This is a genomic window from Mangrovimonas sp. DI 80, assembly GCF_001975575.1.
In the GTDB taxonomy this organism is placed as follows: Bacteria; Bacteroidota; Bacteroidia; order Flavobacteriales; family Flavobacteriaceae; genus Mangrovimonas_A; species Mangrovimonas_A xylaniphaga.
The window spans coordinates 1,038,088-1,153,430 of the sequence record NZ_MSDT01000002.1 but is presented as its reverse complement, the minus strand read 5'-3'; the positions used below and the strand labels follow the sequence as shown (position 1 = coordinate 1,153,430).

96 protein-coding genes (2 of these 96 only partly in view) are annotated in these 115,343 nt (G+C 39.0%); 56 read left to right on the top strand and 40 right to left on the bottom strand.

What is annotated here, in order from left to right; genetic code table 11:
• The 4 genes in view from BKM32_RS05650 to panC are tightly spaced (at most 39 nt apart) and all read right to left on the bottom strand, a layout consistent with a single transcriptional unit that may run on beyond the window.
• Nucleotides 1-153: the start of an alpha/beta hydrolase gene (locus BKM32_RS05650; RefSeq protein ID WP_076662897.1), read on the bottom strand. It extends 990 nt beyond the left edge of the window; 153 of the gene's 1,143 nt are visible here — the first part of the coding sequence; it begins with the start codon at nt 151-153; its stop codon lies off the left edge, out of view.
• 39 nt (nt 154-192) lie between these two features.
• On the bottom strand, nt 193-1,146 hold the full coding sequence (locus BKM32_RS05645; protein WP_076662896.1) for a lysylphosphatidylglycerol synthase transmembrane domain-containing protein: 954 nt from the start codon (nt 1,144-1,146) through the stop codon (nt 193-195).
• Nucleotides 1,147-1,155: 9 nt separating this feature from the next.
• The gene (gene panD / locus BKM32_RS05640) at nt 1,156-1,506 is read right to left on the bottom strand and encodes an aspartate 1-decarboxylase (RefSeq protein ID WP_053976853.1); all 351 of its coding nucleotides are present in this window, start codon (nt 1,504-1,506) and stop codon (nt 1,156-1,158) included.
• 12 nt (nt 1,507-1,518) lie between these two features.
• On the bottom strand, nt 1,519-2,367 hold the full coding sequence (gene panC / locus BKM32_RS05635) for a pantoate--beta-alanine ligase (protein ID WP_076663065.1): 849 nt from the start codon (nt 2,365-2,367) through the stop codon (nt 1,519-1,521).
• A 112-nt stretch (nt 2,368-2,479) separates the two neighbouring features.
• Between panC and BKM32_RS05630 the strand changes: the two genes are divergently transcribed.
• The 8 genes from BKM32_RS05630 to BKM32_RS05595 all read left to right on the top strand — a co-directional run bounded on the left by BKM32_RS05630 (nt 2,480) and on the right by BKM32_RS05595 (nt 14,163).
• On the top strand, nt 2,480-3,289 hold the full coding sequence (locus BKM32_RS05630; RefSeq protein ID WP_053976852.1) for a glycogen/starch synthase: 810 nt from the start codon (nt 2,480-2,482) through the stop codon (nt 3,287-3,289).
• A gap of 11 nt (nt 3,290-3,300) precedes the next feature.
• Nucleotides 3,301-5,022: a DUF4270 domain-containing protein gene (locus tag BKM32_RS05625; protein ID WP_076662895.1), complete on the top strand. Its 1,722-nt coding sequence runs from the start codon at nt 3,301-3,303 to the stop codon at nt 5,020-5,022.
• Between the two features lie 6 nt (nt 5,023-5,028).
• The gene (gene glmS, locus BKM32_RS05620; RefSeq protein WP_076662894.1) at nt 5,029-6,876 is read left to right on the top strand and encodes a glutamine--fructose-6-phosphate transaminase (isomerizing); all 1,848 of its coding nucleotides are present in this window, start codon (nt 5,029-5,031) and stop codon (nt 6,874-6,876) included.
• Nucleotides 6,877-7,080: 204 nt separating this feature from the next.
• Nucleotides 7,081-9,861 (top strand): TonB-dependent receptor, encoded by a 2,781-nt coding sequence (locus BKM32_RS05615; RefSeq protein WP_076662893.1) that lies wholly within the window; start codon nt 7,081-7,083, stop codon nt 9,859-9,861.
• A gap of 21 nt (nt 9,862-9,882) precedes the next feature.
• The gene (locus tag BKM32_RS05610; protein ID WP_076662892.1) at nt 9,883-11,487 is read left to right on the top strand and encodes an SGNH/GDSL hydrolase family protein; all 1,605 of its coding nucleotides are present in this window, start codon (nt 9,883-9,885) and stop codon (nt 11,485-11,487) included.
• Between the two features lie 202 nt (nt 11,488-11,689).
• Nucleotides 11,690-13,198, top strand: a complete 1,509-nt coding sequence (gene atpD / locus BKM32_RS05605; RefSeq protein WP_076662891.1) for a F0F1 ATP synthase subunit beta — start codon at nt 11,690-11,692, stop codon at nt 13,196-13,198.
• Between the two features lie 14 nt (nt 13,199-13,212).
• Complete coding sequence (locus BKM32_RS05600) at nt 13,213-13,509, top strand: F0F1 ATP synthase subunit epsilon (RefSeq protein ID WP_076662890.1); 297 nt, start codon at nt 13,213-13,215, stop codon at nt 13,507-13,509.
• Between the two features lie 108 nt (nt 13,510-13,617).
• Entirely contained in the window at nt 13,618-14,163 is a 546-nt protein-coding gene (locus BKM32_RS05595; RefSeq protein ID WP_076662889.1) for a hypothetical protein, read from the top strand.
• Between the two features lie 9 nt (nt 14,164-14,172).
• Here BKM32_RS05595 and BKM32_RS05590 read toward each other — a convergent pair whose 3' ends face one another.
• Nucleotides 14,173-15,675 (bottom strand): PLP-dependent aminotransferase family protein, encoded by a 1,503-nt coding sequence (locus BKM32_RS05590; RefSeq protein WP_076662888.1) that lies wholly within the window; start codon nt 15,673-15,675, stop codon nt 14,173-14,175.
• A gap of 70 nt (nt 15,676-15,745) precedes the next feature.
• Between BKM32_RS05590 and BKM32_RS05585 the strand changes: the two genes are divergently transcribed.
• The 3 genes from BKM32_RS05585 (at nt 15,746) to BKM32_RS05575 (ending at nt 19,062) form a co-directional block, all read left to right on the top strand.
• Entirely contained in the window at nt 15,746-17,566 is a 1,821-nt protein-coding gene (locus BKM32_RS05585) for a TonB-dependent receptor (RefSeq protein ID WP_076662887.1), read from the top strand.
• 92 nt (nt 17,567-17,658) lie between these two features.
• Nucleotides 17,659-18,525, top strand: a complete 867-nt coding sequence (locus tag BKM32_RS05580; protein WP_076662886.1) for a cupin-like domain-containing protein — start codon at nt 17,659-17,661, stop codon at nt 18,523-18,525.
• A gap of 45 nt (nt 18,526-18,570) precedes the next feature.
• Nucleotides 18,571-19,062 (top strand): DUF6646 family protein, encoded by a 492-nt coding sequence (locus tag BKM32_RS05575; protein WP_053992662.1) that lies wholly within the window; start codon nt 18,571-18,573, stop codon nt 19,060-19,062.
• A 53-nt stretch (nt 19,063-19,115) separates the two neighbouring features.
• Here the strand turns inward: BKM32_RS05575 and BKM32_RS05570 are convergent, their stop codons facing one another.
• Nucleotides 19,116-19,589, bottom strand: coding sequence for a regulatory protein RecX (locus BKM32_RS05570; protein ID WP_076662885.1), 474 nt, complete (start codon nt 19,587-19,589; stop codon nt 19,116-19,118).
• Nucleotides 19,590-19,704: 115 nt separating this feature from the next.
• On the opposite strand from BKM32_RS05570, the gene BKM32_RS05565 reads away from it, so the two are divergent.
• Nucleotides 19,705-24,141: a choice-of-anchor D domain-containing protein gene (locus BKM32_RS05565; protein WP_076662884.1), complete on the top strand. Its 4,437-nt coding sequence runs from the start codon at nt 19,705-19,707 to the stop codon at nt 24,139-24,141.
• 29 nt (nt 24,142-24,170) lie between these two features.
• Here the strand turns inward: BKM32_RS05565 and recO are convergent, their stop codons facing one another.
• Both recO and BKM32_RS05555 read right to left on the bottom strand, forming a co-directional pair.
• Entirely contained in the window at nt 24,171-24,890 is a 720-nt protein-coding gene (recO, locus tag BKM32_RS05560) for a DNA repair protein RecO (protein WP_076662883.1), read from the bottom strand.
• A gap of 12 nt (nt 24,891-24,902) precedes the next feature.
• A complete protein-coding gene (locus tag BKM32_RS05555; RefSeq protein WP_076662882.1) occupies nt 24,903-27,302 on the bottom strand; it encodes a two-component regulator propeller domain-containing protein in 2,400 nt (799 codons plus the stop codon).
• A 475-nt stretch (nt 27,303-27,777) separates the two neighbouring features.
• Here BKM32_RS05555 and BKM32_RS05550 point away from each other — a divergent pair, with 475 nt between their 5' ends.
• Both BKM32_RS05550 and BKM32_RS05545 read left to right on the top strand, forming a co-directional pair.
• A complete protein-coding gene (locus BKM32_RS05550; protein ID WP_253187422.1) occupies nt 27,778-28,812 on the top strand; it encodes an MBOAT family protein in 1,035 nt (344 codons plus the stop codon).
• Nucleotides 28,812-29,867, top strand: a complete 1,056-nt coding sequence (locus tag BKM32_RS05545) for a hypothetical protein (protein ID WP_076662880.1) — start codon at nt 28,812-28,814, stop codon at nt 29,865-29,867. The genes BKM32_RS05550 and BKM32_RS05545 overlap by 1 nt, the downstream gene beginning before the upstream one ends.
• 54 nt (nt 29,868-29,921) lie before the next feature.
• Here the strand turns inward: BKM32_RS05545 and gdhA are convergent, their stop codons facing one another.
• The gene (gene gdhA / locus BKM32_RS05540) at nt 29,922-31,265 is read right to left on the bottom strand and encodes an NADP-specific glutamate dehydrogenase (protein ID WP_076662879.1); all 1,344 of its coding nucleotides are present in this window, start codon (nt 31,263-31,265) and stop codon (nt 29,922-29,924) included.
• A gap of 229 nt (nt 31,266-31,494) precedes the next feature.
• Here gdhA and BKM32_RS05535 point away from each other — a divergent pair, with 229 nt between their 5' ends.
• Nucleotides 31,495-32,334 (top strand): hypothetical protein, encoded by an 840-nt coding sequence (locus BKM32_RS05535; protein WP_053976830.1) that lies wholly within the window; start codon nt 31,495-31,497, stop codon nt 32,332-32,334.
• A 62-nt stretch (nt 32,335-32,396) separates the two neighbouring features.
• Here the strand turns inward: BKM32_RS05535 and BKM32_RS05530 are convergent, their stop codons facing one another.
• Nucleotides 32,397-33,536 (bottom strand): cystathionine gamma-synthase, encoded by a 1,140-nt coding sequence (locus BKM32_RS05530; protein ID WP_076662878.1) that lies wholly within the window; start codon nt 33,534-33,536, stop codon nt 32,397-32,399.
• 86 nt (nt 33,537-33,622) lie between these two features.
• Between BKM32_RS05530 and BKM32_RS05525 the strand changes: the two genes are divergently transcribed.
• On the top strand, nt 33,623-34,342 hold the full coding sequence (locus BKM32_RS05525; RefSeq protein ID WP_076662877.1) for a DUF3298 and DUF4163 domain-containing protein: 720 nt from the start codon (nt 33,623-33,625) through the stop codon (nt 34,340-34,342).
• Here the strand turns inward: BKM32_RS05525 and BKM32_RS05520 are convergent.
• Both BKM32_RS05520 and BKM32_RS05515 read right to left on the bottom strand, forming a co-directional pair.
• Nucleotides 34,335-35,582 carry a sodium:proton antiporter gene (locus BKM32_RS05520; RefSeq protein WP_076662876.1) on the bottom strand — a complete coding sequence of 416 codons (1,248 nt, stop codon included), beginning with the start codon at nt 35,580-35,582 and terminating at the stop codon, nt 34,335-34,337. The genes BKM32_RS05525 and BKM32_RS05520 overlap by 8 nt on opposite strands.
• Before the next feature lie 3 nt (nt 35,583-35,585).
• Entirely contained in the window at nt 35,586-36,041 is a 456-nt protein-coding gene (locus BKM32_RS05515; RefSeq protein ID WP_076662875.1) for a DinB family protein, read from the bottom strand.
• Nucleotides 36,042-36,140: 99 nt separating this feature from the next.
• Here BKM32_RS05515 and BKM32_RS05510 point away from each other — a divergent pair, with 99 nt between their 5' ends.
• Together BKM32_RS05510 and BKM32_RS05505 are read left to right on the top strand one after the other, a co-directional pair.
• Complete coding sequence (locus tag BKM32_RS05510) at nt 36,141-36,497, top strand: arsenate reductase family protein (protein WP_076662874.1); 357 nt, start codon at nt 36,141-36,143, stop codon at nt 36,495-36,497.
• 20 nt (nt 36,498-36,517) lie between these two features.
• Complete coding sequence (locus BKM32_RS05505) at nt 36,518-37,405, top strand: DMT family transporter (RefSeq protein WP_076662873.1); 888 nt, start codon at nt 36,518-36,520, stop codon at nt 37,403-37,405.
• Here the strand turns inward: BKM32_RS05505 and BKM32_RS05500 are convergent.
• Nucleotides 37,402-37,878, bottom strand: coding sequence for a thioesterase family protein (locus BKM32_RS05500; RefSeq protein WP_076662872.1), 477 nt, complete (start codon nt 37,876-37,878; stop codon nt 37,402-37,404). The two genes, BKM32_RS05505 and BKM32_RS05500, sit on opposite strands and share 4 nt — an antisense overlap.
• A gap of 127 nt (nt 37,879-38,005) precedes the next feature.
• Here BKM32_RS05500 and BKM32_RS05495 point away from each other — a divergent pair, with 127 nt between their 5' ends.
• From BKM32_RS05495 to nadD, 3 genes are read left to right on the top strand one after another with little or no spacing between them, the layout of a single operon-like run.
• Nucleotides 38,006-38,863, top strand: coding sequence for a YicC/YloC family endoribonuclease (locus tag BKM32_RS05495; protein ID WP_053976822.1), 858 nt, complete (start codon nt 38,006-38,008; stop codon nt 38,861-38,863).
• A 7-nt stretch (nt 38,864-38,870) separates the two neighbouring features.
• Nucleotides 38,871-39,443 carry a guanylate kinase gene (gene gmk / locus BKM32_RS05490; protein ID WP_053976821.1) on the top strand — a complete coding sequence of 191 codons (573 nt, stop codon included), beginning with the start codon at nt 38,871-38,873 and terminating at the stop codon, nt 39,441-39,443.
• 3 nt (nt 39,444-39,446) lie between these two features.
• Entirely contained in the window at nt 39,447-40,025 is a 579-nt protein-coding gene (nadD, locus tag BKM32_RS05485; protein ID WP_076662871.1) for a nicotinate (nicotinamide) nucleotide adenylyltransferase, read from the top strand.
• A 48-nt stretch (nt 40,026-40,073) separates the two neighbouring features.
• Here nadD and BKM32_RS05480 read toward each other — a convergent pair whose 3' ends face one another.
• Together BKM32_RS05480 and BKM32_RS05475 are read right to left on the bottom strand one after the other, a co-directional pair.
• The gene (locus BKM32_RS05480; protein WP_076662870.1) at nt 40,074-40,727 is read right to left on the bottom strand and encodes a hypothetical protein; all 654 of its coding nucleotides are present in this window, start codon (nt 40,725-40,727) and stop codon (nt 40,074-40,076) included.
• 134 nt (nt 40,728-40,861) lie between these two features.
• Entirely contained in the window at nt 40,862-41,221 is a 360-nt protein-coding gene (locus BKM32_RS05475) for a YraN family protein (protein WP_076662869.1), read from the bottom strand.
• 127 nt (nt 41,222-41,348) lie between these two features.
• Here BKM32_RS05475 and BKM32_RS05470 point away from each other — a divergent pair, with 127 nt between their 5' ends.
• The 3 genes from BKM32_RS05470 (at nt 41,349) to BKM32_RS05460 (ending at nt 45,488) form a co-directional block, all read left to right on the top strand.
• Entirely contained in the window at nt 41,349-43,286 is a 1,938-nt protein-coding gene (locus tag BKM32_RS05470) for a S9 family peptidase (RefSeq protein ID WP_076662868.1), read from the top strand.
• Nucleotides 43,287-44,073: 787 nt separating this feature from the next.
• Entirely contained in the window at nt 44,074-44,829 is a 756-nt protein-coding gene (locus tag BKM32_RS05465) for a hypothetical protein (RefSeq protein WP_123812067.1), read from the top strand.
• A 119-nt stretch (nt 44,830-44,948) separates the two neighbouring features.
• On the top strand, nt 44,949-45,488 hold the full coding sequence (locus tag BKM32_RS05460) for a GNAT family N-acetyltransferase (protein ID WP_076662866.1): 540 nt from the start codon (nt 44,949-44,951) through the stop codon (nt 45,486-45,488).
• 11 nt (nt 45,489-45,499) lie between these two features.
• On the opposite strand, the gene BKM32_RS05455 is transcribed toward BKM32_RS05460, so the two are convergent.
• On the bottom strand, nt 45,500-46,462 hold the full coding sequence (locus BKM32_RS05455; RefSeq protein ID WP_076662865.1) for an LD-carboxypeptidase: 963 nt from the start codon (nt 46,460-46,462) through the stop codon (nt 45,500-45,502).
• A gap of 174 nt (nt 46,463-46,636) precedes the next feature.
• On the opposite strand from BKM32_RS05455, the gene metG reads away from it, so the two are divergent.
• The 9 genes from metG to BKM32_RS05410 all read left to right on the top strand — a co-directional run bounded on the left by metG (nt 46,637) and on the right by BKM32_RS05410 (nt 58,752).
• Nucleotides 46,637-48,706 (top strand): methionine--tRNA ligase, encoded by a 2,070-nt coding sequence (gene metG / locus BKM32_RS05450; protein WP_076662864.1) that lies wholly within the window; start codon nt 46,637-46,639, stop codon nt 48,704-48,706.
• A 43-nt stretch (nt 48,707-48,749) separates the two neighbouring features.
• A complete protein-coding gene (locus tag BKM32_RS05445) occupies nt 48,750-50,165 on the top strand; it encodes a hypothetical protein (RefSeq protein ID WP_076662863.1) in 1,416 nt (471 codons plus the stop codon).
• 4 nt (nt 50,166-50,169) lie between these two features.
• Nucleotides 50,170-50,796, top strand: a complete 627-nt coding sequence (locus tag BKM32_RS05440) for a class I SAM-dependent methyltransferase (RefSeq protein ID WP_076662862.1) — start codon at nt 50,170-50,172, stop codon at nt 50,794-50,796.
• Between the two features lie 104 nt (nt 50,797-50,900).
• Complete coding sequence (locus BKM32_RS05435; protein WP_083702098.1) at nt 50,901-51,350, top strand: META domain-containing protein; 450 nt, start codon at nt 50,901-50,903, stop codon at nt 51,348-51,350.
• 53 nt (nt 51,351-51,403) lie between these two features.
• On the top strand, nt 51,404-52,306 hold the full coding sequence (locus BKM32_RS05430) for a DUF6268 family outer membrane beta-barrel protein (protein WP_256385854.1): 903 nt from the start codon (nt 51,404-51,406) through the stop codon (nt 52,304-52,306).
• Between the two features lie 5 nt (nt 52,307-52,311).
• Entirely contained in the window at nt 52,312-54,441 is a 2,130-nt protein-coding gene (locus BKM32_RS05425) for a Tex family protein (protein WP_076662859.1), read from the top strand.
• 84 nt (nt 54,442-54,525) lie between these two features.
• A complete protein-coding gene (locus BKM32_RS05420) occupies nt 54,526-55,413 on the top strand; it encodes a DMT family transporter (RefSeq protein ID WP_076662858.1) in 888 nt (295 codons plus the stop codon).
• A gap of 57 nt (nt 55,414-55,470) precedes the next feature.
• Entirely contained in the window at nt 55,471-55,989 is a 519-nt protein-coding gene (locus BKM32_RS05415; protein ID WP_053976808.1) for a ferritin, read from the top strand.
• Between the two features lie 369 nt (nt 55,990-56,358).
• On the top strand, nt 56,359-58,752 hold the full coding sequence (locus BKM32_RS05410) for a hypothetical protein (RefSeq protein WP_076662857.1): 2,394 nt from the start codon (nt 56,359-56,361) through the stop codon (nt 58,750-58,752).
• 76 nt (nt 58,753-58,828) lie between these two features.
• Here the strand turns inward: BKM32_RS05410 and BKM32_RS05405 are convergent, their stop codons facing one another.
• The 3 genes from BKM32_RS05405 to BKM32_RS05395 form a co-directional block, all read right to left on the bottom strand.
• Nucleotides 58,829-59,557 carry a T9SS type A sorting domain-containing protein gene (locus BKM32_RS05405; protein ID WP_076662856.1) on the bottom strand — a complete coding sequence of 243 codons (729 nt, stop codon included), beginning with the start codon at nt 59,555-59,557 and terminating at the stop codon, nt 58,829-58,831.
• A gap of 40 nt (nt 59,558-59,597) precedes the next feature.
• Complete coding sequence (locus BKM32_RS05400) at nt 59,598-60,722, bottom strand: hypothetical protein (protein ID WP_076662855.1); 1,125 nt, start codon at nt 60,720-60,722, stop codon at nt 59,598-59,600.
• Between the two features lie 90 nt (nt 60,723-60,812).
• Nucleotides 60,813-61,229 carry a hypothetical protein gene (locus BKM32_RS05395; protein WP_076662854.1) on the bottom strand — a complete coding sequence of 139 codons (417 nt, stop codon included), beginning with the start codon at nt 61,227-61,229 and terminating at the stop codon, nt 60,813-60,815.
• Between the two features lie 164 nt (nt 61,230-61,393).
• On the opposite strand from BKM32_RS05395, the gene BKM32_RS05390 reads away from it, so the two are divergent.
• On the top strand, nt 61,394-63,457 hold the full coding sequence (locus BKM32_RS05390) for a tetratricopeptide repeat protein (protein WP_076662853.1): 2,064 nt from the start codon (nt 61,394-61,396) through the stop codon (nt 63,455-63,457).
• Nucleotide 63,458: 1 nt separating this feature from the next.
• A complete protein-coding gene (locus BKM32_RS05385; RefSeq protein ID WP_076662852.1) occupies nt 63,459-64,205 on the top strand; it encodes a LytTR family DNA-binding domain-containing protein in 747 nt (248 codons plus the stop codon).
• Between the two features lie 31 nt (nt 64,206-64,236).
• Here BKM32_RS05385 and BKM32_RS05380 read toward each other — a convergent pair whose 3' ends face one another.
• Nucleotides 64,237-64,569 (bottom strand): single-stranded DNA-binding protein, encoded by a 333-nt coding sequence (locus tag BKM32_RS05380; protein ID WP_076663064.1) that lies wholly within the window; start codon nt 64,567-64,569, stop codon nt 64,237-64,239.
• A gap of 192 nt (nt 64,570-64,761) precedes the next feature.
• Here BKM32_RS05380 and BKM32_RS05375 point away from each other — a divergent pair, with 192 nt between their 5' ends.
• The 4 genes from BKM32_RS05375 to BKM32_RS05360 all read left to right on the top strand — a co-directional run bounded on the left by BKM32_RS05375 (nt 64,762) and on the right by BKM32_RS05360 (nt 66,918).
• Complete coding sequence (locus BKM32_RS05375; protein WP_253187421.1) at nt 64,762-65,256, top strand: spermidine synthase; 495 nt, start codon at nt 64,762-64,764, stop codon at nt 65,254-65,256.
• A gap of 203 nt (nt 65,257-65,459) precedes the next feature.
• On the top strand, nt 65,460-65,810 hold the full coding sequence (locus tag BKM32_RS05370) for a DUF2116 family Zn-ribbon domain-containing protein (RefSeq protein ID WP_076662851.1): 351 nt from the start codon (nt 65,460-65,462) through the stop codon (nt 65,808-65,810).
• Nucleotides 65,811-65,860: 50 nt separating this feature from the next.
• Nucleotides 65,861-66,556, top strand: coding sequence for a hypothetical protein (locus BKM32_RS05365; RefSeq protein WP_076662850.1), 696 nt, complete (start codon nt 65,861-65,863; stop codon nt 66,554-66,556).
• Between the two features lie 104 nt (nt 66,557-66,660).
• Entirely contained in the window at nt 66,661-66,918 is a 258-nt protein-coding gene (locus BKM32_RS05360) for a hypothetical protein (RefSeq protein WP_076662849.1), read from the top strand.
• A gap of 204 nt (nt 66,919-67,122) precedes the next feature.
• On the opposite strand, the gene BKM32_RS05355 is transcribed toward BKM32_RS05360, so the two are convergent.
• On the bottom strand, nt 67,123-67,590 hold the full coding sequence (locus BKM32_RS05355) for a CBS domain-containing protein (RefSeq protein ID WP_053976796.1): 468 nt from the start codon (nt 67,588-67,590) through the stop codon (nt 67,123-67,125).
• Between the two features lie 112 nt (nt 67,591-67,702).
• Here BKM32_RS05355 and BKM32_RS05350 point away from each other — a divergent pair, with 112 nt between their 5' ends.
• The 6 genes from BKM32_RS05350 (at nt 67,703) to BKM32_RS05325 (ending at nt 77,565) form a co-directional block, all read left to right on the top strand.
• Nucleotides 67,703-70,006 carry a M20/M25/M40 family metallo-hydrolase gene (locus tag BKM32_RS05350; RefSeq protein WP_076662848.1) on the top strand — a complete coding sequence of 768 codons (2,304 nt, stop codon included), beginning with the start codon at nt 67,703-67,705 and terminating at the stop codon, nt 70,004-70,006.
• Between the two features lie 162 nt (nt 70,007-70,168).
• On the top strand, nt 70,169-71,566 hold the full coding sequence (locus BKM32_RS05345; protein ID WP_076662847.1) for a sensor histidine kinase KdpD: 1,398 nt from the start codon (nt 70,169-70,171) through the stop codon (nt 71,564-71,566).
• Nucleotides 71,563-72,267 carry a response regulator transcription factor gene (locus tag BKM32_RS05340; protein WP_053976793.1) on the top strand — a complete coding sequence of 235 codons (705 nt, stop codon included), beginning with the start codon at nt 71,563-71,565 and terminating at the stop codon, nt 72,265-72,267. Before BKM32_RS05345 ends, BKM32_RS05340 begins: the two co-directional genes overlap by 4 nt.
• A gap of 393 nt (nt 72,268-72,660) precedes the next feature.
• Nucleotides 72,661-75,255: a T9SS type A sorting domain-containing protein gene (locus BKM32_RS05335; RefSeq protein ID WP_083702096.1), complete on the top strand. Its 2,595-nt coding sequence runs from the start codon at nt 72,661-72,663 to the stop codon at nt 75,253-75,255.
• Nucleotides 75,256-75,607: 352 nt separating this feature from the next.
• Nucleotides 75,608-76,432, top strand: a complete 825-nt coding sequence (locus BKM32_RS05330) for a T9SS type A sorting domain-containing protein (protein WP_076662845.1) — start codon at nt 75,608-75,610, stop codon at nt 76,430-76,432.
• 446 nt (nt 76,433-76,878) lie between these two features.
• Nucleotides 76,879-77,565, top strand: a complete 687-nt coding sequence (locus BKM32_RS05325; RefSeq protein ID WP_053976790.1) for a M48 family metallopeptidase — start codon at nt 76,879-76,881, stop codon at nt 77,563-77,565.
• 311 nt (nt 77,566-77,876) lie between these two features.
• Here the strand turns inward: BKM32_RS05325 and BKM32_RS05320 are convergent, their stop codons facing one another.
• Together BKM32_RS05320 and BKM32_RS05315 are read right to left on the bottom strand one after the other, a co-directional pair.
• Nucleotides 77,877-79,946 (bottom strand): M13 family metallopeptidase, encoded by a 2,070-nt coding sequence (locus BKM32_RS05320; RefSeq protein ID WP_076662844.1) that lies wholly within the window; start codon nt 79,944-79,946, stop codon nt 77,877-77,879.
• A 114-nt stretch (nt 79,947-80,060) separates the two neighbouring features.
• Nucleotides 80,061-80,588 (bottom strand): hypothetical protein, encoded by a 528-nt coding sequence (locus BKM32_RS05315; protein ID WP_076662843.1) that lies wholly within the window; start codon nt 80,586-80,588, stop codon nt 80,061-80,063.
• A gap of 155 nt (nt 80,589-80,743) precedes the next feature.
• On the opposite strand from BKM32_RS05315, the gene BKM32_RS05310 reads away from it, so the two are divergent.
• Nucleotides 80,744-81,709 carry an NAD-dependent epimerase/dehydratase family protein gene (locus BKM32_RS05310; protein ID WP_076662842.1) on the top strand — a complete coding sequence of 322 codons (966 nt, stop codon included), beginning with the start codon at nt 80,744-80,746 and terminating at the stop codon, nt 81,707-81,709.
• On the opposite strand, the gene BKM32_RS05305 is transcribed toward BKM32_RS05310, so the two are convergent.
• From BKM32_RS05305 to BKM32_RS05225, 17 genes are all read right to left on the bottom strand, one after another.
• Entirely contained in the window at nt 81,706-83,307 is a 1,602-nt protein-coding gene (locus tag BKM32_RS05305; protein ID WP_076663063.1) for a DUF6377 domain-containing protein, read from the bottom strand. The two genes, BKM32_RS05310 and BKM32_RS05305, sit on opposite strands and share 4 nt — an antisense overlap.
• Nucleotides 83,308-83,502: 195 nt before the next feature.
• Nucleotides 83,503-83,919, bottom strand: a complete 417-nt coding sequence (locus tag BKM32_RS05300) for a DsrE family protein (protein WP_053976785.1) — start codon at nt 83,917-83,919, stop codon at nt 83,503-83,505.
• Between the two features lie 12 nt (nt 83,920-83,931).
• On the bottom strand, nt 83,932-84,609 hold the full coding sequence (locus BKM32_RS05295) for a Tat (twin-arginine translocation) pathway signal sequence containing protein (RefSeq protein WP_053976784.1): 678 nt from the start codon (nt 84,607-84,609) through the stop codon (nt 83,932-83,934).
• A gap of 2 nt (nt 84,610-84,611) precedes the next feature.
• On the bottom strand, nt 84,612-85,526 hold the full coding sequence (locus BKM32_RS05290) for a c-type cytochrome (RefSeq protein ID WP_253187419.1): 915 nt from the start codon (nt 85,524-85,526) through the stop codon (nt 84,612-84,614).
• 316 nt (nt 85,527-85,842) lie between these two features.
• Nucleotides 85,843-86,310, bottom strand: a complete 468-nt coding sequence (locus BKM32_RS05285; protein WP_076662840.1) for a protein-disulfide reductase DsbD domain-containing protein — start codon at nt 86,308-86,310, stop codon at nt 85,843-85,845.
• Nucleotides 86,288-86,839 (bottom strand): peroxiredoxin, encoded by a 552-nt coding sequence (locus tag BKM32_RS05280; RefSeq protein ID WP_083702094.1) that lies wholly within the window; start codon nt 86,837-86,839, stop codon nt 86,288-86,290. The genes BKM32_RS05285 and BKM32_RS05280 overlap by 23 nt, the downstream gene beginning before the upstream one ends.
• Before the next feature lie 111 nt (nt 86,840-86,950).
• Nucleotides 86,951-87,397, bottom strand: coding sequence for a hypothetical protein (locus tag BKM32_RS05275; protein ID WP_123812066.1), 447 nt, complete (start codon nt 87,395-87,397; stop codon nt 86,951-86,953).
• Between the two features lie 158 nt (nt 87,398-87,555).
• Entirely contained in the window at nt 87,556-88,071 is a 516-nt protein-coding gene (locus BKM32_RS05270; RefSeq protein WP_076662837.1) for a hypothetical protein, read from the bottom strand.
• A 161-nt stretch (nt 88,072-88,232) separates the two neighbouring features.
• Nucleotides 88,233-88,787, bottom strand: a complete 555-nt coding sequence (locus BKM32_RS05265; protein WP_076662836.1) for an NUMOD4 domain-containing protein — start codon at nt 88,785-88,787, stop codon at nt 88,233-88,235.
• A gap of 165 nt (nt 88,788-88,952) precedes the next feature.
• Nucleotides 88,953-89,534: a DUF1287 domain-containing protein gene (locus BKM32_RS05260; RefSeq protein WP_076662835.1), complete on the bottom strand. Its 582-nt coding sequence runs from the start codon at nt 89,532-89,534 to the stop codon at nt 88,953-88,955.
• A gap of 113 nt (nt 89,535-89,647) precedes the next feature.
• Nucleotides 89,648-90,508, bottom strand: coding sequence for a hypothetical protein (locus BKM32_RS05255; RefSeq protein ID WP_123812065.1), 861 nt, complete (start codon nt 90,506-90,508; stop codon nt 89,648-89,650).
• Nucleotides 90,509-90,989: 481 nt separating this feature from the next.
• On the bottom strand, nt 90,990-91,256 hold the full coding sequence (locus BKM32_RS05250) for a helix-turn-helix domain-containing protein (RefSeq protein ID WP_076662833.1): 267 nt from the start codon (nt 91,254-91,256) through the stop codon (nt 90,990-90,992).
• Between the two features lie 336 nt (nt 91,257-91,592).
• Nucleotides 91,593-91,883: a GIY-YIG nuclease family protein gene (locus BKM32_RS05245; protein ID WP_076662832.1), complete on the bottom strand. Its 291-nt coding sequence runs from the start codon at nt 91,881-91,883 to the stop codon at nt 91,593-91,595.
• A 270-nt stretch (nt 91,884-92,153) separates the two neighbouring features.
• Nucleotides 92,154-92,480 carry a multidrug efflux SMR transporter gene (locus tag BKM32_RS05240; RefSeq protein WP_076662831.1) on the bottom strand — a complete coding sequence of 109 codons (327 nt, stop codon included), beginning with the start codon at nt 92,478-92,480 and terminating at the stop codon, nt 92,154-92,156.
• A 207-nt stretch (nt 92,481-92,687) separates the two neighbouring features.
• On the bottom strand, nt 92,688-93,482 hold the full coding sequence (locus BKM32_RS05235) for a cation transporter (RefSeq protein ID WP_076662830.1): 795 nt from the start codon (nt 93,480-93,482) through the stop codon (nt 92,688-92,690).
• Nucleotides 93,483-93,639: 157 nt separating this feature from the next.
• A complete protein-coding gene (locus BKM32_RS05230; protein ID WP_076662829.1) occupies nt 93,640-93,846 on the bottom strand; it encodes a hypothetical protein in 207 nt (68 codons plus the stop codon).
• Between the two features lie 535 nt (nt 93,847-94,381).
• On the bottom strand, nt 94,382-95,326 hold the full coding sequence (locus tag BKM32_RS05225) for a T9SS type A sorting domain-containing protein (RefSeq protein ID WP_076662828.1): 945 nt from the start codon (nt 95,324-95,326) through the stop codon (nt 94,382-94,384).
• A gap of 751 nt (nt 95,327-96,077) precedes the next feature.
• Between BKM32_RS05225 and BKM32_RS05220 the strand changes: the two genes are divergently transcribed.
• The 10 genes from BKM32_RS05220 to BKM32_RS05175 form a co-directional block, all read left to right on the top strand.
• Complete coding sequence (locus BKM32_RS05220) at nt 96,078-96,599, top strand: DUF5004 domain-containing protein (RefSeq protein ID WP_076662827.1); 522 nt, start codon at nt 96,078-96,080, stop codon at nt 96,597-96,599.
• Between the two features lie 10 nt (nt 96,600-96,609).
• Nucleotides 96,610-97,692, top strand: a complete 1,083-nt coding sequence (locus tag BKM32_RS05215; RefSeq protein ID WP_076662826.1) for a hypothetical protein — start codon at nt 96,610-96,612, stop codon at nt 97,690-97,692.
• A 31-nt stretch (nt 97,693-97,723) separates the two neighbouring features.
• The gene (locus tag BKM32_RS05210) at nt 97,724-100,657 is read left to right on the top strand and encodes a TonB-dependent receptor (protein WP_083702093.1); all 2,934 of its coding nucleotides are present in this window, start codon (nt 97,724-97,726) and stop codon (nt 100,655-100,657) included.
• 32 nt (nt 100,658-100,689) lie between these two features.
• On the top strand, nt 100,690-102,195 hold the full coding sequence (locus tag BKM32_RS05205; RefSeq protein ID WP_076662825.1) for a RagB/SusD family nutrient uptake outer membrane protein: 1,506 nt from the start codon (nt 100,690-100,692) through the stop codon (nt 102,193-102,195).
• 78 nt (nt 102,196-102,273) lie between these two features.
• Nucleotides 102,274-103,530, top strand: a complete 1,257-nt coding sequence (locus BKM32_RS05200) for a glycoside hydrolase family 71/99-like protein (RefSeq protein WP_076662824.1) — start codon at nt 102,274-102,276, stop codon at nt 103,528-103,530.
• A 21-nt stretch (nt 103,531-103,551) separates the two neighbouring features.
• Nucleotides 103,552-105,573: a glycoside hydrolase family 97 protein gene (locus tag BKM32_RS05195; protein ID WP_076662823.1), complete on the top strand. Its 2,022-nt coding sequence runs from the start codon at nt 103,552-103,554 to the stop codon at nt 105,571-105,573.
• A gap of 100 nt (nt 105,574-105,673) precedes the next feature.
• Nucleotides 105,674-108,502, top strand: coding sequence for a triple tyrosine motif-containing protein (locus tag BKM32_RS05190; RefSeq protein ID WP_253187418.1), 2,829 nt, complete (start codon nt 105,674-105,676; stop codon nt 108,500-108,502).
• 236 nt (nt 108,503-108,738) lie between these two features.
• Nucleotides 108,739-111,813, top strand: a complete 3,075-nt coding sequence (locus BKM32_RS05185) for a TonB-dependent receptor (protein WP_076663060.1) — start codon at nt 108,739-108,741, stop codon at nt 111,811-111,813.
• Nucleotides 111,814-111,825: 12 nt separating this feature from the next.
• Nucleotides 111,826-113,286 carry a RagB/SusD family nutrient uptake outer membrane protein gene (locus BKM32_RS05180; RefSeq protein ID WP_123812064.1) on the top strand — a complete coding sequence of 487 codons (1,461 nt, stop codon included), beginning with the start codon at nt 111,826-111,828 and terminating at the stop codon, nt 113,284-113,286.
• 11 nt (nt 113,287-113,297) lie between these two features.
• Nucleotides 113,298-115,343 carry the 5' portion of a PKD domain-containing protein gene (locus BKM32_RS05175; RefSeq protein ID WP_076662821.1) on the top strand. It continues 36 nt past the right edge of the window, so the window shows 2,046 of its 2,082 coding nt (coding positions 1-2,046); it begins with the start codon at nt 113,298-113,300; its stop codon lies beyond the right edge, outside the window.

The following is a 115,343-nucleotide window of genomic DNA, read 5'->3' as shown; positions in this document are numbered from 1 at the left end:
TGTTTTGTCTTCAGGATTGTAATCGGACGGCAATTGGATTTTCAATTCCCTACTTTCCCCTAAAATGGACGATTCCATTGTTTCGAACAATACCTGGGATTGTAGTGTTTGATAGCCCAAAACAAATACCAAAAGCATGAAAAACTTATGCATAATTTTCCTTCATTTATATTGTTACGGCAATTTATAAAATTATTTGGTTCTATTATAGATTGGAAGGCAAATTAAAGATATTCCTCCCAAAAGTGTAAGCATGAGTGTTTGCGTGGACCACATAATCCATCCGAAAGCCCTGCTAGGGTCTTCCGGTAACGCAAAAAGCATAAAGGCCAGAACTACCGCTTCAGGATAAGATCCAATCCCGCCATTTGTCGCCGCGATACTAAAAGTTGCAGAAATAAATCCAACCAAAATGGCGGCTAATGGAATAGGCTGTAATTCCTCTATTCCCAACGAAGTCACATAGAACATTAAAAGATACATGATCCAAATGAACAAAGTATGCCCTATAAAGGCCCACTTTTTCTTCATTTTGAGAATACTCAACACGCCTTCTATCAAACCAACCACAAATGTTCTCACCTTGACCGCAAACTGCGACTTCCCATTTTTAAAGTAGATAATCAGCCCCAATCCCAAAACAAGCAGCAAGGCTCCAGCTGAAAGCACCTTAACGGTATCAAATTTCTGTATGAAAAAATTATAAATGAATTCAAATTCCAAAAATAGGGTTGTGAGTATAATTAAAAGCAGCACCAAAAGATCGGCCACTCGTTCTGAGACAATAGTTCCGAATCCCTTTTCAAAAGGCACGCCTTCGTAATTGGTTAACACGGTTGCCCTAGTAACTTCCCCAGCCCTTGGAATGGTAAAATTTACCAAATAACCTGCAAATACAGCCATTATCCTATTGGGCATTTTAGGGAAATACCCCAAGGGTTCCAATAAAAACTTCCAACGGTAAGCTCGAGATAAATGGCTCAAAAAACCAAATAGGATTCCTAAGGCAACCCAAAAATAGTTTGCCTTTTTAAAATGTAAAATGAGTTCCCCTACTGAAATTTTGGACAGCGAATACCACACTAAAACAACACCCAACAATAATGGCAATGTTATTTTAAGAATGGTTTTAAGCTTTGAATTCAATCTCGGGATTTAGTTTAACAAGTTAGTGGCTTCGTTTGGAAACACCAATGCTGGCTTGAAGGTTTTAGCTTCTTCAATATCCATAATAGCATAGGTAATCAAAATCAATGTATCACCAACAGCTACCTTGCGGGCTGCCGCCCCATTTAAGGTGATTTCACCACTGTTGCGAGGTCCAGGAATTACATAGGTCTCCAATCGCTCACCATTATCATTGTTCACAATTTGAACTTTTTCTCCTTGGATTATGTTGGCGGCTTCCATAAGATCTTCATCAATGGTAATACTACCAATGTAATTAAGATCTGCACCTGTACATTTAACTCTATGAATCTTAGATTTTACTACGTGAATTTGCATGAGGCAAAAATATTAATTTAAGGCGATGTTGTCTATAAGTCTAACATCTCCCGCATATACGGCTATAAAACCGCGATATGTATTTGAATTAGTTTTTTCTGTAATTGTTTTCAGGGTCTGTTCGTCTGCAATAATGAAATATTCCAATTCCAACAAATCGTTGGCAGCAAACTCACTTTCAACCCAATCGGTTACTGCTTTAGCACTTTCTGTGCCAAACTTAACTTTGGCAGCTTGCAGGGTTTTGTAGATAAATGGCGAAGCCTCTCTATGAGCTGGTGTCAAACGGATGTTTCTAGAGCTCATAGCCAAACCGTCATCTTCCCTGTAAATAGGGCATCCAACGACATTTACTGGAATATCATACTTCTCAACAAGCTTCTTAATGATCATCAACTGCTGAAAATCCTTTTCTCCGAAATAAGCATTGTCAGGCTGAGCAATTTCAAACAAACGTTTTACAATGGTTCCAACACCGTCAAAATGTCCGTCCCTAAAACGACCTTCCATTTCATGCTCCAAGCCATCGTAAGAGAAAGATGTTGACTCCACATCGGTTCCGTAGATATCTTCCACCGAAGGCGCGAACACCATAATATCGTTGCTAAGCTGTTTTAACAGCTCTACATCGGTCTCCAACATTCTTGGATATTTCTCAAGATCTTCTGGATTATTGAACTGGGTAGGGTTTACGAAAATACTCACCACAACGGCGTCATTTTCGTCCAATGCCTGCTTGATTAAGGACAGATGTCCTTGATGCAGAGCTCCCATGGTAGGCACCATTCCAATGCTACGCTTCTGGGTTTTTAGTTCCTCGACAGTGCTTTTTAACTCACTGGATTTATGATAAATTCTCACGTGACAACAAAACATTAACAGCGTGCAAAACTAATATTTTACTGGCAATCTGCATAAAATTTTGTAATTTTGCATGTTTTTTATTTCTAATTTACTAAATCGAACCTATTTTATGAAAGATAAGCGAATATTGTATGTGTCTTCCGAAGTTGTACCATATTTACCAGAAACAGAGATCTCATCGATGTCATTTGAAGCTCCAAAAATGGTAAACAAACAAGGAGGCCAGATACGAATATTTATGCCTAGATATGGTAACATTAATGAAAGAAGACATCAATTGCACGAAGTAATCCGTCTTTCTGGTATCAATCTAGTAATAAACGATTTAGACATGCCACTTATCATTAAAGTGGCCTCCATCCCTAAGGAACGTATTCAGGTTTATTTTATTGACAACGAAGAATATTTCAAGCGAAAAGCAACCTTGACAGACGAGGAAGGAAAGCTGTTTCCTGACAACGACGAGCGCGCCATATTTTTCGCAAAAGGGGTGATAGAAACCGTAAAAAAACTCAATTGGTCACCAGATATTATCCATGTTAACGGATGGATGGCTTCTTTGCTTCCTTTGTACTTAAAAGAATTTTACAAGAACGAACCACTTTTTAACGAAAGTAAAATTGTAACTTCGGTATACAATCAAAGCTTCGAAGGTACGTTAGATAAAGAAATGATCAACAAAGTAAAATTCGACAATATCGATGAAGATCTGGTAAAAGTCTTGGAAACGCCTAATTATTCCAACATCATGAAAGTGGCTATAGACCACTCTGATGCCTTGATAAAAGGATCGGCTGTTATTCCTGACGAATTGACCGAATATCTTAAAGCCTGCGGTAAACCGGTACTTGAGTACTATGCTCCAGACGAATTTATGGAGCCTTACACCGAATTTTACACTACCGAAGTCTTAAAATAAGAATCGCTTACATGAAAAAGAAAACAATTGCCCTAAAAAACATTGCGGTACTGGCAGCACTATCTTTGGCTACCATTGCTTGTAATGAAGATTTTTCCACTCTGGATTCGGACCTTATCAACAGCGATAACAACTCCCATTTCAATTCAGAAACAAGCCTTTACGATGTAATCACTTACAATAGGGCACTTGGAGGAGAAGGCGCTCAGTTTAGACCCGTTCAATCCAATAATTTACCGTCCAACCTTTTGGGAATCTATGACGACCCTACTTATGGACGCACAACGGCAAGTTTTGTCACCCAATTGGCTCAATCCACTTCAGATCCAAGTTTTGGGGAAGGTACCCAAATTGACTCTGTTGTAATGACCATTCCTTTCTACAGCTCCGTAACAGGAACTGCAGATGAAGGTGGCAACACTTATGAGTTGGATTCTATTTTCGGTGATGCTCATATCAAATTATCACTCTATGAAAGCAACTATTTCCTAAGAGGATTTGATCCAAATTCTGAATTTAACGAAAGTCAACGTTACTATTCAAATGGCGCTACTTCGCTTACTGAAATGATAGACCCTGCTTCCTTGGAAGGAACACCTATTGCTGAACTTTTAAGCGACACAGAGCCATCTGTTCTTGATAATTTCAAACCTAGCGAAACACAGATTATCCTAACAGAGCCTTCCGATGATGAAGTAGCCGAAGGAGAGGAACCTGAATACGAAGTAACCGAGCGCTTAGCACCGGCCCTTAGAGTAAAATTGGATCCAACCTACTGGAACGAAAAAATCATTGCTAAAGAAGGAGACGCTGTTTTGAGCAACTCCAACAATTTCAACAACTATTTTAGAGGTATTTATTTTAAAGTTGAAGCAATTGGCGAATCGGGTCATATGTCTATGTTGAACATGTCTTCAACTTCCGCAAACATCACCATTTATTACACCAAAGATCCAAGTGTTGAGGATGGAGACAGAATTGAAGCCAGTTATACCTTAACGTTTTCAGGAAATCGTGTTAACTTCTTCGAAAATAATTTCACCCTTCCGTTATTAGATGGAGATGAATTGGATGGAGATGAAAAACTGTACCTAAAAGGAGGGCAAGGTTCCATGGCAATCATCAAACTTTTTGATGGTGAAAATATCGATGAAAATACCGAAAGTGATAACACTTTTGAAAACTTTAAAAACTTCTTTGCTCAAACAGACGAAGAAGGAAAGTTTGTAAAAAGAAGACGACTAATTAACGAAGCTAATCTTGTTTTCCACGTAGATCAATCTCAAGTGAATGGTCAAGAGCCAGATCGTATTTATCTTTACGATATTGACAATGAAAGATATTTGGCTGACTATTTAGGAGATCTTGCAAGCACCACTTCGCCTCTGTATTCAAGAACCAATCACTTAGGTAAATTGGAGCGCGTGGATGATGAAGCTGATGGTGAAGGAATCAAATACAAACTTAGAATTACGGAACACGTAAAAAGCCTTATAGAAAACGACTCTACAAATGTAAAATTAGGTTTAGTGGTTTCAACCAACGTAAACCTAGAAGTTAATAGCAGTACTGGTCTACCAACCAATCAAGCAAAGATGCTTACTGCAGACGACGTTAAAGTACCCGTAAGCTCTGTCCTTTCCCCAAGGGGAACCGTACTTTTTGGAAACAATACGCCGGATGAGGACAAAAAGGTATATTTGGAGATTTTTTATACAGAACCAGAAAACTAAAACATTATGTGTGGCATTGTAGGGTATATTGGGCACCGTGAAGCCCACCCCATTATCATAAAAGGACTAAAACGTTTAGAATATAGAGGATACGACAGTGCTGGTATCGCACTTTTTGATAACTGCGATATCAAACTTTCCAAGACCAAAGGAAAAGTTACCGATTTAGAAGATCGTATCGCTCGGGAAATTACTACTGAAGGGACTTTAGGAATTGGCCACACTCGTTGGGCAACCCATGGAGTTCCAAACGATGTCAATTCGCACCCCCACCTTTCCAACTCAGGGAATTTGGTAATCATTCATAACGGAATCATTGAAAACTATGAATCCCTTAAAAAAGAATTGATTCAAAGAGGGTTTACTTTCAAATCGGATACTGATACCGAAGTATTGGTAAACCTGATTGAGGACGTAATGCAAAAAGAAAACCTGAAACTTGGTAAAGCTGTTCAAGTAGCCTTAAACCAAGTCATCGGTGCTTACGCCATTGCTGTTTTTGATAAGACTAAACCTAACGAAATTGTTGTTGCTAGATTAGGAAGCCCATTGGCCATAGGTATTGGTGAAGGCGAATTCTTTATTGCTAGTGATGCGTCCCCCTTCTTGGAATACACCAAAAATGCAGTATACCTTGAAGACGAGGAAATGGCAATTATTCGTCGTGACAAGGATATCAAAATCCGTAAAATTTACGACGACACAAAGGTTGATCCTTATGTTCAGCAATTACAATTAAACCTTGAGCAAATTGAAAAAGGAGGTTATCCTCATTTCATGCTTAAGGAAATCTATGAGCAGCCAAGTGCTATCTTGGATACTTTTAGAGGACGTTTGTTAACAGACCAAGCCATCATAAAAATGGCCGGTGTAGAGGACAACATGAAAAAATTCCTCAATGCAGAGAGAATTATCATTGTAGCCTGTGGAACCTCATGGCATGCCGGTTTAGTTGCCGAGTACATTTTTGAAGATTTGGCCAGAATTCCTGTTGAAGTAGAATATGCTTCGGAATTCAGATATAGAAATCCTATCATTACAGAGAAGGATATCGTGATTGCTATTTCCCAATCCGGTGAAACAGCAGATACCTTGGCAGCCATTAAATTAGCAAAATCTAAAGGGGCTTTTGTATTTGGCGTTTGTAATGTTGTAGGTTCCTCTATTGCAAGAGAAACCGATGCTGGTGCTTACACCCACGCAGGACCTGAAATTGGGGTGGCTTCTACAAAAGCGTTTACTACCCAAATTACTGTGCTGTCTTTAATTGCCCTTAGATTGGCAAGAGCCAAAGGCACTATTTCGAGTTCCGATTTCAGACATCATTTAATTGAATTGGAACTTATCCCTGAAAAAGTTCAAAAGGCATTGGAAACAGATGAAGCTGTTAAGAAAATAGCCGATATCTATAAAGACTCCAAAAACTGTCTTTACCTAGGGAGAGGCTATAATTTCCCGGTTGCTTTGGAAGGTGCTCTTAAACTAAAAGAGATTTCATATATCCATGCTGAGGGCTACCCGGCTGCAGAAATGAAGCACGGTCCAATTGCCTTAATTGATGAAAACATGCCAATAGTTGTAATCGCTACCAAAAAGGGGCATTACGAAAAAGTGGTAAGCAACATTCAGGAAATTAAATCCAGAAAAGGAAAAATTATAGGAATCGTTATGGAAGGAGACGAAAGTGTTAAGGAATTGGCAGATCACGTCATTGAAGTTCCTGAAACTTTAGAGTCTTTATCACCATTGTTAACCACCATTCCGCTTCAATTACTATCATACCATATAGCCGTAATGCTAGGTAAAAATGTGGATCAACCACGAAATTTAGCAAAATCGGTGACCGTAGAATAATACAAACTCTAAGGTCTAGAACTTAAAAGCCTCTAAAAATGCAATATGAATTATGCATTTTTAGAGGCTTTTTTTATCTATTTCCCATTACAAATAGGTCTTTTTTATCAAAAAGTACTATGCATGCATAGTTTTTTGATAATTCTTCATTGTAAGTTCTCAAAGTTTATATATATTGGCGCCACTAATAACTAATTCTTAATAATGAAAACACTCCCTAAGATTCTTATGCTGCTTTTTTGTGCCTTTTCGTTTGCACAAACTACCGTATCAGGAAAAATTACCGACCACAACGGCCAACCGCTTCCAGGAGCCAACATTATAGCTCTTGGTTCCTCCGAAGGTACCATTTCGGATTTTGACGGAAATTATTCCTTTGTTGTCAATCAACAACCTCCATTTAGCATCCAAGTAAGTAGCGTTGGATTTCAAAGTGTCACTAAAGAAATTACTACCAACCCTCAAACTATAGACATTATTTTAACCGAAGGAACAGAACTGGACGAAATTGTTATTTCCGCCTCCAGAACTCCGGAACGTATTTTCGAATCCCCTGTTACAGTGGAACGTTTTGGTTTAAAGGAAATCAAAAATACCGCTTCTGCAGATTTTTACGACGGACTTGAAAACTTGAAAGGTGTAGACGTTAACACCAACAGTTTAACCTTTAAGGCTATCAACACAAGAGGTTTTGCCACCTTCGCCAATACCCGCTTTATGCAGTTGGTAGACGGCATGGACAACTCTACACCTGCCCTTAACTTCCCAATAGGGAATTTGGTTGGGATGAATGAAACCGATATCCAAAGTGTAGAACTATTGCCTGGTGCTGCTTCGGCTTTGTACGGAGCTAACGCCTTCAATGGTATTTTGTTCATGCGTAGTAAAAATCCATTTGATCACCATGGAATTAGTGGGTACTACAAGCAAGGAATTACTTCGCAAGATGCTGCAGGAGATAACACCTACAGAGACGCTGGAATAAGAGCAGCTTACAAATTCAGTGATAAGTTTGCAGCCAAAGTAAATTTTGGTTGGTTAAAAGGAACGGATTGGGTAGCGAACAACTACCAAGGAAAACCGGGTACAGGAGACACTAGAGCAAGTGTTGGATACGATGGTTACAATATTTATGGAGATGAAGTTTCTACAGACATTAGAGACGTGGCCTTAGCATTGGTTGGCTTGGGAATTCTTCCAAGTGGTGCCGAATCGTTAGTGCCTTCTGTAGACGTAAGTAGAACAGGATATGAAGAACGGGATTTAACCGATTATAATGCAGAAAGCATTAAAGCCGACTGGGGATTGTACTTCAGACCAATGGCCGATGACTTCGAAATTGCCTATGTTGGTAAAATTGGAACAGGTTCTACCATTTATCAAGGAACCAACCGATATACAATTGATAACTTCTTCCAGCAACAACACAAATTGGAAGTTCGCAACAACAACTTCTTTGTTAGAGGGTATGTGGTTTCAGATAAAGCCGGAGATTCTTACGATATGGTTTTCACGGGAATCAACATCAATAGAGCTTGGAAAGATGACCAAACTTGGTTTGGAGAATATACAGGAACCTATGTACAGGCTGCTTTGGCTGGAGCAACAAATGAGCAAGCCCATGCTATTGCCCGTGCCCAAGCCGACACCGGAAGATATGAACCAGGTTCTCCTGAATTCCAAGCGGCTTTCAACAGAAGTATCAGCGATCCAAACTTAAGCACGGGGTCTAAATTCCAGGATGCTTCCAAATATTACCATGCCGATGCCAACTACAACTTCACACATTTATGGGATGTAGTTGAAATTCAAGTAGGAGGTTCTTACAGAAAGTACAGTCTTAATTCTTCTGGAACTATCTATACCGATTATGACGGAGCTATCGATTATTCCGAATTTGGAATCTATACACAAATGCAAAAGCTTTTCAAGTTCAACAACGATATGTCCTTAAAGCTAACAGGCTCTATTCGTTATGACAAATCAGAATTCTTTGATGGATTCCTATCGCCAAGATTATCAGCTGGTTTAACATTGCATGAAGACCACAACATCCGTGCATCTGTACAAACAGGATTCAGAAACCCAACTACACAGGATTTATTCATTGGGTTGGACGCGGGACGCGCCGTTTTGGTGGGAGCTGCACCTGATAACCTAGACCGTTATACCAGAGATTATGCTGTAAGCGCTTCGGGACAATTGTTAGGACAACCTTCTAATATTACGCAAACAGGAGCTGCCGCTTATAACAACTCCTATTCAGCATCTTCCGTACAAGCCTTTGCACTAGCAGGCAACCCTGCCCTTTTAGAAATAGGAAATCCAGACTTAGTAAAACCAGAACGTGTAACTTCTTTTGAAGTTGGGTACCGTGGTAAATTGGAAAAGAATATCATTGACTTCAGCGTTTACTACAATAAGTACAAAGACTTTATCTCTAGTGAAAATGTGATAGCACCACTTTACGGTGAAGTTGGAGACAACACACTTTCTGTTGCCGCCATTGCTAATGGTGATTACAAGGTTTACCAAGCATACACCAATTCAAAAGCTGATGTAAATTCTTATGGTGGTTCCCTTGGGGTTTCAACCAAAATATTCGGTGATTTCGATTTAGGAGGAAGCTATACTTATACAAAACAAGATTTTGATCAAGCAGCCTATCCAGATTTCAGAACCAATTTCAACACGCCAGAACATAAAGTGAAAGCGTCTTTTGGGCATACCGATTTGTTCAAAAACTTTGGATTTAACATTGCTTGGAGATGGAGCGATGATTACTACTGGCAAGCAACCTTTGGTGACGGCGCTATTCCAGCATACCACACCTTGGATGCCCAAGTTAACTATAGAGTACCATCTATCAAATCTAGCTTCAAAGCTGGCGCCACAAACCTATTGGGCGATGAGTACTTTACTGCCATTGGTACTGGATACATAGGATCCATGTACTACGTTTCATGGACAATCAACAACCTATAACAATTAGCAAACATCATTAATATGAATACAAAATATATATGGTTGCTCGCCATTTCCTTAGGATTCATGGCCTGCGACAGTGACGACACAATAGCTCCTTCTACAAAACCCCTACCGGAATTGACCGCAGGAGAAGCTGATTTTTCAAATTACGTTTCTTTAGGAAACTCATTAACCTCTGGTTATACCGATGGAGCCCTATTTATAGCCTCTCAAGAAAATTCCTATCCTAACATTTTGGCCTCACAATTCAGTTTAGCCGGTGGCGGAACTTTCACTCAACCCTTAATGAACGACAATTACGGAGGGTTGGCCCTAGCAGGAAACCGCATTGCCTCCCCAAGATTGGTGTTTGGGGGAGCTGGACCAGTACCTTTAGAATCGGTGATTGGACCAGTAACCGTAACTACAGATATTGCTACCAACAATCCAACCGGGCCTTTCAACAATATGGGAGTTCCAGGGGCGAAAAGTTTTCATCTTTTGGCTCCGGGTTATGGAAATATAGCCAACCTTTCAGCAGGATTGGCCAATCCTTATTTCGTAAGAATGACGGGGGACACTCCAGATGCAAGTGTTATTGAAATGGCCTTGGCTCAAAACCCATCCTTCTTTACTATGTGGATAGGAAACAATGACGTTTTGGGATATGCTTTAAGTGGCGCCGATGGGTCTTCACCTATCACAGATCAAGCAACATTTGATTATGCTATCTCTACTCTGGTAACAACCCTAACATCAGGAGGTGCCAAAGGGGTGGTTGCAAACATTCCAGACATCACAACAATTCCACATTTTACAACCGTACCTTACAATCCGCTGGATCCATCTAACCCTGATTTCGGACCTCAAATTCCAACCTTGAATGCTATTTTTGGTGCTTTAAACCAAGTTTATGTAGCTATCGGAGCTCCTGAAAGAGCCATTGTGTTTTCCGAAACAGAAGCAAGTGCCGTGGTGATTAAGGACGAAAGTTTAGAAGATATTTCATCTACCATCACGGGAGCCTTAATGGCCAGTCCAACTTTCCCTGCCTTTATAGGCCAATTTGGATTGCCTGAACAAGCAGCTCCATTGGTAGCGGCTTTATTAGGTCAAACCTACGGACAGACAAGACAGGCCAACGAAAATGACTTATTTGTGTTGACAAGTAGCACTGTAATTGGTACAGTGAACACCTCCTATGCAGGAGCTTTAATGGCGCAAGGATTACCTCAAGCTTTAGCTGGACAGTTTTCAGTAGAGGGGATCACCTTACCATTGGAAGATAAATGGGTATTGATTCCAACAGAGCAAACCGAAATAGCCACTGCCACCAATAGTTTTAACGCAACAATTCAAGCGGCGGCCTCTGCAGCCGGTTTAGCAATGGTTGATGCCAACGCTATGTTGTACCAATTGGCCAACGGAGGTTTAACAGATGGTGATTTTACCTTAAGCGCCAATTTGGTTACCGGAGGTGCCATGTCTTTGGATGGTGTACACCTTACCTCAAGGGGTTACGCTGCAATAGCAAATGCCTTCCTTAAGGCCATCGACCAAACTTACGGTTCCAATTTTGAAGCCTCAGGAAATTTAGTAGATATAGGAAACTTCCCAACAAACTACGCTCCTACCCTTCAATAAAATAGCTAAGAATTTTCATAAAAAACGCCTACTTGTCAAACTCTATCAAGTAGGCGTTTTTTTATCCTGAAAAACTAAAAAAAATGGCTTTATTATTAAATTAAAAAAATATATCTTTGCAGCGCAAAAAACGGGGAGCCCGCTTCAATGCGTAGTCCTTGTTTTTCAGTATTAAAATATCTAAACATTAAACATATAAGTAATGTCAAAAGTTACAGGTAAAGTTGCACAAATTGTAGGACCGGTTATCGATGTTGAATTCGGTGCTGATTCAGAACTTCCAAAAATTTACGATTCGTTAGAGATTAAGAGACCTGATGGTTCCACTCTTGTTCTAGAAGTACAGTCTCACATTGGTGAAGATACTGTAAGAACAATTGCGATGGATTCATCTGATGGTTTGAGCAGAGGAACAGAAGTTATCGCTACTGGTGCTCCTATCCAAATGCCAATTGGAGATGATGTTTACGGACGTTTGTTTAATGTAATTGGAGATGCTATCGACGGTCTTGGTGATTTGCCAAAAGCTGGAACATCTGGTTTGCCAATTCACAGAGAGGCTCCAAAATTTGAAGATTTATCAACTTCTACTGAAGTATTATTTACAGGTATTAAAGTAATCGACTTGATTGAGCCTTACGCAAAAGGAGGTAAAATTGGATTATTTGGTGGTGCTGGTGTAGGTAAAACTGTATTGATTCAGGAGTTGATTAACAATATTGCAAAAGGTCACGGTGGTTTATCTGTATTTGCTGGTGTAGGTGAAAGAACTCGTGAAGGAAATGACCTTTTGAGAGAGATGTTAGAGTCTGGAATTATCCGATACGGTGAAGACTTCATGCACTCTATGGAAGATGGTGGATGGGATTTATCTAAAGTAGATAAGTCTAAAATGAAAGAATCAAAAGCAACTTTCGTATTCGGACAGATGAACGAGCCACCAGGAGCACGTGCACGTGTTGCTTTGTCTGGTTTAACAATTGCTGAATACTTCCGTGATGGGGCTGGAGACGGACAAGGAAAAGACGTTCTTTTCTTCGTAGATAACATCTTCCGTTTTACACAAGCTGGTTCTGAGGTATCTGCACTTCTTGGACGTATGCCTTCTGCGGTAGGTTACCAACCAACATTGGCAACTGAGATGGGTGCGATGCAAGAGCGTATTACTTCTACCAAAAAAGGATCTATTACATCTGTACAGGCGGTTTACGTACCTGCGGATGACTTAACTGACCCGGCACCTGCAACAACGTTTGCTCACTTGGATGCTACAACGGTATTGTCTCGTAAAATTGCTGAGCTTGGTATCTATCCTGCGGTAGACCCATTAGATTCTACTTCTAGAATTCTTACTGCTGACATTTTAGGAAACGAGCACTACAAATGTGCACAACGTGTAAAAGAGTTATTGCAACGTTATAAAGAATTACAAGACATTATCGCCATCCTTGGTATGGAAGAATTGTCTGAAGAAGATAAATTGGCTGTATCTCGTGCAAGACGTGTACAACGTTTCTTGTCTCAGCCTTTCCACGTAGCAGAGCAGTTTACTGGAATTCCTGGAGTATTGGTAGATATTAAAGAAACTATCAAAGGATTTAACATGATTATGGACGGTGAATTAGATCACTTACCAGAAGCAGCGTTCAACCTTAAAGGAACTATCGAGGAAGCTATCGAAGCTGGAGAAAAAATGCTTGCTGAAGCTTAATAAAACACTAAACTATGTATTTAGAAATAGTATCGCCAGAAGCTACATTGTTCAGTTCAGAAGTGGACTCAGTAGTGTTGCCTGGAGTTGATGGTGAATTCCAAATGTTGCAAAACCACGCGCCTATTATCTCGTTGTTGCAACAAGGAACCATCAAAATCCATACGCACACCAAAAGTCAGCCTGGATTTAAGGAATTGCCTGCCGAAATCATCCCATTACATGCAGATGATAAGGTATTGACCTTAAAAATAGATTCTGGAACTGTTGAAATGAAAGACAATAAAGTAATCATTCTTGTTGAAAAATAAGATTCAGAAACTTAAACATAGAAAAGCCAAACAATACTGTTTGGCTTTTTCTTTTTATGCCAAACAAAGTAAATTTGGATAACCTAAACTTCCTGTTATATTTGGCATATGAATTCCAACCAACTTATCATTTCCGAGAGTCCTCGGCCTAAATGGCAAATCCCAATAGCCGCTTTATTTTTTACCGCTGCCACCTATTTCATAATACTTATCATCTTCAACGTTGTGTGGAATGACAAGACTATTAGGGACATTGGCCTCCTTTTTAAATTTGTAGTATACTTAAGTGTTTTTGGCACTTCATTCTGCTTCCAAAAAAGTGTACACATTGACCTAAAAAAATCTAGATTTCGTTCAACCTTTGAGATTGGTCCAGTAAAACTAGGCCAATGGAAAACCATTTCGAGTTACGAATATGTATCTGTTTTTCATCAACCATTAGAAAATGGGCATAAAATTTACGAAGTGAATCTTTGGTACGACACCAACAAACATTGGGAACTTTACGAAGAATACAATCCCAAGGAAGCCTTCCGGATTGGTTTTGAACTATCTGAATTATTGGATATCGATTTATTAGATGCCACTACCCCCAACGATTACAAATGGATGGATAAAGAGGTATTACGGAAACAATTAGAAAAAGTTTCTTAATAATTTTAATCATTCTATCATTCCCAATACCTCATGATAAGCCCTTTCCAACCGTTCAATTACAGATTGAATTTCCTCTTCATTTAAATGTCCAAAACCAAACCTAAGGGCACAAGTATCTGCATCTTGATACAAAATGGTTTTTGGCAAAAACAAATCATGCTTTTCAGCTTGTTCGGATAATTTTACCAAAGAAATTTTGGATTTGAATTCCAACCAAATCGCTAACCCTCCAGCCGGAATTTCATAAGAAATGTCATCCTTAAAATGAATCTTCAACAAATTACACAAACAATCACGCCGTTGTTTATAAACAATGACATTCTTTTTAATCAAACGGTACATTTCCCCTTCACTAATCAATTCCGAAAGCATTTGCTCCTGAATTAAATCACCTTGACGATCCAACAATTGCAAATAGTTTTTTGCCTCTAAAATTAAGTTCTCAGGAGCCACAACAAACCCTGTTTGAAAACTAGGGAACAAGGACTGCCCCAATTTCCCCAAATAAATCACCAGACCATTGGCATCGGCGCTCGCCATGGGCAACATGGCAGAGCCTTCAAATTGGAAATCGTAGTCATAATCATCCTCGATAATTGCAAACTGATATTCTTTCGCCAATTCCAACAGCTTTAAACGCCGTTCAGCACTCAAAGTTTTAGTGGTTGGATAGTGTCGATGAGCGCACACATATACACAGCGAATACTTCGTTTTATAAAATGGGTTCTAATATAATCTACATCCAAACCATATTCGTCCACAGGAATAGTCCTTATAGCAGCACCGGCCTGCTGAAAAATCATGTTCGAGGCATAATTACTCAACTGCCCAACCAATACCACATCATTCTGCTTGATCAATAACTGCGAAACGATATACAGGCTCATTTCGGTACTTCGGGTACTCAACAAATTGTTTGGTTGAATATGAAATCCCCTGGTTGCATTTAAATAGTTACACAATTGGGTTTCAAAAACCGAAGCAGACAATTCACTTGTATGGTTCCATTTCGAGATTAAAGACTTTCGCTTCATGGCCGCACTGTACCACCTTGAAAATTGATGTACCGGATGCAGCCTCAAATCAGGTTGTCCATCATTAATGGTATATTTCGCATTGGTTTCCTGAGCCGTGGACGCCAAATGAAAGGATTGTTGAAATTGAAACCCAGTTGTTTTTGAATAGTTATAAACCTGGTCAATTTGTTGCGCTGAGGCCTTAATGGGAGCCGTTCGTTGTTCCGGCAACAATACAAAGGTTCCTTTATTCGGGAGAATCTCCACCCAACCCTGCGAGGCTAATTCCTCATAAACTGCCACAGCCGTATTTCTATGGATACTGAAAAGCTGGCTAAAACTTCGTGTTCCCGGCAATGCCGTACCTTTGGAAAGATAACCCCGTTGAATAGCATTGATAATTTGCTGTGCTATTTGAATATAAACTGCTGTTGAACTTGATTTTTCAAAAAAAATCAGCTGTTTTAAGAGATCATTAACCGGACTATTCATAGTTTTAAAACTGGACTAGTTTACTCGTCCGGAAAGTTACGACTTTTGCAGAGTTAAATTACATCAATTCATGAAAACCAAATTATTGTCATCAGCATTTATATTATCAACCTTAATGGGGATTGCTCAAGTGGAACCAGTTAAAATGGACTCCCTGGACGAAGTCATCATTACCTCCACGCGTATTGACCTTCCCTTTAAGGAAAACTCCAGAACCATAACTGTAATTACCTCAAAGGACATTAAGGAAAGCCCTGCCACCAATCTCGCCGATTTATTACAGCAAGTCGCCGGTGTAGATGTTCGCCGCCGTGGAACTTATGGTTCACAAGCCGATCTTTACATTCGAGGAGGCAGTTTTGACCAGACCCTATTGTTAATTGATGGCATTAAATTGGAAGACTCCCAAACGGGGCACCATAGTATGAACTTGGCCTTGCCCCTAGAAGTAATTGAACGTATTGAAATCATAAAAGGGCCTGCGGCAAGAGTATTTGGCCAAAATGCCTTTACGGGAGCAGTCAATATCGTAACCAAAAAATCTATGGACAACCGAGTAGATTTAGGAGTACAAGCTGGTTCTTTCGGACAGAAAAATGCCTCAGTAACTGTGGGTAGCGAGCTTAGCAATACCTCACACATCATTCACTATTCCAGAAATACGTCTGAAGGCTATCGCTACAACACCGATTATGACAATCAGAATTACTTTTTGAAAAGTAGTTTTAATAAAAACCATATGCCAATAGATTTGATTGCTACATTCCAAGAGCGCGATTTTGGAGCCAACGGATTTTATGCCTCTCCTTCGGCAGTTAATCAATATGAAGAAACCCAAGCTAGTTTGGTAGGATTGTCGTCTGTTTACAACCATAATAACATAACACTGAAACCTCGTTTGTACTGGCGCAGAAATCAGGATATGTATTTGTACACAAGAACCAATCCTGAAGGTTACAGAAACCTACACCAAACCAACAAGATTGGGGCAGAACTTCACGGTTCTTACAACTCCAATATTGGAACAACCGGATTTGGAATGGATTTGGCGCAAACCTATCTTTCCAGTAATAATTTAGGAAAACGCGACCGTTTTATGACCAACTTCTTCTTGGAGCACCGTTTCAAATTTTTCAACAACAAATTCGACGTGACTCCTGGAGTGGCAGTAACCTATTTTTCAGATTTTAAATTCCATGCATTTCCTGGAGTAGATGTGGGGTATTCGGTTTCCGATCAATTAAAACTTTACGGAAATATTGGTTATACATACCGCATCCCAACCTACACCGATTTATACTACAGCGACCCAACAACTTTAGGAAATGATCAATTGGATCCTGAAGAGGCCATTGCCGAGGAAATAGGGATTAAATTCCTAGGAAAATCCATCAATGCTACTGTGGCATTCTTCAACAGAGATTCCCAAAAACTTATTGATTATGTAAAAGTAAATGAGGACGATCTTTGGCAAGCAGAAAACATAAGAGATTTGAACACTAAAGGTTTTGAAGCCAACCTTAATTATAATTTTGAACTGTCTGGACTCACACAACACATCGATCTTGGCTATACCTTTATAGAAGATGAAATTAAAGATTTGGATATCGACTATTCAAGATATTCTATCAACTCTTTAAAGCATCAGGCAACAGCGAGCTATCGTGGTCATTTCTTTAAAATTGTGCAACCAAGTTTGACCTACAAATACGCCGAACGCACCTCAGGACAGGCTTATACTGTATGGGACGCAGGGCTTACCGTGAGTATTCAACAATTGGATGTATCTCTCTACGCTAACAATATTTTCAACGAAGAATATTACGAAACTAACTTAGTACCAATGCCTAAAGGCAATGTACTGTTCGGGGCAACTTATCATTTCAATTAAGGATCAAAGCAAGTTTTCAACAATAGCAAAAGTATGAATATCATGTCCTAACGTTTTCTTAACTTTAGACGTTAACTATTCATACTTTTCTATTGAAGCTTTATAACATTCCTCGCGTAAAAACAATTACCAAAGAGGACTTTATTGCAAACTACTTCAAGCCGCAAAAACCTGTGGTTATTGAATCTTTAACCGAAGATTGGCCTGCTTATTCCAAATGGTCGTTGGAGTATATGAAATTGGTTTCGGGAGACAAAACGGTTCCTCTTTACGATGATCGTCCAGTACATCACGAAGATGGTTTCAACCAACCTCACGCCACAATGAAAATGGCGGAATATATCGACCTTTTAAGAAGCGAGCCCACCAAATACCGCATTTTCCTATGGAATATCCTCAAGGAAGTACCCGAACTACAAAGCGATTTTTCATTTCCAGATTTTGGTATTAAGCTTATGAAAAAGCTACCAATGTTATTTTTTGGAGGAGAGAACTCGCATACGTTTATGCACTATGATATTGATTTGGCCAACATTTTTCATTTCCATTTTGAAGGGACCAAACAAATCATTCTGTTCGACCAAAACCAAAACAGGCATCTTTATAAAATTCCCTATTCCTTAATTACAAGAGAAGATATCGATTTTTCCAATCCAGATTTCAATCAGTGGCCTGCCCTAAAAAATGTAGAAGGCTACACTACTAAATTGGAACACGGGGAAGTATTGTACATGCCCGAAGGCTACTGGCACTATATGAAATATCTAACACCTGGATTTTCCATGAGTTTGAGAGCTATCCCGAGACACCCAAAAAATTTGGGAATCGCCATTTATAATGTCTTCGTATTACGCTATTTGGACAATTTTATGAGGCGTTTACAAGGACAAAAATGGATAGACTGGAAAAATGAACAAGCCATTACAAGAACCCATAATAGAATAAATCTTAACGCATAACTTCTTTGGTTGTGCTATATTTGTCCACTCAAAAAACCAAATAACATGAAGAATATTCTATTTGTGGCATTTTTGTTATGTGCCACCTTAACCTACTCACAAGCCTTTCAAGGAAAAGGCGACAAAAAATTCCAGATTGGAGCCAATTTTCAAGACCGTGCTACGGGAATCAACGCCACTTACGACTTCGGGCTTGGGGAAAACATCTCTTTAGGATTTGCCTCTACTTACGCTCTGGATGTACCTGAATTCCTTGATGCCGATTTTATTGACCGTTTTGATGTTAAAGCACGCTTTAATGCACATTTGGGAAATGTCATCAACATTCACGAAGATTTCGATTTATACCCTGGATTGGATTTTAGCATCAAGAATTTTGGAGGGCACTTAGGAGCGCGTTATTTCTTTACCTCAGGTTTTGGTGTGTTTACCGAAGCTACTTACCCTATCGCTTTTTACGATACTGGCCATTTAACCCCAGCAGAGAAATTACACAATCAGTTTACCATTAGTTTTGGAGCTTCCTTCAATCTATAAATTGAAGGAACAAATTATATATAAAAAAAGGCTGTTTAAAAAACAGCCTTTTTTTATCGGATCAATTCATTCACCTTTTCATAAACCAAGTGAGATTCCCATCCACGGTACAATAGGTAATCTGCTAGCTTTTTCTTTTTCTTAAAAGAATTGGTTTCCCTAATAGTTTCACATTGCTTTTCTGCCAAGCTTTGAAACACTTCCAAATATTCCTGCTCGTCAATTTCCTTTAAGGCAGCATTGATGTTATAAGCAGAAATTTCCTTGGCCTTGAGTTCATTCTTTAGCCGATTCCGTCCCCATTTCTTGATTCGGAACTTTCCCCTCACAAAACTTTTGGCAAAGCGCTCTTCGTTTAAAAACTTATGCTCAAGCAAGTGCACGACAATATGGTCAATAGCCTCTGGAATCATGTGCATTGTTCGTAATTTTTGAACGACTTCCTTATGGCAACGCTCCTGATAGGCACAGTAATGTTCCAACTTTTTAACGGCTTCCTCTACAGTATACGTTTTGTGTGTTTGCATGTTTCAAAAATAACAACAATTAAACAATTTGACGAAAACAAACTAACTACCTGAATATTAGATATTTTACTTATATTTAAGTCTTATTTTTTAACCAACCAATAATTAATCCGTAATGACAAAACAACCAACCCTCAGTTTTGTTGCTATCGCCTTTGTGGCAACATATAGTTTTGGACAATTAGAAATCGACTCAACAGGTGTCCCTTACACTATTGATTTTGACAACACCGTAACCAATGTAAACAACAATGCCTTTACTGGTAGTGGCTGGTCTCCAGACCCCAACAGTGGACAATTAGATTCCGATGCCTGGTCCCATACTGGAAATAGCGATGGAGATTTAAGCTTTGGAGATTCAGGAGATTCAGGAGATTATGCTAGAGGCACTTCTACTTATGGCGAATCAACAGGAGGTTGGTATGCCTTTAATAATAATGGCGATATCGCATTAGGAATCCAACCAACTGGAAGTGATTGGGCTCCGGGAGACCTAACACTGCGCATTCAAAACAACACAGGGAACCTTATTACTTCTTTGGAATTGACTTACGACATTCTCTGTTTTAATGACCAAGAGCGAAGCAATAGCTTCAATTTCTCACATTCCGATGATAACACAACATATATCCATGAAACAACACTGGATTATAATTCTCCACAAGTAGCAACCGATGTTTTAATAACTTCCCCAAAAAGTATCACTCTCTCAGATTTGGCTATTGCAGATGGTTCCTTTTATTATTTGCGCTGGAGTGGTGATGATATTTCGGGATCAGGATCTAGAGACGAATTTGCCTTAGACAACATTTCAATAACAGCCTCTAGTGGAAGTCCTAGCCCTGAATTAAAACTTTTGGACGCCGATGCCATCCCTCAAAATTGTGGCTACACTATAGACTTTGGAAGTACAGAAAGTAACAATGGCTATACAGATGTTGACTTCACCATTGAAAATATTGGCAACGCCGATTTGGAAATTAGCAATTTTAACCTCACTGGGGATTTTTCAATTATTGATCCCATAACCCTTCCAAGTGTTACAACGCCTCTTGTGGTCAATCCCAGTTCAAGCACGATTGTTACAATAAGGTTTTCTCCTCTTAGTGATGGCCTCTTAAATGGTACTTTGGAAATAATTAACAATGATAATAACGAAGGAGATTGCGTTATCAATTTATTAGGAGAAGGATATACGCCTGCTCCAAATATTATTGTGAGAGGCGTGATTGGAGCCAATCCCACCATTGCTAATGGCAGCACCACAACTTCTGGATTAAACAATACCCTTTTCGCATCACAAACCATCAATTCCGGGAGTCAAACCAAGAGTTTTCGTATTGCAAACGAAACTGGCAATGACGTTCTTGAAGTTTCCAACATTTCCCTTTCTGGAGATACGGCCGATTTCTATGTAACGGCCTCCACGTCCTACGCCATTTCCATTGGCAGCTATGCAGACTTCAGCATTACCTTTCAACCCTCAACAGATTCTGGGACCAGAAGCTGCGTTGTTTCCATTACAAATTCCGATCCCTATAAAAATCCTTATACGTTTACGATTGAAGGCACGGCAACCTGTCCTTCTACAAGTGGCACAATTACTCCTACCGAAGGTCCCATTGGCACCGAGGTCACCATAAGTTCCCCAAATAACCTTTTGGGAGCAACTGCATCACTTAATGGCACATCTCTTCCTATAGTTTCAAACTCTTCTGAAGAACTAACGGTTAGCATCCCATCGAACGTAACCATAGGTGGTCCCATCAGTGTAGAATTGGCCAGTGGTTGTATCTTCAGCAATACATTTACGCTTATTGACCAATCAATCTCTGGATGTGACACCAGTAATTCGGCAAATTTGGATAACCTTTTCATTAGTCAAGTAACGGATTCACCAACCGGAAGTTTATCTTATGTGGAATTATACAATGCCACCAATTCTAACATTGATTTTTCAACTACAAATTACAGTTTACGAGTCTATAACAATGGTAACACCTCCGGCTACAATACTATTACTTTAAACTCAGGGACAATTCTTCAAGATAGCACTTTTGTTATTGTTATGGGAACCACGGACACCCAATGTGCTGCCGATGGCGCCGATGGATCTTTGGCCGAATTGGAAATTACTACCGTTGGTGTGAGCATTAATTTCCATAAAGACTACAATACCAGTATTGGCCATGATTTTATTGGGCTTTATGAAGACAGTGCTTTAATAGATGCTTTTGGTGTTTTAGGAGATCAAACTTGGGCCTACGGATTGTGGCTTGGAGAAAGTGGGGCTACTTTTGAACGCATTGCTTCATTATCCTTGCCCAACCCTACTTTTAGTACTTCAGATTGGAACATTTCAAATTGGGAAGATTGTAACGATGTGAATTATTCCAATATCGGAAACTATGATTTTTCTACTGGCATACCTCCTACCGTGAACACCATTTACGCCACGAGTTTAGGATGCACTTCTACTTCCCTAACCGTAGAAGCAACCGAGGGCTATAACGAAATCGATGACATGAACGACTTGGTTTATCTTTGGCACTACTTTTACCCATCACAATCTAATTGGATGCCACTTTCTGATAATGCTATCTATTCTGGAACCTCCTCTAATACACTTGTCATTTTAGATACTACCGAAATTGAAGATGCCCAATACTATTGCCAAGTTATGGAAAGCGGCTCAACTTGTTACCAAAACTCTAGCGCCATATCCCTTCCTTCCACAATGGCTATTTGGGATGGCAGCTCATGGTCCTCTACTCCTACTTCAGACAAGGCGGTTATCATAAATGCAGATTATGACACTGGAACTAACCTTAACGGACAAACCAGTTTCGAAGCCTGTAGCCTAATTGTAAATTCAGAATATACGCTTACTATTGCCAACAACACCTATGTAGAGGTGACAAATGATTTAACGGTAAATGGCAATATCATTGTAGATTCTCAAGGTGCTTTTGTCCAACTCAATGACGATGGAATAATTGAGGGAGACGTTTTGAATGACCCTTCAAAAATTACCGTGGAGAAATTTACTGCCCCAATGGACCATTGGTATGAATACACCTATTGGAGCTCTCCTGTTACCAATGAACAAATCCAAACGGGTCTAGCCGAATCTTCAGTAAATAGACGTTACAAATTTACCGCCGAAAATTATCTGGATGCTACTATGGAATCCAATAATGATAATACTGCATCGCCTGGTCAAGATGGTATTGACGACGATGGCAACGATTGGACATGGGTTCCAGGTTCAGAGTTAATGGAAATTGGCAAAGGTTATGCTTCCACCCATAATGCCGGACTATTCAACAGCACACTAGGAACTCCTCCCTTTCAATTCAAATATACCTTTGAAGGCCCATTTAACAATGGCAGTATTGAAGTAGATATTTATAGAAATGACACAGAAGTTAACGATGACAATTGGAATCTTATAGGCAATCCGTACCCTTCTGCCATTAGCGTGGAAAAGTTCTTTGAAGAAAACCACCTTACAGGAAAAATAGCTGGCGCGATATATTTATGGTCGCAAAACACAGCGCCTTCTAGCAGCGCAAATGGTAACGAAAATGAAAATTTTTCGCAGGCAGATTATGCCATCATTAATTTGTCTGGGGAAACAGCTGGCGGAGACGGTGTTTCTCCAATAGTTGGAACAAATAACGATAGATACATTCCTTCATGCCAAGGATTTTTTGTAACCATGGAAAATGATGCTACCACAACTGGTGCTAGCCCAATTTATAGCACTCAAATCATATTTAACAACGATATGAGGGTTAAGGACACGAATGGCAACAGTCAGTTTTTTAAAGTCGCCAATAACACTCCAAATGAAAGACTTTGGTTGAATTTGACCTCAAGCAACAATAGTTTTGGTCAAATTTTGATTAGTTACCTTGAAGATGCAACCGACAGTTTTGATGGCATGTCCTATGATGCGCCCAGACAAACCCACAATTTGTATACCTCTTTTTATTCCATAATTGAGGGAACGGATAAAAATTTTGCTATTCAAGGGAAGTCTCCAGCAAGTTTGAATTTTGAAGAAGTGATTCCTTTAGGATTTCAAACTGTGGCCCCAGCATCAACCCAATACACAATAAATATAGCTCAAATAGAAGGTACATTTATGGAGTCAAATACTATTTATTTGAAGGATAATTTACTCAACATTACGCATAATCTTTCTGAGGCCAATTATTCGTTCACTTCGGAAGTCGGTACTTTTAATAAACGGTTTGAAATTGTATTCACCGCTAATACGTTATCAACAAACAATTACTTTGCAAACCCTAACCAATTATCAGTTTTCGAGCTTCAAAATGACGAAGTTCAATTCAAACTAAACGATGACCAATTACAAATCATGCAAATTGACATTTTGGATATGTTGGGGAGGAAAATGTATAATTTGAGAGGAAACAGTAATACTGAGACCTACAATGTATCTCACTTAAGTACAGCATCCTATATTGCCAAAATCAGCTTATCCAACGGACAGTTTCTGAACAAAAAATTTATCAAACAATGAATTGCTCTTACTTACCCCTTAAACACTTATTAACTGAACACTTGATTAAACACCGATAATGATTTCGGTTTTCTGAAATCCCCCAAATGCAACTCATAATATAACAACAGCATATTAAGGAAGGATTGACGCTGTTTTGAATTCAGTTTCACATTGGAAAGGCCTTCAAAATTTGTATTCAACAACTGTTTTAAAATGCTCAAGTTTTCATCAGATATAGAATAAACACCATCATTGTGACTTTCAAACAGACCATTACTTAGATTAAAATAAGGTTTGGAACTATTCGAAACGTCCGGATAAAAGCCCAAATGCCTCGTGAGCTGAAGCAAAAACAACAAATGAAAATTGGAAAATTGAGTTTCGTGATCCAACAACAACAGAGAATTTTCCAAATAGTCGTAGAGAGCCTCATTAGGTTCTTCTTCTCTCAAGGAGGTAGACAAGACTTCTGCCAGAAACATTACGATAGAACCCTTCAACACATTTGTATGCAATGACTCATATGGATGCTCTACCTTAATATCTTTGATAGTTTGAAGCGAATGATTGGGTTTGTAGTCTTCATCTATTTGCAACTGTGACAACATTTGAAAATAGGCCACCTTAGAGTTCCCTTTTTTATTTTTGAGAACACCCCTTAAAATATAGCTCACCGTCCCTCGATTATAGGTGTAACATTTCACAATTAAATCGTAGTCCCGGTATTTAAGCTTTGACAATACAATAACCCTATTTTTGGACAACATGAGCGAAAGATTTTATCTAACGATTAATAACTTAAGCACTTTAGTTTCAAAAGAATCCAAATCGGAAATCATGATAAGATACACCCCAGTAGCCACCACATTATTGGCAAGGTTTTTACCATTCCAAATCGCGGTTCCTCCATCAATGGCAAAATTATAACCCGCTCTTGAGGTACGTTGATTTACTCTTGATTGGGCTTCAGCTACCAAATTCCCTTCTATATCGGTAATTTTAATATTGACATTTTCGGTAAGCCCTTTTATTTTGACCCCCTTGGTAATATTGTTAAGATCATCAAACCCTAAAATGTTATATTCCGGCCTTACTGGGTTGGGGTATACAAAAGCATCATCCAAATCCTCCTCTGTTTTGGAACCTCCCGCTAAAAAGGAAACCAAACCGTTGCTTGTTGCAAAATAAACTCTACCATTTTCACTATCAATGGAAATATCATTAATGGCATTGGAAGGTAAAGGAGAATTGCTTTTGGTAAAATGATAAATAGTTTCCTGACCGTCTGGAGAGAAGTAAAACACACCCGAATTCAATGTGCCAATCCATTTGTTATTGGAGCCGTCTACTTTGATAGAAGTTATCGTTTGCTCTACTAAAAGCTCTTCTGCCAAACCATCCTGCAAAATTACAATTTCATGTACGTTTGCCTGTGAGCCTGCAACAAAACTTCCCGGATTATACATGACCCGCAAACCTCTTTCGGTACCTATCCACAGCTGATTATTATTATCCAAGGCAAGGGATCGTACAATTGTAGAAGGCATATTTTCTTCCTCAGAAGCCACAAAATTCATAAGATTATTGCCTCCATTTTCATTGAACCCCAACACGCCATAATAATAACTTCCGAAGAAAACATTTCCCTGAGAATCCACAATAGTTGATGAAAATCCTATATTTTCCAGAGGAGCATCAATTATAGAGGTAAAATCAAAGGAAGTCCACTGGTCATCAGAAAATTTATTTAAAGGACTCTCTACCCTTCCATTTGTCAACCATAAGGTACCATCATTTTCAAAAGCACCCGAAAGAGTTAAATGCAAATTCCCCGCAAAAGGAGTGATGGTACTATTATCTTGATTATAGACCTGTATTACCTGGTCATTGTTTATTTCAATTAATCCAGCACTATAAGATGATATATAAACTTGTTTACGATTTATAGGATTAACAGCAATATGTGAAAGATAATTTGGATTACTCACAACAGCGGCTATAGTGTCATAAGGCGTATTGATCCATTGTTCATTTTTAAAATGGCTTACCCCTGTTCTTGCCTTTCCTCCATTAAAGTTATAGGTGGATGAGTACCCTCCAAAAACGGTCCAAATTTCATTACTTGGAGTCTGAATTGAAAATATATTATTTAACAAAGGCCCTTGAGGATGAATTTCATCATAGATTTCTGGAGCAGAAACAGCCATTTTTAAAACTCCATGGCCAGGTTTTCCACTTGATAAAATCCCTTTTGTCCCAGCATACACATTATTTTGGTAATCAACAATACCTGAAGTAAAGGAGGTCGTCAATTCTGCAGGAGCGTCTACCACCCCTGTTTGCACAAAGCCATCACTATAAAGATATACCTGAGAATTTGTTGTTACCACCAAATTGTCTTCATCACTTCTCATATCCAAAGGCACTTGTGGATATGTAAAAATACTGCTCAAATTGCCATTTAAAATTTCATAAGCGATTTTGTTAGATTTGAATGCATATAAGTTATTTCCAAATTGTTCAATCCCAACAAAACTCCCAGTACCCAATGTCTCCCACTGTGTATAATCAATTAGGTTTGGATTTGACAAATCACCTATTTTTATTGCATTATTATCCCCACAGGCGGCATAAATTAAACCATTACTAATGGTAGTTTGATAAACCTTTATGTGAGAACTACCTATCCCCACATAAAAAGTGTCTCCAAATTCTAAGTTCTCTAAATCGTATTCTGAAATACCAAAATCAGTTGCTATATACACATATCCATCATGCTCGTTAAAATGATTAATCCTTTTAATATTAGCTGGAATGGTTGGCTTGTTAAGAATGTCAATAACCGTCGTTACCTCTGTAAAATTGTTTGAAAGTACTTCAACCAATCCGTTTTCATAACCAATTAATAACTCATCAAAGGCTTCACTATAATGAATAGTTGAAATCGACTCCCCAGACAAACCATTTACCGTTGTAATTTCTTCTATGGTCCCGAAATTAATATCATATATAAATATGGCATTATCAGAAGCCACATATATATGGTCTTCACCTTTAGAAAAATCCTTAATATCCAAATAAGAAAAATGTCCCTGCCACAAGGTGGAAAAATCCTGTGCTAGTGAAGTTTTAAAACAAAACAAACAGGCTAGTATATATACGTAAAAATAAGGTTTCATTAAAAAAATTTAGAAGTCTAAAGAGTAACCAAAAATAGCAATATTTATTGTATTTTGGCTTTTCAATTGTTTAACAAGCACTATGCTTTTTAGTAGCCCTATATTTTTATTCCTTTTTCTTCCGCTAACAATTATTATTTACCGCTTAGTCCCAAAAAAGTTAAAAAACCTATTGCTTCTTCTCGCCAGCTTATTCTTTTACACATGGGGTGAAAAGGAACTTATTGTCATAATTTTGGCATCTACTCTAATAGATTTTATTAGCGGACAAATTATTGATAATGGACAGAGAAAAACAGGTCTTTTCCTGTCCCTTGTTTTTAATTTAGGATTACTACTATATTTCAAGTATGCTAATTTTGTTTTTTCAAATTTAGCCGACCTCTTAAACACACTGCAAGTTCCAGTTAATTTTGGTTCCACATTTTCAAATATTGCGCTACCCTTAGGCATTAGCTTTTACACCTTTCAAACAATGTCCTATACCATAGATGTCTATAGAGGACAGGTAAAAGCTCAAAGAAATCTTATAAATTTCGCTACCTATGTCTGCTTTTTTCCCCAATTAATTGCGGGGCCTATTGTGAGATACAAGGACATTCAGGCTGAACTTACCAACAGAAAAACCACTTCAAATTTATTTGCTTCAGGAGTGGAACGTTTTATTATTGGTTTGGCTAAAAAAATGATTATTGCCAACAACTGTGCATTTTTGGCCGATGGTGTATTTAACTTGCCAAGCGATGAAAGGTCAGCACTTATTGCTTGGTTAGGAATTTTGGCATATAGTTTCCAAATCTATTTTGATTTTTCAGGATACTCGGATATGGCTATAGGATTAGGAAAAATGTTTGGTTTTAATTTCCCAGAAAACTTCAATTTCCCCTATATTTCAAAATCCATTCAGGAATTTTGGCGCAGATGGCACATCACCCTCTCAAGTTGGTTCAAGGATTACCTCTACATTTCACTGGGCGGTAACAGAAAAGGGAAAATGTTCACCTATTTAAATCTGTTTATTGTCTTTTTGCTAACAGGGTTATGGCATGGAGCCAATTGGACCTTTATAGTTTGGGGATTGATTCACGGAGGCTTCATGATTATTGAACGAATAGGCTTTAAAGACAGGCTACAAAAGCTCCCAAATGTAATTTCTCATCTCTATACTTTATTGGTTGTAGGCCTTTCTTGGGTTTTCTTTAGAAGTGATACCATACAAGACAGTATAAATTATTTAGGCAATCTATTTAGTTTAAAAAACGAAACAAACATTGACTTTTTAAATTTCTATCTGACCAAAGAAGTTTTATTTGTATTAGTACTAGCCGTTACCTTCTCAACACCGCTTGTTGATTCAACCAAAAAAGGATTAAAAAGGCTTGGAATCTTTCCAAAATCAAACGAATCCATTCATACAGTTAAATTTGTTTGCCTAATAGCCTTGTTCATTATCAGTTGTTTTTATGTGGCTACGGACTCTTACAACCCCTTTATTTATTTTAGATTTTGATGGCACAACTAAAATCCAATAAAACATTTATTTTTAACTGTGTATTTATTGCAATGCTCATACTTCCCAATGCAATAATGTTTACTGGTTTGAGCTATATAATAACAAATCCTAAAGATTTCCCATCGATTAAATCCTCTCTTAAAGACTTCAAAGAATTTTATTCAGATAGTTTTGGATTAAAGACTGGGCTAACCAATAAATATCTTTCATTTAAATCTGATATACTAAATGAAAACCCGATTCCCAATCGTGTGATAAAAGGCAATAACGGATGGTATTTCTTAGGAAATTACCACAACAACATATTAAATGACACCTTCGGAAATGATAAGGTTTCAATAGAAGAATTGGAAAGTATTTCATCTAATATAAATGACATCAACACCTATTTAAACTCAAAAAACATAAAGTTTTATTTGGTTGTCGCTCCAAACAAAAGTCATATTTACCCTGAACACCTTCCATTTCAACTCAATAAAAACCCAAATAAACTGGAGCAACTTAAAGAATATTTGAAGAAAGAAATTGATTTTGAAATTATAGACCCCTCCGAAAGTCTTCTTCAAAATAAAAACCAAAGACAGCTATATTACAAATCCAATACACACTGGAATGATTTTGGTGCTTATATTGGATATTCTTATGCTACAGATAAGATTAATCAATCATTCCCAATCCCTAAAACTCAATTATCAAATTTTTCTTCTAAAACGTATCCCTTAAATGAGGAAGACATTACAAAAATGATCAATATCCACACCAACGAAACCTCCCAATTTTTCACAAAACAAAATTCTTCGGTGGTAGCAGATTCATTATCATTTTCATTCCAACACTATTTAAACCCTGACGTACCTTATAAACTATTAATGCATCGCGATTCTTTTGCCGTAGGATTGATTCCCTTTTTCAATGAAAGTTTTGGAGAAACCATTTATACAAGAGGTTATACTTTAGACAAAGATTTAATTGAAAAAGAACAGCCAAATGTTGTGATTTTTGAAATTGTGGAACGTAATCTTGTACAAGCACTATCCCTATTAGAAAAATAAAAAGCCCCCATTTTCAATGGAAGCTTTTTAAAATTTATCTGATGATAGTATGTGTTACACCACTCCTTGAGCCAACATAGCATCTGCTACCTTAACAAACCCAGCAATGTTTGCACCTTTTACATAATCAATATAGCCATTTTCATCTTTTCCATATTCAATACATGCTTCGTGGATATTGGCCATGATTTCTTTTAGTTTGTTGTCAACCTCATCTCTTGTCCAGTTATAACGTAAAGAGTTTTGAGTCATTTCCAAACCTGAAGTCGCTACACCCCCAGCATTAGAAGCTTTACCAGGAGCGAATAGGATTTTAGCTTTGTGGAATTCAGTAATCGCTTCTTTGGTAGATGGCATATTAGCACCTTCACTCACACAGATACAACCATTTTCCAATAGGATTTTAGCATCGTCTCCGTTAAGCTCATTTTGAGTCGCACATGGTAAAGCAATATCACAGGTCACTTCCCAAGGAGTTTTGCCCCCAAAGAATTTAGCATTTGGATATGCTTTTACATATTCACTAATACGCCCTCTTTTTACATTTTTCAACTCCATTACGTAAGCCAATTTATCGGCATCGATACCTTCTTCATCCAAAATATATCCAGAAGAATCGGATAATGTTACCACTTTACCTCCTAACTGAGTTGCCTTTTCAGCAGCATATTGCGCCACGTTTCCAGATCCAGAAACCACGACTGTTTTTCCCTCAAAACTGTCGCCTTTGGTTTGCAACATACTTTGTGCAAAATATACGTTACCGTAACCTGTTGCTTCTGGACGAATCAAAGATCCACCCCATGACAATCCTTTACCAGTCAATACTCCGGTAAATTCATTTCTTAGCTTTTTATACATTCCGAATAGGAAACCAATTTCTCTAGCTCCTACACCAATATCCCCAGCAGGAACATCAGTTTGAGGACCAATATGACGGAACATCTCACTCATAAAGGAATGACAGAATCTCATGATTTCATTATCACTTTTTCCTTTAGGATCAAAATCACTTCCTCCTTTACCACCACCCATAGGCAATGTGGTTAAACTGTTTTTGAAGACTTGCTCAAAGGCCAAGAACTTCAAGATGCTCATGTTTACCGAAGGGTGGAAACGCAAACCTCCTTTATATGGTCCGATGGCCGAATTCATCTGAATTCTATACCCTCTGTTCACTTGGATTTCGCCTTCATCGTCAACCCAACAAACTCTAAAAGTAATGACACGTTCTGGCTCAACCATTCTTAACAGGATGTTCTTCCCGTGATAAATATCTTGCTCTGCAATGTAAGGAATTACAGTCTCTGCAACTTCCTCAACCGCCTGTAAAAACTCAGGTTCATGCCCGTTTCTTTCTTTTACCAGGTCTAAAAAAGCATCTATTTTTTCTCTCATTATATTAAATATTAAAAATCAAAGGTTCTTTTCGAGGCGCAAAGATAGGGAATCTTTAAAAAATTAAACTTATTTTTTTGATATTCTCAAAATAAATTTAACTCAATGTTAATCTCATAATTAAACCTCAAAATTGTACTTAATTACTTGTTAAAATGCTTTTATTTGTTTGTTAATCCACTTTTTCTATATTTGTTAACAACATTTGCCCTAGGACAAACCAAACCATATGAAGCTTAATTTCAAACTATTATCCATTATATTTCTCTTTTCAACCGCATATAATGGATTCTCTCAATTGGGTTTTTCACACGAAATCGGGGCAATTATAGGTCCGGTACAATTCCGTTCAGATTTTGGAAGCCGAAATGATGAGGAGACCAACTACGGTAACTCCGGGATTGGTATAGGGCTTATCCACTATATTAATTTTGCATATAGAGCCGATTGTAACTGTTATTCCACAGATACTTATTTCAATGATCATTTCAAGCTAAGATCGGAAATTTCATGGAACAAAACCATTTTGGATCACCATGGCCAATGGGTAAGACCCAGCAAAACTAGTGAAAATGCACAACGTTTAAGAGATCATCATGGTGTTGCTGAAAACTTTGATGTGGGAATGCAGCTGGAATATTTTCCTAGAAGTATCCGTTCGTTTCAAGCATTTAGTTACAGATTTGCGCCTTTCGTAAGTTTGGGGGCCCACTATACTTCGGCATCGCCCCAAGCTAGTACCACACATGGCAATGGCAATATTAATGATCCTAGCAACATCTATTCATACTGGTTTGAAAATCCTGTTTATTTACCACCACTACCTCCTGGAGCTTCGCCTTTAGCGAGAGAATACCCAATCAATACAGATCATATCAACACATGGTCGGTTGTTACTAGTGTGGGAGTGCGATACAAACTAGGAATCCTATCCGATTTGATGCTAGACCTACGTTGGCAATACTATTTCAGTGATTGGATTGATGGCTTTAACCATAAATTGAGCTACAACAAATATAACGACTGGTTGATCTGGTTGAATTTTGGATACATTTATTACCTAGATTAAACGATATACAACTAATAAAAAAGCAGGCCGAAAGCCTGCTTTTTTATTTTTCTATTTTCTATTTAACCAATTGCCCGTTCCAAATCAGCAATTAAGTCCTCAATATCTTCAATCCCCACGCTTAATCGAATCAAGGAATCTACAATACCTATTTGCTCTCTTTTTTCCTTTGGAATACTGGCGTGTGTCATACTTGCAGGATGACCAGCCAAAGATTCCACGCCTCCCAAGGATTCGGCCAAGGTGAATATCTTTAAATTTTCAACAATCTTAATCGCTTCCTTATAATTATTCCCCTTTGTGGTAAAGGATACCATTCCCCCAAAATCCTTCATCTGTGACTTAGCAATGTCATGATTTGGATGCGATTCAAACCCAGGCCAATAAACATTTTCAATTTTAGGGTGTGATTTCAAGTATTCGGCTACGGCACGTCCATTCTCACAATGGCGTTGCATCCGTATATGCAAGGTTTTAATTCCTCTCAACACCAAAAAGCTATCCTGAGGGCCACATACAGCCCCACTGGCATTCTGAATAAAATAAAGTTTCTCTGCCAAGTCTTTGTCCTTTACAATCAAGGCTCCCATCACAACATCACTATGACCTCCCAAATATTTAGTTGCTGAATGCATTACAATATCAGCTCCTATATCTAAAGGCTGTTGCAAGTAAGGCGTAGCGAACGTATTGTCCACCGCCAATAAAATTTGATGCTTTTGGGCCATTTCAGCGACAGACTTAATATCAATAATATTCATCATTGGGTTGGTTGGTGTTTCAACCCAAATAAGCTTGGTATTGGTATTAATATAGCTCTCAATATTCTTTGCATTTTCCATTCCCACAAAATGAAATACAATTCCAAAACGCTCAAAAATCTTTGTAAACAAGCGGTAACTGCCTCCGTACAAATCATTGGTTGAAATCACCTCATCTCCGGGATTCAATAATTTGATTACGGCATCAATCGCAGCCAACCCCGAACCAAACGCCAATCCATAGCTCCCATTTTCAATACTTGCCAAAGCCTCTTCCAAAGCATGACGTGTTGGGTTTTGGCTTCTCGAATATTCATAGCCTTTATGACCGCCTGGAGTGGATTGCGCGTAAGTGGATGTTTGATAAATTGGGGGCATCACAGCTCCATAAGCCTTGTCGTGTTCCTGCCCACCGTGTATGGTTTTGGTATTAAATTTCATATAAAATGGTTTTAAACAAATTTAGGCTTTAATTCGCTGTATTCAAATGGATGTTATACCTTTAACTTCCAAAACTGAACCTTCCTATGAAAAAATATCTGTCCCTGTTTGCCCTAAGTCTATATCTTTTCAACTGTGCCGAAGATGCGTCTTTAAAATTTGAAGATTCATTTCTTTCACTTCCTTCCGGAGCAAAAATCGAGGTATTGTATCCAAAGGCAAAAGGTTCTTCCGAAGCAGCCAAAAACATCAACACCACCATCGATTCGTATATCGCTAATCAACTATCTTTTAATGATAGTATCCCTCCTAGCGATCTCAAAGATGCCATAGAAAAATTCAATACGGAATATACTGGTTTTAAAGATGAGTTTAAGGATACCGAAGCGAGATGGGAAGCTTTGGTTGAAGGGGAAGTACAATACCAATCACCAGAGATTTTATGTATTTCCATAAACACCTATTTATATACTGGGGGAGCTCATGGTAACGACCGTATCGATTTTTTAAATTTCAACCCCAATACTGGACAACAGTATAGTACTCAAAATCTCATTTCAGATATGGCAGGGTTTAGCAAACTTGTAGAAACCAACCTAAAAAAAGAGCAAGCCAAAAAAGCAAAGGATAAATCTATGGAGGATCTTTTCTTTGGAAAGGATTTCCAACTACCAGAATCCATTGGATTCAATGAAGATGGTGTTATTATCCTTTACAATACTTATGAGATTGCCTCCTATGCGCAAGGCATTACTGAGTTTTTAATTCCTTATAGTGAAGCAAATGCCTTCCTAAGTATCAACTGATTTTTTGACTAAATCTTTTGATGATGGGTTCTACCGTCAGGCCTTGCCCGATAATGGAAAACACCACAATAATATAGGTAATTACCAAAAATAAATCCCGGTGCATTTCTGGTTTTAAGCTAAGTGCCAAAGCAATGGAAATACCGCCTCGCAAACCACCCCAAGTCATGATTAAATTAGTAAAAGGTACAAAGCCCAACCTTTGGGCGTAGACTTTAACAGGCACCCAAAGCGAGATGTAGCGGCACACCAAGACAATTGGCACAGCAATCAATCCGGCTAAAACATAACTGGTTTCAAAACTCAAAACCAACATTTCCATACCTATCATCACAAAAAGGATAGTATTCAATAGGACATCTATAAGCTCCCAAAACTTGTCTACGTAAAGTTCCACAACGTCAGACATAGCTGAATTCCTTACGGTATCATTTCCAACAATCAAACCTGCCACTACAATGGCCAATGGTGCCGACACATGAAGTTTGTGAGACAATAAAGTCCCTCCCATCACGGCCGCAATGGTGATGATGACTTCAATTTCGTAGTTGTCTATGGATTTCATCAAACGATAGGTCACCCATCCCAACAACAAGCCTAAAGCAATTCCACCAAGCACTTCTTGTGCAAATAGTTTCAAGATATCCGTTGCTACCAGCTCAGAATTTGGAAAAGCTGCCACCGAAAAAATCGTCAGGAACACTACCACTCCAACACCGTCGTTAAACAAGGATTCTCCCACAATTTTTGTTTCCAATATTTTAGGCGCATTGGCCTTTTTCAAAATCCCTAAAACGGCAATGGGATCCGTCGGCGATATCAAGGCTCCAAACAACAAACAGTAGATATAAGCCACTTCCAAACCAATCAATAACAATAGATAGTACATTAAGGTTCCCACCAAAAATGTAGACACCAAAACCCCCAATGTTGCAAATAGCAAGACAGGTCCTCTTTGCACTTTTAGTTGGGAAAAATTAGTATGCAAAGCGCCAGCAAACAACAGAAAACTTAGCATAACATCCAGTAGCACCGTTTTAAAATCAATTTGCGAAATGAACTCCTTTTCATGTGCTAACAAAGTATCATCAAAATGTGACACACCCAAAACAACCAAAGTAAAGACAATGGTAATCACCATAAGGCCAATAGTAATTGGCAATTTTAAAAACCTAACATTGATATAGCCAAAAATGGCTGCAAGCACTATTAAAATAGTGGCAATACCGTAGTAATCCATAAATTAAATTGATTTTTTAAGGGCTAAAATGTAGCCTAAATGTATGCCTTCGTGAAAACAATTAAACCCAACGGCGTCTTCCACACAGGTTAAAGTACTGTTTGTACTGGTAGTATATTCGTTATAAGAATTAAAAATCTGGTTGGCGTAGTCGTTTTTTGTTTGTTCCAATGTAGCAAATAACAAATCCTTAATGTTATCTACTTCCTCTTGTGTCACTTCTCGCTCCGGTTTTGTGCCTTTTTTAAACTGCTCTATAAATTCATCCGAAACCAAGGTTGGCAAACCAGACAAGCGGTACACCAAAATTTGTTGGGTAGCAATGGTGTGGGCTATGTTCCAAATAACATTGTTCTTAAATCCTGAAGGGATGGTATTAAGTTCTTTCAAACTCAACTGTTCCAAGATTCCTTTTAATAAAATTCTGTTTTTGTAAGTGACATCAAAAATCCAATCCATGTCTTAAATTTTCACTAAAAGTAAGTAAATTTCTTTTGAAATGATTTTACTTTGCACTCCAAATGAAAAGATTCCTTTTCGGTTTTATAATGCTTGGCCATGAAAAAAATTTACTACCTAAAAACCTGTAGCACCTGCTTAAGAATCATTAAAGAGTTGGATCCTCCTTCCGATTTTATATTCCAGGACATCAAGACCGAACCCATTACGGTGGCGCAATTAGACGAAATGGGGGCTTTAGCCGGTAGTTTTGAGGCCTTGTTCAGCAAGCGTGCCAAATTGTACAAGGAAATGGGGCTCAAGGACCAAAACCTAACTGAAAAAGATTTCAAACACTACATTTTGGAGCATTATACTTTTTTGAGCCGTCCTGTAATTATTTACAACGACGCCATCTTTATCGGCAATAGCAAAAAAGTGGTGGAAGCTGCCAAACAAGCTATCCACACCAACTAAACTTTCTCAGCCAATTACATATGAACGGTAGGATATGGGCACTCATTGCCGCATGCGTGGTACAGGTGCTTTATGGAGTAAACTTTACATTTGCCAACGATGTTATTGACGATGGGCACGTTCAGCCTTTTGCATTTATTCTTCTAAGGGTATTAGGCGCAACCACCCTCTTTTGGATTATTGGCTTTTTTGCCCCAAAAGAAAAAATAGCTCCCAAAGATTTTAGAACATTTTTCTTGGCCTCCATTTTTGGAATTGGCCTGAATATGCTCACCTTTTTTAAAGGATTGCAATTTACCACTCCTATTCACGCCTCGGTTATCATGACGGTAACCCCCATTGTTGTATTGGTACTTTCTGCGGTGTTGTTGAAAGAGAAAATTACCAATCTAAAAATATTGGGCGTGCTCTTGGGTTTTACGGGGGCCATTGTACTTTCTGTTTATGGTAGGTCCACCCAAGTTGGTGACCATATCTTACTCGGGAATTTTTTGGTGTTTATCAATGCCGTATCTTATAGCATTTACCTAATCATCATTAAAAAGGTTGTGGACAAATACCACCCGCTCACTTTTATAAAATGGTTGTTTACGTTTGGACTTATTTGGGTGGTGCCTTTTGGGTTTAGTGAATTACAAAGTGTCAACCTTAGTACTTTTAACCCTTACACCTATTTTGCCGTAGGCTTTGTGGTAATTGGCGCCACTTTTGGCACCTATTTGCTCAACCTGTTTGCGCTAACCAAATTAAGAGCTTCCACAGTAGGTACGTTTTTGTACATGCAGCCCGTTGTAGCAGGTATCTTTGCCGTTGCCATGGGCAGCGACACCTTGAATGTTATCAAACTAAGTGCTGCAGCCTTAATCATGACAGGGGTATTTTTGGTAACCAAAAAACCTAAGAACTAACTAAGGTTTTTTGGCATTTTCCCGTGTTTACGGGTATCTTCTTTGGTCAATATTTTAAAATCCTCGGCTTTGGGAAGTGACATAATTTCCTCTAGTAGATTTTCTGGCAAACCGGTAAGCTTTCTAGTTTTCAAATTGATCCAGGCCCCCATCAATTCACAATTGGCCAAGTGATTCCCTTTATGATCGTAAAGGTCATGTTCAAACTTAAAGAACATTCCGTCGTCACTAAATCCTTTTATTTCTAAGGACACGGTAATAGGGGTTCCCATAAAAGCCTCCTTAAAATAGTAGATATGTTCATAAAAAATAACGGGACTAATATCAAATTTCACAAGATCGGCCAATGAAAAATCATGATCGTCAAAAAAAGACACCCGGGTATGGCTCATAAAATTCACATACGCCGAATTGGCCAAATGCCTATTGGCATCTACATCGCTCCATCTTATCTCAAAAACTTTCTTGTACATAGCTGTTTTTTTGTTTCAAACAAATTTATGTTAATTTTACTATGCAAGCATAACAAATAGCGCTATTTTATAATATCCTTAACTTTAGCTTTTTGTTTACCTTTGCACAACTTTATAAACTAAGTTCATGATACAGTCAATGACAGGCTATGGAAAATCTGTTCTACAGCTTCCTAGCAAAAAGATTTCCATTGAAATAAAATCTCTAAATAGTAAAAATTTAGATCTCAACACCCGCATGCCTTCTGTGTACAGGGAAAAGGAGCTGGATATTAGGAAGCTCATTGCTTCCCAACTGGAGCGTGGCAAGATCGATTTTTCATTATATATGGAAATCACTGGGGAAGAAACCTCGTCACAAATCAATAAAACTGTCGTTAAAGAATACATCAAGCAACTTAAGGATGTAGTTGATGGTGATGAAACCGAACTACTTAAAATGGCCATCCGCTTACCAGACTCGGTGACTACAGAGCGCGACGAGATTGATGAAGATGAGTGGGCAAGCATTGCTGCCACCATCAACGAGAGCATTGAGAAAATCCAGAAATACCGCTTGGATGAGGGGAAGGCTTTGGAAACAGAGTTTGAAGACCGTGTTGAAAACATCCACAGACTATTGGAAGCCGTGATTGAAATGGATCCAGAGCGTATTGAAGGGGTGCGTGCCAGATTGGAAAAAGGCATTGCCGACATTAAAGAAAAAGTAGACGAAAACCGCTTTGAGCAGGAATTGGTTTATTATATTGAAAAGTTTGACATTACCGAAGAAAAAGTACGCTTGCAAAACCATTTGGACTACTTTTTGAAAGCCCTAAAGTCCGCCGATTCCAACGGTAAAAAACTTGGGTTCATCAGTCAGGAAATGGGCCGTGAAATCAATACCATAGGTTCCAAATCCAACTATGCCCCGATGCAAAAACTGGTAGTTCAAATGAAGGATGAACTTGAAAAGATTAAAGAACAACTATTAAACGTATTATAATACCGTAATGAACAAAGGTAAATTAATTGTATTTTCTGCGCCTTCCGGCTCAGGTAAAACCACCATTGTCAAACATTTACTAAAACAAGAAGAATTAGGTCTGGAGTTTTCCATTTCGGCCACTTCCCGTGCTCCAAGAGGTGAAGAAGTAGACGGCAAAGACTATTACTTTTTATCCTTCGAGGATTTCAAACAAAAAATTAAAAACGACGAATTCCTGGAATGGGAAGAAGTCTACAGAGATAATTTCTATGGCACTTTAAAGAGCGAAGTAGAACGTATTTGGGCCAAAGGCAAGCACGTTATTTTTGATATCGACGTATCCGGTGGTTTGCGCATCAAACGAAAATTCCCAGAACAGACCTTGGCTATTTTTGTAAAGCCTCCAAGCATCGACGAGTTGAAAATTCGCCTTAAAAAACGTAAAACCGAAAGTGAGGACAAAATCAACATGCGAGTTTCCAAAGCTTCTGCCGAATTGGCCACTGCACCGCTTTTTGATAAAATTGTGGTAAACAAAGACCTTGACGTTGCCTTGGAAGAAGCCTACAACTTGGTGTCCAATTTTATAAAGGAGTAAGCCATGAATATCGGACTCTATTTTGGAACCTTCAATCCTATCCATATAGGGCACCTTATAATTGCCAACCATCTTGCAGAGAACAGCAATTTGGACAAAATATGGTTTGTGGTAACCCCACATAACCCATTTAAGAAGAAAAGCACCTTGTTGGACAATCACCACAGGTTGGAAATGGTGTACCAAGCTACAGAGGAGTACCAAAAACTGGAACCCAGCGATATTGAGTTTGGACTGCCTCAGCCCAACTACACCATTAATACACTAACCTATCTACAGGAAAAATATCCCAAGCACAATTTTTCCTTGATTATGGGTGAAGACAACCTGAAGAGTTTCCACAAATGGAAAAACTACGAGACCATCTTGGAACAATACAACCTTTATGTGTACCCGCGACTGTCCGAAGGGAAAATGCACACACAGTTTGATGGCCACCCAAAAATCCATCACGTAGAAGCACCTATCATGGAACTGTCGTCCACCTTTATTAGGAATGCCATTAAAGAAGGTAAAAACATTAGGCCCATGCTTCCGGAACCTGTTTGGAAGTATGTTGACGAAATGAATTTCTATAAATAAAAAAAACCTGCAGATGCAGGTTTTTTAGTATTCGACTAGTACCATTTCCTAGGTTGGTAATGGAGCCTCTTCTTCTCCATCATCCTCACCACCATCGGTAGGATCTTCTGTAGCAGTATCTGGACAATCCAATAGAGAAGCCTCTACAAACATGGCCCAACTATTGCCATCAAACTGGGCACCTTCTGCCCAAGCCGTTTCACCTCCCGTAGGCCCTTCAACCTCGGCATGCGCAGCAAAACAATAATTGTCACCTAAGCTCTCCAAGCTAATGGCGTACACCACTTCATACTCGGTTGCCGAAATAGGCTCTGTAAAAGGAAACTGCCCTATCTGTGGATTTCCGGCACCGTTTAAAGGCACCCAATCATCCTCGCAATTTCCTAGGCTCAAGTGTGTGGTTCCAAGCGTCCACTCGCCATTAGAGCTGAAAATAACAATTAAATGCTCCCCGTCATTGTAAACCGAAACGTCTCCGGCAACATGATGCTGTCCTGCAATCAAATTAACACTTACGCAAGGATTATCGGTATCTAAATCACCCAAGGAAACTTCTTCGGGATTTACAACGGCCTCCGGAGCACTTGAAGTTTGAGGCTTTTTACTGGCACTTTCAAAATCATCGGCATTAACACTTTCCACTTGGCAGCTCATACTTAACAGTAATAGCAGCGCGGAAAACGTATATGTAATTTTTTTCATCGATAAAATAGATTTGGGGTTAAATCATGATGAAATTACGGAACGCCTGACCAAAATCACAATTTAATCGATGTATGACGCAAATTAATTCTAATGAAAAGAATTTTTCCTACAAGTTTCGATGAACGACCTTCCTAGAAATAATAAAAGGCATCTTCCAAATGTTCGATGGAAAAGTCCTTGCCCTTTTTAACAATGGCCACAATGTCAAAACGGACTTCTACGTCCAACGCATTAACTGTGACATAGGCGTCTACAGCCTTTACCAACCGTTGAATCTGCTTTGGCTTTACAAACTCCTCAGGGTTTCCAAAATCGACTGTGGAGCGGGTTTTCACTTCAACAATAGCCAAAACAGCGTCCTTTCGGGCAATAATGTCCACTTCGGCCTTATCGAATCTGTAGTTGCGCTCCAAGATGGCATAGCCCTTGTTCAGCAGAAAATCCACTGCCAATTGCTCTCCCCTATTTCCTAAAGTATTGTGCTGCGCCATTGAAAAATTTAGAAGCTTAGGGGAATTTAACACTTCCTGTTCAAAAAAATGGGGATACTTTATAAAAACTTTAATACCGTAACCGTGAAGTAATTGATATATTTGGCGCTGTTTAAAAATTAACTACATGAAGAAATTAATCTTAATCTTAAGTTTAGTGATTACTGCCAACACCATCCAAGCTCAACAAGTGATGGATCCTGAAATGTTGTGGACTGTAAAGCGCATTAGCGTTTTAGGATTATCTAATGATAATTCCCACATTATCTACAGTGTAAAAACCCCAAATATTGCCGAGAATGGCTTTGACACCGCTTACTTTCAAATTCCTTTGGAAGGAGGCGCTGCGATAGCCATTGAAAAGGAAGCCATTACCGTAGCCGATAAAAACATTGCCCCAAACGGAGCTTATAAAGTTTTCCACAAAGCGGTGCACATTGAAGATATCAAAGCTACCGACATTTATAAAAACTTGGACAAGGCAGATGCCTATGTGTTTACCGATTTGGACAACCGCCATTGGGACACTTGGCAAGATGGAAGTTTCAATCATGTATTCTATAAAGATATCAATGCTGAAGATGATACAGCAATTGACATCATGCCAAACGAGCCTTACTACGCTCCACAAATGCCATTTGGTGGCGACGAGGATTACGTGTGGTCTCCAGACAGCAAGAGCATTTACTACGTAAGCAAGAAGCTGAAAGGTAAAGCCTATGCTACCAGCACCAACACCGATATTTACAAGTACGACCTAGATACTAAAACCACGACCAACATTACCGAAGGGAACATGGGGTATGATACCAATCCTACCTTTAGCCCAAAAGGTGCTTTGTCTTGGTTGCAAATGAAAACCGACGGTTACGAAAGTGACAAAAACGACATTATTGTTCTTGAAAACGGTGTAAAACAAAACCTAACCCAACAATGGGACGGTACCGTAAACAGCTTTAAATGGAGCAACGACGGTAAAAAAGTATTCTTTACAGCGCCTGTAGCTGGTACCATTCAATTATTTGAGGTAAACTATCCTGGAAAGAAAAGAATTGCCCCTGTGGTAACCCAAATTTCCGAAGGGCAGTTTGACGTTAGAGGTATCGTTGCTCAATTGGACAACACCCTTATCGTTACCCGTGGCGACATGAACCACGCTACCGAAGTGTTTGCCTACAACCTAAAAAAGCAAACCTTCAAACAACTTACCAATGTAAACGACGAGCTTTACAGCAGCATCGATTTGCCAAAAGTTGAAAAGCGCTATGTAACCACCACAGACAACAAACAAATGTTGGTATGGGTAATTTTGCCTCCAAATTTTGACGCCTCTAAAAAATACCCAACCCTATTATATGCACAAGGTGGCCCACAATCGCCACTATCGCAGTTCTATTCTTACCGTTGGAATTTCCAATTAATGGCCTCTCAAGGCTATATTGTGGTAGCTCCTAACAGAAGAGGAATGCCAGGTCACGGTGTAGAATGGAACGAAGCCATTAGCAAGGATTGGGGAGGTCAGGTAATGAGAGATTACCTATCGGCCATCGATGCCATTGCCGAAGAGCCTTATGTAGACAACGACCGTTTGGGTGCCATTGGTGCCAGCTACGGTGGGTATTCTGTGTTCTACTTGGCAGGAATCCACAACAACCGTTTTAAAACCTTTATTGCCCACGATGGTGTATTCGATACCAGAACCATGTTTGGTACTACCGAAGAGTTGTTTTTTGTGAACCACGACTTTGGTGGAAACTACTGGGACTTGGACAACAAAGTGGCCCAAAAAGCCTATAACGAATTCAACCCTATCAACCATGTATCAAAATGGAATGCACCTATCTTTATCATTCAAGGAGGAAAAGATTACCGTGTGCCAATCGAGCAAGGTTTAAGCGCTTTCCAAGCTGCCAAAATGTTAGGATTGAAGAGTAAACTATTATACTTACCAGAAGAAAACCACTGGGTATTGAACCCACAAAACGCCCTGGTTTGGCAACATGAGTTCTTTAAGTGGTTAGACGATACCTTAATAAACGAATCCTCTGAAACCATTTCAGAATAAGAAAAGCCCCAATATCTATATTCCGAAACATCCCAAAGGCAGCACTAGCTTTTGGGATGTTTTTTTTGGATTGAAATGAAATATGATTGCACCACAAGGCTATTCACGATACAAAATGCTTTGCAAGAATTCCACTCGAACAGACATTAATCACGAACTCTAAACAAACAACACCATCGTCCCTTCGAGTAATTGTTCTGAGTGCTAACGAAGAGCAATTGTATCGAGAAGCGCGTGACCTCTCATTATAACTTCCTGCCTGTTTTGACACGTCAAGACACCTCGTGACCCCTTATGACACATCAACCCTATTTTTAGGGGGTTTTGTTCGAGGATTGTTCAGGGTTTGTTCAGGTGAGGCTTTAGGGTGTTTGGGCGAGGTACCCCTTTGCACGAACAAAGGCTTAGGCAAGCCCTAGCTATGGTAATTGTTGGGGCATGGTACCTTAGTAGAAAAGTGATGTTTTTGCAATGTAATTGTACATCCCCCTAGCCCCCTTCAAAGGGGGAATTTACTTGTTGGACTGGAAAGGGATACAGGGTTGTAAGGATGTCAACAACTGTTTTATAAGTCTTCACCAAAAACATAAATCCAACCTTAACTTGTAAGATTAATCTATTATATTTACAGATAACCAACTGATGCTTGAATGTGATGTGGACCTTTTTTTGCGGTTACATGTATATTATAAGCAAGACTAGAAAAATCACGCCGATGGCAAGCCATAAAATGACTTCTGGGATTTGTCGCCTATGCGGCAAAAACACTTCACTTTCATACGAACATGTGCCTCCAAAAGTTGCTTTTAATAAAAACACAAAGTTTGTAACAATAGATTTTGAGGAATACATTAAAGCTGAAAACGCGTTAAAAAACCCTCCAAAAGGCAAAACAAAACAAGGCGGAATTGGCTACAATTCATTTTGTGTTAAATGCAATAGCTTTTTGGGCTCTTCGTATGTTCCAGCTTATAAAAATTGGGCTATTGGAGGCATGCAACTATTGAATCAAAAAGAGGAATATGGTTTACATGGCTATACCATTAATGAAATTGAACCTTTAAAAGTGATCAAACATATCATTTCAATGTTTCTTGCTATAAATCCTGAATGGTTTTTAGAATCTTACCCTGAATTAGCTGCGTTTTTAAATGAACAGGAAACAAAAGAGCTCCCGGATAAATTTCGAGTTTTCATGTACTTAACTCGTGCAGAAAGATTCAGATATATGCCATTTACCACCCATGGAAATCTAAAAACTGGAACGACAACTTTATGTTCTGAAATTGCATTCCCTCCATATGGCTATGTGATAACCTTTGACTTTAACGGCAAGATTGGTTATTTAAATGAAATAACAGATTTTAAAAAATTCAACCTTAACCAAAAAACATCCCTCAATATGATAACTTATCAATTACCCACCTACATGCAATTCCCTCTAGATTATAGAAATGAAACCAAGATTGAAAGTGACATTGACAGTTCATTAAGAGAATTGGAAATTCTCAAGAGAAAACATTTAAATGATAAAAACAGATAGTTGTTCTAATTTTTAAAACCATCTTACTAATTATTAAATGCAAAAAACAAAATTACCTCTCTTTAACCATCTTTAATTATAAAATGCCTCATGGATAACTAATTATAAAAAACACCTAAATGACAACAAAAGCATTTACACCCTTCCCAGTACTTACTACCGAAAGGTTGACCCTTCGGCAAGTGTTACCAAGCGATGTGAATGCCGTGTTTGCTTTGCGCTCCGATAATGAGATCAATAAGTATTTGGACAGACAACCCGCCAAAACCCTTGAAGACGCCAAACACTTTATTGCCAACATTACCGAAAACATCCAAAAAGGGGAAGCCCTTTATTGGGGCATCACCTTAACCGAAAGCGGCACATTTGTGGGCAGCATTTGCCTTTTTGCGTTTTCAGACCAACACAACACCTCCGAGATAGGTTATGAACTTTTAAAAAATCATCAAAGCAAGGGGATTATGACAGAAGCTGCAAATGTCGTGATTGCCTATGCCTTCCAAACATTGCCCCTTCAAACCATTGAGGCCAGCTCCCATAAAAACAACCAAGCTTCCATCAAACTCTTAGACAAACTCCACTTCAAAAAAGCAACAACACAAGACCCAACAGATCCGGATTTCCTTTTGTATGTGCTTGATAAAAGGGAGCAGGAATAAAAAGGCCTTATCTAAGGCTGAAACACCACCGTAGTCCCCTCTTTGGTGACGGTCATTTCAATAGTTCTACCCAATATCATGGCACGGTTATCCTTTTCATGGCCTGCAGGCATATGAAAGGCTATCGGAAAATCATAATCGGATAGGGCATCCAAAATCAATTGCTCAATGGAAGTGCCCCAAAGCGTGGTGTTCTTTCTAAGGTTGCTCATATCGCCCACCAAAACACCTTTACAGTTATCAAAATAGCCGGCACGCTTTAAACTTTGCAGCATACGGTCGATATGGTATTTATACTCACCTATTTCTTCAATAAAGAGGATATCTCCCGAAGTGTCAATACTCGTCTCTGAACCCAACATGGTATGCAATAAGGTGAGGTTGCCTCCTACCAACGGGCCAACAGCTTTACCAGTCCTATTGTATGAAGAACGTTTTAACGTATAGGACAGAGGCTCCCCAAATATCGCCTTTTTAAAACTTGCAATGGTTTCCTGAATCTCGCTTACATCCTTTTTCAAACTAATACACATCATAGCATGAATGGACTCATATCCCAGATTATGGAATTGGTTATGCAAACCCGTGATATCACTATAGCCAATCAACCATTTGGGGTGCTGCTTAAATTTGGTATAATCCAATTTATCCACGATACGCACACTCCCATATCCTCCTTGTGCACACCAAATAGCACTGATAGTAGGATCGTCTAGAGCCTTTTGGAAATCGGCGGCACGCTGGGCATCGGTTCCCGCAAAATGGTTATCCTGACTGAATACATGATCACCTACTTTGGCATGCAGTCCCCAACTTTCCAACAAGGCAATGGCGTCCTGCACCTCCTCTTCCCTTTTTTTCAATATTCCCGAAGGCGCCACTATGGCCACGGTATCCCCTGCTTTTAAATATTCTGGTTGTATCAATTTGTTTGAAGTTTGTGAATTGGAATGCTGTGCATTAACTGAGCTCATTGCAAATAACCATACGGCACAACATAAGTAAATTAATTGGATGCATTTTGACATAGGATAAATGTACAGTTTTTTTCCAATTAGCTATCAAAATCCGTATTTTTGCCACCTATTTGAAACACTAAAACATTAGAGCCTTGTTGCCCTTGCAGCAAGTATTAAACATACAAATCCATGACAGATCCTAAACGCTATACCATTACCGCAGCATTACCTTACACCAATGGCCCTATCCATATTGGCCACTTGGCTGGTGTATACGTGCCTGCCGATATTTACGCTAGATTTTTAAGACTTAACGGCAAGGATGTTGCCTTTGTATGCGGAAGTGACGAACATGGGGTACCTATCACCATCAAGGCTAAAAAAGAAGGGGTGACTCCTCAGGACGTGGTAGATAAATACCATGCCATCATCAAACAATCGTTTGAGGACTTTGGTATTTCGTTTGACAACTACAGTCGTACTTCGGCACAAGTACATCATGAAACGGCTTCAGAATTCTTTAAAGAGTTATACAACAAAGGAGAATTTATTGAAGAAGTCACCGAGCAGTTGTATGACGAGCAGGCCAATCAGTTTTTGGCCGACCGTTTTGTAACGGGAACTTGTCCAAAATGTGGCAATGAAGAAGCTTATGGTGATCAATGTGAAAAGTGTGGAACTAGTTTAAACGCTACGGATCTTATCAACCCTAAATCGGCCATTACAGGAAATGTGCCAACCTTGAAGCAAACCAAACATTGGTTTTTACCATTGGACAAGCACGAAGCCTTCCTTAAGGAATGGATTTTGGAAGGGCACAAAAAAGACTGGAAACCTAATGTTTATGGACAGGTAAAATCTTGGATCGATGACGGATTACGTCCGCGTGCGGTAACGAGAGATTTGGATTGGGGAATCCCAGTACCACTACCAGATGCCGTAGGCAAAGTACTATATGTTTGGTTTGATGCGCCTATTGGGTACATTTCTGCTACCAAGGAATGGGCGGAGCGTGAAGGCAAGGATTGGGAACCGTATTGGAAAGACCAAGACACCAAGTTGGTACACTTTATTGGAAAGGATAATATTGTATTCCACTGTATCATTTTCCCAGCCATGTTAAAGGCTGAAGGCAGCTATATCCTTCCGGATAATGTACCTGCCAATGAATTCTTGAATTTGGAAGGCAACAAATTGTCGACCTCCAAAAACTGGGCAGTTTGGCTTCCTGAATACTTACAGGACTTCCCAGAAAAGCAGGATGTATTGCGTTACGCATTGACTGCCAATGCCCCTGAAACTAAAGACAACGATTTTACCTGGAAGGACTTTCAGGCGAGAAACAATAATGAATTGGTAGCCATTTTCGGAAATTTTATCAACCGTGTGGTGGTCTTGACCAATAAATATTATAATGGCATTGTACCAACGCCTTCAGAGTTGACAGAGATTGACGAAGAAACCTTGGCAGCCGTAAAGGCATATCCATCTGTAATTGCAAGTTCTATTGAACGCTACCGTTTCCGTGAGGGAAGTCAGGAGTTGATGAACTTGGCCCGTTTGGGGAACAAATATTTGGCAGACGAAGAGCCATGGAAAGTGATTAAGGAAGATGAGGCCCGCACACAAACCATCATGTATGTAGCGCTTCAAATAGCTTCGGCTTTGGCAACTTTAAGTGAACCTTTCTTGCCATTTACTTCAGAAAAATTAAAGAACATGCTAAATGTTGCCTCAGCTTCAGAAAGCATTTCATGGAATGACATTACATCCAAAGAGGTCTTGCTTGCTGCTGGACATCAAATTGGAAAAGCCGAATTGTTGTTCTCAAAAATAGAAGACCAAGATATCCAAGCCCAGTTGGACAAATTGGAAGCGAGTAAAAAAGCCAATGAAACGGCCAATAAAACCGTAGAACCTCAAAAGGACATCATTAGCTTTGATGACTTCACCAAATTGGACCTTCGTGTAGGAACTATTTTGGAAGCCGAAAAAATGCCAAAGGCAAAAAAATTATTGGTGCTGAAAGTGGATACTGGTATAGATGTAAGAACCATTGTTTCTGGTATTGCAGAAAGCTTTTCACCTGAAGAGGTTGTTGGGAAACGTGTGACCGTTTTGGTAAACTTAGCACCAAGAGCTTTGCGTGGTGTAGAAAGTGAAGGCATGATTTTAATGACTGAAACAGCCGATGGTAAATTGGTGTTCGTTAACCCAGACGAAGGGCAAAACGTTACCAACGGATTGCAAATAAGCTAACCATTGGTCAGTTTACAACCCAAATCACTTATCAACCTTACGTATGACATTTGCTAAACCTTTAAGCTTTCTAATTTTATTTATAAGCCTAAATACCTTTTGCCAGGAAACCGTACTTACATTTGAAAACGAGAAAGTATCAAAACGATTAACGAAGGAGTCCTACACGTTTTCTAATACCGAAAACAATGATTTAACCATTCTTCTAATTGAAGATAAAAATGCCTTTGCCTACCTTTTTGATGTAGATTTCAATCAGAAATCTGCTTTGGAGACAGAAGGATTAAAAAGCAAATACAATGAAGTGGTCGGTTACACCGTTGACGATTTAAACTACAACATATTATATGCCAATGACAAAAAAAGCAAATTTGCTGTCCTAAATATGAATTTTGGGGTAGGTTCGATGGATATAATTGAGTTTAAAATAGATTACAAAAACGACATTTACTTAGGCACCATCAATTACCATAATAAACTTTACCTTTTAACAGCTGATAATGATTTACAACTTAGAATTTGGACTTATCACAATTTGAGCTTTACAAAAGTTAAAACATTCACTTTAGACAATGCAAAAGACAAATCAGTTTTATTAGCTGCAAAATTTAGGATTGGCCCCTTCCTTTTGGAAGCTGATAAATTTTCTGGAGTTGCTAAAATAGACCAACGAATCCCAAATGCCATAGAGGAAACCTCAAAATTAAGCAAGCTCTATCAGAACAATAACAAAGTCTATTTAACACTGGAAAATCAAAAAGACAAAACCTATTTCTATGATATCAACTTAGAGAATTATGAAATTGACCTCAAAACTTTTGATTATCCAGAAGGAACTGTCGGGCCTTTCAAAAAATTCAATTCTTATATCTATGAAGACAAAATTTATCAAATAGCGAGTTCAAAAAATGAATTGAAATTTTCTATTAAGAATCTTACAGGTGAATTAATTAAAAGTTTTTACATAGATAAAGACCATCCAATTCACTTTAAAAATTCTCCTATCATTCTAGATGGAACAGATATACCCTTTGTTAGCAAAAGAGAATTGGAAGAAACCCAAAAGTATCTTCGTAAAATCTCTTCTCAAAATCTAGGTTTGACTGTACTTAAAAATAATGGACGCTATTATGCAACTTTAGGAGGTTTTGAAGTTATACAAACCTCATATGGCATGACTCCAATGTATACCTCCGCAGGTACTATCGTCTCATTCAATCCAACATACACTGCCTATAATAATTACAATACAACAAAATCCACTTATTTCCACTCCATATTCGATTTAGAATTTAATCACCTAAAAGGGGAAGTGGAAGAAAATATATTTGATAAAATTGATGCTCTAAAAAAAGACAAAAAATATAGCACTGCAGATTATGTTTTCTTTCATGATAACACACTTTATTATGGCTATTTCGATTTAAAGGAAGGAAACTATAACCTTGTTACATTTTAAATTAATGAATCACCTCAAATCTCATTGGGACAACGTTTACGATACCAAAGCAGACCCAGAATTAGGATGGTATGAACCTCATCCAGAAACTACATTGCAACTTATAGATAAATGCCACCTACAACCTGACGCTTCCATTTTAGCAGTAGGTGCTGGCACTAGCAATTTGATCGATGCTCTGGTTTCCAGTGGGTACCACAATATCATCGCCAACGATTTAAGCAAGGTGGCCCTAACCAAATTAAAGGCACGTATCAAACATGAGTTTAACCATGACTTAAATTGTATTACAGATGATTTAACTCAGCCTAAAGCACTTTTGGAACAAGACCAAATAGATCTTTGGGTAGACCGTGCCGTGTTGCATTTCTTTTTGACGGAAGAGGAGCAGCACTCCTACTTTGAGCTGATCAAAAAAGTAATTGCCAAAGGTGGCTATGTATTGATTGCCGTATTTGCTTTGGACGGTGCCGAAAAATGCTGCGGCCTCCCCTTACAACGTTACAACACGGACATGCTACAGGAAAAACTTGGCGACGAATTTCAACTTTTAGAAAGTATGGACTATACGTTCATCAATCCATTTGGTGGCGAACGTCCCTATGTATACACCCTTTTTAAAAGAGTATAAAACATCACTACCCATATACCTTTTCCATTGGTTTTGGTATGGTAATTGGTTAATTTAGAGGAACAACTTTTCAACAACAAGTTGTTCCTCTAAAACCTTTAATTATGAAAACAAAAGCACTTTTCTTATTTACATGCATACTAATGCTAACGGCTTGTAAAAGCTCAAAACAAACCACTAGTTCCAACAATAATACAACCTCCATTTCTCTAACAGACACCCCTTGGAAACTGGTAGAATTACAGGGACAAAAAATTACAGACATGACCCCGCAACCCTATCTATACTTGGATTCCAAAACCAATCGTGCTGGGGGTAATTCTGGGTGCAATGGATTTGGTGGCAGTTACACACTTGAAAATGATTACGGCATTAAATTGTCTGGACTGATCTCTACCATGAAAGCCTGCCCAGACATGAGCACCGAAAAAGCCTTTTTAAAAGTTTTGGAATCTGTTGATAATTACACCATCGTCAACGGAGTTTTGAGTCTCAATAAAGCCAAAATGGCCACCTTGGCAAAATTTGAAGTAGACCAATCAGTGATGGATTAAACCACTCACCGATTAACCTAGCTTTATGTAACTAGGTATAATTACACTATATTTTGAAAAATTTCTGGTTCCTTTTAATTTGGCTTCCCTCCTTCTTTTGTGCGCAAAATTACGTTGATGTGCTTCAAATTAGGTACGCCTACACCCCACATTCTAATTTTGAAAACACCCCTAATCATACAGATGTCAACTCATTTGAAACGGTTGCCACCGTTCCATTTCCAATCAATGAGTCCACAGCTATCATTGCCGGGGCCAACTTTACTTATAACAACCTAGAGTTATTTCCAAACGACGGCTACTCCCATCTTTACAATACCACACTAAGGTTAGGCATCAACACCAAACTCTCCAACACATGGCAGGGTACTTTTATTGCCCTTCCTAAAATTGCTTCGGATTACCAAGACATTTCCTCAGACGATTTTTATTTAGGGGGCCTTGCCATATTCAAAAACCAACGTAAGAGCAATCTGTTTTTTAGATACGGTCTTTACCTCTCTCAAGAGGCTTTTGGAGTTACTACCACACCAATTCTAGGAATGTACTACCTCAGCAACAACCAGCTTTTTGAGGCTGACTTAGCAATTCCACTCTCTGCCAATATCAACTATACGCTGCCACATTTTAAAGTCGGAGTTGATTATTTAGGAATCGAACGCAGCTACCACTTACACAGTCCAGAACAAATAGGAAGGTATGTAGAGCAAAACCGATTGGAATTTGCTAGCTACATAGAGTTTAACACCTTTAACAAACAAGTACTTTTACGAAGCAAATTGGGTTACGCCACTAACAGACATGCGGTTTTTGATGATGACGACACCATTGGCTTAAAGGTGATTGACTTCAGAATTGATGACAAACGCACCCAATTAAATCCAAAGTTGAAAGGAAGTTTATTCTTCAAAATTGAGGCTATTTACCGTTTTCATTTAAATTCGCAACAAAACTAAATATCATGTCCCAAAGCATCATTTCCTATATCATTTCATTTACCAATTTACCTGAGTCTGGAGTTAAAAATACACTCCAACTTTTGGAAGAAGACTGCACCGTACCCTTTATTTCCCGATACCGAAAAGAGCGCACCGGAAACTTGGATGAAGTGCAAATTGGAGATATTGTAAAATACAAGGAGCTATTTGAGGCCATGGAAAAACGAAAGGCAACCATTTTAAAAGCCTTGGAAGAACAGGACGTTTTAACCCCAGAATTGCAAAACAGCATTGAGAAGGCGGCAGATCTAACCACTTTGGAAGATTTGTATCTGCCCTACAAGAAAAAACGCAAAACCAAAGCCGAAGCCGCCAGAAAAGCTGGTTTGGAACCGTTGGCCAAAATCATCATGAGTCAAAATGCCTCTGATTTGGAGTCTATCGCTTTTAAATATACCAAAGGAGACATTAGCTCTGCAGAAGACGCCTTGGAAGGCGCACGCCATATCATTGCCGAATGGATCAATGAACGCACTGATATCAGAAACCAAATTCGCCACCAATTGGAACGCTTTGCGCTTATTTCCTCTAAGGTAATAAAGGCAAAGGCCGAAGAAGATGATGCACAAAAATTCAGGGATTATTTTGAATGGGAAGAATCGTTAAGCCGCATTCCTTCACACAGACTTTTAGCCATTTTACGTGCAGAACATGAAGGTTTTATTCGCCTTAAAATTGATATTGATGAAGAGCGCGCCCTTTCAAAAATTGAAAGCCGTATCATTCGTTCCAACAACGCTTGCTCGGAACAAATTGAATTGGCTATAAAAGATGCTTACAAACGTTTGTTGCTGCCATCGCTTTCCAACGAAGCCCTTCAAAATGCCAAGGAAAAAGCCGATACATCGGCCATCTCTGTATTTGCGAAGAACCTTAAACAATTGCTTCTTGGGTCACCTTTAGGAGAAAAAAGAATCTTGGCCATTGACCCAGGGTTTAGAACCGGCTGTAAAGTGGTTTGTTTGGATGCCCAAGGAACTCTAAAGCACAACGAAACCATTTACCCGCATGCCCCTAAAAATGATACTACGGGAGCCATAAAAAAAATTAGTTCTTTGGCAGAGGCGTATCAAATAGAGGCCATCGCCATTGGAAACGGAACCGCCTCAAGAGAAACCGAAGCCCTTATCAGACGCATTCACTTTAAAAATGACATTCAGGTATTTGTGGTGAATGAAGCTGGCGCCAGTATTTATTCAGCATCAAAAATTGCCCGAGAGGAATTCCCAAATTACGATGTGACCGTGAGAGGTTCTGTTTCCATAGGAAGACGACTTCAGGATCCTTTAGCTGAATTGGTAAAGATTGATCCAAAATCTATTGGAGTTGGGCAATACCAACATGATGTGGACCAAACCAAGTTGAAAAACGAATTGGACACCGTTGTGGAAAGTTGTGTAAATGCTGTTGGCGTGAACATCAACACTGCAAGTAAATCCCTATTAAGCTATGTGTCTGGAATTGGCCCTAAATTGGCAGAAAACATTGTGACTTATAGAGAGGAACATGGCAAATTCTTATCTAGAACCGACATTAAAAAAGTACCGAGACTGGGGGACAAAGCCTTTGAACAAGGCGCTGCTTTTTTAAGAATTAAAGACGCTAAAAACCCAATGGATGATTCAGCAGTACACCCAGAAAGTTACAGCATTGTGAAACAGATTGCCAAAGACGAAGGCAAAACAGTTGCCCAATTGATTGGCAATTCTGAACTTCTTAGAAAAATTGATCTCAACAACTATTGCACAGATACTGTAGGGCTGCCTACACTAAAAGATATTGTCAAGGAATTGGAAAAACCGGGATTGGATATCAGGGAGCAAGCCAAGGTATTTACCTTCAACCAAAATATCAAAACCATTAACGATTTACAGGAAGGTCAGTTACTACCAGGGATTGTCAACAATGTGACGAACTTTGGTGCTTTTGTCGATATAGGGATTAAAGAAAGTGGGTTGATTCATATTTCCAATCTATCCGATGGTTTTGTGAGCGATGTTAACGAACACATCAGCCTACATCAACAAGTGATTGTTAAAGTATTGGAGGTTGATATTAACCGCAAACGCATTCAATTAAAATTGCACAAATAACCGTACTTTTTACACCATAACACACTACAATACAGATTCATAACGAAGATTTAAGTACTTTTATGTTCTTTTAGTTTGTAACTGATGACAAAACCTAGAATTGCGCTTGTTATTGGCATTGTTTGCATCTCGATATTTCCTGTCTTGGTGCGACTTAGCTTGACACCTGGGCTCATCTCTGCGTTTTACCGAATGGCCTTTGCCTCAGCCGTTATTGTACCCTATGTGTTGCTCGCAAAAAAGTTTGTGATTCCTTCCAGAAAACTATTCCTGCTGTCAAGCCTTTGCGGACTTATCTTCGGATTGGATGTTGGCGTATGGAACATCGCCATTCAAGGATCCTCAGCAACACAGGCCACACTGCTCACCAATTTATCACCCGTTTGGGTGGGTATTGGAGCCTTCCTATTTTTAAAGGACAAACCTTTAAGGAATTTTTGGATAGGAACCGTAATAGCCTTGATAGGCATGGTGCTATTGGTTGGCCTTCGTTTCTTTTTAAAAATGGAATTCAACATTCCATTTTTCTTCGCGGTATTATCTGGAATGCTCTATGCTGTGTATATGCTTGTGAGCAAATTTGTTTTAGGTGAAGTAGACGTGGTTAGTTTTATGACCATAAGCGTGATGTCCTCTACAATTACCTTGGGCCTTATTTGTGTTGCCATAGGCGAACCCTTCAGTGGCTTTTCCAATGAAGGCTGGTTGGTTTTGGTAATTCAAGGGTTGGTTTGCCAGTTATTGGCATGGCTGCTCATTAGCTACGCCACCAAACATATGCGAGCCACAAGAGTTTCAGTGAGCTTATTAGGACAAGCCATTTTAGCATCAATTCTAGCCTGGATATTCCTTAACGAATCTATTACCCTCCAAATGATTATTGGCGGACTTGTCTTATTATTGGGGATTAGAATTACATTTTATACCAAACCGCTTCCCTTATTTAGATTGTCTAAAAAAGAAAAATCCTAAGCAGGAATGTTTAAATCCTAAGAGTTTTATAGCTAACTTTGATAAAAAACGAAGCTTATGTTATCAAAATCTATAGAAAAGGCTCTTAATGATCAAATACGCATTGAAGCCGAATCCTCGCAAATTTATTTGGCCATGGCCTGTTGGGCAGAGGTAAAAGGCCTGGAAGGAGTAGCCAATTTTATGTACGATCAATCCGACGAAGAACGTATGCACATGTTGAAGTTGGTACGTTTTGTAAACGAACGTGGCGGGCATGCCCAGGTATCGGCATTAAAGGCGCCTAATGTGACCTTCAATTCGTTCAAGGAAATGTTTGAAAAGCTATATGAACATGAAATATTTGTTTCTGAAAGCATCAACGAATTGGTACATATCACTCTTCAGGAAAAGGACTATGCCACACATAATTTCTTGCAATGGTATGTATCTGAACAGATAGAGGAAGAAGCGGTTGCAAGAACTATTTTGGACAAAATCAACATGATTGGGAACGACAAGGGAGGCTTGTATTTGTTCGATCGCGACATCCAACAATTAAACGTAAGTACAGCCGCTGCCGAAACACCTGAATAATTTTAACATTAAATCTTATTTAGATTTATTTAAAATAACTATTTTCGCCCTCGTTTTGAAATAGTTATTATTTGTTTTGGGCAAGAAAAAAGACAAAAAGCAAAAAAAGAAAGAGGCGATAAAGCAGCTGCACGAGTCGGGCATCATCAATGCCGACAAGGTAAAAAGCAGCTGTTGCAAAAAATATAAAAAAGGAGAAAACAAGCGCTGTAAAAAGTGTCCTTGTTTTGACTTGCTTAAAAAGGTGGCTTAATTTTAGAGTACTTCCTTTAACAATACAAAAGAGATTAGTTGAGCGCTAATCTCTTTTTTTGTGCCTTATCATCAATATAATTTATAACTTGAAGCTGTTATCATACCTCAATTTAAATGCTTCAAAACCGACAACTAAGAAATAAAACTGCCAGCGATATTACCTACATCATTTGGCTATTTTGTCTGTTTTCATACATTTCTTCCTATTCCCAAGAATCTTCTCAAATAAAACCTATTGCAGAATCCTTTACAACCTATACCCAATTACCAAGAGAGATTGCCTATGCGCATCTGAACAAATCCACATATATCAAAGGAGAAACTCTAGCCTTTACGGTGTATGTTTTCGACAAGAACAGTAAACAGTTGTCTACAGTCACCACTAATGTGTATTGTGCTATTGTTGACAATGAAGGTAACATCATAAAGAATAAAATGCTATTGGCTCAAAATGGGGTTTGCTATGGAAGCTTTTTTGTGGATGAACCATTTTTCTCGGGTAATTACAACTTTCAAGCATATACCAATTGGATGAAAAATTTTGATGAGCAGAATTTTTATGTTCAGGGCATCTCCATCATTGATGCCAACGACACCACACCACCTCCTCTAGTTTCCTCACATCTCGACATTCAATTATTGCCAGAAGGAGGCCATTTGGTGGCCAATACGCCAAACACTATCGGTATTGTTGTAAAAGACACTTTAGGACTTGGAGTGCCCAATGCCACTTTTGAGCTTTTGGATTCCAATAACCAAAGCCTGGGCAGTATGGGAACCAATCAATTTGGCATTGGAAAATTTGCGCTCACTCCTGACCATGGCACTTTCTACAAAGTAAGAGTTAAAACGCAAGAGATTACACAAATTCAGCCATTGCCTCCATCTGAACCTTTTGGCATTGCCATGACCTTAAACAAACTCACCGACAAAATCATTTTAAGGTTCAACACCAATAAGGACACCTACAAATCTATTCAAAACAAACCTTATACTTTATTGGTTCATAATGGCCATGACCTTAAAACCATTGGCATTCAATTTACAGATGCCACAGAAATCCTAACTCTAATCCCACACAAAGACCTTTTAAAAGGCATGAATATTTTAACCTTATTTGATGAAGAAGGCAATCCAATCCTAGAACGCCTTTATTTTAAATATGAAGGGGTTCAGTTCGTAAAATCTGAAGAAGCAAATTTCCAAAAAGACGAAGATTCAACGCTGATAAAAATTCCAATTAAAACTGTCAACCCAAAAGCTTTTAATAATTTCAGTGTATCCGTTTTGCCTACCGAAACCAAATCCTACCAACACCATCAAAACATTATTTCTGCACTGTATTTACAACCCTTTGTAAAAGGATTCATTGAAAATGCCCAATACTATTTTTCAGATATTAATAGACAAAAAGAGTTTGAGTTGGACAATCTTTTGCTTACCCAAGGATGGAGCAGTTATAATTGGCAACAGATCTTCAACCATCCTCCCAATGCAAAATATTCTTTTGAACAAGGCATCACCGTTAAAGCGCACATCAACCAATCGAAGTACAATACCTTTGCCATGTTCCCCATCACCAACAATGATTTTGAAACCTTTGAACTAAATGCCAGCAATACCTATTTTGAAAAGCAAGGCCTATATCCACTGGACAAAGAACAATTGCGTTTTGTAGAACTGAACCGAAAAAACTCAGGAATAAAACCCCATTTGTTTTTAGAGTTTTCGCCTTCCAAAATTCCTAATTTGGAAAAGTATCTTAAAATTGAACCTTTAAAACAACCTATCATTTTTAACTCCAATAACTCACAAGCTTTTTTGATCAACTCCTGGAGTGGTGTGGAACAATTGGATGAAATTGTGCTATCCGTTAGAAAAAAAGACAGTCGCAAAGAGCAGCTGAGCCAGCAGCAACATGGCAAAATTGATGTGTTTGATGATAACTTACGTAGGTCTTATATGGATTTTGCCTCCTACATACAAACCAAGGGTTTCAGGGTCTACCAAAATGATGGGCAACTCAACATCATCAATCCTTCGGCTACTTCTGGAACCAACAATAGTCCAGCGGTATTCTTGGACAACATGAGACTGTTTGATTTGAATACTCTATACCAATACCGATTGGACATTGTGGATTACATTCTTGTGGATAAATCAGGATTTGGACAAGGTGTCAACGGAGGCGCCGGAGTGATTAAGATATTTACTGACCCAAAAATTTCCATTACATTTAATGAGAACAGTCCATTTCAAACCTTTAATGTTCCACTTACCTTCAGCACTCCCTCCAAATTTTACACTCCCAAATATGCCTTTTACAAAACGCAATTTTATAAAGATTATGGGGTAGTAAATTGGCTACCCAACTGCAAAGTGGACGACGAGGGCAACATTGTCTTTAAAATTGACAATATCCAAACTGGCGATCTAAAGATTTCCATAGAAGGGACTTGCAATGATGGAAGCTTGATTTCGGAAGTGAAGAACATACAAATCAACTAATAAATATCATTATTAATAGAGGCCATCCAAAAGATGGCCTCTATTAATTTTCACCTAAAATTAAATAAGAATAACCTTACTTCTTCGCCAATTTAAAGGTAGCTTCTCCTTTACTGGTCTCCAATTTCACAAAATATAGCCCTTGAGAAAGATAACCAAGATCCAAGGATGTTGCATTTTCTGAAATACTATAAATCACCCTTCCATTCATCTCCATAACTTGAATACTTTGTATACTTAAATCTTGTGATGAACCAATGGTAACCTTATCTACAAAGGGATTTGGATACATACTGATTGAATTCTTCAGATTATCCTCAACACTTAGATTATCAGCCAATTCATCGAGAACAGTAGTAATTGACCAATTGCCATTGGAATCTTTTACACGTACGTAAAGCACATCTTCAAAACTATACGTCAATGGTATATAAGGTACATTAAAACTCCATGTCACTTCTTCACCCGACTCATTTGCACTTACAATAGTATTATTGCCATATCCCAAATCATCACCAAAAAAGAACTCTAAAGCAACAATCTCGCTATCAGGATTCTCATAGACTTCAATATTTTTCCTAATGGTATGACTCCAGTTTCCATTGGCATCCTTAACCCTCATATAAAGCTTATGGTATCCTATAGTTGTAGAGGCAGGAATATTTGCCAAAACCGTTTGGGTAACATCCTTACTTGGAGAAGTAACACTCAAGACAGTATTCATTCCAACTCCAATATCCTCATCCAAAAAATACTCCACTTGTGTTACATTGGATTGCGCTCCAACACCTAATGTTACAGCCATTAATAATAGGCTAGTTAAAATAATCTTTTTCATAGCACTACTAGTTATTGGTTCTTGCCTTAAGGGTTACCGAAAGCCCAGTATCCACCTCGGAAACTCCAGGAGTAGCCACTCGATAAATCACAGGGATGGCTCCTAACCCAGACAGGTTATAACGATTAGATACCGCAACCCCTCCAAACGCTCCACGCTCAGCTCCATCGCTTCCTGTTTCATTGTAGGTAGAACTAGCCTTTAATTGATAGGCTCCATCTGTAGTCCGCCCCTCATCTATAAACAAGTTAACCATATTTGGTACGTAAACATTACCTAAAGTCCCTTCAAACACAGTGGCATTGGATACGGTATTATACTGCACATTGTTATTAGTCCCGCTATTGATATTCGCGACAATACCGGCTGCTTTTAAGATGTTATTTTGGAAGGACCCAGTATTAAATTCTAAACTCAACTCATTAACAGGGCCATCAAACACATTGTTATTACACTCTGTAATAGTCCCCATACCCCAATTCCCCGACCAAATCAGCCTTTTTTGGCAAATATTATTATTAAATATAATTTCTTGAGGAGGCACAAAACTTGAAACTCCAGAACCAGCTAATGCATTGGTATCATAACTGTTTGAAAAAAAATTCTGAAGGATATATACATCCAATAATTTAGTAGCAAATCGAATATACATCTCTATTCTACAACGTTTAATTATAACACCATTAACATTGACATAAATAACACCATACGAACTTACACTTCCAGATCGAGCAACATTCATTCCTATTAGCTGTGAGCCCTCAGATCCTGATTTAAAATCAATCCGCCTTACCTTTGCATCTAGGGTGTTATTTGAGACATTGGCATTTTCAGTTAAAAAATAACCTGGCCCAATAATAACCAATTGTTTAGTAATATCTGCTCGATCATAAATTTCAATGGACCCTTCTACATGTAAGGTGTCCCCTGCTACCACATTTGGATAAGTAACCGCTTGCTCAATTTGTTTAAATACTGGCAAACTAGGGGTCCCGCCCAAATTATCCCCAAAGGTTGAAGCCCCATCAAAATTAGATTGGTTGTTAACCCGCCAAGTTTTAGCATAAGTAAAAGAGGTTAATAACAAAGTGGTACAAAGCACCACCCTTAAAAGTAATTGTCTTGTTTTCATAATAAAAGAGATTAATAGCATTAATAAATTGGTTTAAGTTGTTTCTTCTTCATATATAGAATGCAGTATAATTCTCATACTGCTTCAAAATCATCTTTCTTCTTCCTCGTTTGCACCAACCAGCATTCCTTTTAAATATTCCCCACAATACCTAAAGGCTTTCTTAACCTTATTCATGTTTATTGTGGCCCTCCCCTTTTTCATCACCGAGCCGTTACCATTGGCAATGTCATCTACAACATCTGGAAAAATTTCCCAAAGGCTATCAATGTTCTGTTGAGATTGCTCCAAAATGGCATCTTCCAGCTCATCAGGGACCTCAGCCCCAGCTTGGGTAAGGCTATCATGAACAAATACATTTTCGTAAATTTCAAAGGATTTGGCCACAAACTTGTCGGCACTTTCAATTCCAGAATTTGAGGGTTGTTGGATACGCTTTTGTGATAAAACGTCTATGGAGGTTAAAAAAATAACAACAGGGGCTACTAAGGGAAATAGATTTCTCATAACTCATAGCTTTAATTTCAGAATTGTCAATAAAACTACTTATAGCTATAAGCAAAAACCAGCCTCAATTTATATTCGAAGGATTTCAGTTTTTTTCTGCTTGATTACCAGCGTTTTCTGCATAAAAAACACTACTTTTAAATCGCTATCAACCAACCAATTACATGAGATTTGTACTTTTAAGCATATTTCTTACATTTTGTATTCCTGCTCTCCCACAACAGGCAATTATTGACTCGCTCAATATTGAATTATCCAAAAGTGATATCCCTGATGAAAACCGGCTAAAAATTTTAAACAACCTTTCCTACGAAAATCACTTAATAAATCCAGAAAAGGGATTAGAACTTAGCGACAAAGCTATAGAGCTAGCTAAAAAATTAAAATCTTCAAAAGGCTTGGCATTTGCTTACCAAAACAAAGGAACCAATTACCATGCGCTATCTAATGACTCCATGGCTTTGTTAATGTATGATAAAGCTATTGAAATACATAAGGAAAGTACCAATTTAGTTGGAGTTGCCAAAACAACATTTAACAAAGGTTTGATTTACTTTGGAAATTCAGATTACCTACGAGCCAATGAATGCAACCTTCAAGCCTTTGAGATTTTTGAAAAAGAAAAGGACAGCTTTCTAATGGCCAAAATGCTAAATAGTATTGGAATCAATTTAATGTATCGGTCAAAATATTCTGAAGCTTTAGACACTTATCTAAAAGCATTAAAACTATATGATACGCTAAACCTAAATAATTCTTTTGACTATGGAAGTACATTAGCCAATATAGGCATATTACACAATAAACTTGGAAATCATCCCCTTGCTATTGACTACCAAAATGATGCCCAAGAAGTATATGAAAGATTAAATTACCCCATAGGAGTTGCCAACACCTATAATAGCTTAGGTAATATTTACGACTCAATGGACAAGCCCAGGGAAGCCATAGATTTTTACAAAAAAGCCTATTTGATAATGACAGAAATAGGTAACAAGGAAGGAATGGCCAATGCACTCACCAACATAGGCATAGCCTATACATCACTTAAAAACTATTCCAAAAGTTTGGAATACCTAAATAAAACAAAACCCATATATCAAGACCTAGAAAACAAGAATAGTTTATCAATAGTGTTCTCTGCCATTGGAGATAATTACCTGAAAAAATATGAATATATAGGCGATAAAAAACTATTGGACGATGCTAAAGGGAATTTCCAAATAGCGCTTGAACTTAACAATAATGATAATTTAGATTTTCAAATCCAAATCCTAGATGAACTAGCTAAAGTTAATCATCTACAAGCCAACTATAAACAGGCCTACGATATAAAAGTTCAAGCTGAAAGACTTAAAGACAGTTTTTCTATGTCTGAAAAAAAGGCTGAAATAGCAAAGCTTGAATCGGAATTTAAATATCAAAAAAAACTAGCTCAACTTAATTCTAGCCATGAAATCGAACAGGCTAATTCACAGGCAAACCTCTCACACGAAAAATTATTAAAAAAGATCACTATAGCAGGTAGCAGCATACTTATTCTTTTAATTATCGCCAGCTTTCTACTATATAAACGGCGAAAAGAGGTAATGACTAAAGCTTTAATTACCGAAACTGAGCTTAAAGCTTTGAGGTCTCAAATGAATCCCCACTTTATATTTAATTCACTCAATTCCATTAGTGATTATGTCTTAAAAAATGATAAAGAGTCTGCCATCAACTATCTCAGTAAATTCTCTAAACTCATAAGACAAATTCTGGAAAACTCAGAAAAAGAACTTGTCCCTCTCGATGAGGACATAGCAATTTTGGAGAATTACCTAGACATTGAGAGACGAAGATTTAGCAACAAATTCTCTTATTCAATAAACACTGATAAAAACATAGACCCCCAAAACACTTTAATTCCTCCATTAATTTTACAACCATTTATTGAGAATAGTATCATTCATGGTTTTAAGAAAAAAGACAACGATGGAATGATAAATATAAGCTTTACAAAGGAAAACAACATTATCATATGTACTGTAGAAGATAATGGAGTTGGGAGAGTAGAAAAAACAATCGCAGAAAAAGAAATTAATAAAACATCTTTGGGAACCAAAATAACCAAGAGCAGAATAGATATACTGAATAAACAAAAAAACACAAATGGGAGTGTAGAAATTATTGACAAAAGACAAGGTACCCTAGTAAAGGTTTCTATTCCCTTACAATTAGCTTTTTAAAATGATTAAGGCGCTTATAGTTGATGACGAACAACATTGTATTGATAGGTTAAACTATCTTACTTCCAAACATCCTGAAGTTTTGGAGGTGGTTGCCACCTGTAATACAGTAGAAAACGCCCTAACCCTAATAGAAGAAGTTAACCCCGATCTTGTTTTCTTGGATATCCAAATAAATGGAAAAACTGGTTTTGATTTTTTAGAGGCACTAAACAGTGTGAATTTCAACATCATTTTTACTACAGCCTATGAGCAATTTGCAATTAAGGCTTTTAAATACAGTGCCTTTGACTACTTACTAAAACCAATCGATGAGGATGATTTTACACATGTGCTAAACAGATTAAAAAAAGGGCTTTCAAACAAGTCTTTAGAATCTCAAATGCAAACATTGCTTTACAACTTGAAAGCAAACGATACTTCAAAGAAGATAACCATACCCACTTTAGAAGGCTTTTTGGTTATAGAAACGAATAATATTCTTTACTGTGAAGCTGACACCAGCTACACTTTTATTCATATCAACGACAAAAAGATACATGTATCTAGGCCACTTAAATATTATGAAGAACTACTTCCCGAAGATAACTTTTTCAGGGTTCACAATTCATTTCTGATAAACATTAACCATATAAAATCTTATAATAAAAGTGGGTTTATTACCATGGACAATGATAGTATCATAAATGTTTCCACTAGAAAAAAGGAAGCTTTTTTGAGACTTATCAAAAAACGAATGTCTCATTAAAAAAAGGCTCCATTTGGAGCCTTTTTTTATCTTACTTCCCTAGCATCAACAATTCGCTGCAGAGAATTTCTGTAGCATAATGCCTATTGCCTTCCTTATCTTCCCAACTACGGTTGGTAAGTTTCCCCTCTACGGCAATTTCCTGCCCTTTTGTAATATAGTTTTCCACGACCTTTACAAGGCCACCTCGTACCACAACATTGTGCCAATAGGTGCGCTCTATTTTCTGGCCTTTTTTGTCCTTATAGCTATCATCGGTAGCCAAGGAGAATCTAGCCAGCTTGTTGCCATCTTCAAAATTTACAATTTCAGGATCTTGTCCCAATCTTCCAATCAACTGTACTTTGTTTCTAAGTGCATTCATAATTTTAAATTTTAAGGTTAAACAGTTAATACCATTGAATTTCATTAGTTCAATTCAACAGGACAAAGATTGTTAACCTCCTCAAAATTAGTCGGTAGTTACGCATTTATAGTCGTTTGTAAACGTTTGTAGTCGTTTGTACACGGATAATTATCACCAACAAACCCTTATATTTGCAGCTTTTTAAGCCCTATGAAGCGCCTCTTAAGCTATATCTACCCAGTCAGAAAAAAAGTGCCTTCCCAATACAGTGGGAAGTTGGAGGTGACCTGGTACGATGGCAAAAAATACCTAAACACCAAAAATGCCAACTATTCGTATGGTTCCTTACAGGAAATTTTAAAGTTTGGTTTGGAGCATATTCACCTGAGTTCCATCTCCAACTGCTTGTTATTGGGTCTTGGTGGCGGCAGTGTGATTGACACACTTCGCAACAACTTCAACTTTCAACAGCACATCACAGCCGTGGATATTGACCCCGTAGTAATAGCCATTGCCCAAAAAGAGTTTCAGCATTACAACTCCCCTACTTTGAGTATGGTGTGCGCCGATGCCCAACAATTTATTCTAGAAAACACAAGTAGGTTCGACCTCATTATTGTAGACCTTTACATTGATGCCCACATGCCATCACAATTTATGGAGCTCTCCTTTTGGAAGACTCTCCTCAAATCGCATTCCCAATAAGGAGCCATTATTTTTAATGCAGCTTTGCATGCTTCCAACTCAGGAAACTTACACCCTATTATTTCACTTCTGGAGGCCAATGGCTTTTGGGTTAACACCCTTCAAAAAGTAAATGGTACCAATACCCTGCTAGTGGCCCAAACCCAATAATCTATTATAAATGAATATTTCCTATATTGTATACGCAACTAACCCATTGTATTATGCAAAAAGCGTGTCCAGAATGTGGAGATACCATCCGCGGAAGAGTGGATAAAAAATTCTGTAGCGATGCCTGCCGAAACAGTTATAACAACAAGGTTAATAAGGACGTTAGAAACATTATCAGGAATACCAACAACAAGCTTCGCAAAAATTATAGGGTTTTAGAAGAACTTAATCCCGAGCAAAAATCTACTGCATCCAAAGCAAGGTTGGTTGAAAAAGGCTTCGACTTCAACTACATTACCAGCATTTACACTACCAAAACCGGCAAGGTTTATTATTTTGTGTACGACCAAGGGTATCTCCCTCTTGAGGGCGACTTTTACGCCTTGGTAAAACGCGAACAATAGCTGTAACATTTTAAGCCGTTTTCCTACTTATTAATAAAAAGCTCCCTTTTATGATAGCATTAGCTTCATCATTTGTCCCTGCCATTATAGCTCTTGTAATTATTGCTGGCATTGGTTTGGGTTCCTACTATTTCAGTTCGAAAAGGGTCATTCTTCGTGCCCTAGCCAAAATACCGCACAAAACCTTGGGCAGCATCAGGTCTAACGAGCTGGTGAAAATCTCTGGAAAGGCCCTGCATGCCAATGCACCGCTTAAAGCCCCCTTGAGCAAACGCGATTGCGTATTCTATAGCATCACTATTGAACAGAAGAAGAGCAGCGGCAAACATTCGCATTGGAAAACCTTGATTCATGATGAACAATTTCACGAGTTTTTTGTGGATTATCGAGGTGAAATGGTCATGATCAAACCTTCCCATACCCCGAAAAACAATGTCACCTATTTAGTGCCCGACAAGAATACCGCCTCTAGAATGTTCAACAATCCAACACCCGAATTTGAGGCCTTATTGAAACGTTATCATATTGAGTGCACCAACTTTTTCGGTTTCAACAAACAATTGCGCTATAGCGAAGGGATAATAGAAGTAGGCGAACGCATCACCGTATCAGGAATTGCCAAATGGAAAAGCTTTACCGAACCCATTGAAGGCTTCCCCTATTCCAAAATACTGTCGCTTGAAAGCGAGGGCAAGCAAAAACTGATCATCACCGATTTGCCCGAGGCCCTTGAAAACCGGTCTTAATTTATAAAAACTGTCTATTATATTTGGAGAGAACCAACATGCTAATTATATCAGAAACCATTTAAAAAGTTTATGTTCAGATTGGCAACAAAAAACACCCTGAAATGAAACCAGAACCAACAAAACAAACAAATTACAGATCACGGGCTTTTAGAGTATTACTTTATGTAGTTGCGGTAAACCTAGTAATCACATATAGGGTAATGACTTTTGCCATAGGGTTTCACGATATGGAAAAATTCCAACGAAATATTGCCATTGTATCGGTATTCGGAAATTTACTCCTTGTAACGGGTATTATACTAACTATTCTCAGCATTAAAAATGAAGAGAAAAAAATTATCAATATTACATTTCGATAATCGGATATCCATTCTTTTTAATACTAACCTTTTTATCCTTGGTGTTCTAAAATAGAAATCGAAAATCTATGCTGGATTAAAAAGGATTGCTTGGATTAACTCAAATCACTCTCAAAAAAAATGCAGCGACACTTGAAAAGTATCGCTGCATAATATTAACAAACCCAACTGAAGCGTGATTGTATCACGTCCATTTAATTCTTCCTATTTCCAATTATGCCCTTTCAACTGAAGGGCTGCTTTTAAAATATCCTTCTGACTAATTTGCCCTACCAATTTACCGTCCTGTACAATTGGGAAACGGCGCATTTTGGACTCCAAGAATTTCTTGGCCGCATCAAACACATTCATATTGCCATCTATGGTCTCCACCTCCTTGATCATGCGTTTCTCAACATTGTCCTGTGCCATTGGCATGTTGTAATATCTACTGTCACTAATCTGCTTTAAACAGTCCCCTTCCGAAATGATCCCAACCAGTTCATAATTGTCATTCACAACGGGTCCCCCCGAAATCTTGTGGGCAATCAAAGCCTTGATTACCTCCTCTACAGACTGCTCTGGTTTAAACGTAATTAATGTAGTACTCATATAATCTCTAACCCTAAACGGGATCTCCTCTACCGTATTGCTTTGCTGCTTTCGAGACCCCTGAAAACTTTTTATGCCCATAACCTAAAATTTTAATTCCTTTTAAATTTACTGAATTTAAGTCATTTAACCTAAAGTGAATTTTAGCAAAATATTCAGTACATTTAAGAAGAACTAACTAACATTACTTCCCATGCTAAAAAAAATCATCGCCTTAGCACTGATACTGTTGGCCATTTATTGGAGTTTTCTTGCCCTAAAACCCACTTCAATTTCTGGCTTGGAAACGACTGACACCGAATTTTCTACGGACAGAGCTTTGGGACACCTCAAAGAAATTTCAAAACAGCCTCATTATGTTGGCATTCCCGAACACCAAAGGGTTCGAGATTATATTGTAACTGTTCTGAAAAACTTGGGATTGGAAACCGAAATTCAGGAAGGCTACAGTCACAATGAAAAATGGGGAAGCATCACCAAGGCCAAAAACATTTTGGCCCGCATCAAGGGAACCGACAGTACCAAAGCACTATTGCTTTTATCACATTACGATAGCAACCCGCATTCCTCATTGGGAGCCAGTGATGCGGGTTCTGGGGTGGTAACCATTTTGGAGGGTCTTAGGGCTTTTCTACATGAAGGAAAACAGCCCAAAAATGACATTATTGTGTTGCTTTCCGATGCCGAAGAGCTAGGACTCAATGGGGCCGAACTTTTTGTAAACGAGCACCCTTGGGCAAAAGATGTGGGCTTGGTTTTAAATTTTGAATCAAGAGGAAGTGGCGGCCCTAGTTATATGTTGGTGGAAACCAATGGCGGCAACCATAAACTGCTGAAAGATTTTGTGGCAGCCAACCCCCAATACCCCGTGGCAAACTCCCTTGCCTATAGTGTTTATAAAAAACTTCCAAACGACACCGATCTGACCAGTTTAAGGGAAGACGGTAATATTGACGGATTCAATTTTGCTTTTATAGATGATCATTTCGATTACCATACGGCCTTAGACACTTTTGAACGATTGGACCGATCTTCCCTGGAGCACCAAGGTAGCTACCTTATGCCTTTACTCCATTACTTCGCCAATGCTGACTTAACGGATTTAAAAAGCGATGAGGACAATGTGTATTTCAACATTCCTCTATTTAAAACCGTGAGGTATCCCTTTGATTGGATTGTCCCCATGCTTATTGTGGCTATCGTTTTGTTTTTAGGCTTGGTATTTTACGGCTTGAAAAAACGCATGCTCAACTCCAAACATATGGCCATTGGTTTTATTCCCGGAATGGCCGCCATTTTATTGAACGGACTTATAGGCGTTGGTGGCTGGAAGGTGCTAACGGTTATTTACCCTCAATATAATGAAATCCTCCAAGGGTTTACCTATAACGGGCATACCTATATTTTGGCATTCTCTATATTGGCAACGGCCATATGTATGTGGCTATACAACAAAGTCTATAAACCTGAAAACACGGCCAGTTTGGTTGTACCCCCACTATTCCTGTGGTTGATTATCTGCACCCTTATAGCCATTTACCTTAAGGGAGCCAGCTTCTTTATCATTCCCGTATTTTTTGGTTTGATTAGCTTGTGGATCTTGGTACGCCAAAAACGTCCCAACATTTTATTAATGGCATTGCTGCTTTTTCCAACCATTTGGATATTGGTACCCTTTGTTAAAATGTTTCCCGTAGGTTTGGGACTAAAACTTTTAGTTGCGTCCACTGTACTGATATCCCTGATTTTTTCCTTGTGCATCTCGGTATTTGGTTTTTCGAGGTATAAAAACCGTTGGGCCTATTTTCTATTTATAGTATCCATTGGCTGTTTTATCTATGCCCATATAAATTCCGATTTCAGCGAGGAACGTCCTAAACCCAATAGTTTGATCTACTTTTTGGATACCGATAGCAACAAAGCTCTTTGGGCCACTTACGACCAACAATTGGATGCTTGGACCAAAACCTTCCTGTCTGACAATCCAAGAGCCAACGATTCGCTTTCAAAATTCAACAGCCACAGTAAATATGGCACACCAATAAGTTATGTGAACAATGCCGATGTAAAACCGGTTCCAAAACCTCATATAGATATTTTACAAGATTCACTAGTTGGAGAGGAACGCCATATAAAACTATTCATCGCGCCGCAGCGCAGAGCTCACAAATTGGTATTGTTTGCAGATTCTACCCAACATTTCATTGATTTTAAAATGAATGGCTACGATTTTAAGAATACCAAACACAATGGATATGTATTGGAAGAGCGTTTAGGGCAACAACTATTTGCCTACTCTGTTGTGGACGATAATTTCACGGATATAGAACTAAGCATTCCAATGGGTACACCGTTGATACTAGACTATTTGGAAGTCTCATTCGACCTCCCCAGCAACCCATTGTTTAGGATGCCTCAACGGCCTGCCGGCATGATCCCGAAACCATTTGTTAACAATGATGCAGTGATGGTCAAGGGGACCATTATTTTAAATTGACAATTTTCATCCTTATACAAACAATCTTACACGATATTCAAAATAAATCTAAAAAAAAATCAACAAAATTGTTTTTTTAGATAAGAATACCCTACGTTAATAAAACGTTAACAACGCTTGTTTGCCTAGCTCGTCTTTCTTTGTTAACATAATTTTAAGACCATGAAACTGGTTAACAAGACAAAACTTTTAATTGCGGCTTCCGTTTTTACCCTATTGGCACTCACTGCCATTCAAGGGTATTTGATCCGTAATACCTACCAGTTGAAAAGAGCTACAGCCCAATATGAAAGCCAAAGCATTTTTACCCAAATTTACAATTCTGAACCTGTTGAATATTTACTTTGGGAATTACGAAATGATGCCATAAAACAAGCCCAGGCCTATAAAAACAAACAAATTTCCAAAGAAGAAGTTATAACCAACCTTCAACAAAAGTCAGCCTCCTTAAATCCCTATTTTCTGGAAGAAATCAACAAAGGCTTTGCAGAATATTCCATACCTGTAGATATTTCGATACAAAAAAAGCTAACATCCATGATTCTTCATGATACCTTGGGAAATACCGAAACAATATATAATGAAAAAGACAGCACCCTACTACTATTAGGTACACCTTATAAACCCACAGAAAATAGCGAACAAAAGCTTATCAATAACGCAACCTTTACCAAAGGACTAGTTGCAAACATCAATGGAAAATCTTACACCTACATGCTTGAATTCAAAACCAAACTGTTCATGTCTGAATCAACAGGTTGGAGCGGGTATTTAATTAAGCAAATGTCTGGTGTATTATTGCTTGCCTGCCTGCTATTTTTGTTCGTGACAGGCATTTTATTTTATTCCATTAATAGTTTATTGAAACAAAAAAAACTGGCCGACATCAAGACCGATTTCATCAATAATATTACCCACGAACTTAAAACACCACTATCTACCTTGGCCATTGCCATTAAAAATTTGAACAATGAGGCATCCAAGTACAATGGTCTTTTTAACAATAGTGTCCTAGAAGTCATCAATCGTCAAAATATAAGACTACAGAAACTCATAGATCAAGTCCTCAATACCAGTTTGGGTTATGAGGAAATTGAACTTAACGAAGAAATTTTCAACATGCCACAGTTCCTGAAAGAAACTGTAGACGACTTTAAACTTAGCCTCAAAGAAGATATTGACATAACTACGAACATACATAAGGACGCCATCCTAATTTCTGCCGATAAATTTTACATCAGCACCGCTATTAACAACCTATTGGGGAATGCAGTGAAATATGGCAGCACTTCTGTAAGCCTACACTATGATTACACTCCCAAGGAACGCACCCATTTCATTAAAATTAAGGACAATGGTATAGGCATCCCTAAAAAACACCAACGATTCATCTTTGACAAGTTCTATCGTGTTAGCGAACAGGATACTCACAATTATAAAGGATTAGGATTGGGATTGTTTTATACCCACCAGATCATCGAGGCCCATAAAGGAAGCATCTCGGTGAGTAGCACTAAAGGAAACGGAACCGAATTCACCATAATACTTTCTAACCAATGAAAAACATACTACTAGCAGAAGACGACCACGATTTCGGGGGTATGTTAACACAGTACCTTCAAAGTAACAAATTCAATGTAGAATGGGCCAAAAATGGCGAAGAAGCCCTAGAACTATTCAACTCCAACACGTTTCATATATGTGTATTGGACGTAATGATGCCCAAAATGGATGGCTTTACCTTGGCAAAAAAAATTACACAGGTAGATCCCGAAATGCCTTTTTTGTATTTAACCGCACGTAAAACCAAGGAAGACAAAATAAAAGGACTAAAACTAGGGGCGGACGATTACATTGTAAAACCCTTCGATCCTGAAGAGTTTGTATTACGCCTAAAAAACATCATCAAACGAACCGAGCAACAGCAGTTTGTACTTAGAGAATATGGAAACAAGGACATTATTTCAATTGGCAGCTATCATTTCGATTATAGAAATTCACTTTTAAAAAGTAACACTACCACACATAACCTTACCAAAAAAGAAGCCCAGTTGATCTACTTCCTTTACAGTAACAAAAACAAATTAGTACGCAGAGAAGATATCCTAACCAAAATATGGAACAATAACGACTTTTTCTCAGGGAGAAGCATGGACGTGTACATAAGTAAAGTACGTAAATATTTTAATGAAGACGAAGATATCAACATTAAAAGCGTCCGAGGATTAGGATTGGAATTCCAACTACTATCTCACTCCTAAAACACAAACAGAAAACGTACTCATTTTAACCTATAAAAACATCTACTATTTTAAAAAAACCCTTTTAAGTTAAATTAAAGTTAATTGCTCTTTTATTTAACAAAGCAATTCATCCATAACATATTTTTAAGATTAATTCCTTGTTGAATAAAAAAAATAAACTAATGCTATCTAGTATTTCTACAATATTCTTTTTAAGCCTTAAGAAGTTAACAGCTTTCAATTACTACAAAAAGTTGGGACCATTCCCCATTACCCTCAAAAACAATAAGTTTGCTTTTATCCTAAGTGAATAGTATAAACTGCATATGCTTATTTTTAACACAAAAAATGCAACACAACTAAAAACCAATTACACATTAATTATATTATTAACCTTTAACTTTTAAACACATGAAAAAAGTTACTCTATTAATGCTGCTGTTATTCAGTTCGCTTACATTTTCACAAGTCTTTATCGACCAGCCTTTCGATGAGTCTACGAAACCCGCCGATTGGACTTACGATGGGACTTGGATAAGCAATTCCACCGTAGGCGCTTGTACTTCTGGTGCCCTAAACGGTTATGGAATCCAAGGAACTACACATGTAGTCACTACCAATACCCAAGTATCCAACGGCACAGAAATGAACATTAGTTATGACTACAATGTTGTACACAGAAATCCTAGATTTACCTTCCCTGCATATGGTGCCCCCGAAGCAAATTGGGGTTCTGTAGTAATAGACTACAGTACAAATGGTACGGATTGGACCACACTTCAAACTATTGACGATTCCAATTTCACCTATGATGGATCATGTAAATCTGCAACCTATACAATTGATGCTGCTACCCTCCCTGCAGAAACTAATTTCCAATTTAGAGCAACCTTTAATATAGTAAACGATTCTAATCAGCTATATTTTTCACTGGACAACGTATTAATAGCTCAAACGGCAACAGAGGTTCCAAATTGTGATGCTACCATAAGCTCTGAACTCACTAATGTCCCTATAGAAAACACAACCATTACATGGAATAAAGCTACAGGGATTCCTACTGGTTACAAACTAGCTGTTGGTCTAGTATCAGGAGACTATACATTTGTGGCTTCTACAGATGTAGGCAACACAACAAGTTTTACCTTCCCAGAGAACCTTGAATACTCAACTACCTATTATGTATTGATCACTCCTTACAATACCTTAGGAGATGCCACAGGTTGTGCAGTGCAAAGTTTTACAACACGTGATGCTCCATTACAAGGTGCCGCATGTAGTGACCCTATCATTATTGACATAGACTCTGGCGATTTTAGCGCTACTGGAGTAAGTCTAAACCTCTACGAAGATGACTATGACACCGCTCCATGTAACGCTGGTAGCGGTTCTTCAATGGCCGGTAATGAAATGGTATATGCTATTGCACCTATATTTGATGTTTCTGTAGATATTGCCCTCACCAACATTATCAACCAAAGAGCCAATATATATGTTTTAGATAGCTGTGTAGATGTTGCTACAGAATGTATAGCCTCTGGCGCTACAGGATACGGAAAAGATGATAATGGCTTTTTCACTAACTTGCTTCTAGAAGATGTAGTATTAATTCCTGGAAACATCTACTATATCGTAATTTCAACTGGTCAAAATTACACTGAAAACAATACCCAGTTTGATCTATCTATTACTAAAAATCCATGTATCAACCCATCCGCTACCTTAACACCCGTAGCAGACTGTGAAAATGGAAAGTATTCAGTCCAAGTGGATGTAACGTATTTTGGAGATGCCACCACTTTAACTATTAGTGATGGTGTAGAAGAGCAAACACTTGACGCCATTGGAGCAAAAACATTTGGACCTTATGACAACAGCTCTACTCAATCCTTTACCATTACATCAGATTTAGGATGTAATATCACAGAGTCTATTACTTATTACTGTCCTCCAGTTAATGACGAATGCGCCAATGCCATTGCCTTAACGCTTTCAACAGATGAAAACTGTGACAACTCTGTATCTGGTTATACATATGAAGCTACAGATTCTACTCAAGACGTATGCTTTTCTAGTTATCAAGATGTTTGGTATACCTTTACTCCGTCAGAAGACGGTTATTACCAATTTGTTGTTACTACAGATTTAAGTTCTAATAGAATTTCTGTTTTAAGCGGTAGCTGCGACACTGAATTTTCCGCTGTAGGAACCTGTGGTTCTTCATACTCTGTTATCCGCCTATTGTCAGCAGGGACACAATACTATATTCCAGTACAGAGTGTTACAGCTGCCTCGATTCCAGGAATGGATTTTACACTTTGTGTTTATAAAATGCCGGATGCTGTTGCAAACGACGAATGTAGTGCAGCTCAAGTAATAACCGAATCTGATGCCAGTGGTAGCAACACTATTACCGGTACACATGAAAATGCTTATTATTCAATGGAAATGGCAAATTGCGGTTCAGGTTTATCATCTTACTATGAAGATGTATGGTATAGCTTTACCCCTCAATATACAGGGACTTACCATATTAACCTAGATATCCTTACAGGAAGTAACGTTTTCTATAGCATGTTCAGCACTTCAGATTGCGCTTCAGTATCTACAGATAACAGAGTTACCTCAACCTGTAGTGTAAACGGAAATTCAAGTGTAGACCTTGTTGCAGGAACTACCTATTTATTGGATATTCACTCAAACAGTAATAGTGAAATTGCCACCTTCTCATTCTTTATCTACCCAGATGCTACTTTGAGCAATGCAGAGGTAAACTTTGAAGGATTTAGATACTATCCAAACCCAGTTAAAAATACGTTGACCTTTGAGTCTCCAAACGTGATTTCTTCTGTAGCTATCTATAATGTAGTAGGTCAAAAAGTATTGGCTACTGCAGGCAACAACACCATGTCTACAGTAAACATGAGTGCTTTACCTAACGGTATCTACTTTGCCAAAGTAAACATTGACGGGACAGAGAAAACCATTAAAATAATTAAAGAGTAATTAATCTATGGGCAAAAACTTCTATAAATACAGGCTACAGTTATTTTTAATTGTGTTATATCTAACCTTAAGCCTTTCCATATTTTTATGGTATATAGAATAAGTCCCATTTAATTTTAAAAAAGGCAGCCAATTAGGCTGCCTTTTTTTTGTTTATAGTCCATTTCCTCAACACACGCTTTTACCTAACAACCACAATAGCCAAGTTAATTTAAGGTTAACCCTCTTTTTAAAACTACCTCCCTAAAAATCATACTATAATTTTGAGCTTAAAGCCATAAATAATTAAATGCTTAAAACCCCTAAACCAACTAAACATTTTAAACTTATTAACCTTTAACAATTAATACTAATGAAAAAAATTACCCTTTTCTTCATGCTACTTACAGGTATGATTACCTACTCGCAAATCGAAATTAATGAAGATTTCAACTCTTATTCCACCGGCATCAAACCTACTAGTTGGTCTGGAGACTTTGAAACTACATCTAATGGCGGCAGCTACATTAACTTCATTTGTGATGAAAGATCCTTTTATACTACAAACAACACTTTATCCACAAAAACTTTTACTACTGAAAATTTATCTGAAGCGTCCAATGGTACAAATGCTACTATTAATTTTAATTACAAAATAGTTGCCCTATCAACTTCATACGAATATCAAGCACCTGCAGAAAATTGGGGAACTTTTGTTTTTGAATACACCACTAATGGCACAGATTGGACAACTATTGGAACCATTGACAGCAACAACTACACTTATGACGGTGAATGCCATGCAGCCTCATATACCATTGATGCTTCCAACCTACCTCAAGGAGCCGATTTCCAATTTAGAGGATCATTTAACTTGATGAACCGTACCGGTTCAATTTATGTTTATGCCTCTATTGACAATCTTGTCATTTCTCAAACAAATACCTTAAGCAATACAGAGGTAAACTTTGAAGGCTTCAGATACTATCCAAACCCTGTTAAAAACAATTTGACGTTTGAGTCTCCAAACATGATTTCATCTGTAGCCATCTACAATGTGGTAGGTCAAAAAGTATTTGCTACTGCTGGAAACAACACCTTGTCTACCGTAAACATGAGTGGGTTGCCAAACGGCATCTACTTTGCCAAAGTGAACATTGACGGTGCAGAGAAAACTATCAAGATTATTAAAGAGTAGTTAGTCTATGGGCAAGCATATCTATAAATACAGGTTACAGCTATTTTTAGTTGTTTTATATCTAGCCTTAAGCCTAGCCATATTTTTATGGTTTATAGCATAAATCCCCTATAACTACAAAAAAGGGCAGCCAATGGGCTGCCCTTTTTTTTTTTTTTGCAGTCAGTATTCAATAGTACGTTAGATTATGTACTTAGCAATAGTTCTCGATACAAAATACTTTTCAAGAATTTCACTCGAACTGACGTTTCTACCAACCATTAAAACCCAAACAATAATAGCCTACCGTCACTTCGAGTGATTGGTCGGCATGATAATGCTGAACAATCGTATCGAGAAGCCATTTAAACTTACATATACACCTCAAACAAACCTTAAATTATTAGCAACTCTTTAAGAGAATATCCTTTGAATTTTTATAGATTTAGAACCTAAACTTTGAAACTATGAAAAAACGATTTTTTATGGTCTTGGCATTGGCGAGTTTTGGCCTAAATGCCCAAACCAACACCGAACTTACCAAACACTTCGAAGCCTATTATAAACAAATGAAAGAACATGGGGATGTGCAAGGTGTGATTAACGCCCTAACGCATTTGGACGTGCTCAAGCCTACCCAATCCCGCAAAGACACCCTTGCCTACATTTACGTGTCCGAGGGACGCTATATGGAAGCTTTAAACACTATTGGAATTGATAAAAACCAAAACGATTCCAACCTCAACACCGAAGTAAAGGCCATTGCCCTTAAAGCCATCAACCAACCACAGCGTGCCTTAGAACACTATGAAGTCTTATTTGCTAAAGAGCCTAATCCATATTTGGCTTATGAAATTGCCGACCTTAAAATGCAGGTTCAGGATCTCGCAGGTGCAAAAACCAGTGTAGAATACGGATTGGCTAATGCCACAGATGATATGAAACGTACCTATTATGAATCTCAGCCACCTTACCAAGCTTCTTTAAAAGCAGGGTTTTTATACCTAAAAGGCATTTTGGTATTCAATGAAAATAAAGATGAAAATGTTGAAAGTGCCCTTGCTTTGTTAAACCACGCTTTGGTAGTAGACCCAAGTTTTAAATTGGCCCAATTGGCCAAGGACGCCTTGTTATCTAGACAGCCGAAGTCGTAAGAAATGAGAAACTCGCTTTGTCATTGACTGAGTCGCATCTTCGGTTTCAAAATGAAGAGGAACGAAATGAAGAATCTACTAGATTCCTCCTTCGTTGTAATGACAAATAACCTATAGTCACTTCGAGTAGGTGTTCGGAATGGAATGAAAAACAAACGTATCGAGAAGTCTTGGAGATTCATTCCTAGGTTCTCGATACAAAATCCTTTACAAAAATTTCACTTGAACTGACATGTTCGAATTACAATAAAACAAAAAAGGCGTTGGAACATCCCAACGCCTTTTTTATAAAATTTTGTTTGACTTTCGTCTTACCAAATTCTTACACGATCTTCTGGTGCCACGAACATTGGGTCGCCTTCTTTGATATCGAAAGCTTCGTAAAACGCATCGATGTTTTTCAATGGCTGTGTAGCCCTTACTTGACCTGGAGAGTGCGTATCGGTTTTGATACGGGTTCTCAAAGCATCTTCTCTCATTAAAGTTCTCCAAACTGTAGCCCAAGACATGAAGAAACGTTGCTCTGGAGTAAATCCGTCAATGTTCTCTGGTCTACCATTCTTTTCGATATCCAATTGAAGGGCAGCATAAGCTCCCAATACACCACCTAAATCTCCAATGTTTTCACCAAGAGTAAAGGCACCGTTAATGTACACGCTGTCCAAGACTTCGATAGCACTATATTGCTCTGCCAATTGGTTACCGCGCTTAGTAAACTCTTCCAAGTCTTGCTCTGTCCACCAGTTTTTAAGGTTTCCGTCACCGTCGAAACGTGATCCAGAATCATCAAAAGAGTGAGAAATTTCGTGACCAATTACAGCTCCAATACCACCGTAGTTTACAGCATCATCCGCATCGAAATTATAGAAAGGTGGTTGCAAGATAGCCGCAGGGAACACAATTTCGTTGTTCATTGGGTTGAAGTATGCATTCACTGTTTGTGGCGACATTCCCCATTCTTTCTTATCTACAGGCTCTCCAATTTCAGAAAGATTCTTTTGATTAGACCAATCTGCAACAGCCATCATGTTTTGGAAATAACCATTACCTTCTTTAACGGCCATTTTAGAATAGTCTTCCCACTCATCTGGATAAGCGATCTTGATGGTCATTTTACCCAATTTCTCAACTGCTTTTTCCTTAGTTTCGGCAGACATCCAATCCAAAGCTGTAATTCTGTTTTGGAAGGCAGTAATCACGTTACGGATCATATCTTCAGCTTTCGCCTTAGCTTCTGGTGGAAACTTGGCATCTACATACAATTTCCCTACAGCTTCACCAGCAGCGCGGTCTACAGTACCCAAAGCACGCTCGTCAGCTGGTTGCATTTGCTTAGCACCATTCAACGTTTGCTCGTAAAACTCCCAGTTAGCTCTTTCAATTCCGGTAGTTAAATACCCAGCCAAACCATCTAAAGTTTCCCAAACCATCAAAGTTTTGATATCTTCAATAGAAGTAGTCGTCAAGAAGTTTTGAACAGCAGCCATGTACTTAGGCTGCATTACGTTTACAGTATCAAGAGACTTTTCAATCCCCATATCTTTAACAAACTTAGCCCAATCGATAGCAGGAGTCATCGCTTGCAAATCGGCAAAGGTTGTTGGGTTGTTAAAGTTTCTAGCATCACGTCTTGCTACTTTATCCAATCTAGGCTCTGCCAATTGGGTTTCCATAGCCAAAATCTTGTCGGCAGCAGCTTTTGCAGTGGCTTCATCATAGTTGATGAATTGCAACATTCTAGCAATGTGCGCTACGTATTTTTGACGGATTTCTTGAGACTTCGCATCTTGATCTAAATAGTAATCACGTTGCAAACCTAAACCTCCTGGTACTACCCAAGCAATGTTCATTGAACTGTTGTTCAAATCGGCAGAGGCACCAATCCCTACAAAAGGAGCGGCAACACCTGTAGTTTTAGCATACACAGTTTGCATATCTGCCAAAGATTGGATACCGTTAATGGCCTCCAATAAAGGTTGAATTGGAGCAATTCCCGCAGCATTACGCGCTACAGTATCCAGTTCAGTTTCATAAATTAAAAGCGCCTTCTTTTGGTCGGTTCCTTCTGCATAAGTTCCCAACTCTTTAGAAGTATTCACGATTTCAAGTACATCCTGTCTTGTATCTTTTCTCAATTGTGTAAACCCTCCCCATCGTGTTTCGTCATCTGGTATTTGGGTGTTTTTCATCCAATTACCATTTACATAATTGTAAAAGTCATTCTTAGGGCTTACAGAAGGGTCCATATTCTCAAGAATGATTCCTGGAACCTTTTCTTCTGCCATAGCAGTCTCCCCAACCTTGGCTTCCTCTTTACAAGAAGTAAATGCCGCCAAACTTAGTACAGACACTGCCAATACATGTTTCATATTGGTATTCATAAATAAATAGTTAAAAAAATAGGGTTAAAATTAGTTATATAAGAAGTTTTGAAATTGCATTTGTTACATATTAACAGAACTTTATATGTTAAAATTGAAGTTCTTCCAAAAAGTTTACTCAGGTCTGCCCACATTATTGGCATCCTTTTCAAATTTTTTGTTGATTTGAAGATTAAGATTTGCCAAGGCTTCCAAAAATTCCTTGATTTCCTGAAGCAACTCTTTCTTGGACACATTATCCAATTCGGTAGCGCCGTTCAACTTTAATAGTTTTGTCTCCAAAGCAGTCACCCTTGCCTGGATCACATTGGTCTTTACTGACTCAGGAATTCCTGCCTTAAACTCTCCTACAAATACCTTCACAATAGAATCTGAACCCGCAAAAAACGACAAGTCTCCTTTTTTCAGGAAGTCGGCTTGGGTATTCAATTCGTGTAATTTTTCCCAATCGGCCACTTTGGTCTGCGAACTAGAATTGAGCATATAATCGGTAAAATCAAGAGCCTCAATATCCGTGGGAGTAATTTGGTTGGGGTCTACCTTCGTCTCGTTTACAATCACGGTTTGCGTTTCAGAATCGCCTCCGCAGGAAACCGCCAAAAAAACAGTGCAGCACAACAAGGCTGTTTTTAGAATTTGCATATTTCGTAGCTATTAACCTAATTAAAATCAGGTCACAAATATAGCGAATCTAATCTTCAGAGTACTTATGTTAAAGCACACATATATTTCAATATTCTATTTTTCGGACACTATATTCTTATTACTTTTGCAAAAAATTCAAATATCTACAGTTTATGTCATCAAAAATATTAATCATTGGCGCTTGCGGGCAAATAGGATCTGAATTAACAACGAGACTTCGTAGCATTTATGGAAACGACAATGTGATTGCCAGCGATATCAATTACAACAATCTTGATGTGGTAAACTCTGGGATATTTGAAATTGTAGATGCACAGGATTATGGATCTATCAAGATTTGTGTTGAAAAATACCAAATCGATACCATTTACCTAATGGCTGCCATGCTAAGTGCTACGGGGGAAAAATACCCAATGAAAGCTTGGGATTTGAACATGGACTCCCTATTCCATGTATTGAACTTAGCCAAAGACGGTTTTATCAAGCGTGTGTTCTGGCCTTCAAGCATTGCCGTTTTTGGTCCTACTACGCCAAAAGTAAACACGCCACAACACACGATTATGGAGCCTAGCACCGTTTATGGTATCACCAAGCAAGTTGGAGAGCGTTGGTGTGAATACTACTTCAACAAATATGGAGTTGATGTACGAAGCATCCGTTACCCTGGTATCATCAGTTGGAAAACCCTTCCTGGTGGAGGAACCACAGACTATGCTGTAGACATCTACCACAAAGCTTTGGCTGACGGGACTTATGAATGTTTCCTTTCAGAAGAAACCGAATTGCCAATGATGTTTATGGACGATGCCATTAATGCCACCGTAGACTTGATGCAAGCCGATGCCGAAAAGCTTACCATACGTTCTTCTTATAACGTTGCAGCCATTAGTTTTACTCCTGCAGTTTTGGCTGAAGAAATTAAAAAGCATCTTCCTGATTTCAGCATTTCTTACAACCCTGATTTCAGACAGGCCATTGCGGATAGCTGGCCAAAAAGCATTGACGACTCTATTGCCAGAAGCGACTGGAATTGGTCACACTCTTTCGATATGTCGAAAATGACCGAGGAAATGTTGACGAATTTGGCTAAAATCCAAAGCGAAAAAGACGCTAACTAAATAGCTCTAATTTCCATAATTTTTTCATCGAAGTCCTCTTTATAATTGGACCGAGCCTTGATGCGCGCCTTGTAGGTGTAGATTGTAGACACGGTAAGTTCCAAAAATTGAGCAATTTGGCTACTGTCCTGTATACCCAAACGGTACAGAGCAAAAATACGTAGCTCAGTATTTAACAAATCGCCACGCTTTACAGCTGTAACCTGATCTTCAGGGAAGAGCTTATTAAAGTCATCAATAAACGTTGGAAAGAGTTTCAGGAAGATTTCATCAAACTGATGGAACAGCTGTTCTCGCTCTTCCTTGACATTATAACGTTTCAAATTTGGGATGACCTCATTATGTTTTTTGGCAATCATCTTTTGGATGGTGCTCTTTTGAATGTGGTCTATTTTATTGATAAAATCTGACGTAGCATTGATAAAATACTTGATGTATTCCTGCTTAATCGCATCAGACTCACTCAAACTTTTGTTCATTTCCTGCAACTTGGCATAAGAATCGGCCATAGCCTTTCTGGACTTATTTCGAACCTGAAGCTGTTTGAAAATAATCACTAAAAACACAATAATAATTACCGAAAGAACTGTCAATAGAATAACAATGCTGGCCAATTTATTGTTTTGGCTTTCTACCTTGTTCAACTGTGCTTTTTCGATAATAGGCAGAATTTTAGATATCTCAATTTTTCGGTGTCGCGCATTATAAAAAGTAGCATCTTCCATGGCCAATCCAATATAGCGGTTGGCCTTCTCCAAATCGCCCATTTTAAACAGCTCATTGGCCAAGTTTCTGAGGGCTACCGTTTCTTTGGTAGCATGCTTCACATCGGCAATTGCCGCTAAAGCCAAATATTCAATGGCCTTTTGAGGATAGCCTTCTTCCGAGTAAATATATCCCAAACTAGAGGTAGCAATCCCATAATATTCTGATGGCAACTGGAAATTGTTAATCCAATATTTAAAGGCAAATTCGGCCCCTTCCCAATCCTGCTGTTTCATGCGCTTCAAACTCTTGGTAGCCCAATATTCGTTGGTATTGGGTTCTGCCAACTCTAAGGCCCTTTCCAAAAATTGCGTGCCTTGTTGGATGTAGTGAATGCTAAAACGTTCGTCCTTGTTATAATCGGCAAGGTCGTAGTAAGATCTGGCCTTTACAGCATAATACTGAAACTGGGAATTTCTATCCAACTCTCCAACATCAACACTATGAAGCGTATCCAAAGCCTCCTTGAACAAACCGGAAGACATTAATACAAAGCCTTCCTTGATCTTGGCCTTGTCCAATAATTGGGAGTCCTGCAACACCAAGGCCCTAGCTTTGGCCTTGTCCAAAAAATGGTATGCCGAATCGTACTTAAACGATCGGTATTCATTGAACAACTTTAAATAGGTATCGTAAAGATTGTGGTTATCCTGGCTTAGTGTATATTTTTTGACCTCATCTTTTAAAGCATCTATTGTGGCATACTTTTCTTTGATATAGAGCTCCTTTTGTCCCAACACCTCATCCAACTGCTCCAAAACCGGCAGTTCTTTTACGGTGAAAGACGCAAACATAAAACTCAAAAAAAGTAATGCAATAATTCTGTAGGCCATGCAAGTCATTTAAATCCCTCTAAGGGTTATTCAAGAAAACCTTCAAAAGGTTGGCCTAAAATACACAATTTTTAATGATACGCTCCAAAAATTGATGTTTTCACAATACAACTTTACACGATTTACTTCAAAAGAAAACCGCTATTTCTGCGGTTTCCATAAATTAATTATTTTAAAAAATGACTCATTTAAGAACTACTGCCCCTCTTTAATATAGCTCCAACCTTGTTGCTGCTTTTCTACAATTTCCAAAATCCCATCTGGAACCGTCCTTACCCCTGTAATCAAATCGGAGTCCTTGGCATTGTAACGCTTCATGGTTCCTTGGCAAATCACAAAATCGACATTGTCCTTTTTTGCTAAAGTTTCCAATTCCTCTGCCACTACAGATTTATCCTTTAACACCATTTCCATAGCCCCACTGTACATCACTACTTCAAACTTTGAATTAGGATAAGCTTGAGACATGGCCTTTACATGCCTAACCGTGGATTGATGCACCTTGGTATTTGGACTCGTAACATCAAAGACTATTTTCACAGGTGTTTGCTGTGCCAACATTACCATGGTAGATAACAGGAAGACACATGCTGCTTGAATGATTGCTTTCATAATCCTAATATTTTATTCTCCAGCGAAAATATAGCCACAGCCATTTTCTTGAGCACGACCTAAAGCCCACACTCCAGAAGGCACCAACTGAATACCCGGAAGCACTCCATTTACCCATTCCTGATAAGTTTCCTTAGGGTCTAAGCCCATCTTTATGGCTGCTGCCCCACTATACACTTGAATGGCTAGATCGCATACACAAAATAAAGCACCACGCTCCTGCAAGCGCTTGATACCTTCAATTTGTGCCATTGGAAAATCGCCTTCCTGTGGCGCATAATACGGATTTCGGGTATATGCATTACCACTGCTCATATTCACTTTAAACATGTCTCCAAAGGAATATTTCTGCCACAATTTGTCTTCCATAGCCAGAGGTATCGCATCATGACGTAGCACTGTAACTGCTGTCATTTCCTTATCCAACACCCCCATACTGTTATTACTGAGGTAATATGCCCAGTTCCAAATAATAGGAAAACCGTGATGCGGCTTAGAACCATCATATACAATGCGATGGGTTCCCTTGATATTTTTGAACCATGCCTCGGCTTCTGAAAGCTTCTTGGTATCATCCATTGGAATATTGGCATAAATAGGATTGGTAAGTACCGAAAGGGTACTTGCTGTAGCCCCAAGGGCCAGGGCCCCTAGAAATTGTCGTCTTGAATTGCTTTTGGCTGTTTTCATAATTATTTGTTTTTGGTTATGTTATGTGTGTTTTTATAGTATTCCATAATGGGCTGAAAAGGTCCCATTTGGTGTTGTTCCACAGGAAAATCATCGGCATAAGGAGGATAAGGTGTAGATACTGGTTTTTTTAGAAGATCTGGAAAATCCTTCTCGGGATTGGCTTTTTGGGGACGCGCCTGATGATTAATATAACCTGCCACATCATAGGCTTCTTCATCTGTCAATACAGGGGCATCATGTTTCGTTCCAAAAGGCATATTGGCCTTTATAAATTGAGCCGAAGTAATCACCCTAGCCATTCCTGCGCCATGATTAAAGGAATCGTCTCCCCACAAGGGCGGGTACATATAGGTATAACCGTTGGCATCCATCACTCCTTTTCCACTTGGGGTATGGCAAACCGCACAGTTTTTTGCAAACACTTGTTTACCATGCTCCAGATCGACCGCGCGATTGGGAATAAAAATCTTCACAAATCCCTGTCCTTTTATCTTCCCGTCCTCGGGCGCAAATCTGCTTAACCATTCCAAATACTTTACCAAAGCTTGCATTTCCTTGCTCTCCTCGGGAAGCATCTTACCATTCATACTACGCTCAAAACAACCATTAATACGTTCTTGAATGGTCCCCATTTTGTTTTCGCGTCCTCGGAATTGCGGAAACCGCTGAATGATTCCTATTAATGGTGCCGAATAGGCTTTGGTCCCCGAATTGAGATGGCAATTTTTACAGGCCAGCCTATTTCCTTGGTACACCATATCGGCATTTCCATTATCAGGTCCCAGGTACTTTGGGGTTTGATTGAACAATTGATACCCCAATTTTACGACGGCATCTTCTTCAGAATCACCCAAAGTAGTAGGATCGTAATTTTGGGCATAGACATCAAGTTTGGTTTCAATAGGAGCTATCAAAGGCTCTACCTCCTGTTTTCCACACCCCTTTACAAGAAGAAAAGTAATTGCACTTGTCAATACTATAACAAGACCGCAATACAAAATACTTTTATTCCTTGAACGACTAAGCTTATGTTCCGAGGGCTCACCCATGAATACGTTCTAAAAATGCAACGGGTTAAATTGTCGGTATATTTGAGACTTATAAGCAGGAAAAAATAAGGTTTGGGGTAGACTATTGGTTCACCTTTTTTAAAGATGAAAACTATTAGGAAGGGATTATGTTCTTCTAATTTACAAAAAAAGCGGTTTGTTTTACAAATTCTCCTACTTTTTAATTTGGGTCCAATTGCAATATAAAAGACAATGTACGAGGATAATAGCATTGCCTATTATCGCAAGTTTGATAGCTCAAAGTTCCTTTCCACGGAATGGATTGCTTCGGAATTTCAGCAATATAAAATTCAAGTTGCACTATTAATGTCTCTGAAAAGACTTGTAAAGGCTCCTTGACACCTATCAAGGAAATTTTATGTGGTTTGGGGAAATACATTGAAACATCAGATAATAGACTCCTTGTTTCCATGTTTAAGGTTGAAGGTATCACCCAATCCAAAACACCAGTATTAGCTTGAATATGATAGCCCTCAGTAATTAAAAATTGGAGTTGAATTGTATTTTTTCCTTTCTGAACCTGATATACCGTATCCTGAATTTGCACCCATTGGGTTTGGGCATTTGTAGACCAAGAAACACCAATGAAAAATAAAAGGAATAACTTAATGTTTTGAAAGCAGCTCATCAAGCCGTGACTTAAGAGCCAAAAGTTTGGCATCAAAATTTTTGGAATCCAAAAGCGACATAAATTGAATATTGCCTTCTGGATCTATTAACAAATTAGAAGCCAACATCACCTCATCCCTAGCCAAATCCGGCAATACCCCTTCAGGGGCAAAACTTGCTGCTACAGCGCCATCTTCGTCCAACAATACGGGAAATGGAAAATCAAACCGATCCTGTAACTTTTCCTGCACCAAAGTCTGAGGCTCTTTTACATCAATAATTAAAACCTTTACATTTTTGGAGGCATACTCATTGGCCAACTCTACCAAATAAGGCGCTTCGGCATTACAAAATGGACACCAAGTAGTGGCGATATGCAATACCAAATAACTTCCTTTATAAGAAGCCATTTCAACTGTATTGCCTTTTAAGTCCTTAAGAGTGAAATCAGGGGCAGTTGTACCCACAAAAGAAGACTCCTTTTGTTGGGCTTGGAGAGATACCATGCAAAAGAAAAATATCCCCCAATAAATCATTAATCGTTTCATAAGCTATTGATTTACAGGAGCCTCACAAAGTTACTCAATTTATGCAAACTACCGTAAATCAATAGCCAAACACCTCTAAACAAGTTTCATTTCCATTTTTTAGAAGAAATGCTAATGCTTTTTACCCTTGCCTTTTGATTGCTTTTTACCTGCGCCCTTACCCTTTTTGGAATTGGCACTGTTCTTAAGCTGATGGAACTCTGCCGAGCCTGGCTTGATTCCCATTTGTTTGGCAATATAGCCCCACCCTTTGCTTTTATGGGTTTCATAGCAAACTAGCACATCATTTAATGGTTTTCGCGTGATTTTTGCAATTTCGAGCGCCAAATACACTTCACCAAAACCCATATTCAAATTGCCCGTCATATATTCAATGCTCTTTTCAGACACATTGTAAGACAATTTCATATCGGTTTTAAAGGCTCCAAAATCGGCACTCGCACGTGCATTGATGGTATTTAAGTCGGTATCTAATTGCACACTGCCAGTTTTGAAAGAAATTTGGGCAGTGGCAGAAAAGAAGCTGAAAGCCAGCATCCACATACATAACTGTTTCATAAGTAGGTTTTATTGGTTATAAATTATTCAAATGTCCATTAGGTGTTGGGGCACCTAAAAGACGTGTACAATATAACCAAATTTCTTACACATGAACATATTTATGCCTGGCACCCTAGAATGACTACAGCATCCCTATGCAAAACACCTATGGAAACTTATTGAAAAACCTGCTTTAATTCCGCAAACAACTTCTGCTCGTTTTCACTAAACTGTTCACCACCAAACCCCAGAAAACCACCTTCCTTAGCAGTATTAGCAACGGTTTCGGCAATATTTAGTACCCAAGTTTTATAATCGTTCACGACCGTTTCGGGTTCTTTTTCCTTTACAATTGACAAGGCCTTTTTACAGTCTTCCAACACCAGATTGGCCAAACCTTCTTTGGAATTGACCTGCGCTTCCTTGATACGGTTTACAAACTGCTTGCGCTGTTCACTGGCATCAGACATGGCTTCTTTGGCTGCTTCCGGATCTGGAATAATGGCAGTAATCAATGGATTGCTAGCGTAGGTTTCCTTAGCGCCCATCATACTGCGAACGGTTACAAACAACTCTTTACCAGACCCCACAATACCACTAAATCCTGCACTGGCCATAGTAGCGCCTACCAACTGCGGAATGGATGCCACTACATGCCATTCTTCTTCTGTATAATTATCTAATTTTCCCATGGAAATTAACTTTAAGAATTAAAATCCTAAAGATAAAATAATTACACAACAATCTGATTAAGTGATAGTTAAAGATTAAAATGAACGCTTAATTTTAAACCATTCCGTATAACAGCTTAATTTCATGAACAAGAGACATGTAGCCAAAAACCAAGAGTACATTATTTCTCATAATCGGTAACCGAGCCCCAGTTTTCACCACTTTTGATGCGATACAACTGCATTTCTGAAATCCCAAATTGTTTGGCAATCATTTTCATGCGTGTACGCCGATTGGGATCGTGAATTTTACGTTTAATGAGTTTTACCTTGGCCTCTGAGAGTTTGGAATAGGTTCTTTTACGTGAGCCCGTTTTATATTCCGGATTGCTAAACTGATGACGTTCCTTTTCTTTTTTGGTAGCCCATTTTAAATTGAGCACTCTATTGTCGGTTTTGTCATAATTAAGATGAATGACATAAAGGCCGTCCCCTTGTTCCAAAAAGTGTTGTGCTACAAGTTTATGCACATAGCGGCTAGTAGCTTTTCCGTTGTGCTTTTGTTTGACCCGTAAATTCTGATACCCATTGATATAGGTTTTATTGACCAATACCTCTTCGCCTCCTTTGCAGTTAATTACCCGCCCATAATTGGAAATCTTAAACTTTTCATTATCCGCAATTTTGTCGTCGAAGGTAATGGTCTTCCACTCCTCCTTCCAATTGTTCGTTATCATATTTGTAAAATCTTAGCATGTATAAGGCTAAATATAAGCATTTTACAATATCCAAAACAAAAGATTCCAATTAGTTAGCAAAGCAATGTTGTTTTCCAAGAACCAAAACGAGGTGCTCGAAATATTAATTGTCACCCCAAATTAAACCCAAATAAAACGAATATCCTATTGGACATACCTGTAATGCCCTATGATTTTAAAATCAAACAAACAATCCTCTAATACCTGACCGCCACCGATATTATGTACTATCAAATATCGTTTGCCATCAGAAGATTTTTTATTTACCACAATGCCTATGTGTGTAATGGCACCGCCCAAATTCCAACACACAATATCTCCTGGCACATAATCTTCAGCATTTTGAGAAATGGCTTTTGCCGCCCCTCTTCTATTGAAAAAGGTCATTAGGTTAGGCACCCTTCTATGGTCAATATTCTTATCGGTACTTTTTAAGCCCCAAATATTGGGGTAGCTTGAAAAGTTCGCTTTCATATCCTCATGCACTTCCTTCTGCAGATCTACACCAACCTGTCTATAGGCCCTAATCACCACATCTGTACACACGCCTTTATCTGCAGGCACATCTCCGTTGGGATAAGGAATTGAAAAATAACTAGGATCATAGGTTACCTTTTGCTTGGTAAGGGCCAAAGCACAGTCAGACAAGGTCAGAGCGGAAACAGCTGTTTGCGAAAAACAAATAGTTACCGTTGCCAAAAAGAATAGAATTACAACTTTCTTCATTATCAAAAACAATTTATGATTCTTAAAGATAACCAATATCTTGAAAGTCTATTACGGCACAAAAAAAGCATCAGCTACAGACTGATGCTTTATAACAGTTTTCGAATATGAGTTTAATCTCTTTCTATTCTGATGCTTGAAGTGCGATCGTTCCAATCGTCATCGGTTAGACAGCTGACATCATTATAGTAGGTTCTGCTGCGCCCACCATAACGCTCATTTTGGTATATGGTAATTTTATATCCGCGAGGGACTTCAATAGATGACAAATTATCGTTTCCTATTCCCAATTCATCGTGATCGTAGCGCCCTTCACCCAAAGTAATGTTGCCTCCTTTAAAACCACAATCTTTGTAAAGAGTTACACCCCTGCCATAATCACGACTATCATGACTGGAATGGTGACTACTGTTAGAATGATGGCTACTGGAACTACTTCCTCCAGAACATAGAGATGAATTCACTTTTGTTACCGCAGAAACCCTATCGTTATGCACTGTCATCAACAAACACTTATCGTTCCTTTCATGCAGCCAATACAAGGAAATTACAGAAGAGCCATAACTTTTCACCACTTTATACCCATGGTCCTGCAATCTTGTTGAAGCCCTAGGTTCGTCCATACCCCTCAAGTCAGATAAGTTCACATCGTCCCTGTCATAACTGGAATGACTAGAACTACCGCCATTTTTTCCACAGTCCAAATCCGGTGATTTTACCACAGAACGTACACGGCCATCTACAAGACGCACGGTTACACACTGACTCTTTCTGCTGTTCCACCAATTCTGGTAAATGCCGTTGGAAGATTTATCCACATTTTCCAAGTGATAGCCCCTGTCTTTAAGGACTTCTTCTGAAGAGGACCCTCGCATATCTACGATGTCCCTAAGCTCATAGGCCGTATCCTGCCCATATACCACTGCCTGAAGCAATAGCACTACCAACAATAAAATATGTTGCTTTGTTTTCATAAGGTTGTGTATTAACAGTTGCATAAAACGTTATGTAGGAAATCAAAACTCAAGGCAGATGCTATTAATACAAACCGTACAGAACTGTAAAAACTAAGGAAACATAGAGAAGTTGGAGCTGTTCAGCTTAAGAAATGTCAACACCATACAGCCTCCTAAAATTAGTGAATTCTAAACTAAAAAAGAAACTTTTTTTCTCACAAGATGATTTGTAAAAACCTAATAAACAGCAACACAACTACACGCCTATAGCTAAAGTGCATCAAACATCACCATTCAATAATGAGTACTTAAAAATAAAGAGATGGAAAAAAGTGAAACCCTATAGTACAGCTTAATACCGCATGGCAGCGTAACGGTTACCTAAGCAAACCCTCACCAATTTACATGCCAATTCCAGCAGCGCAAAATTACTTGAGTTTTTGGCTGCTGGCTTCGGCTTTCATCACTATATCTCAGGGAAAAGATACTTTTTAAGGCGCTAGGCCGCCGACCCCTGTTTAAGGGCCAGCATACTGTTTTGCAACAGGTATTTATTAATAAGGTTTTTAGGGTAACATATTACCCGCCCCAACTTTATGTAGGGGATCCGCCCATCCTTTCGGTAACGGTACAGCGTACTAGAACTAATGTTCAACAAAGCCATTACATCTTCAGAGGTAAGCCAATCTTCCTTTTGGGCCAGTTTCAGGTTGAATACCAACTGACCCTGATCCGCAATGGGCACTGTGTGTAATGGGTTTTGCATATCGTTTATTTGAGTTGGTTAACATACCCTAAGATATTCATTTTCAACACGCCACCACAAAACACCCTTGTTTATTATCAACAACTTATTGTTTATAAGCGAGTTAGCCTTCGATAACTTCGAGCACTATCTGTGAAAGGGATAATATATCGAGAACACATTCAATAAAGCCACTACATTACTTCTCGATACTATTGTTCTGCATTACCATGCAAAACAATCACTCGAAGTGACGAACAGACTAATAAACAAAAAAGGACAAATACAACTAACATGAATAACGTCAGTTCGAGTGGGCTGCTTGTAAAGCAGGCTATATCGCGAACTCTTCAAAAATCATTTAAATGTCTTTTTAGCCAAATTAGGAAGCGCTTCAAACCTATTGAAAATCAAAGCCTCCTTTTTAGCTCTTGACCATTTTTTTATTTGCTTTTCGGAAGCAATGGCCAAATTAATGTCTGTGAAGGCAGCATAAAACACCAAACTTACCGGGCGACGTTTAAATGTATAACTTTCAGGATGGATACCTGTTTGGTGCTCAAAAAGCCTTTTATCTAAATTAGAAGTGACTCCAGTATAATAACTATTGTCGGAGCATTTAAGAATATAGACATAGGAAAGTTTCATAACTAAAAATATGAAATTTTCAGGTGATATCTAAACGTCAGTTCGAGTGGACTGCTTGCAAAGCAGGCTGTATCGAGAACTATTGTAGGTGACAAAAACGCTTCTCGATACTATTGTTCTGCATTGCCATTCAAACCAATCACTCGAAGTGACGAATGGATCAATAATTAAAAAACATAAACCTCAACAAACACGAATTACGTCTGTTCGAGTGGCCTCCTTGTAAAGAAGGTTGTATCGAGAACACAAGAGCAGAACCTACTCACAACCTCAATGCGACACCATTTTTAACCCTATAATAGAAGCAATCAAGGTAGTAATGAAGAAAAGCCTCCAAAAGGTTGCGGGCTCCTTAAACACCAAGATGCCCACCAAAACGGTACCAACGGCCCCAATGCCAGTCCAAACGGCATAAGCTGTACCAATGGGCAGTTGCTTGGTAACCTTAACCAAAAGCATCATACTAATGGCCAAACACACCAAAAAACCTATATACCAATAGGTAACATCCGCGCCCTTGGCCTCCTTTACCTTCCCCAAACAGGCCGCAAAAGCCACTTCAAAAAGTCCGGCGATAATTAATAGTACCCAATTCATTTGTAGTAGTCTTGCTATATAATGGTTCTATATGGCTTCGGCATAAGCCTTACAACCTAATGGCAATATACACGAAATCTTAAACAAAAATAGAGGTCTCATCTTTAAAACATGAGCTATTTACCTAAATGACCATTAGTGATAGAACATAAAAAAGCATACCCTCCATCTCACTACTCCATACTAACTCCTCAATACTCCCAAACCCTACTTGCCCAACTGCAAAATCCTAATGGCACCCTGCACCACCAAAACAAATACAATGCCGCCAATGATCAAGTCGGGTTTATTGGAGTGCAACCAGTGCACCAAAGCACCAGCTATTATCACACCTAGGTTGATGATAACATCGTTGGAAGTAAAAATCATGCTGGCTTTCATATGGGCCTCCTCCTTGCTTTTGGACTTCTGCAGTAAATACAAACAATAGCCATTGGCCAATAATGCCAAAACAGACACCCATATCATGGTATTGAAATCAGGAAGCTTCTCGCTACCAAAAAAACGGCGCAGCACTTCTGCAAAGCCAATAAGGGCCAACAGTATCTGAAAATAGCCCGCTAGTTTGGCAATGCGCTTTTTGCGTATCAAAGTACCTCCCACAGCAAACAAACTGATGCCATACACAAAGGCATCGGCCAACATATCAAGGCTATCGGCTACCAAGCCCATCGATTTGGAAAGCAGCCCCGTGGTCATTTCAACTACAAAAAAGGCAAAGTTAATGACCAAGACGGTCCATAGCAGTTTGCTCTGGTCTTTGTATTCGGAAAACTCAGTTTGATTGGTGTGTTCACTGCTAATTTGCTTCCCTCCTAAATTGAGTTCTACAATAGCCTGTTCTATTTGCGCGAGGTGGCCTTCATGAAATACTGTCAAGGCCCTATTGGGAATATCAAAATCCAGTTGCTGGATACCTTGCATGCCCTGAAGCTTCATACGGATGAGGTTCTCCTCTGAAGGGCAGTCCATTTTACTAATCTCGAAGATGGTTTTTTCCATGTGCAGCTATGTTATAGGCCATGAGCCCAAACAAATATACAATTCCCCAATTGGATACCATCCAAAAGGTAGGCAATGGAAAGAGGTGAAACCACAAATTCTTGTAAAAAATCTGTGATTCTATCTATCTACTCTATATTAAATACTTAATACTAAGCTACACTGTAGCCTTTACATATAAAAGACGCATAAGTTGACGGTACATTAATAGGGATCCTATAGTAGTAAAAATAAGGGTTGATACATTGAGAAAGAAAGAGGATGGCATAACCTCGGCAACATTGGTTCTAATCTGTAAGCTTAAGCCAAGCCCCAACACAAAGGATACAAGGCCTAAGGCTACTTTTAAATTTTTGGTATGCATATAGTTCTAGTTAATGGATTACTAACTTTAGTTATTGTTTAATTAATATGGGTTTTTAAATGCGGATGGCGGGATAAGCCGTCCAACAAACAACGTACTTGGTCAGGAAATTGTTTGTAATTGTTTTGGCATCATAGGGATTAAACCTTTGTACCTGATAGCGTGACGAATATAAAAAAACATGTTGAAATAGCAATATTAAATTCATCAATTATTTCAACATAATGTCCTGATTCGCATATTTTTAACACTTCATCGAAACAATCGATTACAGAAAGACCGAATCCCCCTAAATTAAATACTAAAAATACTACAAACCATCGACTTTAGAAAGCACTTACATACACTTGAAATTGACTAGGATTAACTCATTAGCATTGTTATCCAGAAAGAGTTAAAAATACTCAACGGTTAAGGTAAACTTCATCAAATTCAAACCCAATAGGACATAAAAAAAGCAGCTCAGTACAAACATTACGATGTATACCTAACTGCTAATCTACACATAACAAGTTGGCAAGTTTTAGTAGGTAGTTTATTCCTTTATAAATTTCAACGTTATTTTATTATTATTTTCAAATTGCACAAAATACAGACCGTTTGGTATGTTTTGAATATTAATAGCCTCACTTTTTGAAACAGTACCACTCAATACTTTTTTACCTAAAATATCATAAATACTATAATCCTCCCTATTGCTTAAGTTGGAAACTTTAATGTAATCGGAAGAAGGGTTTGGGTAGATGGAAATATTCCTAGACAGCACATCATAATCTTCTACACCCAACGCGTTATTAAATGTTGCATAATAGAAATTATCCAACTCAGATAATCTATAGCCGTCATGACAAAAATAAGGATACAAGATAGTGGCGCCTCCTAAATCGGCATTGGTTACCTGAGAGAATTTATGGTTTGTTTTCAACGCTCCCAAATTCCCCTCAGCATCGCTGTTATAGATATTAAAGTCGATAGAAAATGTATTGGCACTAATGTATGATACGGTCAACTCCATGTAATACCAATTACCCAACACTAAATCTGGCGGCCAATTTACTGCAGAAGCAGATGCATTATTGATAAGATCCCCACCTCCACCATGGAACGCAAAACCCAAGGTTTTAGCAGGATGCCCATAGGTATTGGCTGTGTTAGCACTGTTTATGGCAAAACCTATACCACCACGGCCGGCATTACCTTCAATCTTAACATAAGCAGACACTTTATAATCGGCATTTAATGCTACTGGGAATCCTTCTTTTAAAGTCCAATTACCATTGGTACTTCCGCTAAAATTTACAGCTCCTGAATTAGAAATACCACTTGAACTCCCATTGCTAACCGTTGTGGTAGAACTAGGATTGAAATTGGTGGTTAAATCTGCCGTTGAATTAAAATCAATTATTGATTGCGCCTGCATCTTACCGGTGAAAATAAAAAGACCAAAAAAGGCAAAAGTTAGAATGTAAATGTGTTTCATACGCTAGTTGTTTGTTTTTATGGTTGCTAATTGGTTATTTATAGATCCATTTTAGTTTTCGTGCACTTAAAATTCTAGATGTACAAATTCACCCAACATTAAAATTTTCTATTCACACCAACCTATATATAAAATAGTAGCTATTAAAAAGCTTATTTATGTCATCATCATTATCTCAAATATATGCGATTTAACTTACAAATAAAATAAAACGCAATATTTTTGTTAAAAAACTGTATTTATCCCACAATACAATCACATTGAATAAAACAAAACATAAATTACTCCTTCCAAATCCTAATTTTAGACTAACCATAACTTCACAACTACTCCTAGGCATATACGCATACAATTTATAGTGCCAATTCCATAAAAACACACATGCATTACCTCTCACATTTCAAAGCAAAAAACAAGTGCTTATTGTCAAATTGACAATAAATGATTCGCCGCATTATTTTTAAACGAATTAAAAGAGCTTTATTTGCGAATTAGCAAAAAACACGCCTTTTATATTATGAAATCCACATTATTTTCAGCAAAAAATACTTTGATTTTCCTTAATATCATCTTGATTTTCTCCATTTACCAATTTCAATAAACCCATACACTACAACGTTTTAGGAGAATTTTCCGTCTTGAAACACTTTGATTTTAACTCAATCTTTTTTTTAAGGATTTCTTAACAGATAATTTAGACCATCGCTTTTTAGGAGTGGTACAAGTCTAACAATCACCAATTACTTTTTTTATGAAATACACTAACATTCGGTTTCTAATGATCATTGGTTTCTTGGCATTTTTTGGATGCAACAAATCCGATGATGGGAGTTATGTAGCCCCCATTACCGTGTACGAAAAAATCGCGGGCCAATGGAACTTGATGAACCTAAAAATGGTGGACGAAGTGGCCAAGGCCAGCAACATTTCCCCCAACGAACAAAACTTGAGCACTTGGTTCAATTATGACACCTTCCAAATTACCTTTAATGTAGATGGTGACAACCAGCCTACCACCTATGAGGTAATGGGCAATGTGCCACCTTTGTTTGCTGCCAGTGGGTACTATGAGTTGAGCACGCCTTTTCAGCCTACCACGGCCAACCCAATCCTGATTCATCTGTACAGCGATGCGGCCCACACCAACCTTACCGATGTATTGCAGCTTACAGCGGTACCTGGCACCAACGCACAGATGCAAATTACTTTGGTGCGCACTTCGGGCGGAATTCCATTTGTATCCTATGTATTCAACTTAATGGCTAACAACTAATCTAACACTAATGAAGAAACTATTATATACCTTATTAATGGCACTGTACCTCATCCCCAACCTGACACAGGCTCAGGAGTTGGTAGGCTCGGTAGGCACTATGTGGTCCTACCCGGTAGTGTACCAATACAGCGAGGAGGTCACTTGGTACTTTGACCTTTCGGGCACTACCTTTGCCGAAAACGAAGACGTATACATTTGGATCTGGTCGCCTAGCGAACCCGATGCAGGCAACTGGGAAAACTCATCAGAATTTGCACACCTTAATTACGAGGGCAATTTTATTTGGAGCTTTACCTTAACTCCTACCGAGTACTTTTCTATGAGTGCCGAAGACATTGCGGGTAGCGCGGGCTTTTGGTTCCGTTTAAAAGACCTTACAGGAAGCAAACAAACCGAAGTGGCCAACATGCCCTACACGCCAATAGACTCCTTCTTTACGGCAGATGAAATGATGCGTTCCTACCCAACCGAAGCTACCTTGGATGGAGGTTTGAGCATCCTGTTCAACTCCAATTTGGTAGATGGTTTTGCAGACGCTACTAGCGTACACATGCATTCCGGAATGAACACTTGGGCCATTTTGCAAGAATACCAATCGTGGCTCCCAGAGATTGTGGAAAAGACCAAGTTGAAAGACATGGGGGACGGCTTTTACAAAATGGACTTGATTCCTTCGGAGTACTATAATGATATTCCAGAAGGCTTTATCATGGAGAACATTACCTTTTTGTTTGTAAAGGACGACTGGGCAGGCACTTCCCCTGAACTGGTAATCTATGCCGCTGAATATATTCCGCCGCCACCACCAGAGTTTAGATTCTTTCCATTACAGATCAGTCAAAAGGACTTTCTACAAATTTCCCGTATCAATAACGAAACAGGCATCAATACCTTGATCTATACGATTACAGCGGGAAGTACGGAAATCAATGGTGAATTCTCGGGCAATATGGACGAGATCAAAGGATTTATCGATTTGCCTACCCTATTACAAGGCATTCCTAACCTTACCGAAATTCAGGTATTGGTAGTAGACAACCAGGGCAACACCATAATTGATACGACCCTTCCATTGAAAACTCTAGACTAACTAATACTATCACTTTAAAACATCGATTAGAATGACACTTAAAAACATACAAAAAAGTCCAAATCCATTCAGGACTTTTAAGGCGTTGTTTGCTCTATTGCTCCTGTGTTGCCTGTCTGTGACAGCCTATGCCCAAGAAAAGCTTTTGGTAACAGGAACCGTATTTGACAACAACGGATTAGAATTGGCCGGTGCCACGATCTTGGAGGCAGGAACCACCAATGGAACCACAGCAGACTTTGATGGAAAGTTCAGCTTACAAGTGACCACCGGCAATGATATTCAAATTTCCTATTTAGGATATGCCACACAAACCATTAACATTACCGCCAATACGGCCATGCCTTTGCAGGTGACCCTTCAGGAAGATGCCTATGCCTTGGACGCTGTAGAACTGGTAGCCGTTGGTTATGGTACTATGAGAAAATCGGACCTTACCGGAGCTATTTCTACCGTATCGGCAGACGAGCTTGAAAAAGGAGTGATTTCTTCTACAGAGCAGGTGCTACAAGGGAAGGTAGCAGGTTTAACCGTAATACAAGGTACAGGAGATCCAAGTAGCGGGGCGTCGCTACGCCTTAGAGGTGGTACCTCCTTAACGGCCAGCAACAATCCGTTGGTGGTAGTAGACGGGATTCCAGGAGTAGACATCAACACTGTTCAACCAAACGACATCAAAACTATAGACGTTCTTAAGGATGCTTCGGCTACCGCCATTTATGGATCTAGAGGAGCCAACGGGGTCATCATCATTACCACAAAGAGTCAAAAATCTGGTTTCAACGTGACTTATAATGGGTATACAGGAATTAGCTATGCCAGCAACAACCTAGACATGCTTTCGGCCAACCAATGGCGTCAATATGTACGTGACAATAATGTTACGGGGGCTATCGACTACGGTGGAGACACCGATTGGCAGGAAGAACTGCAGACAACCTCAGCAACCATGTCGCATACCGTAAGCTTGGCTTCTGGAGCTGAATACAATGGTTTGAGAGCATCGGTATCCTATTTGGACAATAAAGGGATCATCAAAACCACGGGATTGGAGCGTTTGAGTGGAAACTTGAGTATTTACCAATATGCCATGGACAAGAAGTTAAAGTTTGATGCAGGAATGTTTGCTACCGTTGACAAATGGAATCCGTTGGATTACCGCATTTTCGAGCGTGCCTTCAACTTAAATCCAACCATCCCAGTATATGACGAAAACGGGAATTTCACTTCCGTAGATGGAACCTTATACGAAAACCCTGTGGAAATCTTGACCAACCGTACCGCAGACAGCAAGCGCAACCGCCTGCTGGGATACTTTAAAACAGAGGCCGACCTTTGCACAGACCTTAAGGCCGTATTAAACCTTTCTTACGAGCATAATGCAAGCACAGGAAATACATACAAGCCTTCTTATGCTATTTTGGAAGGGATTACCGAAAACGGTTATGCCCAAAAAACCTATGGAGAATACACCAACATGCAGTTGGAGACCTACTTAAACTACACCAAGGAATTTGGAAAGAACAACCTGAACTTAATGGGTGGTTATTCCTTCCTTGAAAATGTATACGAAGGTTTTGGAGCACAACGTAGTGGTTTTGTAACCAATGCTTTTGGCTATAACAACCTTGGCGCGGGTACCAACTACCGTATTGGCGACGTATACTCTTATAAAGGGAAATCGCGTTTGGTGTCTTTCTTTGCAAGAGCCAACTATAGCTTCGACAGCCGCTTTATGCTTACCGCAACTATTAGAGAAGATGGTTCTAGCCGCTTTGGTAAAAACAACAAATGGGGAACCTTTCCTTCAGCTTCGGTAGCTTGGAGAATTTCCAATGAAGCATTTTTGGAAGACTCCAGTTGGCTGAACAACCTAAAACTTCGTGCTGGATATGGGGTAACCGGTAACCAAGATGGAATTGGCGAGTACAAATCCCTTTCTATTTTGGGTGTAGGAAACGATTCTTACTACGACCCTGCAACCGGCGATTGGAGTTTGGCCTATTCACCAACACAAAACCCAAATCCAGACTTAAAGTGGGAAACTACTGAGCAGCTCAACATTGGTTTGGACTTTAGTTTGTTCAACTTCTTGAATGGTACTATTGAGTGGTACAACAAATACACTAAAGACCTTCTATATACTTACGAAGTGCCTCAGCCGCCTTACTTAGTGGGAACCATGTTAGCTAACGTGGGGGAACTTTCCAACAAGGGGATTGAGTTGAGCTTAAACGCCAACATCATCAACACCGATAAGTTTACTTGGGATGCCAACCTTACCATGGCACATAACAAACAAAAGATAGAAAAGCTATCCAACCAAACTTATGAAACCGATGTGATCTACAGTGGATCGCTTCACGGCTTGTCAGGATTGTCCAACCAATTCTCTCAAATCATTGCCGAGGGTTATCCTGTAGGAACCTTTTGGGGATATGAAAGTTCTGGTTTGGATGAAAATGGAAACTTCATCCTGAGCGAAGAAAAAACAGACATAGGAAACATTCAACCGGACCTATCTATGGGATTGGCCATGAACTTCACCTACTCCAATTTCGACTTTGCCATTACAGGTTACGGAATGTTCGGGCAAGAAGTATTGAACGCTACCAACATGGTATTGTACAACCCAAATCGTTTGCCTGCCTATAATGTACCAGACGGATATTTGGACAGCGGCATTAATGAACCTTCTCCTACCTACTCTAGCTACTGGATTGAGGATGCTTCCTTCTTCAGATTACAGTCTATGAGCTTGGGTTACACCATTCCGTTTGAGAAATCCAACTCTAAATTGCGTGTATACCTATTGGGAGAAAACTTGGCTGTATTTACAGGCTACGAGGGAGTAGATCCTGAAATTGACATGAGCGGATTGGCAAATCCTGGAATTGACAGATTTAATAATTACCCAAGACCAACCACCATTTCTTTGGGTCTTAACTTAACACTAGGTAATTAATAGAGCGATAGTAATTAGAAAATATGAAGACAATGAAATTTAAAATATTTGCAGTACTACTAAGCAGTTTGTTTGTGACGGTATCCTGTACCGATTTGGACGAGGATCTGTACGACCGCGTAGAAGACAACAACTTTGGGACCACCCCAGATGAAATAGATGCCCTTGTTGGGGGCGCCTATTCATCACTAAGAGGCTTTAGCGACGAAATCTCCAATGCCTTCCCTGGCAGTGAGTTTGTATTCTTTCTTAACGAAGTAGTGTCAGACGAGGCTACCATCCCAACCCGAGGCACCAACTGGTACGATGGCGGAGTGTACCAACGTGCCCAAAGCCATACATGGTTGGCAGAGGACGGCATCATCCTTTCTGCTTGGCGCTATTGCTATGCAGGAATTGCCAAGGTAAATTCCATCATCTACCAAGTAGACCAATCTGGATTGACCGAAGCCGAAAAGACCCCTATCTATGCCGAATTGCGCTCAGTGAGAGCCTATTACTACTACATGTTATTGGACATGTTTGGAAATGTGCCAATTGTAACCGACTTTGAAGATACAGGCTTACCTTCCAATTCATCACGTCAGGAAGTGTACAACTTCGTAGAGGCTGAATTATTGGAATCCTTACCGTATTTGAAATCGGAAATTGTGTATTCTAAATTCACAAAAAATGTAGCCTATGCCCTATTGGCAAGGTTGTACTTAAACTCCGAAGCGTTTGTTGGAACACCAAGATGGCAGGATTGCATCAATATGTGCCAAAACATCTCTGGATACACGTTGGAACCTGATTATTTCGCCAACTTCTTGACAGAGAACGAAAACTCCAGTGAAACCATTTTCGCCATTCCTTATGACAATGATGCAGGAACTATCGGCAACTACATGAACTCCATGTCCCTACACTATTTGCACCGTTTAACGATATCGGCTTCAGGAAATGATTTTCCTTGGTCTGCCAACGGAATGTCGGCCCAACCAGGTGTATATTCTTCTTTTGCTGAAAATGATATGCGAAGAGAGGCCATCCTTATTGGTGATCAAATCAACGTAGCAACCAACTCTGTAATTATGATGGACAACGGATCGCCATTAACCTATACAGAAGAGATCAGCAGTCTTGCCGATGCACAGGAAAATGAAGGAGGCCGCCTGTTTAAATACGAAACCAAAGCCGGGGAGCAGTGGGAACGCGACCATGATTTGGTAATCATTCGCTATGCCGAAATCTTGATGATGCAAGCCGAATGTTATGTGCGTTTAGGGAATCCAGATGGTGCCATTCCGTTCTTGACCCAAATTACTGAAAGAGCAGGTACGGATATGCCAGACATGATCGACCTACAGTTCATCAACCAAGAGAGTTTAAGAGAATTTATATTTGAAGGAAAACGACGTACAGATACCATCCGTTTTGGAACGTTCTTTGAACCTTGGTGGGAAAAAGGATCCACCGAGCCTTATAGAGCCATTTTCCCAATACCTGCAACGGTACTCAGTACCAATACTAATCTAACTCAAAACCCAGGGTATTAAGTTGTTTTCATGTTGGCCTTCTAAGATATTTGAATTAGTTCTTAGGAGGTCAACTCTTTATCGATTAATTTTATAACAATGATAACTTCCAAAAGTTTAAAAACAGTTTGCGCAATGCTCTTCGTGTCCATTTTGGGCTGTGGTTCCGACGATGGCGGAAGCGATAATCCTGATCCTACCCCAGAAGTAGAAGTACTGGATCCCGTAGCCGTTAGCAAAACCAATAGTACCAAAGTGTACATGCATTATATGTCTTGGTTTGAGACCAACGAGAGCAGCGGCAATAACCAATGGGGCTACCATTGGACCATGGCCAACAAAAACCCCAACAATGTGGATGGGACAGGGAAACGGGAAATTGCCTCGCATTTCTATCCATTGATTGGTCCTTACCACTCAGGTGATAAAGATGTCATAGAATACCATTTGTTATTGATGAAATATGCCGGTATCGATGGCGTTTTAATAGACTGGTACGGCCGATATGATGTAAATGACTACAGAATGATTCGCGACAACACCGAAGCCCTAATAGATCTTTTGGATGAAGTAGGCATTAGCTACGCCATAGTTTATGAAGACCGCTTTTTACATGCTATTGTGGACCAAGGAATGGCACCAACTATAGAGAGCGCTGCCAAGTCGGATATGAGTTATATACAAAGTAACTACTTTAACGACGATGCCTACATTCAAATAAATAGCAAACCATTGTTGCTCAATTTTGGCCCCATTACCTTGACTACTCCAGAACAATGGACAGAAACCTTTAGTGTTTTGAACCCTAAACCTAGCTTTTTGACACTATGGTACGAATCGGCAGAGGCTGGCGATAATGCCCAAGGCGAGTTTTCTTGGGTTTATGAAGACAATACCCATCTCACCAATTTTTACAACAACCAATATCCTAATCTAGATTTAGCTTTCGGAAGTGCCTACCCAGGCTTTGACGATTTTTACGAAGAAGGCGGCGCCGAGGCAGGTATCGGTTGGAGCATAGATCATAACAGTGGAGCTACTCTAACTGAAACCTTGTCCTTAGCTACTGGCTCTAATGCTGAATATTTGCAGTTAATAACTTGGAACGATTTTGGAGAAGGCACCATGCTGGAACCCACTCAGGAATTTGGATACAGTTCTTTGGAAAGCATAAAATCCTTTGCAGAGGTTCAAAACCTTCCTAATGTATTCAGCAGCATATATCAGCTGCATACCCTTAGAAAGGCGCATGCCAACAACACCAACATACAAAAACAATTGGATCAAGTATTCTATTATTTCGTGGCTTTGCAGGTGGATGATGCCCTTGCATTGCTACAGGCAATTGAAGACTAAATAACCACTCAATATATCAAAATGAAAAATTACCTCTATACATTTGGCCTCACCCTCTGCAGCTGCGCGCTCATTGTGTCCTGCGCCAAAGAGCAACCAACCTACAAGCTTAGTTCTCCAGACCAAGCAACCACATTAGAGTTTAGCCTCACCGAATCAGGAGCCCCTCAATACAAGGTATCTCATAACGGAACCTCGGTTTTGGAGCCTTCCTTATTGGGATTTGAATTTGAAGACCTGAAAAGCATGACCGATGGTTTTGAAATTATTAGCAGTGAAGAGCATAGCGCCGACACCTCTTGGGAGCAACCTTGGGGTGAATTTAAAACAATCAGAGACCACCACAATGAATTGGTGGTACACCTTAAAGAAACTGAAGGAGAACAACGTTTGATGGACTTAAAATTCCGTTTGTTTGATGATGGACTTGGGTTTAGATATGCCTTTCCAAAGCAAGAACATATGGACAGTGTAAAAATCTCAAACGAATTGACCCAGTTTACCTTTCCACAAAACCATGATGTATGGTGGATTCCTGTGCATGCTGAAAACAGCTACTACGAAAGTCTGTACAAAAAAAGTCCCATGAACACCACCGACACTATCAACACCCCTGCAACATTCGAAACCAAGGACGGACTGTATTTGGCACTTCACGAAGCTAACTTAACAGACTTTGCTTCGATGACCCTATTGAAATCCAAAGACAATCAATATGAAAGTGATTTGGTGCCTTGGGCCAATGGTGTAAAAGTCTATGCCCAAACACCTTTTGAAACGCCATGGAGAACCTTAATTATTGGTGAGCAACCTGGCGATTTGGTGACGTCAACCTTAATGCTCAACCTTAACGAACCTTCTAAAATTGAGGATTTGTCTTGGATCAAACCTTCCAAATACATCGGCATATGGTGGGGAATGCATTTGGATAAATATTCTTGGGGACAAGGAGACAAACACGGCGCCACCACCGAAAACACTAAAAAATACATCGACTTTGCTGCGAAGCATGGTTTAGATGGCGTTTTGGTGGAAGGTTGGAATTTAGGCTGGGATGGCGACTGGACTGCCGATGGAAGAGCATTCAGCTTTACACAGCCTTACCCAGACTTTGATATTGAAGCCATAGGTGAATATGCAGCCATGAACAATGTGCGTTTGATTGGTCATCACGAAACCGCAGGAGCTGCCAAACATTATGAAGACCAATTGGAAGACGCCTTTAAACTTTACAACAGGATTGGTGTGAATGCGGTAAAAACAGGCTATGTAAACAAATATTTAGACAAGAAGGAATGGCACGATGGCCAGTATGGCGTGCGTCACTACCGAAAAGTGATTGAAACTGCAGCCAAATACCATATCATGATCGACAACCATGAACCTGTCAAAGGCACGGGGTTACAACGCACCTACCCCAACTTGATGACCCAAGAAGGCGGAAGAGGCCAAGAGTACAATGCTTGGTCTGCCGATGGCGGCAACCCTCCTGAGCACACTACGATTTTACCATTTACAAGAATGTTATCTGGCCCTATGGACTTTACCCCTGGAAATTTCGACTTCAGTTACGAAACCCCTAACAAAGCCATGGTTCCCACTACTCTTGCAAAACAATTGGCTTTGTACGTTACTATGTTCAGCCCATTGCAAATGGCATCAGACTTACCAGAAAATTACGAAAGCAAACCAGCGTTTCAATTTATAAAGGACGTCCCTGAAATTTGGTCAGAAACTGTGGTGCCAAATGCCGAAATTGGCAAATACGTCACTATGGCTCGCAAGGATTGGAATAGCCTAGATTGGTATTTAGGAGCCATTACCAATGCGGATGCTCGCCAACTACAGGTTCCCTTAACCTTTTTAGATGAAAACACTTCTTATACAGCTCAAATTTATGAAGACGGCGAAGGCGCCAATTACAAAAGCAATCCCTACCCAATTAACATAACTACTAAAACAGTGGACCGAAACACCACTTTAGAATTGAACTTGGCTGCTGGTGGAGGAACCGCCATTAGGTTCACCCCAATAACCGAGTAGTTCATTTGTTTAAATGTTAATTTGAAAGCCATATCACTATCAAAAGGATATGGCTTTTTTTACGGATTCCTTAAAAATCGACATTATTTAATTTGTATTATTGTATATTAACATCAAGGAATTGCCAATTGTGAAATTATATCTCATCCCTCTTTTTGCACTCTGTTATATATTGAATTTGGTAGGCCAAGAGTTGCCTCCCATTGAAATTTATACTCCCACACAATACGGTGCAGAAAACCAAAACTGGGGCATTTCACAAACTTCCGACAAAACCATTTATGTAGCCAATAACAAAGGCCTTTTAGAGTTTGATGGTGCCAAATGGCGTTTATATGCCTCTCCAAACGAAACAGTGATTCGCTCAGTAAAGGTCATTAACGATGTGATTTACACTGGCTGTTATATGGAGTTTGGATACTGGCAAAAAAATTCATTGGGAGCTTTGGAGTACACCTCACTTTCTAAAAACCTTTCCACTCCTTTAATTGAGGACGAACAGTTTTGGAAAATTCTAGCCATAGACAACTGGATTCTCTTTCAATCCCTTAACAGGATTTATGTTTACGACACGACAACTTCTGAATTCAATGTGATTGAATCTAAGGTAGCCGTAACCAAAATGTACAAAGTAGACAATAGCATTTATTACCAAGACATTGGTTTGGGAATTTGCAAGATTGAAAATGGGCAATCAAAAGTAGTGTCGGGCGCCCCTGTAATGACCCAGAATATTGTCGTTAATGTTTATTGGCATAACAATATGCTTTTAGCGGAAACCCAAGACAATGGTTTTTATATCATAGAAAATGGGACAACCAAACAATGGGATATCCCTGCCAACGACCTACTTTCCAAAGTAAGTGTCTATAGCAGCATCCAATTACAAGATGGAAGTTTTGCCCTTGGAACCATTTCCAAAGGAATTATTCATTTAACCAAAGACGGAGAAGCCAATTACATCATTAATCAGCAAAATGGCTTAAGCAACAACACCGTGCTTTCCATGTTTGAGGATATGGAACAGAATATCTGGCTAGGATTGGACAATGGCATCAATTGCGTAAATATTACCTCTCCATTTCGTATTTACAAAGACGAAAATGGCACCTTAGGAACGGTATATGCTTCGGCCATTTTTAAGGGTCTGCTATATTTGGGCACCAACCAAGGACTATTTGCAAAGCCTTTAAATTCTTCCGAGGAATTCACTTTTGTGGAAGGTACCAAAGGTCAGGTTTGGTGTTTGGTTACCCATGACAACTCACTCTTTTGCGGACATAACATTGGCACCTTCATAGTTGAAGGCTACAAAGCCTCCTTAAAAATTCCTATCGATGGTACTTGGGATCTTAAACCTGTCCCAAATCATAACAACTTATTATTTCAAGGAAATTATAACGGCATCAACGTACTCGAAAAAATAAATGGCAATTGGACCTTTAGAAATAAAATTGAAGGTTTCAACAATTCAACTAAGTTCTTTGAAGTTTTGGGCTCCAATGAGTTTTTTGTGGATCACGAGTACAAAGGGGTATATAAAATTACCACAGACAAGGATTACACAAAAGTTCTCAACGTCGAAAAAGTTCCTATTGAACAGGGTATCAATTCAAGTCTCGTTAAGTACAACGGTGAGATTCTGTATGCATATAAAAAGGGAATATTTGCGTACACCCTTGAAAATAAAACCTTTGTAAAAGACACCATTTTAAGCCAAATGTTTAATGAAGAATCCTATACTTCAGGAAAATTAATCTCTGAGAAACTTACCAACACCCTTTGGGGATTCTCAAAAGAAGATATTAGCTTCCTCTCAGAAAGGAATTTCAGCGGCCATCCAAAACTCACAAAAATTGCATTTCCAAATACCTTAAGAAAAGGAATGACCGGCTATGAAAATATAAGTTACATCAACCAAAACAACTACTTATTTGGGTCATCAACAGGCTACACCATTTTAGATCTAGACAAAATTTCCACAAAACAATATGAAATTTCTTTAAACACGGTAAGCAACCAATCCTTAGACTCAGATATCTTTTTTGCAGACAAAACACATACAGGGGAATTCAAAAACAAACAGAACAACCTTGAATTTACCTTTAGCATCCCTGAATTTGACAAATATCTAAAGCCCGAATTCCAGTATCAATTAGAAGGTTTCTATGATCATTGGAGTCCATGGAGTGAATCTTCCTCTGAACTATTTAAAAACCTACCATATGGCACATATACTTTTAAAGTGAGAGGCAAGGTAGGGGATACACTAACGGATAATGTAGCTAGCTACAAATTTACGATTGGCAGACCTTGGTATTTATCAAATTTAGCTTGGGGATTTTATGCTATTTGCCTTATTTTACTGTCTTTACTACTTCATAACGTTTATAGGAACTACTACAAAAAGCAACAACAGAAACTGTTAAAAGAGGCGGAACATGAACTTGAATTGAAAGAGCTTGAAAATGAACAGCAACTCATGCAATTTCAAAATGAAAAGCTACAGCAGGATATTGAAAACAAAAATCGGGAATTGGCCATCTCCACTATGAGCCTCATCAAGAAAAACGAATTCCTGAATGGCATTAAAAACGAACTCAAAAATTCAAAAGAAGACAAGAGCATTAAATCGGTAATTCGTATTATTGACAAAAACCTCAACAATAAGGAGGATTGGAAATTCTTCGAGGAAGCATTTAACAATGCTGACAAAGACTTTTTAAACAAGATCAAAGACAAACACCCATCCCTTACACCTAACGATTTAAAACTTTGCGCTTATTTAAGGCTCAACCTTTCATCCAAAGAAATTGCCCCCTTGTTAAATATTTCTGCAAAAAGCGTGGAAGTAAAGCGTTACAGACTTCGAAAAAAAATGGATTTACCGCACGAAGCTAGCTTAACAAATTACATTTTGGAAATATAGAGCCTATACAAAGCTTAAAATTACCTATACACTACCACTACACAGACTGATTTTCAGCATCTAGAAAACGTTTTCGCAACAAAAACACTCTACCTAAAAGCCTTTATACACAAGGACTTTATTGTCATATTCTCATAAAAACACCAACATTTTTAAATTGTATGTTTTTTGTTGTGGTCTATTTTAAGGATTTCACACTGTATTATAATAAGTTTACCTTACTAAAAGCTAATTCTATGATTTCAAAACTTATTTCAACGACACTTTTCCTTTTAGTGTCGACATTGGCATTCTCCCAGAATGTCAATGTTACTGGAACGGTATCTGACACAGACGCCCTACCGTTACCAGGTGTCAATATCATTATTAAGAATACCAGCAAAGGAATAACCACAGATTTTGACGGTAATTTCCTTTTGGAAAATGTCCCTATCAATTCCATTTTGGTGTTTTCCTATGTAGGTTACCAAACCCAGGAAATTGTCATTACAGAAAGTACAACTTTAAATGTCATACTTCAGGTAGACACCGAAACTCTAGATGAGGTGGTAGTGGTAGGATACGGAACCCAAAAACTGAGCAAGGTATCTGGTTCTGTAGCCACAGTAAAAGAAGAAGCGGTAGAGCAACTCAAGCCAGTTCGAGTTGAAGAAGCCCTTCAATCCAATGCTGCCGGTGTCAATATTATTTCCAGTGGCTCACCTGGAGCGGGTCCCGCAATAGCCATTAGAGGAGTTGTTTCCAACAGCGGAAGCAGTCCTTTGGTAGTTATCGATGGTATTCAGCAAACTTTGGCGGATTTAAACTCCCTTAACCCTTCCGATGTCGCTTCCATTAGCGTCCTTAAAGATGCTGCCTTGGCTGCCATCTACGGAGTAAAAGGAGGAAATGGGGTTATTGTAGTAACCACTAAATCTGGATCCAAATATGGAAAAACCACTTTTAACTTCGATTCGTATTATGGAGTTCAAGAAGTTACCAAAACCATTGACGTCCTTAATGCCAGCGAATATGCGGCAATTCTAAATGAAGCCAGTGCCAATGCTGGAGAGGGCATTATATTTCCGGATATTTCCCAATTTGGGGTAGGCACCAATTGGCAGGATGAAGTGCTTCGCACAGCTCCAATTGAAACCTACAACATTTCTGCCGCAGGAGGTGGGGAAAAAGTAGATTACTATGTTTCTGCAGGATATTTAAGTCAAGAAGGTGTTGTAGGCGGTGGTGACAAATCGTTTTTTGACCGATTGACCTTGGCCAATAGATTGAATGCCGACCTTTCGGACAAATTCAAACTTCTTCTAAATACCAATTACACCAATATAAAAGGTAAGGGGCTGGCAGAAAACAGTGTGAACAGTGTACTAGCCAATGCTTTGAACTTTGACCCAACTGTTCCTGTATACAATGAAAATGGCGACTACAGCATCAGTAATACCATTACTCAGGAAATCGTAAACCCACTAGCTCAAATTGCAAACACCTTTAATGAAAGTAATACCAACAAACTTTTTGGTAAAATTGAATTGCAGTATGATCTCCTAGACAACTTAAAAGTAACCTCTCGCTTAGGTTATACCTATGTAGATATTTACAACAAAAATTTCTCTCCTTTTGTATTCTATGGGGTTGGACATAACGCTACAAATGCAAATCCAGATTTATCCCCAATTGTAACTGTTGATGCAGAAACAGGTGAAGAAACTAGAACACACAACAGAGTAAGCGAGTCTAAGACCAATTACTTCAATTATACGTACGAACTGTTTGCGAACTACAATTTCATGATTAATGAAAACCACAATTTTGAAACGGTTCTAGGAATGTCACTTCAACGTGACAAAGGCGAAAACATCACCGCAAATGCACAGGATATCCCATTCAATTCATGGACCTACGCCGATGTTAGTTCAGCTACAGGGGATGCCGAATCACAGACCTCAAGTTCTTGGCAATATGTAAAACGTAACCTATCCTACTTTGGACGTGTCAATTACGACTATAAAGGAAAATACCTATTATCCTTTACAGGGCGTGTGGATGGTTCCACTGTATTTGGAAAGAACAATAAGTTCGGATTTTTCCCTTCAGGATCTCTTGGTTGGGTTATTTCAAACGAAGACTTTTACAGTTCCAACACTTTCGACTACCTAAAAATTAGAGGAAGTTATGGTACCGTAGGAAGTGACAATATCCCGAACCAATTCTCAAGAATCTCTACGTTCCCAAAATATGTGTTTGATGGAAATATCATTAGTGGTGCCACTTTAGGTACCATTCCAAACGAGGATGTATCCTGGGAAAAACAAATACAGATCAATGCCGGTTTTGATTTAAGAGTGTTCAATAACTCATTATCGCTTACCGCGGATTACTATCAAAAAACTACTGACGATTTACTTTTTGACCCTACGCCTTCCCTATATTTGGGTTCAATCACGGCACCGCCTGCCAATATTGGAAAGTCCAAAACCAACGGGGTTGACCTTTCCTTGGGTTATAACAATAGTTTTTCAGAAAACTTCTCCTTTAGTACCAGCGTAAACTTTACAACGGTTAGCACCAATGTTGAAGAAGTTAGTAATGACAGTAAGTTTATATGGGGATCTGGTTACGGTATTCCTTATACAAACATTACCCGCTTTGAAGAAGGCTTTACCCCATGGTATTTCTTTGGCTACCAAACAGACGGAATTTTCCAAAACCAATCAGAAGTTGATGCTCATGCAACTCAAGATGGTGCACAACCTGGAGATATCCGCTACAAAGATGTTAATGGAGACGGTGTCATCAACGATAGTGACCGTACAAAAATTGGAGATCCTTTCCCTGATTTTACCATTGGATGGAACTTGTCATTCAACTTTAAAAACATAGACTTCAACGTGTCCACGTTTGCTTCCGTAGGCAACGATATTTATCGTGCTTATGAAAGAAACCTAAACTACACCAACAGATTTGCTGCCACTTTAGATAGATGGACGGGAGAAGGTACAAGCAATAGCGAGCCTAGAGTAACTTTTGTAGACACCAATAACAACCGTAGGGCTTCAGACAGATATATTGAAGACGGAAGCTATTTCAGAGTGAAAAACATCCAATTGGGGTACACACTGCCTCAATCCGTATACGACCAAACTGGTTTGAGCAGTGTTCGTCTCTATGCGCAGGTTAAAAATGCCTTTACATTTACCGACTATTCAGGTTACGATCCTGAAATATCTGCCGGTTCTTTTTCTGATACAGGAATTGACCGAGGAACCTATCCAATCCCACGAATTTGGGCCATGGGTGTAAATGTTAAATTTTAAAAAATGAATACTATGAAATATCTAAATAAAATTCTCGTGATAAGTACCGCACTTTTAACAGTTAATGCCTGCACAAATTACGTCGATTTTGAACCATCCGAAACACATGAAATTGTTGCCGGGGTATACTTTCAGTCCAAAGGCGATTACGAAGCTATTCTTACAGGATGTTACGACCCACTGCAATGGCTTTACCTCAACACGTTGATTGGGGACATTGCTACAGGAAACTCCCTATGCGGTGGAGAAAGTGCCACCGACGTTATAGGATTACAGCAAATAGACGATTATACTCACAATCCAAATAACGACAACCTAACCTCTATTTGGCAATGGTGTTACGAAGGTGTGAACCGCGTGAATTATTTGGAAGAAAACAAAGCCAAGCTAGATTTCGAAGGCAAGGATGCCATTTACGGTCAAGCCTATTTCTTAAGAGCATACTATTATTTTGAGTTAGTTAAGTTTTTTGGAGACGTTCCTTTATTTACAGAGCGCAGACTCGACGGTACAGATTCAGGAACGCTTCAAAGAACATCTAAAGAAGAGGTGTATGCTCAAATAGAAAACGATCTATTGGAAGCCGTTAACAGCCTTCCAACCACCCAAAATCAAGCAGGACGTATCAATAAATATGCAGCACAGGCACTTTTGGGAAAAGTATACCTGTTTCAGGATAAATTCCAGGAAGCGGCCTCAATGCTACAAAATGTAATTGGCGTGTACAGCTTAGTTCCGGATTATGAAAGTCAATTTTTAAAGTCTGGAGAAAATGGTCCCGAATCCGTATTTGAAATTCAATATTCCAATGAATCAGAATGGTACGATTGGGGATGCCCAACCTGTGGTGAAGGAAACTTCGGTATCATCCACAATGGACCAAGAGCTTACTCTGGACCTCAATTTGCCTCTGGGTGGAGCTTTAATGTTCCTACTGCAGCGCTTTACAATTCTTTTGATGAAGGAGATACCCGTCGCGATGCTTCCATCCTAAATATTGTAGCGTTTTCTGAAGAAACCGGTGCTTCCTACGCTGAAGGTTATGAACATACAGGATACTTCAATAGAAAGTACATTCCTAGAGCTGGTGAAAGTGGGGCACAAACAGAATTGAACTACCTCACCAACTATAGAGCGATCCGTTACGCCGACGTGTTGTTAATGGCCGCCGAAGCGAATGCCAGAGGTAACATCAATGAGGATTTGGCCAGACAATACTTAAATCAAGTGAGAGAACGTGCCTTTGGAAATTCAGACCATAATATTTCAAGTTCAGGAACTGCTCTGGTACAAGCCATTTGGGCCGAACGGAATTTGGAACTTTCCATGGAAGGCCATCACTTTTTTGATTTGGTAAGAACGGGGCAGGCAGCTACCGAAATAGAAGGCTTTGTTTCTGGCAAACATGATGTATTTCCTGTGCCGCAACGTGAAATTGATATTTCAGGATTAACCCAAAACCCACAATACTAAAATTGAATCATATGAAAAATATTAAATACATAGCTTCCATTTGTCTGATAGCATTGTTGGTGTTTGCCTGTAGCAATGATGATGACAACGCAGATTTTGTAAACTCTGCCGTAGCACCTTCCAATGTCTCGGCGGCTTTTAATGTTACCCAAGACAATACAGGCTTGGTAACGATTACGCCAACCGGGCAAGGCGCCGTAGCTTTTGATGTGCATTTTGGAGATACTACCGAAGAGCCTACTACCCTCACAGCAGGAGAAAGCGTTGAACACATCTATGCAGAAGGCACTTATAACGTACAATTAGTTGCCTACGGCATTACAGGTCTGGAAACCGAAGCGTCCCAAAGTTTGGTAGTTTCCTTTAATCCTCCTGAAAATTTAATGGTAACCATTGAAAATGATCTAGCGGTTTCCAAACAAGTCAACGTCTCAGCAACGGCAGATTTTGGAATCACCTATGATGTCTATTTTGGAGAACCTGGAGTTACAGACCCTGTAAGTGGCAATATGGGTGAGACCGTTTCCTACGTTTATCAAGAAGCTGGCACCTATACCATTACCGTAGTAGCCATGAGTGCAGCCATTGAAACAACCACCTATACAGAAGAATTTACAGTAACCGAAATTCTACAACCTATCAACTCGGCACCTGCTCAACCATCGCGATATGAATCGGATTATATTTCAATTTTTGCAGGAGCCTACACCAATGTTGCCGGAACTGATTACAATCCTGATTGGGGTCAATCTGGACAAGGTAGCAGTTATGCCATGTTCAACTTAAATGGTGACGAAATGCTGCAGTACATCAATCTTAGCTATCAAGGTATTCAGTTTGGAGAAACGGTAGACGCTTCCCAAATGGAGTATTTGCATATTGATGTTTGGACTGCCGATGTAGACCAAATACAAATATTCCCAATTAGCTTAGGTACGGGAGAACAACAGGTTACCCAAGATTTAACTCCAGACCAATGGAACAGTTTCGACATTCCACTTTCGGCATTTACCGATCAAGGATTATCTATGGCAGACTTACACCAATTTAAATTTGTTGGAGAGCCATGGGCCGGAGGAACTGTATTTATAGACAATCTTTATTTCTGGAAAGCACCTGCAGCAGCTTCTGGAATTGAAGGCATTTGGCAATTGGCACCAGAAGCAGGAGCCTTGATGGTTGGCCCTAACCCTGGTAGTGGAGATTGGTGGTCCAACGATGCACAAGTAGTAGCTGACCGTGCCTGTTTCTTCGACGATAAATATGTATTCTCCCTGGGAGGCACTTTCAATAATGTATTGGATGGAGAAACTTGGATTGAACCTTGGCAAGGAATGGATCCTGAAGCCTGTGGTGCGCCTGTGGCCCCACACGATGGTTCCAATCCTGCTACCTTTACATACAATGAAGGAGATGGCACTTTAACATTGAATGGAACTGGTGCTTATCTAGGCCTTCCTAAGGCCAATAACGATGGCGAACTTCCCAATGTAGCCATGCCGAGTTCCGTCACTTACGACATTAAACTTTTAGACAACAACAATACCATGATTGTGAGTATTGAAGCTGGTTCAGGAGTTTTCTGGACCTACAAACTGGTGCGTTACATTTCTCCAATCGTTGGGTCTTGGCAAATGGCTCCTGAAGCAGGATCCCTTATGGTTGGACCAACTGCTGGAAGTGGCGATTGGTGGTCAATTGATGCGCAGGCAGTATCAGACAGAGCTTGTTATTATGATGATGTATATCTCTTTACATCAGACGGTTCGTTTAGCAATATACTTGGAGATGAAACTTGGGTAGAAGGCTGGCAAGGTGCCGATCCTGAAGGCTGTGCTGCGCCTGTAGCACCTCATGATGGATCAAACAGTGCTTCCTTTGATTATGATGAAGCTGCAGGAACATTAACACTAAATGGTTCTGGAGCGTATTTGGGACTTCCAAAAGCCAATAACGATGGAGAGCTTCCTAATGTGGCCGTTCCAAGTGCCATTACCTACAATGTTACCCTTACAGATAATGACATGACCATGACCGTCAGCATTGAAGCGGGATCA

Excerpts from the sequence above, each read along its gene's own strand:
- panD (WP_053976853.1), bottom strand. The coding sequence starts at position 1,506 with ATGCAAATTCACGTAGTAAAATCTAAGATTCATAGAGTTAAATGTACA.
- BKM32_RS05630 (WP_053976852.1), top strand. The coding sequence starts at position 2,480 with ATGAAAGATAAGCGAATATTGTATGTGTCTTCCGAAGTTGTACCATAT.
- BKM32_RS05625 (WP_076662895.1), top strand. The coding sequence starts at position 3,301 with ATGAAAAAGAAAACAATTGCCCTAAAAAACATTGCGGTACTGGCAGCA.
- glmS (WP_076662894.1), top strand. The coding sequence starts at position 5,029 with ATGTGTGGCATTGTAGGGTATATTGGGCACCGTGAAGCCCACCCCATT.
- BKM32_RS05615 (WP_076662893.1), top strand. The coding sequence starts at position 7,081 with ATGAAAACACTCCCTAAGATTCTTATGCTGCTTTTTTGTGCCTTTTCG.
- BKM32_RS05610 (WP_076662892.1), top strand. The coding sequence starts at position 9,883 with ATGAATACAAAATATATATGGTTGCTCGCCATTTCCTTAGGATTCATG.
- atpD (WP_076662891.1), top strand. The coding sequence starts at position 11,690 with ATGTCAAAAGTTACAGGTAAAGTTGCACAAATTGTAGGACCGGTTATC.
- BKM32_RS05600 (WP_076662890.1), top strand. The coding sequence starts at position 13,213 with ATGTATTTAGAAATAGTATCGCCAGAAGCTACATTGTTCAGTTCAGAA.
- BKM32_RS05595 (WP_076662889.1), top strand. The coding sequence starts at position 13,618 with ATGAATTCCAACCAACTTATCATTTCCGAGAGTCCTCGGCCTAAATGG.
- BKM32_RS05590 (WP_076662888.1), bottom strand. The coding sequence starts at position 15,675 with ATGAATAGTCCGGTTAATGATCTCTTAAAACAGCTGATTTTTTTTGAA.
- BKM32_RS05585 (WP_076662887.1), top strand. The coding sequence starts at position 15,746 with ATGAAAACCAAATTATTGTCATCAGCATTTATATTATCAACCTTAATG.
- BKM32_RS05575 (WP_053992662.1), top strand. The coding sequence starts at position 18,571 with ATGAAGAATATTCTATTTGTGGCATTTTTGTTATGTGCCACCTTAACC.
- BKM32_RS05570 (WP_076662885.1), bottom strand. The coding sequence starts at position 19,589 with ATGCAAACACACAAAACGTATACTGTAGAGGAAGCCGTTAAAAAGTTG.
- BKM32_RS05565 (WP_076662884.1), top strand. The coding sequence starts at position 19,705 with ATGACAAAACAACCAACCCTCAGTTTTGTTGCTATCGCCTTTGTGGCA.
- recO (WP_076662883.1), bottom strand. The coding sequence starts at position 24,890 with ATGTTGTCCAAAAATAGGGTTATTGTATTGTCAAAGCTTAAATACCGG.
- BKM32_RS05555 (WP_076662882.1), bottom strand. The coding sequence starts at position 27,302 with ATGAAACCTTATTTTTACGTATATATACTAGCCTGTTTGTTTTGTTTT.
- BKM32_RS05550 (WP_253187422.1), top strand. The coding sequence starts at position 27,778 with ATGTCCTATACCATAGATGTCTATAGAGGACAGGTAAAAGCTCAAAGA.
- BKM32_RS05545 (WP_076662880.1), top strand. The coding sequence starts at position 28,812 with ATGGCACAACTAAAATCCAATAAAACATTTATTTTTAACTGTGTATTT.
- gdhA (WP_076662879.1), bottom strand. The coding sequence starts at position 31,265 with ATGAGAGAAAAAATAGATGCTTTTTTAGACCTGGTAAAAGAAAGAAAC.
- BKM32_RS05535 (WP_053976830.1), top strand. The coding sequence starts at position 31,495 with ATGAAGCTTAATTTCAAACTATTATCCATTATATTTCTCTTTTCAACC.
- BKM32_RS05530 (WP_076662878.1), bottom strand. The coding sequence starts at position 33,536 with ATGAAATTTAATACCAAAACCATACACGGTGGGCAGGAACACGACAAG.
- BKM32_RS05525 (WP_076662877.1), top strand. The coding sequence starts at position 33,623 with ATGAAAAAATATCTGTCCCTGTTTGCCCTAAGTCTATATCTTTTCAAC.
- BKM32_RS05520 (WP_076662876.1), bottom strand. The coding sequence starts at position 35,582 with ATGGATTACTACGGTATTGCCACTATTTTAATAGTGCTTGCAGCCATT.
- BKM32_RS05515 (WP_076662875.1), bottom strand. The coding sequence starts at position 36,041 with ATGGATTGGATTTTTGATGTCACTTACAAAAACAGAATTTTATTAAAA.
- BKM32_RS05510 (WP_076662874.1), top strand. The coding sequence starts at position 36,141 with ATGAAAAAAATTTACTACCTAAAAACCTGTAGCACCTGCTTAAGAATC.
- BKM32_RS05505 (WP_076662873.1), top strand. The coding sequence starts at position 36,518 with ATGAACGGTAGGATATGGGCACTCATTGCCGCATGCGTGGTACAGGTG.
- BKM32_RS05500 (WP_076662872.1), bottom strand. The coding sequence starts at position 37,878 with ATGTACAAGAAAGTTTTTGAGATAAGATGGAGCGATGTAGATGCCAAT.
- BKM32_RS05495 (WP_053976822.1), top strand. The coding sequence starts at position 38,006 with ATGATACAGTCAATGACAGGCTATGGAAAATCTGTTCTACAGCTTCCT.
- gmk (WP_053976821.1), top strand. The coding sequence starts at position 38,871 with ATGAACAAAGGTAAATTAATTGTATTTTCTGCGCCTTCCGGCTCAGGT.
- nadD (WP_076662871.1), top strand. The coding sequence starts at position 39,447 with ATGAATATCGGACTCTATTTTGGAACCTTCAATCCTATCCATATAGGG.
- BKM32_RS05480 (WP_076662870.1), bottom strand. The coding sequence starts at position 40,727 with ATGAAAAAAATTACATATACGTTTTCCGCGCTGCTATTACTGTTAAGT.
- BKM32_RS05475 (WP_076662869.1), bottom strand. The coding sequence starts at position 41,221 with ATGGCGCAGCACAATACTTTAGGAAATAGGGGAGAGCAATTGGCAGTG.
- BKM32_RS05470 (WP_076662868.1), top strand. The coding sequence starts at position 41,349 with ATGAAGAAATTAATCTTAATCTTAAGTTTAGTGATTACTGCCAACACC.
- BKM32_RS05460 (WP_076662866.1), top strand. The coding sequence starts at position 44,949 with ATGACAACAAAAGCATTTACACCCTTCCCAGTACTTACTACCGAAAGG.
- BKM32_RS05455 (WP_076662865.1), bottom strand. The coding sequence starts at position 46,462 with ATGAGCTCAGTTAATGCACAGCATTCCAATTCACAAACTTCAAACAAA.
- metG (WP_076662864.1), top strand. The coding sequence starts at position 46,637 with ATGACAGATCCTAAACGCTATACCATTACCGCAGCATTACCTTACACC.
- BKM32_RS05445 (WP_076662863.1), top strand. The coding sequence starts at position 48,750 with ATGACATTTGCTAAACCTTTAAGCTTTCTAATTTTATTTATAAGCCTA.
- BKM32_RS05440 (WP_076662862.1), top strand. The coding sequence starts at position 50,170 with ATGAATCACCTCAAATCTCATTGGGACAACGTTTACGATACCAAAGCA.
- BKM32_RS05435 (WP_083702098.1), top strand. The coding sequence starts at position 50,901 with ATGAAAACAAAAGCACTTTTCTTATTTACATGCATACTAATGCTAACG.
- BKM32_RS05425 (WP_076662859.1), top strand. The coding sequence starts at position 52,312 with ATGTCCCAAAGCATCATTTCCTATATCATTTCATTTACCAATTTACCT.
- BKM32_RS05420 (WP_076662858.1), top strand. The coding sequence starts at position 54,526 with ATGACAAAACCTAGAATTGCGCTTGTTATTGGCATTGTTTGCATCTCG.
- BKM32_RS05415 (WP_053976808.1), top strand. The coding sequence starts at position 55,471 with ATGTTATCAAAATCTATAGAAAAGGCTCTTAATGATCAAATACGCATT.
- BKM32_RS05410 (WP_076662857.1), top strand. The coding sequence starts at position 56,359 with ATGCTTCAAAACCGACAACTAAGAAATAAAACTGCCAGCGATATTACC.
- BKM32_RS05405 (WP_076662856.1), bottom strand. The coding sequence starts at position 59,557 with ATGGCTGTAACATTAGGTGTTGGAGCGCAATCCAATGTAACACAAGTG.
- BKM32_RS05400 (WP_076662855.1), bottom strand. The coding sequence starts at position 60,722 with ATGAAAACAAGACAATTACTTTTAAGGGTGGTGCTTTGTACCACTTTG.
- BKM32_RS05395 (WP_076662854.1), bottom strand. The coding sequence starts at position 61,229 with ATGAGAAATCTATTTCCCTTAGTAGCCCCTGTTGTTATTTTTTTAACC.
- BKM32_RS05390 (WP_076662853.1), top strand. The coding sequence starts at position 61,394 with ATGAGATTTGTACTTTTAAGCATATTTCTTACATTTTGTATTCCTGCT.
- BKM32_RS05385 (WP_076662852.1), top strand. The coding sequence starts at position 63,459 with ATGATTAAGGCGCTTATAGTTGATGACGAACAACATTGTATTGATAGG.
- BKM32_RS05380 (WP_076663064.1), bottom strand. The coding sequence starts at position 64,569 with ATGAATGCACTTAGAAACAAAGTACAGTTGATTGGAAGATTGGGACAA.
- BKM32_RS05375 (WP_253187421.1), top strand. The coding sequence starts at position 64,762 with ATGAAGCGCCTCTTAAGCTATATCTACCCAGTCAGAAAAAAAGTGCCT.
- BKM32_RS05370 (WP_076662851.1), top strand. The coding sequence starts at position 65,460 with ATGCAAAAAGCGTGTCCAGAATGTGGAGATACCATCCGCGGAAGAGTG.
- BKM32_RS05365 (WP_076662850.1), top strand. The coding sequence starts at position 65,861 with ATGATAGCATTAGCTTCATCATTTGTCCCTGCCATTATAGCTCTTGTA.
- BKM32_RS05360 (WP_076662849.1), top strand. The coding sequence starts at position 66,661 with ATGAAACCAGAACCAACAAAACAAACAAATTACAGATCACGGGCTTTT.
- BKM32_RS05355 (WP_053976796.1), bottom strand. The coding sequence starts at position 67,590 with ATGGGCATAAAAAGTTTTCAGGGGTCTCGAAAGCAGCAAAGCAATACG.
- BKM32_RS05350 (WP_076662848.1), top strand. The coding sequence starts at position 67,703 with ATGCTAAAAAAAATCATCGCCTTAGCACTGATACTGTTGGCCATTTAT.
- BKM32_RS05345 (WP_076662847.1), top strand. The coding sequence starts at position 70,169 with ATGAAACTGGTTAACAAGACAAAACTTTTAATTGCGGCTTCCGTTTTT.
- BKM32_RS05340 (WP_053976793.1), top strand. The coding sequence starts at position 71,563 with ATGAAAAACATACTACTAGCAGAAGACGACCACGATTTCGGGGGTATG.
- BKM32_RS05335 (WP_083702096.1), top strand. The coding sequence starts at position 72,661 with ATGAAAAAAGTTACTCTATTAATGCTGCTGTTATTCAGTTCGCTTACA.
- BKM32_RS05330 (WP_076662845.1), top strand. The coding sequence starts at position 75,608 with ATGAAAAAAATTACCCTTTTCTTCATGCTACTTACAGGTATGATTACC.
- BKM32_RS05325 (WP_053976790.1), top strand. The coding sequence starts at position 76,879 with ATGAAAAAACGATTTTTTATGGTCTTGGCATTGGCGAGTTTTGGCCTA.
- BKM32_RS05320 (WP_076662844.1), bottom strand. The coding sequence starts at position 79,946 with ATGAATACCAATATGAAACATGTATTGGCAGTGTCTGTACTAAGTTTG.
- BKM32_RS05315 (WP_076662843.1), bottom strand. The coding sequence starts at position 80,588 with ATGCAAATTCTAAAAACAGCCTTGTTGTGCTGCACTGTTTTTTTGGCG.
- BKM32_RS05310 (WP_076662842.1), top strand. The coding sequence starts at position 80,744 with ATGTCATCAAAAATATTAATCATTGGCGCTTGCGGGCAAATAGGATCT.
- BKM32_RS05305 (WP_076663063.1), bottom strand. The coding sequence starts at position 83,307 with ATGGCCTACAGAATTATTGCATTACTTTTTTTGAGTTTTATGTTTGCG.
- BKM32_RS05300 (WP_053976785.1), bottom strand. The coding sequence starts at position 83,919 with ATGAAAGCAATCATTCAAGCAGCATGTGTCTTCCTGTTATCTACCATG.
- BKM32_RS05295 (WP_053976784.1), bottom strand. The coding sequence starts at position 84,609 with ATGAAAACAGCCAAAAGCAATTCAAGACGACAATTTCTAGGGGCCCTG.
- BKM32_RS05285 (WP_076662840.1), bottom strand. The coding sequence starts at position 86,310 with ATGAGCTGCTTTCAAAACATTAAGTTATTCCTTTTATTTTTCATTGGT.
- BKM32_RS05280 (WP_083702094.1), bottom strand. The coding sequence starts at position 86,839 with ATGAAACGATTAATGATTTATTGGGGGATATTTTTCTTTTGCATGGTA.
- BKM32_RS05275 (WP_123812066.1), bottom strand. The coding sequence starts at position 87,397 with ATGAAACAGTTATGTATGTGGATGCTGGCTTTCAGCTTCTTTTCTGCC.
- BKM32_RS05270 (WP_076662837.1), bottom strand. The coding sequence starts at position 88,071 with ATGGGAAAATTAGATAATTATACAGAAGAAGAATGGCATGTAGTGGCA.
- BKM32_RS05265 (WP_076662836.1), bottom strand. The coding sequence starts at position 88,787 with ATGATAACGAACAATTGGAAGGAGGAGTGGAAGACCATTACCTTCGAC.
- BKM32_RS05260 (WP_076662835.1), bottom strand. The coding sequence starts at position 89,534 with ATGAAGAAAGTTGTAATTCTATTCTTTTTGGCAACGGTAACTATTTGT.
- BKM32_RS05255 (WP_123812065.1), bottom strand. The coding sequence starts at position 90,508 with ATGAAAACAAAGCAACATATTTTATTGTTGGTAGTGCTATTGCTTCAG.
- BKM32_RS05250 (WP_076662833.1), bottom strand. The coding sequence starts at position 91,256 with ATGCAAAACCCATTACACACAGTGCCCATTGCGGATCAGGGTCAGTTG.
- BKM32_RS05245 (WP_076662832.1), bottom strand. The coding sequence starts at position 91,883 with ATGAAACTTTCCTATGTCTATATTCTTAAATGCTCCGACAATAGTTAT.
- BKM32_RS05240 (WP_076662831.1), bottom strand. The coding sequence starts at position 92,480 with ATGAATTGGGTACTATTAATTATCGCCGGACTTTTTGAAGTGGCTTTT.
- BKM32_RS05235 (WP_076662830.1), bottom strand. The coding sequence starts at position 93,482 with ATGGAAAAAACCATCTTCGAGATTAGTAAAATGGACTGCCCTTCAGAG.
- BKM32_RS05230 (WP_076662829.1), bottom strand. The coding sequence starts at position 93,846 with ATGCATACCAAAAATTTAAAAGTAGCCTTAGGCCTTGTATCCTTTGTG.
- BKM32_RS05225 (WP_076662828.1), bottom strand. The coding sequence starts at position 95,326 with ATGAAACACATTTACATTCTAACTTTTGCCTTTTTTGGTCTTTTTATT.
- BKM32_RS05220 (WP_076662827.1), top strand. The coding sequence starts at position 96,078 with ATGAAATACACTAACATTCGGTTTCTAATGATCATTGGTTTCTTGGCA.
- BKM32_RS05215 (WP_076662826.1), top strand. The coding sequence starts at position 96,610 with ATGAAGAAACTATTATATACCTTATTAATGGCACTGTACCTCATCCCC.
- BKM32_RS05210 (WP_083702093.1), top strand. The coding sequence starts at position 97,724 with ATGACACTTAAAAACATACAAAAAAGTCCAAATCCATTCAGGACTTTT.
- BKM32_RS05205 (WP_076662825.1), top strand. The coding sequence starts at position 100,690 with ATGAAATTTAAAATATTTGCAGTACTACTAAGCAGTTTGTTTGTGACG.
- BKM32_RS05200 (WP_076662824.1), top strand. The coding sequence starts at position 102,274 with ATGATAACTTCCAAAAGTTTAAAAACAGTTTGCGCAATGCTCTTCGTG.
- BKM32_RS05195 (WP_076662823.1), top strand. The coding sequence starts at position 103,552 with ATGAAAAATTACCTCTATACATTTGGCCTCACCCTCTGCAGCTGCGCG.
- BKM32_RS05185 (WP_076663060.1), top strand. The coding sequence starts at position 108,739 with ATGATTTCAAAACTTATTTCAACGACACTTTTCCTTTTAGTGTCGACA.
- BKM32_RS05180 (WP_123812064.1), top strand. The coding sequence starts at position 111,826 with ATGAAATATCTAAATAAAATTCTCGTGATAAGTACCGCACTTTTAACA.